Source organism: Herminiimonas sp. Marseille-P9896, assembly GCF_903993245.1.
GTDB lineage: Bacteria > Pseudomonadota > Gammaproteobacteria > Burkholderiales > Burkholderiaceae_D > Oxalicibacterium > Oxalicibacterium contaminans.
Genome location: NZ_CAJEVT010000002.1, coordinates 56,028 through 171,370 on the forward strand (window position 1 = coordinate 56,028; position 115,343 = coordinate 171,370).

Sequence of the window (115,343 nt, forward strand, 5' to 3'; positions counted from 1 at the left end):
AAAACTGAATATGGTCAGGAAGATGCAAAGACCGGCGAGGAGGATGAGTGCGCGCGCCGATATCAGGCGTGCCGCGACCAGGATCACTGCCGTGTAGAAACCGGCGGCGGCAACTGCATAGTCGGTAACCGTGTCCGCCACAAAGATGACGGCCATGGCGACGAGCAGGCCTGCCATGCTCAGGACGCGATGGGAACGTAAAGGTCTGCCGATGTCGTGTTTCATATTGAATAGCTCTAGAGGGTGATCAGCCGCTTATGTCTGCTCCGACAGTAATATAACCGTATCTGATCCTGCATAGGGTGGGGCAGGAGGATGGCTGGTTTTATTCTTCCCTTACTCTTCTGAACTGGCATTCCAGAACGCTTGTTGTACGCCGTGCTCCTGCAGCAGGACGGTCATGACATCGTCCAGCTCCCCTGCCTCGATCGCAGTCGCGTACAGGGTGGCTTCGATTTCCACGTCATTGTTACCAAAGGGATGCTGGTCGACTGAGCGTACCGGATAGTTGGATTCCTCAAGCAGTGCCACCATCTTTTCATGGACTTCTGCCTGGTAGTCACGTTCGCAGATGACGTAGACGGTATAGGTCGCTTCGCTGAATTCTTCCTGCAGCGGACGACGGTTGATGCGGTTGACGACAGGGCGCAGCAAGGTATTGGCTGCCAATACGAACATCGCGGCCAGCACGGCTTCCGGAAACATTTTCGCTCCGGCACAGGAACCGACCGCAGCCGAACCCCATAGCGTGGCGGCCGTATTCAGGCCGAATACATTCGAGCCTTCTTTCATGATCGCGCCTGCACCGAGGAAGCCGATGCCAGACACCACATAGGCGACGACTTGCAGCGGGCCGGGTGAGCCGCCATGTACATCATGAAAGCGTACGGCCAGATCGACGAAGACCGCCGCACCGACTGCCACCAGTGTGTTGGTACGCAGACCTGCGGTACGTTGCCGTATCTGGCGTTCGAGGCCGATGACGCCGCCGAGTATGAAGGCGACGCTGAGGCTGGCGAGGGAAGCCAGCCAGACTGAAAATTGAAAAGTGGGCCAAATCATGATGTTGCTCCGCTTGATATATATGAAAATGAATATTCAGTTTTTATGACGAGTGGGAAGTACGGCTTCCAGTGTTGCATCGCGTATGTTGATGTAGACCGTGTCACCTGTTTGTACCGGAGCAAGCGCAGGTATTTTTACGATGCGCTTACGCTTGCCTTTCAGCACGCGATACGTGACGAGCGCAAAAGTGTTATCGACTGTGGGTGTGACGCGCTCAGGATGATCGTCCTGGATTAGGCAACTCAAGCCATCGCGCTGCGTGCTTAGCTGTTCCACGATTGCAGCACGCCAGCCATCTGAATAATCGTATTTGCCTTCGTACAGTGTCGAGCAGGCGGTTGCTAGCGGCAGCATGATGGCGAGAACTATCATGCCGAGTTTGCTGTGAGTCATCGACGTCATCCAATCAGAGCGATGGTTGCTCACCAATGGCAAGCTGGAGCTGTACGGTAGCGGTCGCCATGTCCGCTTCAGATTGCAGATAGGCGAGGTAGGCTTCATCCGCCGAACGCTGCGCCGCCAGCAATTCCAGCAGCGAGGCTGCGCCATTACGATAGGACAGGCGTATGCCATCCAGCATGCGGTTCGCATTTACTAGTACGTCCTTGCGGTAATGATCCACGTTTTCACGAGCGGCGATGAAGCGCTGATGTGCGGTGCGTACGTCCGATTCCGCCTTGAGTTCAGACTGGTTCAGACCGAGCATGGCTTGTGTGACTGCAGATTCTGCTTGCACGATGTCGCCACGATTGAGGCGCGACAGCGGGATGGGAATGCTGATGGATAAGGCCAGTACATTGGAGCGTGAAGTACCGTCTATCGCGTTGCCACCCTGGTCGAAACCACCCGGATAGCCACGGGTAGAGGTGACGCCCAGTGACACGGTCGGATCGGCCGAGCGGTTTGCGCGTGTCAGCGAGGCGTTGTCGCGTGCATGCTCCAGCGTGGCGCGTGCAATCAATACATCCTGGCGTGATTGCAAGGCTTCCGGGATCAGGGCTTCGATATCGTTACCACGCTCGAATGGCGTAAAGCCGCATTCCAGGGCGGCCATGCCGAATACATCCTCAACTCGTCGTCCCAATGTGAGCGAGAGCGCCAGTCGTGCTGATGCAGCATCTGCGCGCGACTGCGTGACATCGGCCTGGAACTGGTCGCGTTCCACGCGTGATTGCAGCAATTCGATGCCGCCTACATCGCCAGCCTTGCGTCGTACCTCGTTGACCCGCACGATGTCGGACAGGGCTTTGAGTGTATTCTCCTTGCGCGCCAGTACGTCGCGGGTGCGGCATGCCTCGGCGAAGGCGATGGCCGAATCGCTGTATAACTGTTGTTTGAAACCGGCGACTGTGGCTTCAGTCAGCATCACATTGCTGCGTGCTGATTTGATGCGCGCATCGCGTTTGCCGCCAGTCTCTATCGTCATACTGAGCGATGGGCCACGGCTGACGGGACGCGGATGGATCGCACTGACAGTTTCACGCGAGGCGCTATAGGTGAACTCTGGGTCTGGGCGTATGCCAGCTATGCCGACGCCTGCTTCAGCAGCGACGATGGTCTCGCGTTGTGCTGCCAGCTCCAGGCTGTTGGTTTCGACTGCGGTCAGGTAATTTTTAAAATTTAGTTTTGTGGCTGGCGCATTCTGGGCGCGCACGGTATGTACCGTCAGTCCGCCCAGCGCCAGTATCAGCATCTGGCTGATGGCGATTTTCTTGAATGTCATGTTCAGCTCCGATTCAGCTGTTAGGCAGTGAGCCAACTTCGTCGCTGGCACCGTCTGTTGCTTGCGCTTTTTTCGCACGCAGCAAGGCTTTGGTTTCGACGCTGGCTTCTATCAATTGGTAAAGGGCGGGTAGCATCAGCAGCGTCAATGCAGTCGCGCTGATCAGGCCGAACACCACGACGGTCGCGAGCGGGCGCTGTACGTCGCTGCCTAGACCGGTGGCCAGCATCGCCGGGGTCAGGCCGAAGGCGGCGACGGTGGCGGTCATGAGTACCGGACGCATGCGACTGGTCGCGCCTTCGAGCACAGCCTCATGCAGTGATTTGCCTTCATCGCGTCGCAAGCGATTGATTTGGGCGACCATCAATACGCCACCGAGTACCGCGACGCCAAACAGAGCGATGAAGCCGACTGCGCTCGAGACGTTCAATGTCATGCCGCGCAAATGCAGCCCGGCAAAACCTCCGACCATGGCTAGCGGTACGACGCCCAGCACCAGCAAGGGCTGGCGCAGGTTGCCAAATTCACCGAACAGCAGCAGGAGCATGATGCCCAGCGTTAGTGGCAGGATGACGAACAGGCGTGCTTCGGCACGTTGCAGGTTTTCGAACTGTCCACCCCATTCAATGTGCAGGCGCTGTTTGTCGTATTCGACCTCGCGCTCTATGGTTGGCTGCGCTTCGGCCAGGAAGCTGGCCAGATCGCGGCCGCGTACATTCAGCTTGACCAGGATGTGGCGTTCGCCACGTTCACGCACGATGACACTTTGCCCGGTGGTGGTACTGATACGCGCCACATCGGCCAGCGGGATCTTGGCGCCATTGACAGCGGTCAGGCGCAGGTCGGCGATTGCTTGCGGGTTGGCGCGGGTCTCCGGCGAGAAACGCACGGTCATGTCGTAGTTCTTTTCTCCGACATAGAGTTGTCCGATGGAGGCGCCGCCTATGCCGGTGGAGATCAGTTGCGCGACGTCAGAAGCATTGATGCCATAGCGTGCCGCTGCCGCACGATCCAGGTCTATGCGCAAATTCGGCAGTGGTGGTTCAACGTCGACTACCACGTCAGCCGCACCGGGCACCTTGCGCAAGGTGGTAGCGACATGCTCGGCGATACGGCGGTCTTCTTCCAGATCAGGGCCAAAGATCTTCACTGTCAGGTCGCTGTGCGCGCCGGATAGTTTGTCTTGCACGCCATCTATCATCGGTTGCATGAAGCCGATGGCGTAGCCGGGCATTTGCGCATAGCGTTCACCGAGCCGACGTATCAATTCCTGCTTGCTGATACCGGACTTCCAGCTGTCGTAAGGATGCAGCGCAATGCTGGCCTCGATATGCGAAGGCGTCCAGTAGTCGGTACCGTCATCGTTGCGGCCGGTTTGCGTGACGACGCTGGAGACTTCGGGGAATTCCAGCGTAGCTTTGCGCAGCTCGGTCGCCATTTCGCTGGCTTTGTCCAGCGTGATGCCGGACGGCATTTGCACTTGTAACCAGATTGAGCCTTCATCCAGATAGGGCAGGAAGTCGCGCCCTATGGTGCCGGCCAGCAGCAATAGCGTGACCAGCATGGCGGCTATGCTGGCCGCCAGCCAGCGCCACTGACCGATGGTGCGATTGAGGAAGGCGGCGTAAGCTGTGTTGAGTTTTTCCAGTACCGGGTTGTGGAAGATCTTGCGCGGGCGGCGGAATGCCAGCCATGCCAGGCCGGGCGTCAGCATCAGCGCCACTGCGAGTGCACCGACCAGTGCCGCACCGACTGCATACGCCATAGGCGAGAACAGCTTGTACTCGATGCGTTCAAACGCAAACAGCGGCAGGTAGGCAGCGGCGATGACGCTCATGCCAAAGAAGATGGGACGTGCGACTTGCAGCGTGGCGGTGATCGCATCACGCGGCGTCAGTGCTTGTCCTTCCTGCTTTTCACGGCGGCGCAAGATGTTTTCCACTACCACCACCGCACCATCGACCAGGATGCCAAAGTCGATCGCACCCAGCGATAGCAGGTTGGCCGGTACCTTGGCGTGATGCATGAAGCTGAAGGCAAATAGCAGCGCCAGCGGTACCGTGAGTGCGACTATCAGCGCCGCACGCGGGCTACCGAGGAAGAGCAGCAGTACCAGCGTGACGACGATCATCCCTTCCAGCAGCGTCTTGCCTACCGTATGCGTGGTCGCTTCGATCAGGCTACTGCGATCCAGATAAGGCACCAGCTTGACACCGCGCGGCAATAGTTTGTCATTGATCTCGCGTACTGCATCATGGATGCCGTTCAGGGCGATCGATGGATTGCTGTCCTTGAGCAGCAGGATGACGCCGGAAATCGAATCCGCCTTGTCGTCCTTGCCGAGGATGCCGCGTCGTTCCACATTGCCGTAGGTGAGCTTGCCCAGGTCTTTGGTAAGGACTGGCACGCCACCTACGCTTTTGATGACGACGTTGCCCATATCGTCCAGTGAGCGCAGCAAGCCGACGCCGCGCACGACATAGGATAGTTCGCCGCGATCAATGACGCTGCCGCCGCCGCTTTGATTGTTGGCGTCGATCGCATCGATCACTTCACTCAAGGTGAGACCATACTGGGTCAGGCGTGCCGGATCGAGTTCCAGCATGAACTGGGTCGTGAGGCCACCATAGTTGGTCACATCGACCACGCCCTGTATTTTTTTCAGACGCGGGATGACGGTCCAGAACTGTAGTTCGGACAGTTCACGCAAGCTGCGGGTATTGCTTTCCAGCGTGTAGCGATAAATTTCGCCGGTCGGCGAGGTGTACGGATCCAGGCTGGCTTTGGCGTCATACGGCAGATCGACTTCATTCAGCCGTTCCTGCAGGCGCTGGCGTGCCCAGTAACCATCGACCCCATCCTGAAACACCACAGTGATGAGAGACAGGCCAAACAGGCTGCGCGAGCGCAACACATGCATGCCCGGTGTGGCCAGCAGCGCGCGTTCCAGCGGTACGGTGATTTGCTGTTCTATTTCCTCCGCTGCGAGACCGGGTACCTGCGTGACTATCTGCGAGGTGACGTCGGCGATGTCGGGGTAGGCTTCCAGAGGTAGTTGTTTCCAGCTGAAAACGCCATACAGCGCGGCGAAAGCAAACACCAGCCAGACGATGCCGCGCCGGTGAAAGCAAGTGTGGACGATGCGTTCAATCATTGAGCAGCACTCCATCCTTGATGACGATGCGGTCGCCGCGCTTCAGGCCCGAAGTCACTTCCACGCGATCATGCAGTTGCGCGCCGACAGTCACGGTACGCGGTGTGTAGTGGTGCGCTCCCTGCTCGATGAAGACACGCACTTCCAGTCCGTTCTGCTGGATGGCTGACAGCGGTATCGTGAGTGCTTCCTGTTTCTGTCCGTCAAACGCTACATGCGCAAACATGCCAGGACGGAAACGTCCATCTGTGTTGGTCACAGCGACGCGTACTTTGACGCTGCGGGTTTCCGGGTCCAGTATTTCGCCGACGTAGCGCACGATGCCTTCGACTTGCTGATCGGGGTAGGCATTGAGTGTGATGTGCGCTTTTTGTCCGACGAACACTTGCCTGAGATCGCGTTCCGCCACATTGGCGGTGAGCCAGACGGTGGACAGGTCGGCCACCGTCATGATCGGTGCATTGATGTCATTCCAGTAGCCACCTTGTGAACCTGCCATCTCAATCACACGGCCGCTGATAGGCGAGCGCAGTACATATTCGCTGCGGGAGTGGGTTTGCTTCGCGACGCCCAGTTGCGCCAGCCGATCCGCTGCCGCATGGGCATCGCTGTCGGCGCTATCCATGGTCAGCTGTGCTGCTTCGTAATCCTTCTTTGCCGTGATGTCAGCATCAAACAGCAACTTCTGGCGTGCGAAGTCACGCTGTGCCTGTGCTTGTGCGTTACGGGCTTTCGTATATTCGGAACGGGCGCTGGAGATTTCTGCCGAGTCGAGTGTGAAGAGCGGATCGCCAGCCTTGACCGGATCACCCAGCGTACGCTGCAAACGGATGATGCGGCCGGGTACCGGTGGCGCAACCTTGACCAGTTTTTCCGCGACGGCTTCGATGACGCCGGGTGCAGTCAGCGGGCGTTCGATCTCGCTGAGCTCTACCGCTTCGACCACCAGGCGTGCGCGCAGTGGCGACGCTTCCGATACTTCTATCACGCTGCCTTTGCGTATGACTGCTGTGTCCTTGTCTTTATGCGTTTCCGCCTTTGCGGGCTGTTCATTGCAACCTGCAAGGGCGATACACAGCAATACCAGCGTAATGACAGCGATGAATGGGCGCGTATGTTTTTTGACATAGGTATGCGGGCCGTTCCCTTGAGTCGCGTTGTGCGTGACTTGGGATAGTTCGGTGTACACACCGGTGACGAGTAGGGACATCATGCGAATTGCCTCCGGAGTTGGTGCGCCGGAACGCGGCAGGGATTAGTGATGTTTTGCTCCAGCTGAAAACCCATAGGGCGCAGTTTTTCGCGTGCGCTCTGCGGCAGGTGACGCAATATCGAGGTGCGTTCCGACGCGGAGAGCAGGGACAGCGCATCGGCTGCCACACGTGGCGAGCAGTTCAACAGTGCCTCGGTGAATGCGAGTACACCGTGTTCGGTGAAGAGCTGTTGCAGGTTGCCGATGCGACGGCTGGCGACGGCTGCGCGTAGTGCGAGGTAGATGTGGTGTTTCATGAGCAGCTTCCTTAAGTACGGACCCGGCAGGAAGCTGGCTCAGTGATCAGGCGATGAGCGGCCTCCGGCCAGGAGCCAGATGAATGGAAAGTGGTAAAGAAATAGGGAGAGTGTTGTGACTACAACTAGAGTCGGGGTCCATGCTCAGCTCCTGGGCAAATAAAAAATGAGGGCGACTAACGAGCCCGCGGCGATATTGCGATGCCGCATAAATGCTTGCGTTCCGGTATTTATGCAACGGCATGAATTTTGCCATTCGCGTCGGCTTAGAACCAGTGTGCCTTAGACCCTATTTACTGACTATGCGCATACCCCGGATATACCAAGGTATATCTGCAAAATTGCAAGGGATGGTCGTGCGGGCATGAGGATGTTGCAGGTGCACAGGGAATAGTCTTTTTCGGCTCCGGATCCTCGTTTAACGCGCTTGAGCGCTGGATTTGACAACAAATCGTACGCTTGCAGACAAGATTCCGAAATCAGGCGCTCCTATGATCTGAACCAGACCACAACACAGTGGCATATCAGAATAAATAATTAGGAGACGAGCATTATGTCAGACCATATTTGCAGTGCTGGATGCAACCACTTTTCGCATCTGAACGATCCCGATTTGATGGGCGAATTTGCCGAAGCCCGTAAGAACCTGCGCACCGCGATAGGCGGCACGCCAAGTGCAGGTACCCTGGGCCTGGCCGGTGTCACCCAGCGTGCACTGCCATCCAAGAAAGCGGGCGAACAAGTCAGTCACTACTACGTTCCAGCCAACGATAAAACCGTGCACTGGGGCTTCTTCAGCAAAAAGATGGATCCGCTGCTGAAGGTGGAATCCGGTGACTACGTCACGATAGAAACCGTGACCCATCACTCGAATGACGATATTGACCGTATGGTCAAGGGCGACAAGGGCGTCGAAGCCATTTTCCATTGGGATGCCAAGAGCAAGGCCGTCGACCGTCGCGGCATGGGTCCTATGGATCATCCACTCGGCGCAGGCGGTGGTATCGGCGTGCACGTTTGTACCGGCCCTATCTTTATCAATGGTGCGGAACCGGGTGACGTGCTCGAAGTGCGCATCGTCGATACCATGCAACGTCCATCGGGCAACCCTGACTATCGCGGCAAAACTTTCGGTTCCAATGCTGCGAGTAACTGGGGCTTCCACTACAACAATCTGATCACCGAGCCTAAAGGCCGTGAAGTCATCACGATTTATGAAGTCGACGCCAAAGGCGAACAATCGTGGGCCAAGGCTGTATATAACTATCGCTGGACACCGCAAACCGATCCGTTCGGCGTCGTCCATCCGATCATCGACTATCCAGGCGTGCCAGTCGACAAGAACTCGATCAAACCGAACTATGACGTACTCAAGGGCTATGAAATCCCTGTTCGTCCGCACTTCGGCATGATAGGCGTGGCACCAGTTGAAGCAGACATCGTGTCGTCGATTCCACCGGGCTACACCGGCGGTAACTTCGATAACTGGCGTATGGGTAAAGGCGCGACTGCGTTCTTCCCGGTCGCAGTGGCAGGCGGTATGTTCTCGGTCGGTGATCCGCATGCATCGCAAGGTGACGCGGAGCTGTGTGGCACGGCGATCGAATGCTCGTTGACCGGCTTGTTCCAATTCATCCTGCACAAGAAAGCGGATCTGCCAGGTACCAAACTGTATGGCCTCGACTATCCATTGCTGGAAACAGCAAGCGAGCTGGTCTTGCACGGTTTCAGCGTACCTAACTACCTGAAGGAACTCGGCGACAACGCAGAAACCAAGATCCTCGAGAAATCCTCGCTGGATACCGCGATGACTGACGCCTTCAACAAGACCCGTCGCTTCCTGATGGATACCCGCGACCTGACCGAAGACGAAGCAATCTCGCTGATCTCGGTATCGGTCGACTTTGGTATCACGCAGGTGGTGGATGGCAACTGGGGCGTACACGCGATCATCAAGAAAGCCATTTTCCCGAAGTAAAAGAGTTGAGCCGGCACTGACGCAAGTCAGGTGCCAGCCAGATGCAAAAATTTTAAGCGGCAACTATTGCCGACCAACCAGGAGGAGAAGTAAACATGCAAGTAGAACACGTCTATGTAGGCAGAAATGAAATCGTGGCGCTGGTCGTCGGTCTCATCACAGGCACCCTGTACTCATGGCTGAGTTTGCCGATTCCAGCACCACCGGTGCTCGGCGGCATCTTCGCGATCATCTTTACCTACATCGGTTACCTGATCGTGCAGCGCGTACGTAAAGCGGTAGTCTTCGGCGCGCCGAAAAAATAAGGCACTTACGCCATCACTCATTTAAAAAATACAGGAGACTATCATGGTTGAAATTGGCTTCGGTCAAACCGAAATTCTGGCGTCCGTTGTCGGACTTGTTACCGGCCTCATCTACACATCGGTGCGCGCACCTATCCCGGCACCGAACGTGCTCGGCGGTATTTTCGCTATCCTTGGTACCTTCATCGGCTACGTCTTCGTTGCCGCGATGCGAGGGCAACTGGTGTTTGTGTAACTAGCCAGCGGCTGCTAGCCGTTCGCATAAAAGCCCGCATCTCATACCAGGATGCGGGCTTTTCCTTTTTCGCGCTCCATGTTCATGGGGTGTTCCCACGCCAGTCTGCAAAAAGTTCTGCCCTAAAGGGCAATGCCACTAGTCCCTACAGGCAATAGCACTGCCTCTTTCATTTTGCTATTTTGAGTTTCGCTACATGCTGCGGCATCGCGGTGTGTCTCGCTGGTCGTCCGTAAACTGCACTCCTGCTGTTTATTTTCCTGCTTGTTTGTGTCTAACAAAGTGAAAGGAAACATCGCATGAAAACCGGAATTTCATTGTTTGCCATGACGCTGCTGGGGGTGCTTGCAGGTTCACCTGCATATGCAGATGATTACAAATTCAAAGGTGGTTATCCGACGCCAGAAACCGTACGTAAGGCTTACGACAGCCTGGACCTGAATCGCGCTATCCAGACCTATCGCATTTTTTATCCGACGGTATCCGGATATGCAATGCTCAAGGGGAATGAAAAGATCGGTATCTTCCCCAACAAGGTGTCCGGTACCCTCGATACGCAACCTAAACATATAGGTTACACACTCAATTCCGACACGCCTTACGCGCCACTGTTTCTCGATCTGAGCAACGGACCTATGGTGGTGGAACTGCCGGCCGGACCGCTCATCTGCATTGCTATGGACATCAACCAGCGCTGGGTCGCGGATCTGGGAGTGCCTGGTCCGGCAGCGGGCAAGGGTGACAAAGTCGTGTTCCTGCCGCCCGGCTATAAGGGGGAGGAACCTAAAGGTTATCGGATCGCGCGTTCCACGACGTATCAAATGCTGGTAGGTATACGCTCACTACCGGTAGCGGGTGACGTGCCTGGTGCGATTGAGCGTATCAAGACCATCAAGGTACGACCACTCAATCCGGATGCGAACTGGATGGAGTGGAACGCATCAGCATGGAAAGACCTGACGCCCCAGCCACAAGATTCGACGCCGCTGGCCTGGGAAAACAATTTTAAATATTGGGAAGCGCTGAACGAAGTCGTACAAAAAGAAGCGCCATTCGACGGCTATCGCGATGCCTATGGCGAACTCGCGGCCCTGGGTATTGAAAAGGGCAAACCGTTTCAGCCTGATGAACGCAGCAAACGCATTCTGACCGAAGCTGCAAAAATTGCCAATGCCCAGATGCGTGTCGAGTCCTTTGCCGACCGTCGGGCAGATCGCATCGTATGGCCGGATCGTAAATGGGAATGGGCTGCGCTGCGCTTTGAGGATGGTGACTTCAATGCCGCCAACTATGTCGATACCTATGCACGCGACAAATGGTACTTCCAGGCCATAGGTTCGTCACCGGCCATGTTCCGTCGTGATCCGCAAGCAGGATCGCTGTACTGGCTCGCCCAGCGTGATGGCTCCGGAGCTTTTCTTGATGGCAGCAAAAATTACAAGCTAGTTGTCCCGCAGCCTGTGCCGGGTCATTTGTTCTGGTCAGTCACTGTCTACGATGCGGAAACACGTAGCCAGGTAGTCACGGACCAGGGCAAGGCTGCACTGCGTTCCCTCTTTGAGTTGAAGGACGTACCCAAGACTGGTGCGACCGAACTCTATTTCGGTCCCAAGGCACCCAAGGGCAAAGAAAACCACTGGATACAGACCAAACCGGGCAAGGGCTGGTTCGTCTATTTCCGGATTTATGGTCCGGAAGCTGCCGCTTTCAATGGTTCTTGGAAACCGGCTGACTTTGAATTGGTGAAGTAGGGTGCCACGCATGCATGTCGATCTGACTGATGTTTTGTACGCAAAGTAAAGGGAGCATCATCGTGAAAAAACTAGTCGCATTCCTGACCGCGCTATGTGCCATGTGCTCGACTTCGGCGTGGAGCGCAAACTCCCCGTCCGTGGAAAAAAAGGCCGACCTAGTCGAGCGAACGATCTACCGCCGGGCAGTAGAAGCTGTCATGTGGGGCATGCCTGCTGTGAATTACGAGCGCATGCTGCAGGCGGCGTCCGATAACGGTGCCAAGCTGAATCAGGTGGTCTATTGGTCGCGACCGGTGAATTGGAAAAACCAGACGCTGACGCCCAATCCGGACACGATCTACCTTAACCCTTTCTATGACACGAAGAACGGCCCGATAGTGGTGGAAATTCCACCGGCTGATGCCGGCCATGTGATCGTTGGCAGCTTCGATGTGGCGTGGCAGAACGCGCTGGCTGATGTCGGTCCGGCTGGTATGGATAAGGGCAAGGGTGCCAAGTATTTGATCACGCCACCGGGATACAAGGATAAAGCGCCGGATGGTTACATCGTGCTGCCATCCGAAACTTACCGTGGCTTCGTGATCCTGCGCTCCAACTTTAAGAGCCGCAGCGACGTCGACATCAAGTCTGCTGTCGATCACGGCAAGAGGGTGAAGGTTTATCCGCTGGGTGGCAATCCGGATGCGACGGTGTTTGTCGATGCTTATGACCAACCGTTTGACGCCACGATTCCTTACGATGCGAGTTTCTTTGAATTGCTCAACCGCTTCGTGCAGCAAGAGCCGTGGCTTACGCGCGACAAAGTCATGATAGATACATTGAAGACGCTGGGCATAGAAAAGGGCAAGCCCTTCAAGCCGGATGCAAAGACCAAGGCCATCTTGAGCAAGGCTGCGCAAGAGGCGCATGCTGTCATAGACGTGAAATACGAAGGTGGTTTTGTGCCGCCATTCTTTGAGCGGACGCACTGGTCGGTGCCTGTTCCACCAGAAACGCGCGATGGCCTGGGCAACAACTTCGCAGATCCTAATGAATACGGACTCGACGGTCGTGCGGTGATGTACCACATGGCTTACTTCAGCGCGAAAGTGCTAGGCGCAGGCCAGTTCTATCTCATCAATATCGTCGATCGTGCTGGCAAGCCCTTGCAGGGAAAAAATACCTATCGCCTCAGGGTTCCGCCTAACGCGCCTATCGAACAATACTGGTCGGTGACTGCCTATGATCGCGGGACGCACGCACTCATCAAAGGCGTGTCACGTCCTAGTCTTGCTTCGAATGACACGACAGTGCAAAAGAATGCAGACGGTTCGACCGATATTTACTTTGGTCCGACGGCACCTGCAGGCAAGCAATCCAATTGGGTGCCTACCGATGCTAAGCGACAGTTTGAGTTGTTATTCCGACTGTATGGGCCGAAGAAAGAATTTGCCGAGAAAACCTGGGTGTTGCCCGATGTCGAGCAGCTCAGGTAAAGAGCAATGATGCCGCTATCAATCCAGACCCGCACTGCCATGGCGGCAGTGCAAGTTGTTCAAGCGGAGATGGGTGAGTATACGCCGTAGCCGTCTGGCCACGGTGTCAGGACTTCAAATCCGGTTTCCGTCACAGCCACCATATGCTCCCATTGCGCCGACAGCGAGTGATCCTTGGTCACCACGGTCCAGCCATCTGCCAATTCCTTTGAATGGCGTTTGCCTGCATTAATCATTGGTTCTATCGTGAACACCATCCCGGGCTGTAACTTCACCCCCGCACCCGGCTGACCGTAGTGCAGTACCTGCAAGTCCTCGTGATAAATCCGGCCTATGCCATGTCCACAATATTCGCGCACGATGCTGAATCCTTCACGATGCGCGACCGATTGAATTGCATAGCCGATGTCACCTAATGTCCCACCGGGTTTGACTGCAAGTATCCCTGCGCGCATGGCTTCATAAGTCGTTTCGACCAGGCGCTTCGCGATTATGCTGGGTTGGCCTACGTAATACATGCGGCTGGTATCGCCATGCCAGCCATCCTTGGTCAAGGCCACATCGATATTAATGATGTCGCCGTCCTTCAATACTTTATCGGAAGGTATGCCGTGGCAGATCACGTGGTTGACCGACGTGCATATCGTTTTTGGGAAGCCGTGATAACCGATGTTGATAGGCACCGCATGCAGCACATCAACGATGTAATCGTGGCATAGCTTATCCAGCTGATTGGTGGTGACGCCGGGTTTGACGTGTTGGCCTATCATGCGCAGGACGTCTGCCGCCAGGCCACCGGAAATGCGCAGCATCGCAATGTCGGCTGCGCTTTTGATTTCAACTTTAGGCATCAGCTTTTTTCCAGTGAGAGGTTGATGTCACGACTGGATGCTCCCGCTTGCTGCTCGGCCTCTATCAATTTTTGACAGATCTCGTTGTAGCAAAGACCTGGATTCAATTCTGCAATCATGCCTACGCGCAGCCAGTGTTCGGCTTGCGAATTGATGGAGCGACTCATCGCGCCGCTGGTCAGGCGCAAATTGGTATGCATTTCTTCGGTGATTTTGACGATGCCCATGATATTGGTGTTTATATAAAGTATGTATAAAACGTATATGAAACGTATGCTATCATGGGCCGCGATAAAGTGACAGCTGTCACCGCATTAAGTCTTTTGGATATGCGGCAAGCTGAGCTCAAACTTAATCCGCGTCTGCTCCGAAGTCGCCTGCACCGTCCCACCATGCGCTTCGGCTATGGACTTGACGATAGCCAGACCCAGCCCGGCACCCGATGTTTTACGCTTGCGCGAAGGATCGGTGCGGAAGAAGCGATCAAACAGTTTCGGCAAGTCTTCCTTGACGATCTGTTCGCCCGGGTTCTCTACGCTTACTGTGGTCTTTTGTTTGTCTTGCGACAAACGCACGATGACGGTGGAACCGGGGGCAGAATACTGGATGGCGTTGGAGATGAGGTTGCTGAGTGCGCGCAGCATCATTTCGCGGTCGCCCTGTACAGGCATCGCATGTCCTTCCAGTTTGAGCGTGATGCTGGCTTCTTCGGCCAGCGCTTCAAAGTAGTCGAACAAGTCCTGGATCATGGCTGCGATCGAGATTTCCGACAGATGCAGATTGTGCGGATCGTTCTCGGTCTGTGCCAGGAATAGCATGTCGCTGATCATGCGGCTCATGCGTTCGAATTCTTCCAGGTTGGAATACAGGATTTCGCGGTATTCGGTTGATGAGCGGCTTTGACTGAGTGCGACTTCGGTTTGCATGACGAGGTTGGTGACGGGGGTGCGCAGCTCGTGGGCGATGTCGGCGGAGAAGTTGGCCAGTTTCGCAAAACCATCTTCTATGCGTCCCAGCATATCGTTGAACGATGCCGCGAGTTCTTCCAGCTCGATCGGGACTTCAGTCGGATCGAGCCGCACATCCAGGCGTGACGAACGGATGGCGCGGATATCGCGCGACACCTTGCGGATCGGCCTATGGCCCCATTGCACCGCGCACCAGGCGACGATGAGTGCGATGACGGAGACGATTAGCGTGGCCCACCATAAGATGGTCTTGAACATCGTCAGGAATTCCAGATGGAAGTCGATGTCCATCGCGATCGCGACGATGAACGGGGTGCCGCCAGGTGTCGCTTCAGGTCCGACTTCCAGCGCTGCGCCGCGATACGATCTGCCATTGTCTTTCCAGATGACGACGTCCTCGTCGTTGATGGCAGAATCGAATTTGTCGCGCTTGAGCAAGCGGCTCAGGTCTGCACCATGACCGATGTAGACCGGGCTGCCTGACTTGGTGTACACGCTATAGGCCACGCCGTGACGGCCGATGGCGATGGCGGCAAGCTGTTTTGCCATAGCGGAATCCTTGCCTTCCTGATGCGGCACTTCGTTCAGGGTCTTGACCACGGCTCCGGCGACCGCTTGCAGTTCGGTGGTGTCCTGCTCGGCGAAGTGCATTTCCAGTGAACGCACGATCACCCAGTTGAAAGCCATGAACACCAGCGTGGTGGTGATGCCGACCAATATGGTGACCCGCAGCGCGAGTGAAGCGGGGCGGCGTTTCTCGGCGCTGGTACCAGTCATATCAGTTCTCATCCGGAATATCTAAGGTGTAGCCCATGCCGCGCACGGTATGGATGAGCTTGGGCTCATACGGTTCGTCCATCTTGGCACGCAGGCGGCGTATCGCAACGTCGATGACATTGGTGTTGCTATCGAAATTCATATCCCAGATTTGCGACGCGATGAGCGAGCGCGGCAGTACTTCACCACGACGCCGTGCCAGCAGTTCCAACAAGGCAAACTCTTTATTCGTCAACACGATGCGCTGGCCCATGCGCGTGGCCTTGCGGCGTGCGAGGTCGAGCACCAGGTCGGCGATCTGCAACTGGTCTGATTGGGCGGGGACATTCCTGCGGCGTAACAGGGTTCTGACATGTGCCAGCAATTCAGAAAAGGCAAACGGTTTGATCAGGTAGCTGTCCGCCCCCAGCTCCAACCCTTTGACGCGGTCGTCGACGCTGCCACGTGCGGTCAGGAACAGTACCGGCACCTGGTGTCCGGCATCGCGCAGTGATTTGACGATATGCCAACCATCCACATCGGGCAGCATTACATCCAGCAGTACCAGGTCGTAGGACTCGTTCATGGCCATGTGATGACCGTCGAGGCCATTGCGTGCCACATCAACCACGAACCCGGCTTCCCGCAGGCCTTGCCGGATGTAGTCCGCAGTCTTGTTCTCGTCTTCCACGACCAATATTTTCATTGCTTCCTCTGTTGGTAGTCCGGCTAAGCCGACGCACAGGCGTATTTTTACACGTCAAACCGGCTACTTGATGGAATCCGGCATGAAGATGACATCAACATTACAGGAATGTAATGAAGTGGTAATTTCCCTGACAGTCGTTGCCCCCTAGGATAGCTACCATCGCGTTTTTGATCCGCCGTTTGATTTATTGAGGAATTACACATGTCACGTCGATTACCCATCATCCTTCCTTCTGCCGGCTTGAGCCGCAGACGGTTTGTCCAGGGCCTGGCTGCGGGCGGGGTGCTGGCCAGCCTGTCGGTACCGGTCCTGAGTGCCGTCGCACGGGGGGAGCAGGTGAGTCGCGGCGCAGCGCCGGTACTGCGTGGCAATGAATTTGACCTGGTAGTGGAAGAGTTACCAGTCAATTTCACCGGCAAGCCGGGTCTGGCGGCCACCATCAATGGTTCATTACCCGCACCCACACTGCGCTGGCGCGAAGGCGAGACCGTCACCATACGGGTGCACAATAAGCTGAAAGAAAGCACCTCTATACACTGGCACGGCATTATCCTGCCGTATCAAATGGATGGCGTGCCGGGCATCAGCTTTGCCGGTATCCCGGCCGGCACCACTTTCACTTATCGCTTCAAGGTCCAGCAAAGCGGCACTTACTGGTATCACTCGCACTCCGGTATGCAGGAACTGACTGGCATGTATGGCGCCATCATCATCGATCCGGCAGGTCCCGAGACCATACGCGCCGACCGCGATCATGTCGTGCTGCTGTCCGACTGGACCGATGAAGATCCTATGCGTGTCTTCGCCAAACTGAAGTCGCAGGGCGATTACTACAACTACAACCAGCCTACCGTGATCGACTTCTTCCGCGATGCCGCACGTGATGGATTTGGTGCAGCCTTTGACAAACGCAAGATGTGGAACGAGATGCGCATGAGTCCGACTGACCTGGCGGACCTGTCTTCGAAGACTCTCACTTACCTCACCAATGGCATCACACCCGCCGGTAACTGGACCGGCTTGTTCCGTCCGGGCGAACGCGTGCGTCTGCGCATGATCAACGGCACAGGTAATACTTTCTACGACGTGCGCATACCCGGCCTGAAGTTAAAGGTAGTGCATGTCGATGGTCTAGATGTTGAGCCGGTGACGGTAGATGAATTCCGCTTCGGTCCCGGTGAAACCATAGACGTCCTGGTGGAACCCAAGGACGAGGCTTACACCCTGTTTGCGCAATCGATGGACAGAACCGGATTTGCGCGCGGCACGCTGGCAGTACGCGAAGATCTGCAAGCTCCCGTTCCTGCATTGGACAAGGCTGAATGGCTGACCATGCGCGACATGATGGGGGACATGCAGCATGGCTCGGGCGGTCATGGCGGCATGAATCACGGTGGCATGGCAGGTATGGACCATAGCGGCATGGCTGGCATGGGCGGCATGAACATGGATCACAGTGCGATGTCCGGCATGGATGATGGCGGCATGATGAGCATGGATGGCATGAGCATGATGGATGGCGACTCCAAGTCAGCCAAGTCCGGACTGGCAGTGCCGTCCAAGACCGCGCGGCACGCACGCACCGAGTATGGTTCGAGTACTGATATGCGCGTCGATATGGCGCGTACCAATCTGGATGATCCGGGCATAGGCTTGCGTAACAATGGTCGTCGCGTGTTGACACTGGCTGACTTGCGCACGCCATCAGGACCGATAGATAAACGCGAACCCGGGCGCGAAGTTGAGCTGCACCTGACTGGCAATATGGAGCGCTACAGCTGGTCGATAGACGGGCTGGAATTCGGTAGTTCTACACCCATCCATTTTCGTTATGACGAACGTCTGCGCGTCATCCTGCATAACGACACCATGATGACGCATCCCATGCATTTGCACGGTATGTGGAGCGACCTGGAAAGTCCCGACGGTGAATTCCTCGTACGTCGCCACACCTTGCCGGTACAACCGGCACAGCGCATCAGCTTTTTGGTGACGGCCGATGCGCTCGGACGCTGGGCCTGGCATTGCCACCTGATGTTCCACATGGACGCGGGCATGTTCCGCGAGGTCGTGGTGTCTGAGAAATGATGGGGAAGCAAATGATATTGAAAGCAAAAAATCTGCAGGTCGTAGCGCTGGTCTGCGCGTCCTTCGCCAGTGTCGCCGCATATGCGCAGAGCACAGACCCGCACGCAGGACATGGCGCAATGCAAATGGATGCTGCTGATCCACATGCTGGTCACGATATGAAAGCAAAGCCGGCAGCGGCCGATCCGCATGCAGGCCACGACATGTCAGGTGGTGCTGCACCCGAGCCTGCGATGGATCACGGCGCTATGCAAATGCAGGGTGGTTCGGCTCCGGCAGATGCGCGTGATCCGCACGCCTATTCCAATGGCATCAAGCTGGGCGACGGCGATTACATGGTGCCTGGTGTTGATCGTCTGATGCTGGCAGACGAACATACATTTGCATCCCTACGCGGTGAGCAACTGGAGCGCAGATTTAACGACGGTGGCAATGACGCGACCGCATACAGCTTGCAAGGCTGGTACGGCACCACTTACAACCGTTTTGTCATCAAGGCCGAAGGCGATGCGGAAAAACGTCGGATCCAGGAATCACGCACCGAGTTGCTGTGGAGCCGTGCAATTGCATCGTACTGGGATGTGCAGGCGGGTGTGCGTCTGGACTCCAGTCGCGAAGGCCCGGATCGTCAATGGGCTGCGTTTGGTATCCAGGGGCTGGCACCGTACTGGTTTGAAGTGGACGCCACGGCCTATATCGGTAGCGGTGGACGTACCGCACTGCGAGTTGAAGCCAGCTACGAGCTCCTGATCACGCAAAAACTGATACTCGAACCCAAAGTAGAACTGCAAGCATTTGGCAAACGCGATCCGGCACTCAGGTTGGGCAGCGGCCTGGCCGAAGCATCCGCAGGTTTGCGTCTGCGCTATGAATTCACACGTCAGTTTGCACCTTACATCGGCGTTGAACGTGCCGGCAGCTTTGGCGAAACTGCAGACTTCGTACGTGCTGAAGGCGGCAAGCCAGTCAAAACACGCTTTGTTGCCGGTTTGCGTTTCTGGTTTTAAGTCTGGCTTCATTAATTATTAAAAGAAAGGAATACTCATGTCTTTCTCCCGTCTCTCTAGCAAAATTACTTTCGCTGCAGCAGCGATGTTTTTTGCGGCATCGGCCTTTGCGCATCCGGAACTGGTGTCGTCCACTCCGGCTGACAAGTCCGAAGGTGCAGCGCCTGCAACTATCGAATTGAAGTTCAGTGAAACGCTGAACAAGAAGTTCTCCGGTGCCACACTCACCATGACTGAAATGCCGGGCATGGCGGATCACGGTGCGATGAAGATAAGCGCCGGTGTAGCAGGTGGCAGCGATGACAAGACTATGGTGATCACACCAGCTAAGCCTTTGGTCGCTGGTACTTATCGCGTCGACTGGCGCGCAGTCTCTGCCGACACGCATCCGATCAAAGGCAGCATCTCCTTCCAGGTGAAATAAGCCATGGCTGACGACGGACTCAATATCGCATTGCGATTTGGTCTCTACGTCAGCATGGCGGCGCTGTTTGGTATTGCCGTATTCGGACTGTATGCGCTAAGGCTAACAGTCAAGTTCGCTTACTTTGACAGGCAGTACGCCATCTTCACAGCGGCCGCCGCTGTGCTCAGCCTGATGCTGTCGGTCGCGTCCATGCTGGTAATGGCCAAGGCGATGTCGGGTGCCGAGAGTTACGGAGAGTTGTCCATGCATATAGTCGGTATGGTCATCACTGGTACCAATATGGGGTTGGCATGGATGCTGCGCATGGTGGCCTTGCTTGCATGTGTCATCGTGGTGGCGAGGTCCGGGACGCGATTCCGTTATGGTTTGCTGGCAGTATTATCGGCACTCGCGCTGGCGACACTGGCCTGGTCAGGTCATGCTGCAATGAATGAAGGCGTGCAAGGCTGGATCCATCTGGTTTCAGATATCGCGCATTTGTTCGCTGCTGGTGCCTGGGTCGGCGCGCTGTTTTCTTTTGTGATACTGGCGCTGATGAATCCCGGATTACATCCCGATGCGCCCGCAGTGCTGAGCAAGACGGCAAACGGATTTGCCCGTTTCGGCACCGTGATCGTGGTGACCTTGATGAGCACAGGTATCGCCAATTATCTATTGATCATAGGGCCATCGATCAAAGGTTTGATCACCACGCAGTACGGCATGTTGCTGTCTGTGAAGCTGGCACTCTTCATAGGCATGCTGGCACTCGCGACGGCGAATCGCTTCTTCCTCGGGCCACGTGTGGAGCAGGCGATGCAAGCGGGCAATCAGGACGAAGCTGTCAGCTTGTTGCGCAGAAGCCTGCTGACGGAGACCGCGCTGGTGGTGCTGGTGATCGCCTGTGTAGCGTGGCTGGGAGTGTTGTCTCCTACGCAGCTACGTCCTGTTTAACTTGGGGTATTAGTCCAGTCGGATGGAAGGACGTACTTTTTTATTCAGCTGGTCGACCATCCACAGCAGACTCCCGCGCCAGAATCCATGCAAATTGGATTGATGGCTACGGTACAGCATCGCGTGGCTCAATTGCGCAATCTTGCCGCGTATAAAACCGTTCTTGAAAAGACCAAACTGGCCGAGGGAAGCATAGGCGTCGTATTCGCCCAGCGCGACCAATGCGCCGAGATTACGGTAACGGAAGTCGGGGAATTTTTGTTCGTTCAGTATCTTGCTGAAATGGCGGATCAGATAAACGGCCTGCTGGTGCGCCACTTGTGCGGTTGGCGGTAGCGCCCGCGTTGCACCCGGCAGCGTCAGGCTGGCGCAATCACCCACCGCGTAGATGGAATCATCCAGCGTGGTTTGCAAACGATTGTTGACGATCAACTGATTGTTGCGATTGCACTCCAGTCCGTCCAGCTGGCTCATTACTTCAGCCGCCTTGACGCCCGCTGCCCATACCAACATGGCCGCAGGTATGAAGTTGCCGTCAGCCGTGTTCAGGCCGTCGGCGGATGCAGACTGCACACGTGTATTGGTCAGTACCTTGATGCCCAGTGCTTCCAGCTTTTCCCTGACGGCTTGCGAAATCGATTCCGGGAAGGCATCCAGCAAGCGCGGGCCGCTTTGTATCAAAGTGATATGGATTTTTGATCCGAGGCCGACGGCGCCGTAGCTCTCTGCAATTTCAGCCAGTTGAGTCAACTCCGCCGCCAGCTCAACCCCGGTCGCACCACCACCGACGATGGCGATCGATAGCTCCTGATCCAGACCCAGGCACTGGAACATACGCAGGCGCACTTCGCGATTAAAGGCATCGGCCTGTACTCTGGAGTCGATCATGTAGCAATGTTCCTGCACGCCGGGCGTGCCGAAATCATTGGCCTGGCTGCCAACTGCCAGTATCAGTTTGTCATAGGGAAGCGTGCGTTCCGGGATGAGCAAACGTCCGTCCGGCGCGTAGAGCGCAGCGATGGATATCTGTTTGCTGGCGCGATCCAGGCCGTTCAGCTCGCCCGGTTGATAGGCAAAGCCGCAATCCCTGGCTTGAGCAGCGTAGGTGGTTTGTTGTTGTGAGATGTCGCGCGTACCTGCTGCAATCGTATGCAGCATGGGTTTCCAGATGTGTGCTGAATCGCGATCAAGTACGCTGATCAGCGGGGAGTTTGCATGGCCGGATTTAAACTTTCGACCTAATGAACTCGCGATTTCCAGACCGGCGATGCCGCCGCCGACCACTACTATGTTTGCTTGCTTCAAGTTGCTCTCCTGCGCTACACCCGGTCACTGCTACCTTTTTTGCCTATTCCTACAACATGGCGTGCGGGTGGAATTCGCAACAGCGGCTGAAAAATAGTGTGGGTAACAGAAGGAAAGCGGGTGAAATTGAGTAAAATATTTGCATTCAGTGCAAATATTATTGCACTGAGTGCAGAATTGCAAGGAGCCCTGGTGAATACGAATATGCAAATTGATACGTCGGCAACGCTCGGATTACGCGAACAGAAGCGGCGCGACACCTATCTACGCATAGTTGATGCGGGTATGCGCTTGTTTGTCGAGCATGGCTATCACGCGACGACACTGGATGCGATCGCGGTAGCGGCCGGAATTTCACGCCGTACTTTCTTTTCTTATTTCGCGGGCAAGGAAGATCTGCTGGTCGCCTGGCACCGGGGCTGCTGGTCACCGTTGCTGGAAGATATCGCTGTCGCGTCGCGGGATGAGATTCCATTCCAGCTCATACGCAGGGTATTCAACGACCATCTTTCCAGGCATGCGAACGATGAAATCGTCGCGATGGAAGAATTGATGCACATTACCGAGAAGTTACGGATGAGTTTCCATGCATCGTTTATAGAGTGGGAGCGCGCACTGCTTCAGACCCTGATCATGGTGTGGCCAGAACCCGAGCGTCGTAGCGAGTTGCGCATGGTGGCAACGCTATGGGTGGCTACCTTCCGATCCGCGATGGAGGAGTGGCAAGCCAATTCCCGGCATGTGCATCTGGCGCAGCATCTCGAAGAAGCTTGTCAGTTGTGTGAGCAGATACTGGTGAGTATGAAGAAGTCATAGTGCAGCATTTGGTGTGATATCACCGCGAGGCTTAATAAGGAAAGGGCGATCAATGATCGCCCTTTTTTATTTGTGTATGTCGCGACCATTGGCCTCGGCCATGCGTTGCCTTATATGCAATATTTTTTAAGTGCATGATTACAAGCACTAATTTCTGAAATCGGATGGGGCCAACTCGTTCTTATTAATAGTGAACGCTGATTTCTATATACGTTTTTCTTCTAACAAAATGCAAAAAGATTCGTTTTCTTTATAACGTCTAAGTGTAATTATTGCAGCCTGTTAGCCATATTTGTAATAAGAGAGCATATGTCAGCCGTCCTTGCCCTTCCTGTCAGGAAACAAACCGCGTCCAGGGTTTTACCCGGATTCAATTTGTCGCTTGGCTTCACGATCTTTTATCTCAGCCTGATCGTCCTGATACCGCTGTCGGCCGTGTTCCTGAAAACATTCACGATGACGTGGGATGCATTCGTGACTGCGGTGACTTCGGATCGCGTGGTGGCTTCTTATAAGTTGAGTTTTGGCGCATCGCTGATAGGTGCGTTCCTGAATGCCGTATTCGGCGGCATCGTGGCCTGGGTGCTGGTGCGTTACAAATTCCCTGGCAAGAAGATTATTGATGCGATGGTCGATCTGCCATTCGCATTGCCGACTGCGGTTGCCGGTATCGCACTGACCGCTTTGTATTCGCCGAATGGCTGGATCGGTCGCTATCTGGAAGCGATCGGCATCAAGGTTGCGTTCACCCCGCTGGGTGTGATCATCGCGCTGACGTTTATTGGTTTGCCTTTCGTGGTGCGTACCGTGCAGCCTATCTTGGAAGACGCGGAACGTGAGCTGGAAGAAGCTGCAGCCAGCCTGGGTGCGAGCAATTGGCAGACGTTTACCAAAGTGATTTTCCCGACTGTGTTGCCAGCCTTGCTGACCGGTTTTGCGCTGGCGTTTGCACGTGCAACCGGCGAATACGGTTCCGTTATTTTCATCGCCGGCAATATGCCTATGGTGTCGGAAATCACACCGCTGTTTATTGTGACCAAGCTGGAGCAGTACGACTATGCAGGTGCGACCGCGATTGCGGTGGTGATGCTGACAGCTTCGTTCGTGATGTTGTTGGCGATTAATTTATTGCAAGCCTGGACCCGCAAGCGTGGTCAGGCGGAGAAGGTTTGATATGTCCGCTATAGCTCCTCCAGCCAGTGCTGTATTCCCGGCTGCGACCGCACGTGCACCGCGCGTGCCAGCCGCGACGCTGGAACCGGTCTGGGTACGCACCATACTGATTATTGTTGCGCTGGCTTTCCTGACGCTGTTCCTGTTTGTGCCGCTGGCGTCGGTATTTGCCGAAGCATTGAAAAAAGGCTGGGACGCCTATATCGCCGCCATCCTGGATGAAGATGCAGTATCGGCGATCAAGCTGACCTTGCTGACCGCTGCGATTGCGGTGCCGCTGAACCTGGTGTTTGGTGTGGCTGCTTCGTGGTGTATCGCCAAGTTTGATTTCCGTGGCAAGAGCATTTTGCTGACTTTGATCGATTTGCCGTTTTCGGTTTCACCTGTTATCTCCGGCCTGATTTATGTGCTGTTGTTCGGCGCACAGGGTTGGTTCGGTGGCTGGTTGCAGGAACACAATATCAAGATCCTGTTTGCGGTGCCTGGCATCGTACTGGCGACGGTATTCGTGACTTTTCCGTTTGTGGCACGCGAATTGATCCCACTGATGCAGTCGCAGGGCAGCGAAGAGGAAGAAGCGGCGCTGGTATTGGGTGCTTCGGGCTGGAAAACCTTCTGGCATGTGACCCTGCCTAATATTAAATGGGGTCTGTTATATGGCGTGATTTTGTGTAATGCCCGGGCGATGGGTGAGTTTGGTGCGGTTTCGGTGGTGTCCGGTCATATCCGCGGCCAGACGAATACGATTCCTTTGCAGGTCGAGATTCTGTATAACGAATACCAATTTTCGGCGGCATTCGCGGTAGCATCGTTGCTGGCAATGTTGGCACTGGTTACACTGGCGCTCAAATCATTCATCGAATGGCGTTTAAGAGATACACACGAACAGTTTCAGGAGCAGGGATCATGAGCATCGAAGTCAAGAATATTCAAAAGCAATTTGGCAATTTTGTCGCACTTAATAATGTGTCACTGGACTTTCCGGCCGGCGAACTGACCGCGCTGCTGGGACCTTCCGGCTGCGGCAAAACCACCTTGTTGCGCATCATTGCCGGTCTGGAACAACCGGATCACGGCCAGGTGCTGCTGGATGGCGAAGATGCTTCGGCGCGCCACGTGCGTGAACGCCAGGTCGGCTTCGTGTTCCAGCATTACGCATTGTTCAAGCACATGACCGTGTTTGAAAACATCGCTTTCGGTTTGCGTGTACGTCCATCGGCGACCCGTCCGTCGGAATCGCAGATCAAGGAAAAAGTCACCAAATTGCTGGAACTGGTGCAACTGGACTGGCTGGCTGACCGTTATCCGCCGCAATTGTCCGGTGGCCAGCGTCAGCGTATTGCGCTGGCACGTGCACTGGCAGTTGAGCCACGCGTATTGCTGCTGGACGAACCATTCGGTGCGCTGGATGCAAAAGTCCGCAAGGAATTGCGTCGCTGGCTGCGTCGCCTGCATGACGACCTGCATGTCACCAGTATTTTCGTGACCCATGATCAGGAAGAAGCGCTGGAAGTTGCGGATCAGATCGTGTTGATGAACAAGGGCAATGTCGAGCAGATCGGTGCGCCTAAGGATGTGTACAACAACCCGGCTTCGCCTTTCGTCTACGGCTTCCTCGGTAACGTCAACCTGTTTCACGGTCGTGTGCATGAAGGCATTTTGCAATCGTCGGGTATCGCATTCGATGCACCTGAACATGCAGAAACCCAGGATTCCAAAGGCATCGGCTATGTCCGTCCGCATGACCTGGAAGTGGATCGCTACACGACTGGCGCAGAAGGCATCGTGGTGCAATTGCGCCGTGCCCATGCGATCGGCCCGCTGGCCCAGCTGGAACTGGAGCGCGACGACAACGGTGAATTGATAGAAGCGGTGATCTCGAATGAGCGCTTCGGTCATTTGAAATTGAAAGAGGGCGAAACACTGATTGTTCGTCCTAAACGTTTGCAAGTGTTCGTTGACGAATCGGTATAAGCGATAAACGCTGACCGTTAGTCACCGAGCTATTGCGCAAGTATAGATAGAGGTGCCTGGATATGAATTTTCAACAACTACGATCGATCCGCGAAACCGCACGTTGCGGTTACAACCTGACGGAGGTGGCGAATGTGCTGTTCACATCGCAACCTGGCGTCAGCCGCCAGATTCGCGAGTTGGAGGAAGAGCTGGGCGTCGACATCTTTGAACGCAATGGCAAACGCCTGACCGGCCTGACCGATCCCGGCCGCGGCATCCTGCAAATCATCGATCGCCTGTTGTTGGAAGCAGAAAACCTGCAACGTGCGAGCCAGGAATACGCAGGGCAGGAAATCGGCACACTGGCAGTGGCGACTACCCACACGCAGGCACGCTACATGCTGCCGAAGGTGGTGCAGGTATTCCGTAAAGAATTCCCGAAAGTACGGATCGCCCTGCAACAAAGCACGCCTGAACATATTGCCGAATGGGTATTGTCCGGCAAGGCAGACATCGGTATTGCAACCGAGGGTTTGAGCCAGTTTGAAGATTTGGTGTCTTTCCCGTGCTACCGCTGGCATCACTCGGTGGTGGTGCCGGATGGTCATCCATTGCTGGACAAGAAACTGATCACGCTGGCTGATCTGGCGCAGTATTCATTGATTACCTATGACCTTGGTTTTACCGGTCGTGGTCATATCGATGACGCGTTCAAGCAGGCGGATATCACCACCGATATCGTGCTGACCGCAATGGACTCGGACGTTATTCAGCAATACGTGCTGCTGAACCTGGGTGTTGGTATCGTCGCTTCGATGGCACTGCAACAGAATGGCAGCAACGGTCTGAAGGTGATCGATGCGTCGCATCTGTTTGCGCAGAACGTGACACGTCTGGCGGTGCGTCGTGGTGCTTATCTGCGCCAGTACACGTATGACTTCATCCAGCAATTTGCGCCGGAGCTGACACGTGCGGATATCGATGAGGCGATGAAGATACATTCCTGATCGTGTTAAGCCAGGCCAAATAAAAAGGAGCGCATTGCGCTCCTTTTTTATTTCAGGTGCTATCTATTGATCACGGCACCAGGTTTTGTTTCGCTGCCTGCTTGGCTTTGATTTCGCTGACTGTCTTGTCGATCACGGTGATGCGATACGCAGTCGCTGGATGGATCGCGGTGTAGCTATTGGTGACGCTGGCTGGGTACTGTGTTGCCAGGCGTTGCCAGAAGCTGCTGACGCCATCGATGCTGTAGCCGCCACGTACCAGCATGTAGAGCGCGAGGCGATCCGCTGCTGCATCGGTTTCTTGCGGTACCGCCTTGATGCCGCCGCTGCCACCGAGTGGACCTGCATCCGGTGTGATGCGGATCATGTTGTCGATGACGCCGCCTACAGTCGCGCTCATTCTTTGCTGTGCCGGATGACCAAGTGCGTTGTGTGCCAGTTCTTTCGCCAGTACATACGCAACTTCATTGTCATTGCGTGCGAAGTTCAACATACCGCGCGTGACCAGTACACGTCGACCATCGGCGTAGGCACTGACGTTGTCGGTATTGCCCAGTTCGATGCCGAAGCCGCAGGCGCGGGTCAGCGGTACGGTGACGGCGACGTTGCTGCCGTTACGGATCAGGCCGAGTTTGACGTTGGAAACCGAGTTGACCAATGGGCCGAGCACCGCAGCGGCCTGGCGCTCTGCATTCGGTCCTTGTGGCATAGGTTTGTCTTGCACTGTCGCCAGGATGTCGCCACGTTTGACACCGGCACGAGCTGCGCCGCTGTTGTTCAGGACGCCGGTGACTTGCAGGCGTTCATCGAAGCCCAGCGATTGCGCTGCTTCTACATAATCTTCCGAGAACGAATATTTGGTCTTGGCGCTGAAGCCGATCAGGTTGCGCGCATTGCCCTTGCACAATGGCGCATTGTTGACCAGCAGCGGTGCTGCCAGGCGGTACAAGCGATCCTGTTGTGCGGTGACGCTGCGCAAGGCTTGTTTTTGCGCTGATTCGGTAACCGGCGCTGGAGCGACGGTGCCGGGGCGGGCGCTGGGAGTATCGAGCGAGACAGTGCTGCAACCGGCCAGCAATAAAGCGATAGGGAATAAGGCGGTGGTGGCTTTCGTTTTACGTAGTACGGGTTGCAGCAGGGCATGCATAAAAATTCTCCTAGATTCAGTGTTTCCCGGTGCTGCCGAAGCCGCCAATACCGCGTTCGCTTGTATCAAATTCTTCAACTACATTGAAGCCGACTTGCAGGACCGGAACGATGACCAATTGCGCCAGGCGTTCCATAGGGTTGAGTGTGAATTCTGTCTGACCGCGATTCCATGTCGACACCATCAATTGGCCCTGGTAATCGGAGTCGATCAGGCCCACCAAGTTCCCAAGGACGATGCCATGTTTATGGCCCATGCCACTGCGTGGCAGGATCATCGCGGCGTAACCCGGATCAGCCAGGTGGATCGCGAGGCCGGTTGGTACCAGATGGGTTTCGCCCGGTTTGATGACGATAGGTGCATCGAGGCAAGCACGTAAATCCAGGCCGGCACTGCCAGGAGTGGCGTAGGCAGGCAGTTGTTCTTTCATGCGCGGATCAAGGATTTTTACTTCGATAGTCTTCATGGGCTAAAGGAGGGTTGGATAGTGATTCGGATTAGGGCAGGCGCTGTGCAATTTCATGCACCAGCTGACGCGCCAGTTTTTGCTTGTCGGCCAACGGCAAGGCGGTATGGCCTTTATTGTCGAACAGTACCAGTTCATTCTGGTCCTGGCCGAAAGTCTGGTGGCCGATGTTGCCTACCAGCAGCGGGATATTCTTTTTCTTGCGTTTGGCTTCGCCGTACTCAAGCAGGTTTTCCGACTCAGCGGCAAAACCGACGCAGTACGGTGCCTTGGGCAGTGCCGCGACGGCAGCGAGGATGTCGGTGTTTTGTTCAAACGCGAGTGACGGTGCATCACCGGCCGCATTTTTTTTCAGTTTCTGTGCGCTGACATTTGCCACGCGCCAGTCGGCAACTGCAGCGACGGCGATGAAGACATGTTGCGTGCTGATGCGCGACATGACGACATCATGCATTTGCTGCGCGGTCTGTACGTTGATGCGGTGCACGCCGTACGGTGTGGCCAGTGCAGTCGGGCCGGACACCAGTGTGACGTCGGCGCCGGCTTCGCGTGCAGCGCGTGCAATCGCATAGCCCATCTTGCCGGACGAGAGATTGGTGATGCCGCGTACCGGGTCTATCGGTTCAAAGGTCGGGCCAGCTGTGATCAGTATGCTTTTGCCTACCAGCAGATTGGGCTGGAAGGTGGCGATGATTTCTTCGAGTAATTGCTCCGGTTCCAGCATGCGTCCCATGCCGGTTTCGCCGCAAGCCTGTTCGCCGGCGTCGGGGCCGAGTACCGCGATGCGGTCCGCTTTCAGTTGCGCGACATTGCGGCGGGTTGCCGGGTTTTGCCACATCTCGACATTCATTGCCGGTGCCACCAGCAGCGGCAGGGTGTCAGGACGGGCGACGCATAACGTGGAGAGCAGGTCATCGCAGGCGCCATGCGCGAGCTTGAAGATGAAGTCAGCGGAGCAGGGCGCGATTACGATAGCGTCGGCATCGCGCGTCAGGTCGATGTGCGGCATGTTGTTGGAAACGCGCGCATCCCATTGGTCGGTGACGACCGGATGACCGGACAGTGCCTGCATCGTGACTGGCGTGATGAAGTGGGTGGCGGCATCAGTCATGACGACTTGTACTTGCGCGCCAGCTTTGCCAAGCGCACGTGTCAGTTCCGCTGCTTTATAGCAGGCGACGCCACCAGTTAATCCCAGTACGATTTTTTTACCGGCAAGATCCATGAAGGACTCCTGAAAGATGTGCGGGCTAGTGTATCAGCTTACGGTTGTGAATCTGTAGATACGCTGGAGATACTGGCTACTTTCCGACACGCCTTAATTCATCGTAGATAAACAATATTGCGCCTATGCAAATCGCGCTGTCGGCGATGTTGAAAGCAGGCCAGTGCCAGCCACCGACATGGACGTCGAGGAAGTCGATGACGTGGCCGTACAGCACGCGGTCTATGACATTGCCTACCGCGCCGCCAAGTATGAGCGCCAGCGCCCAGCAAAACAGGCGTTGACCAGCGTGTTTTTTCAGCAGGTAGATGATGAAGATGGCTGCGCCTATCCCCATGATGGTAAAGAAGTAGCGCTGCCAGCCGGTCTCCGACGCGAGGAAGCTGAACGCTGCGCCCTTGTTATAGACCAGTACCAGGTTGAAGAATGAAGTCACCGCGTGCGATTCGCCGTAGACGAAGAGGCGGGGGATCGTGATTTTGGTGGTTTGATCGAGCAGGATCAGGATGGCGGCGATGCCTAGCCATGGAACCATGCTGCTGGAGGATGAAAAATATCGTTTGTTAGAAGCCATCGCTATCTTTGCCCGTAAATGTCATGGAAATCACTCCGGCCGGAGCCGGAGCGAAGTGTGGCGCAATGATGCCGTGTTACGCAAGTCTTATGCAAAACGACGTGCTTCGCCTTTGCCGAACAAATTGGCGACGCAGCGGCCGCACAGACCTTCGTGTTCTGCATGGCTGCCGACGTCGGCGCGATAGTGCCAGCAACGTTCGCACTTCTGCGCTGCCGATGGTGTGACTGCTACGCTTTCTTCCTCTGCCGTGGCGACCTTGCTGACGCTGGCTTGCGAAGTGATGAGCACGAATTTCAGATCATCCTCAAGGCTGGCCAGTGCATCGAACTTGTCGCCGCTGGCTTGCAATGCCACTTCTGCCTGCAGCGAAGAACCGATGCTGCCTGCCACGCGTACTTCTTCCAGTTGCTTGGTGACGTTGTTGCGCACTTCGCGCAGCAACGCATACTTGCTCAGCAAGGCTGCGCCGTCTGCCACTTCCGGCAATTGATAGAAGGTGTGCGTGAAGATGGTGCCGTCGGTATTCATCTCCGGGCTGGCAAATACTGCCCATGCTTCTTCTGCAGTGAAGGACAACATCGGTGCCATCAGGCGCAACAGGGAGTGCGTCAGGTGCCAGATCGCGCTTTGTGCGGAACGACGTGCATGTGAAGTCACGCCGCTGGTGTAGAGACGATCTTTCAGGATGTCGAGGTAGAAGCCGCCCAGGTCTTCCGAGCAGTACATCTGCAATTTCGATACGACCGGGTGGAATTCATAGACCTGGTAATGCGCCTGGATTTCCGCTTGCAGCGCGTTCATCTGCGCTATCGCATAGCGATCGATTTCCAGCATGTCGGCGACCGGTACCAGATCTTTCGCTGCATCGAAGTCCGAAGTATTCGACAACAGGAAGCGCACCGTGTTGCGGATACGGCGATAGCTTTCGGTCACGCGCTTGAGGATTTCATCCGAGATCGACAGTTCACCGGAGTAATCGGTAGATGCGATCCACAGGCGCAGGATGTCGGCACCCAGCGTGTCCGAGATCTTTTGCGGTGCCAGCGTATTGCCGAGCGACTTCGACATTTTCTTGCCTTCGCCATCGACGGTGAAGCCGTGTGTCAGCAATGCCTTGTAGGGTGCGCGACCATTCATCATCGACGAGGTCAGCAGCGACGAATGGAACCAGCCGCGATGCTGATCCGAACCTTCGAGGTAGAGATCAGCCGGGAATGCGAGCTCTTCCTTGTGCGAACCGCGCAATACAGTCTGATGGGTGCAGCCCGAATCGAACCAGACGTCCAGTGTGTCTTTATTCTTCAGGTACATATCTGCATCGGCACCGAGCAATTCTTTCGTGTCCAGTGTCAGCCATGCTTCTATACCGTCTTTTTCCACGCGTTGTGCGATCTGTTCCAGCAACTCGGGTGTGCGTGGATGCAGGTCGCCGGTTTCCTTGTGCACAAAGAACGCCATCGGTACGCCCCACTGGCGTTGGCGTGACAGTGTCCAGTCCGGACGATTCGCGATCATGCCGTGCAGGCGGGCTTTGCCCCAGCTCGGGAAGAATTCGGTTTCTTCGATGGCTTGCAATGCGGTTTCACGCAGGGTTGCGCCTTGGTTCTTCGGCATCACATCCATCCCGGCAAACCACTGCGACGTAGCGCGGTAGATGATAGGTGTCTTATGACGCCAGCAATGCATATAGCTGTGGTCAAACATTACCAGCTTGAACAGCGAGCCGACTTCATCCAGCTTGGCGCAGATCGGTTTCGATGCTTCCCAAATGGTCAGGCCGCCGAACAAAGGCAACCACGATGCGTATTTGCCGTCGCCCATGACCGGCGCGATGATTTCATCATCGCGCATGCCGTGCGATTTGCAGGAAATAAAATCTTCGATACCGTAGGCTGGTGCCGAGTGCACGATGCCGGTACCGCTGTCAGCAGTGACATAGGTGCCGGTGTAGATCGGCGACAAACGGTTGTAGCCCGGATCGACATCTGCAAACGGATGCTTGAACTTGATCATGGCCAGCGCTTCACCGACGCAGGTTGCGATGACAGTACCGCTCAGGCCATAGCGTTGCAGCGTGGCTTCGACCAGGTCAGCGGCGAGGATCACGAGGATGGTTTCGCCATTGCGTTCGGTTTGTACCAGCGCGTAGGTGAATTCAGGATGGACGTTGAGCGCCTGGTTGGCCGGGATGGTCCACGGGGTGGTGGTCCAGATGATGGCGTAACCTTTGTCGGTCGGCAGCTTGGTCAGCCCGAATGCTTTCGCTACCTTTTCCGGTTCAGCAAACGGGAAGCCGACGTCGATCGCCGGATCGCGCTTGTCCTGGTATTCAACTTCCGCTTCAGCCAGTGCTGAGCCGCAATCGAAACACCAATTGACTGGTTTCAGTCCGCGATAGACATAACCTTTTTCCATCAGATTGCCGAGTGCGCGCAACTCATCGGCTTCGTTGCCGAAGTCCATGGTTTTGTATGGCTTGTCCCATTGACCCAGTACGCCGAGACGGATGAAGTCTTTCTTTTGGCGTTCGACTTGTTCATTCGCGTAAGTGCGCGCCTTGGACAAGACTTCTGCGGTTGGCAAGTTTTTGCCGAATTGCTTTTCGATCTGGATTTCGATCGGCATGCCGTGGCAATCCCAGCCTGGTACATACGGTGCGTCAAAGCCAGCGAACTGGCGCGTCTTGACGATCATGTCTTTCAGGATCTTGTTGACGGCGTGTCCGAGGTGGATGTCGCCATTCGCATACGGTGGGCCGTCATGCAGGATGAATTTCGGGCGGCCTTTGGAAGCCTTGCGGATTTTTTCGTAAACCTTTTGTTCTTGCCATTGCTTGACCCACTGCGGTTCGCGTTTGGCGAGGTCACCGCGCATAGGGAATGGTGTGTCGGTCATATTGACCGGGTATTTACTTTGCGGCTTTGCTGCTGGCTTGCCAGGTTTGTTTTGATTGTCGGACATAATATTTTTTCGAGGATGATCGGTGTAACAACGGTCGTGATACTTCAGCGGGCCATCGTCAAATTCGGTCGGTCGCGGAAGTGGCCGCGTCGGTCAGTTGCTTGAAATAGGCACGTGCTTCCACGGCGTCGCGGTTGATCGCGGCGGTCAGCGTAGGCAGGTCTATGTATTTCTCTTCGTCGCGCAGCTTCTTGAGGAATTCCACGCGGATCAGGCGGCCATAGCATTGTTGCGAGTAATCGAACAAATGCGTCTCCAGCAGCACGCGGCCGCTATCGTCTACCGTCGGGCGTACGCCTATGCTGGCCACGCCGGGCAAAGGATGGTCATCGAGGCCATGCACTTGCACTATATATATACCGGACACGGCCGGGTGTTTGTGCGCGACGCGTACATTCAGTGTCGGGAAACCTATGGTGCGACCCAGCTTCTTGCCATGGATGACATGGCCGGACATCGCATACGGATGGCCGAGCAATTCTTCGGCACGGGCAAAGTCGCCTTGCAGCAAAGCCTCACGCACCGCCGATGAAGAGATACGGGTGCCGGCGCTGCTGGTCACGGTAGGCTGCGATTCGACGTGGAAGCCGTATTGCTTGCCCGCCTCGATCAGCGTCGCGACATTGCCTGCGCGTTTGGCGCCGTAGCAAAAGTCATCGCCGACGATCAGCCATTTGACGTGCAAGCCCTGCACCAGGATTTTTTCGACGAACTCTTGCGGCGACAACGAAGCGAAGTGCGCATTGAAATGTTCGACGATGACGCGGTCGACCCCGGCTTTTGCCAACGACTGTAATTTGTCGCGCAGGGAGGCGATGCGGGTAGGGGCCTTGGATGGATCACCGGCACGCGCGGCAAAGAATTCACGCGGATGTGGCTCGAAAGTCATCACGGCTGATTCCAGCCCCATTTTCGACGCGACTTCGCGCAGGCGTCCCAGCAGGGCCTGATGCCCGCGATGCACGCCGTCGAAATTGCCGATCGCCAGCGCGCAGGGCGCACGGGATGCAGCATTGGGAAGTCCGCGAAATACCTTCATGTAATGAGTGAGTGAAACTGTCGCAAAACCTTGAATTATAAATGCTTTCGTCAGGTTTCCCTGCGACTAAGATGGCAGAAGGGGACAAACCGGCCTGTGATTAGCTGATTTTCCGCATAAGGGGCTGGCGGAAATGCCTGTTACATCTCGCCCCAGACCGCATTCAGGGCGGCCAGCGCCGACAATCCGGCGGTTTCGGTGCGCAGTACACGCGGCCCCATCGCCAGCATTAATACGCCCTGCGCCAGCGCCAGGTCTTCTTCCTTCTCGGTAAAGCCACCTTCCGGGCCTATCATGATCGCCACCGATTGCGGCGGGTGATGGCGCGCCCAGTCAGACAGCGACTGCTCGGCACGCGGACTGAGCAGGATGCGCTTATGTAAATCCTGCTGCTGTATCCACTGATTGAAATCGACCGGCTCTGCCAGTGCCGCCAGGCGATTACGCCCGCTTTGTTCGGAGGCGGCGACGATGACACCTTGCCAATGCTGCATCTTTTTGGCGGCGCGTTCGGCCGACAGCCGCACCACGCAACGTTGTGCGGCCAGCGGCTGGATCGCATGGACGCCGAGTTCGACCGCTTTTTCGATGATCCAGTCCATTTTGGATGCTTCCGGCAGTGCCTGTGCCACGGTCACTGCGTAGGGCAGCTCGACTTCACGTGGCTCAAACAGTTTGATTTCAGCTGTCACCCGCTTCTTTTCTATGGTGGTGATGGTCGCGGTGTATTCGCCGCCTTCGCCATTAAACAGGGTGATATGGTCGCCGCTACTGAGGCGCACCACCTGGATATGGTGGGCGACATGCTCGGGCAGGGTGATTACCGCGCCGATGGCGAGCGGCTGCGGGCAATAAAAACGAGGCATCTGTGATCCGTTGCTTGTCTTTTCGACATGGTTTTGCGACACAATTGGGCATCGCAATGTTTAATTTAGGTGAAACTTCGGCCAAAGGCCGGAATTCGATTTTAGTCTGAGCGCGCCACTCTGGTAAAATATGCGGCTTCGCAGCAATAGGTTTTTTATTTGCTGGTGCACCAGTATTTTGTTCTGGGTTTGATTCTATTCCATTCGACTCGCCATCTACACAAATCACATGACTTCCACGCTCCCGACTACCAAAATGGCCAACGCAATCCGTGCGCTGGCAATGGATGCAGTACAAAAGGCCAATTCCGGTCATCCCGGTATGCCTATGGGGATGGCAGATATTGCCGTCGCTTTGTGGGCGAATCATTATTCGCACAATCCGGCCAACCCTAAATGGGTCAACCGCGATCGCTTTGTGTTGTCGAACGGTCATGGCTCGATGTTGCACTACGCTTTGTTGCACCTGACCGGTTACGACCTGTCTATGGATGAAATCCGCAACTTCCGTCAATTGCACTCGAAAACCCCGGGCCACCCTGAAGTTGACATCACCCCAGGTATCGAAACCACCACCGGTCCATTGGGCCAGGGCATCACTAACGCCGTTGGTATGGCATTGGCAGAAAAACTGCTTGCGGCTGAATTCAATCGCCCGGGTTTTGATGTTGTTAACCACCACACCTATGTTTTCCTCGGCGACGGTTGCCTGATGGAAGGCATTTCGCACGAAGCATGCTCGCTGGCTGGCACCTTGCGCTTGTCCAAGCTGATCGCTTTGTATGACGACAACGGCATCTCGATCGACGGCCACGTAGAAGGCTGGTTCACCGACGATACCCCTAAACGCTTTGAATCCTACGGCTGGAACGTGATCCGTGCAGTGGACGGTCATGACGTTAATGCAGTCGATGCAGCGATCAAGCAAGCCAAAGCATCTGACAAACCAACCCTGATCTGCTGCCGTACCGTGATCGGTAAAGGTTCGCCGAACATGGAAGGCACGCACAATGTGCACGGCGCGGCGCTGGGCGACAAGGAAATCGCAGCAACCCGCGAAGCAATGGGCTGGACCTATGCACCATTCGACGTGCCTGCTGATGTCTACGCAGCATGGGACGCGAAAGAAAAAGGCCAGGCACTGGAGTCCAACTGGGATACCTTGCTGAAATCGTATAGCGAAAAATTCCCGCAAGAAGCCGCCGAACTGGCACGCCGGATGGCTGGCGAATTGCCGGGCGACCTGAACAAGGCGGTTGATGCATACATCGCTGCATGCGTAGAGAAAAAAGAAACCATCGCGACTCGTAAAGCGAGTCAAAACGCGATCCAGGCACTGGCACCGGTATTACCGGAATTCCTCGGCGGTTCGGCTGACCTGACCGGTTCCAACCTGACCAACTGGAAAGAATGCGTGGCAGTCCGCGCTGACCAGGCTGGTAACCACATCAACTACGGTGTGCGTGAATTCGGCATGAGCGCAATCATGAACGGTATTGCCTTGCACGGCGGCTATATCCCGTTCGGCGCAACCTTCCTGACTTTTTCTGATTACAGCCGTAACGCATTGCGCATGGCGGCATTGATGAAGCTGCGTTCTATTTTCGTATTCACACACGATTCGATCGGCCTGGGCGAAGACGGTCCTACCCATCAATCGATAGAACACGTTTCCAGCCTGCGCCTGATTCCTAACCTGGACAACTGGCGTCCATGCGACACCGTTGAATCCGCGGTGGCATGGGAACAAGCTGTTAAACGCAAAGATGGTCCAAGCACACTGATCTTCTCGCGTCAAAACCTGCCGTTCCAGGAACGCACAGCAGAACAAATCGCCGACATCAAACGCGGTGGTTACGTCTTGCGTGATGCACCGAACGCAAAAGCCATCCTGATCGCAACCGGTTCCGAAATCGAACTGGCGACCAAGTCGGCAGACGAGTTGGCCAAGCACGGCGTGGCAGTACGTATCGTCTCGATGCCATCGACCGACGTCTTTGATCGCCAGGATGCAGCATACAAGGCCAGCGTCCTGACCAAAGGCGTGCCACGCGTCGCGATCGAAGCTGGCGTCACCAGCTTCTGGTACAAATATGTAGGCCTCGAAGGTGGCGTCATCGGTATCGATACCTTTGGCGAATCGGCTCCGGCTGGCGTGCTGTTCAAGCACTTCGGCTTCACCGTCGAGAACGTCATCGCTGCAGTCAAAAAGACACTGGCGTGACCGAGATCACTTTCCGCCGCGCGACGGCTAACGATGCCGAGGCCATAGCGGCCTTGCGTGTAGAAAGCTGGCGCACGACTTATCGTGGCGTGATGCCGGATGCCTATCTGGATAGCATGCGCGCGGAAGAAAGTACGGCCATGTGGTCGCAGGTATTGCAGGCCGACTTGCCGACGATTTCGATCTTCGTGGCGGAAGCCGAAACCGAGCTGGTGGGTTTTGCTGCCGGTATGTTCCTGATGCCGGAGAAGTTTGATATGAATGCCGAACTGACGGCCATTTATCTCAAACCTATCGCGCAGCGTGGTGGCGTCGGCCGTCGTTTGCTGTCTTTGATTGCTGAAGCCTTGCAAAAGCAGGGCGCGCACAGCCTGCTGGTATGGGTAATCGCCGGTAATCAGGGCGCGCGTCAGTTCTACCAGCAACTGGGCGCTGAACTATTGGTCGAACAACCGTTCACATGGGACGGGCTGGATTTGATGGAAGCCGGTTACGGCTGGCGTGACTTGCCTGCATTGCAGCAGGCGTGCGCTATATAAGTACTGAATATTTTTGTTTGCTGTTGAATTTTTCTGGAGAAAAAGATGACCATCCGCGTTGCAATTAATGGCTACGGCCGTATCGGCCGCAACATCCTTCGCGCACACTACGAAGGCGGCAAAAAGAATGACATTCAAATCGTTGCGATCAATGATCTCGGCGATGCAAAATCGAATGCACATCTGACCCGTTACGACACCGCGCATGGCAAATTCCCAGGCACCGTTGAAGTAGACGGCGATTACATGGTCGTCAATGGCGACAAAATCCGCGTCTTCGCACAACGCAATCCTGCTGAAATCGGCTGGGGTGAACTGAATGTCGACGTCGTGCTGGAATGCACCGGCTTCTTCACCACCAAGGAAAAAGCATCGGCCCACCTGAAAGGCGGCGCCAAGAAAGTCATCATCTCTGCTCCAGGCGGCAAGGACGTGGACGCAACCGTGGTCTTCGGCGTCAACAACAATGTGTTGAAAGCGACGGACACTGTAATCTCGAACGCATCGTGCACCACCAACTGCCTGGCACCGCTGGTCAAGCCCTTGAACGACAAAATCGGCCTGGTTAATGGCTTGATGACTACCGTACACGCTTACACCAACGATCAGGTCCTGACCGACGTGATGCACGAAGACCTGCGTCGCGCACGTTCGGCTACCCAGTCGATGATCCCGACCAAAACCGGTGCAGCTGCAGCGGTAGGCCTGGTCTTGCCTGAGCTGAACGGCAAGCTGGACGGTTACGCGATCCGCGTTCCGACCATCAACGTTTCCATCGTGGACTTGTCCTTCATCGCGGCACGCGACACGACCGTTGAAGAAATCAACGCGATCATGAAGGAAGCGTCGGAAGGTGCTTTGAAAGGCATCCTGACTTACCAAACCGAGCCGCTGGTTTCAGTCGACTTCAACCACAACCCTGCGTCGAGCAACTTTGATTCGACTTTGACTAAAGTGTCGGGTCGTTTGGTGAAGGTGTCGTCGTGGTATGACAATGAGTGGGGTTTCTCTAACCGTATGTTAGATACTACGGTTGCTTTGATGACTGCTAAGTAATTCAGTTTCACTTAACAAAAAACGCCCCGGATTTCGGGGCGTTTTTTATTGGTGCAGTGTTCTCTTCGTGGAGAAGTACGTTGTCGGGCGTGTTCGCGTAAATCATAGAGGCTGTGGTTGTGAGTCCACTGTGACGATGCCGTTTGTGCGGGACAGAAAATGGAAAAAGAAGTGGGTGTGTCTGAGCGTAGCGAGTTTCGCCCACTTCCCATTTTTTGTCCCGCACAAACGGGAACCCCGAAGGGGCAGCGGCGCCGTGGTCGCCTTTCTTTGCTTACTTTCTTTGGCGAAGCAAAGAAAGTGAGTGGCCGCCGGGCCACCCCCGGCAACGCACTTCTCTACGAAGAGAAAACCGAATCAGCAACACCAACCCGCAAATTAACCTATGTGCATAACTAATAAAGTTATCCCCGTTTTTTGTGCACAGCCTTGTGGATAAGCTCAGGGCAAGTCACTTATGTCATTGATAGATAAGCGATTTCATTTCATGCTCAAATGTGGGCATGCGCTGACATGAATGAGTTTATTAACTAAATACTGCGCTCCACAAAGCCTCAACATCAGCAATCTCAGCAGCAACCCGCTCAGTCTCTACCCGAGCCCGTTCCGCTCCCTGCAACCGTATCTGATGCTGCATTTTGCGGAAGGTACGATAGGCATCGGCCACTTTGCCTGACAGCGTCTGATCTATCAGTCCCAGTTCACCGCAGAGCTTGAGCAGGGCGATGTTTCCGATGTCACCGGTCAGTCGTGCATGCTGCGCCGAGTCGCGCAGGACCAGGAATTGCACGATGAATTCGATGTCTATCATGCCGCCGTTATCGTGTTTGAGATCAAACAGGTCGCTGCGGTTCGGATGGGCGTCGTGCAGTTTCTTGCGCATGTCCAGCACGTCAGTTTTCAGTTTCACCGGATCACGTTGCTGGCGCAGGACTTCGACGCGTATCGCTTCAAAGCGTGCGCCTATGTCGGCATCACCGGCGCAGTAGCGGGCGCGGGTGAGGGCCTGGTGTTCCCAGGGCCAGGCGGAGGTGGTCTGGTATTTCTCGAACGACGACACCGTGGAGACCAGCAAGCCGCTGGCACCGTCAGGACGTAGCGCGATGTCGACGTCGAACAGGATGCCGGCTGGTGTATGCGCCGTCATCCAGGTGATGAAGCGTTGCGCCAGTTTGGCGTACAGGCCCGGCGCTTCCTGGTCATCGTCATCGTAGAGGAAGATGACGTCGAGGTCAGACGCGTAGCCTAGTTCCTTGCCGCCCAGCTTGCCGTAGGCGATGACGGAGAATTTGGGTTCTTCGCGATGGCGTGTCGGCAGGGTTTTCCAGATCGCGTGTATGGTTTCCGCGACCAGTTTGTCGGCCAGTTCGGACAGGTGGTCAGCCAGGCGCTCGACGCTGAGGTCGCCAACCAGATCCTGTGCCAGCAGGCGGATCAGTTGCGCATGATGCATTTCGCGCAGCGCGTCCATTTGCCGTTCGGTATCGCCCGGCGTTTCGTCCAGGCGGCGACGGCAGTCACGGGCGAAGGCGTTCCAGTCTGGAGCGGCCTTCAACGTGCGGTCGTCCAGCAATTCGTCCAGCAGGATAGGGTGGCGCGTCAGGTACTGTGCCGCCCATTCGCTGGCGGCAATCATGCGGATTACGCGTTCCAGTGCATGTGGGTATTCGGTCAGCAGCGCCAGGTAGGCCGCGCGGCGTGCAATTGCTTCAAAGAAATTCAACAGGCGATTGAGTGCCAGCGAGCGTGTTTCCGTGACTTTGGCGACGATGGGCAATGATGCATTGACCAGTGCGACCAGCTTGTTGCGACTGGCTTCCGGCAGCGATTGCAGGCGTGGTGAGTGCCAGGTTGCGAGCAGGCGCTGCGCGGCATCGGCGGCATGGTCGAAGGAGAGGGTGTTGAGATAGGCTTCGATCGCACCTGCATTGTCGGTGTCGCTCAGGACGGCACTCAGTTCTGCATCAACATTTTCTTCGTTGTTGTCATTGGCTTTGTCGCTGAAGATTTCATCGAATTGGGTGGCGACCAGTTTGCGCTGTTCTTCCAGTGCAGCCAGCAGGGACGGCACATCCTGGTAACCCATCATGTGCGCGACGATCAGGCGATCGGCTTCATTTGCAGGCAGGGTGTGGGTTTGCGCGTCATCCAGGTATTGCAGCCGATGTTCCAGATTACGCAGGAAGGTGTAGGCATGCAGCAATTGGTCGACTACTTCGGGCTTGAATAATTGTTTTTCGGCCAGGATGCGCAACGTGCGGCGGGTTGAGCGGTCGCGCAGTGCGGCGTCGCGGCCGCCGCGTATGAGCTGGAATACTTGCGCCAGGAATTCGATTTCGCGGATGCCGCCACGGCCCAGTTTGACGTTGTTGCTGCGATCCGGGTGGCGTGCTTCCTGCCGTGTAACCTCGGCGCGGATTTGCGCATGCATGTTGCGGATGGCATCGATGGAGCCGTAGTCCAGGTAGCGGCGATAGACGAAGGGGCGGATGATTTGTTCCAGCGCTTCGATATCGGCCGGTTTACCGGTCAGCGCACGTGCCTTGACCCAGGCATAACGCTCCCATTCGCGGCCTTGCACGATCAGGTATTCCTCCACCATGCCGAAGCTGGCGGCCAGCGGGCCGGATACGCCGTTTGGGCGCAATGCCATGTCGACGCGGAAGGTGAAGCCGTCTTCGGTGATCTCGGACAGTGCGGCGATGAGCTTCTTGCCCAGCCGGGTAAAGAATTCATGGTTGGACAGCTGACGCTGTTCCGGTGTGGTGGTGACGGTCTCGCCATCCTCAGGATAGACGAAGATCAGGTCGATATCTGAAGAAACGTTCAATTCTCCGCCGCCCAGCTTGCCCATGCCGAGCACGATCATTTCCTGGGTTTCGCCCGATTCCGCGCCTACCGGCGTGCCGTGGATGGCGACCATGTCCGCCATGACGGCGGCCAGGTGGCGCTGTACCGCGAAGTCGCCAAAAGCGGTCATGGTATCGACCACTTCCGCCAGGTCGGCCTGGCCGCTGAGGTCGCGCCGGATCAGCGTGGCGATCACCAGATTGCGCAAGCGGCGCATGGCGGCCGGGAGCGAAGCACCCGCATCTGTTTCGTTTTGTAAAATCCGAGCGAAAACCTCGGCGTTCAGGGATAATTTGCCGACTTCGGCTACCTTTTGTGCGCGGGTTTCATCCGCGTTAATCCATCGGGTATAAAACCGGGATGCAGCAACTTGGGTCAAAGGTATGTTCGTCACGGGCTGGGAGAGAGTATCCTAGGGGTTCTTGATGATTGCGGTGTAAGTCCGCGCTGTTGTCGGCTAATGTCAGTTTTTTGCATGCCGACTGTTTTATTCTACGCGAAGTCGACTCACCGACCTTTTTGATTGATGCCTACAGACCCACGTCCACCAGAACAGTCCCCAACAGGCAATCAGCTACAGGCAGGCTGGCGCTCGCTGCAGGCTACACTGCGCTATGCCAATCAGGCCAGCTTCAATGCCTTATGCTGGCTGGGCAAGCTGTTGCTGGTGGCTTACTTCGTTTTTTGCGCGCTGTTCCTCAGCTTGCGCTATGTGGTCCTGCCACAGATTTCCAATTACCGGGTTGATGTAGAAAATGTCGCAACCAAGGCCATAGGCCGTCCGGTCACCATAGGCGCGATCGATGCGTCCTGGCATGGCTTGCGTCCTTACCTGTCGCTCGACAATGTCGCGATTTACGATCAGGGCGGGGATGTTGCCCTGCGCTTGCCTAAAGTGTCAGCCACCGTTTCGTGGTGGTCAGTCATGGTGGCAGAGCTGCGCCTGCACAGCCTGGAGATAGACCAGCCGAATATGGACATAGAGCGCGATGCCGATGGCAAGTTCTACGTCGCCGGGATGCTGGTTGATTTGCAAAAGGATGGCGACGGCAAGGCCGCTAACTGGATCCTGTCGCAACGCGAAATCCGGATCAAGGATGGCCAGTTGCGCTGGCAGGACAAGGCGCGACAAGCGCCAGATCTATTACTGAGCAAGGTCGATGTGGTCTTGCATAATGAAGGTCGCAGTCATCAGTTCGCATTCAAGGCGACGCCGCCAGCCGAGATCGCCGCACCGCTGGATGTACGCGCGACTTTTGACCATCCCTATTTCTCCAAGAAAATTTCCGACGCCTCGCGCTGGACCGGCACTATTTATTCGGCGCTGCGTGATACCGAGCTGGCGAGCTGGAAGCCTTATATAGACTTCCCGTTCGATTTGCAGCATGCCAAGGGTTCGCTGCGCGCCTGGTTGGCGTTTGACCATGCACGTATCGCCGACCTGACTGCCGACCTGGCCTTGTCCGATGTATCGGCGCAATTGCGCAAGGACCTGGTGCCGCTGGAGTTGACGTCTGCAAATGGCAGGGTCGCGATCAGCGAGCCGCTGGATGGAAGTCCGCGTGACGGCACACTGACCTTTGGCGCGCAGGGTTACACGATTTCGCTGATGGATTTTTCCTTGCAGACACGTGATGGCCTGACTTTGCCCAGCACGACATTCAGCAAGCGCTATGTGGCAGCGAAGAAAGATGCGCCCGAGCATGCCGAAATTTTGGTGAAACAACTGGATTTGCAGGCCTGGGCCAATTTTGCCGGACGCCTGCCTTTGCCGGAAGAACAGTTACAGATGATCAGCGATTTTGCGCCGCGTGGTGTGTTGAAGGATTTTTCGGCGCAGTGGCAGGGTGCGTATCCAGAGATTGCTTCTTACAAGCTGAAAGGTGATTTTTCGCATCTGTCCATGAATGCACAGCCTGCACGTTCGGCTCGTGCAGCGACCAAGACTGCGCCAGCGCAAGCGGCAGTACCGGCGATTCCGGGTTTTGAGAACCTGTCCGGACGCATAGATGCCAACAGCCAGGGCGGCAATATCGTGCTGGCTTCGGATCAGCTCAAGCTGGCTTTGCCGACTTATTTCTCCGAACCGGAAGTGGCATTTGATACCTTCAATATGGATGCGCAGTGGGCGTTCCAGAAGAACGATCAATTCCTGCTGACCGTGAAGGGTTTGAACTTCGTGCAGCAGGGTTTGACGGTAGGTTTGTCCGGCAGTCATCTGATGCCTTTGCATAAGCGGGCCGGACATGACCTCGGCACGATCGATGTGACAGGCACTATCTCCGGACTGGAATTGAACAAGATAGGAAATTATCTGCCGACCGCGATGAACCAGGACTTCCGTACCTGGCTATCGCATGCGCTGATTGCTGGTACCTTGCGCGATGCGCGTATCAAGCTGAAAGGCGATCTGGCGCATTTTCCATTTCATACCAGCAAGCCGAACGAAAAACCAAAAGGCGAGTTCACTTTTGGCGGCAGGATAGAAGACGGTGGCCTGAACTATGCACCGGATTTATTCGCGAAAGATGGCAAGGCACCGATGTGGCCGCTGCTGGAAAAAGTGCAGGGCACCATCCTGTTCGACCGTACCCGCATGGAAATCAAGGGTGAGACCGGCAAGACCAACGGTGTCGATGTATCGAACGTGAAAGCCGTGATTCCTGATCTGTTGGCCGATGCGCCGGTACTGGACATCGATGGCAGTGCGGCCGGTACCCTGCAAAACCTGGTGCAGTACACGCTGGACAGCCCGGTTGCTACCTGGATCGATCACTTTACAGATGAAACCAAAGCGAGCGGCAACGCAACGCTGGGGCTGAAACTGCATCTGCCGCTGCACAAGATGATAGATGCCAAGGTCAAGGGCATACTGAAATTCAATAACAATAATGTGACCTTGCAGAACGTGATCCCCATGATGTCAGGTACTACGGGGCAACTGGAGTTTGATGAAAAAGGGTTGACGCTGAATGGCGTCAAGTCGACTTTCCTTGGCGGCCCGCTGACAGTTAGTGGTGGCACGCAAAAGGACGGCAACATCCTGATCAAGGCGGATGGCACGCTCACTGCATTGGGTTTGCGTAAAAACTATCCGTCGCCTGCGATGCAAAAACTGACCGACAAGATCAACGGCAGTACGCGCTTTGGCGTCAGCATCGGTGTGCGCAGCAAGCGTGTAGACATCGTGGTCGATTCCAATCTGCGCGGCCTGGGGCTGGACTTCCCGGTACCGCTGAACAAGGCGGCCAAAGATGCGTTGCCACTGAAGTTTGAACAGTTAGGCTTGCAGTCCGATAGCGCGACCATGATGCGCGACACCATCAAGGTGGCACTGGGGTCTTCGATTACAGCGAATTACGCACGCGAGAAAAATACCTCGGCCGCCAATCCCGAATGGCGTGTCGCCTATGGCGGTATCGGTGTGAACACACCTGCACCGGTACCCAACAGCGGCCTCGCGCTTAATCTCAGCATGCGTAGCCTGAATGTCGATGACTGGCTCAAAGTGATGTCCAAGGATGTGCCTGATCCGAAGAAGAAAGTGGCAGCAGATCCGTTGAGCGTCGTTAATCTGTCGCAGTATGTTGATCCGACCAGCATTGCAGTGCGTGCGACGGAATTGAATTTGCTCGACAAGAAATTCGATAACGTCGTGCTGGGGGCAACGCATGATAAAGGCGCGTGGCAAGCCAACGTCGATGCGGCGCAAATGTCCGGCTATATCACCTGGATAGAATCGTCATCCGGACGTGGACTGGGTAAAGTGACGGCCAGATTGTCGTCGCTGACGGTGCCGAAAACAGCGAATACCGAAGTCAAGAACCTGCTCGATGGTGTGGATACTGCAACTGAGATGCCTGCGCTGGACATCATCGCGGATAATTTTGAATTGATGGGTAAGAAGCTGGGCCATCTCGAATTGCTCGCACACTATGTGCGTGCCACCGAAGGTCGCGAATGGCGTATCCGCAATCTGTCGCTGAGCAATCCGGATGCGAGCCTGAAGGCGAGCGGTAGCTGGCTAGCAAAGAAGAGCGGAAATAGCTCCAGCCTAGACTACAGCATGAACATCAATAATGCCGGTAACCTGCTGGGTCGTTTCGACTTTGCAGATGTGGTGCGTAACGGTAAAGGAAAAATGGAAGGCACTATCAGCTGGAAGGGTTTGCCATTCTCCATCGATTATCCGAGCTTGTCCGGCAACATCAACATGGACATAGCGTCTGGCCAGTTCCTGAAGGTAGAACCGGGTGCTGCCAAGCTACTCGGCGTGCTGAGCCTGCAATCGATCCCACGTCGTCTGACGCTGGATTTCCGCGATATCTTCTCTGACGGCTTTGCTTTCGACGGCATCACCGGCAGTGCGAACATCAATAACGGGGTAGCATCTACTACCAACCTGAAAATGCGCGGCGTCAGCGCGACCGTATTGATAGAAGGCTCGGCCGATATTGACAAGGAATCGCAAAACCTGCGCGCTGTGGTGATCCCGGAAATCAATGCCGGTGCGGCCTCGGTTGCTTATGCGCTGGCAGTGAATCCGGTCATCGGTGCAGGGACCTTCCTGGCACAATTGTTCCTGCGTGAACCATTGGCGCGCGCGTTCACATTTGAATACAAGATTACCGGGCCATGGAAAGATCCTACGGTGACCAAGGTGGACCGCAAGAATGAACAATCTTCAACGCCTGCACCAGCGGCGACGCCGGGCTAGGATGTTGAAACCAGGCGAACAGAAAGCAGAATCATGACGAACTCCCTCTCGCGTGTAGCCGCGATCCAGATGATTTCCTCTCCTTCGATAGAGGAAAATATTGCGACGGCCAGACGCCTGATAGCCGATGCCGCACAGCAGGGTGCGCAACTGGTGTTATTGCCTGAATACTGGGCAGCGATGGGTATGCACGAAACCGACAAGCTGGGCTATGCCGAGCAAGTGGATGTCGGCCCTATCCAGGAATTCATGGCAGCGACCGCGCGTGTACATCAGATCTGGCTGATAGGCGGCACCCTGCCGCTGGCGGCGCAGGTCACCGATAAAGTGTTGAACACCATGATGGTGTACAACCCGGCTGGTGAGCGTGTACAGCGCTACGACAAAATCCATTTGTTCAGCTTCACCAAGGGCGAAGAATCCTACGACGAAGCCCGTACCATCGTCGATGGTCATGATGTGACCACCTTTGAGGCTCCGTTTGGCAAGGTCGGTTTGTCGGTTTGCTATGACTTGCGTTTCCCCGAACTCTATCGCGCGATGGGTGATTGCACACTGATCGTGGTACCGGCCGCCTTTACTTATACAACCGGCAAGGCACACTGGGAAATCCTGCTGCGCGCCCGCGCCATAGAAAACCAATGCTATGTGCTGGCAGCAGCGCAGGGCGGACGCCATAAAAACGGCCGTACTACCTGGGGTCACAGCATGTTGATCGACCCGTGGGGCGAGGTGAAAACCGTGCTGGCAGAGGGGGAGGGGCTTGTAATCGGCGACATTGAACCCCATTATTTATCAGGTGTTCGGGAAAATCTTCCTGCATTGAAACATCGCAAGCTGTAGTAGTTGGGGGCGAAGGAGCCATTTGCTCTACAATTCGCCTATCCGAATCAATTTTTGCGCTTGACGCGTGAATAGCAAAGACACAATGACTCCATTCGAACCAAATCTCAAAACGCTAGCCGTCGCCCGCGATGTATTGTTGACGCCTTTTGGCCTGGATGAATCTGTCCTGATCAAAACGCTGGGGTCGATGTTTACGCATCGCGTCGACTATGCAGATTTGTATTTCCAGTTCACCAAAAGTGAAGGCTGGAGTCTGGAAGAAGGCATCGTCAAGACTGGTAGCTTCTCCATCGACCAAGGCGTCGGTGTGCGTGCCGTGTCCGGTGACAAAACCGCATTCTCGTATTCGGATGAAATCTCCGAACGCGCCTTGCTCGAAGCCGCGCAGGCGACCCGTACCATCGCACGCCAGGGCGCAGGCAAGATCAAGGTGGCGTCGGCAATCCAGCCAGCTGGCGGTCGTTCGCTGTACCTGCCGCATGACCCGCTGACTTCGCTGGATGCAACGGAAAAAGTAAAGCTGCTGGAAAAAATAGAGCGTATCGCACGCGCCAAAGATCCGCGTGTAGTGCAAGTCATGGCTGGCCTCGCCGGTGAATATGATGTGGTGTTGGTAGTGCGCAGCGATGGCGTGCTGGCTGCCGATATCCGTCCTTTGGTACGTGTTTCGATTACTGTCATTGCTGAACAAAACGGTCGTCGCGAAATGGGTTCCAGTGGTGGTGGTGGTCGCTATAGCTATGCTTACTTCGACGATGAATTGCTGGAAAAATATGCGAGCGAAGCAGTTGCTTCCGCGCTCGTGAACCTGGACTCGCGTCCGGCGCCAGCAGGTCCGATGACCGTGGTGCTGGGTCCTGGCTGGCCTGGCGTCTTGCTGCATGAAGCCATCGGTCACGGTCTGGAAGGTGACTTCAACCGTAAAGGTTCGAGTGCATTCTCCGGTCGTATCGGTGAACGCGTCGCGGCTAAAGGTGTCACCGTGGTGGATGACGGCACGATCGCTGATCGTCGCGGTTCGCTGAATATCGACGACGAAGGCAATCCGACGCAATGCACGACGCTGATCGAAGACGGCATCCTGAAAGGCTATATCCAGGACACCATGAATGCGCGCCTGATGAAAATGCCGGTGACGGGTAATGCACGTCGCGAATCGTTTGCTCACCTGCCTATGCCACGCATGACCAACACTTATATGTTAGGCGGCGATAAAGACCCGGCTGAAATCCTGGCGTCGGTGAAGAACGGTTTGTATGCGGTGAACTTCGGCGGTGGTCAGGTCGACATCACCAACGGCAAATTCGTATTCTCGGCCAGCGAAGCGTACATGATAGAAAACGGCAAGGTGACTTACCCAGTCAAAGGTGCAACCCTGATCGGTAATGGCCCTGACGTACTGAATCGCGTTTCGATGATAGGCAATGACATGCGCCTCGACAGCGGTGTCGGCGTCTGTGGCAAAGAAGGCCAGAGCGTGCCGGTAGGCGTTGGTCAGCCTACCTTGCGTATCGATGGGGTGACAGTGGGCGGTACGGCCTGATAGTGTTGGTATTCAGGCCATAATTGCCATATCTGTCACGCCTTTTAACCGTTTTACTTGCGAAACCCGCGGATTTATTGCACTATTGCTGACAGATAACCGCATTACACGTGAAAACATGACTTCCTCGCGCTTCCAATTTTACTTTTACTTTAGCTATTCCAGCCCAACGGCGGTGGAGAAGCGGTAAGCGCGCAGGTAAAAAAAGCTTAGACCGAAATTCTTTAAAAAACCGCCCGCGATGGCGGTTTTTTATTTTTACAGAACAGATTTTGACTGGAGAAAAACATGCCACGCACAGATGATTTACGGATTCGAGAAATGAAAGAACTGACGCCACCATCTCATTTGATACGTGAGCTGGGTATTACCGAAAAAGCAGAAACCACCGCAGCCAATGCGCGCGTTGCCCTGCATCGTATTTTGCATGGCCAGGATGACCGCCTGATGGTGGTGATCGGACCTTGCTCCATCCACGATCCCAAGGCCGCGATGGAATACGCGAACCGCCTGATCAAGGAGCGTGAGCGCTACGCTGGTGAGCTCGAAATCGTGATGCGCGTGTACTTCGAAAAACCACGTACCACGGTCGGCTGGAAAGGCCTGATCAACGATCCGTACATGGACAACAGCTTCCGCATCAATGACGGTTTGCGCATTGCACGCGAATTGCTGTTGAACATCAACGAACTGGGCCTGCCTGCAGGTACCGAATTCCTCGACGTAATCAGCCCGCAGTACATCGCCGACCTGATCAGCTGGGGCGCGATTGGTGCGCGTACCACCGAGTCGCAAGTACACCGTGAACTGGCATCCGGCCTGTCGTGCCCGGTCGGTTTCAAGAACGGTACCGATGGCAATGTGAAAATCGCGGTTGATGCGATCAAGGCTGCTTCGCAGCCGCATCACTTCCTGTCGGTGACCAAGGGTGGTCACTCCGCGATTGTCTCGACGCTCGGCAATGAAGATTGCCACGTCATCCTGCGCGGCGGTAAAACGCCTAACTACGATGCCGCCAGCGTTGAGCAGGCATGCAAGGACATCGCTGCCAATGGCCTGGCTTCACGCCTGATGATCGACACTTCGCACGCGAACAGCTCGAAGAAACCGGAAAACCAAATCCCGGTCTGCGCCGATATCGCCAAGCAAGTTGCCGGTGGTGATACCCGCATCGTTGGTGTGATGGTGGAGTCGCACCTGGTGGCAGGTCGTCAGGATCTGATTCCGGGCAAGGAACTGGTCTATGGTCAGTCCGTCACCGACGGTTGCATCAACTGGGAAGACAGCCTGGGCGTGCTGGAAGGCCTGGCGGAAGCGGTCAAGCAACGCCGTCACGTCAAGGATCCGGACGCTTAAGAGAGCGTAGCCGAAATCAAAACGGGCACTGCATGCAGTGCCCGTTTTTTATTGTCTGTTCATCTGATTGCTAAAACCGCTTGGTCAGCATCATTTGCTCGCCTTCACGTCGCATCTCGGTACGTTTCAGGAACGACATGCCGAGCAGGGCGAAGCCGAGATTGTTTTCCTGCACCAGTGCATCGACCTGATTGAGGACGATATCGCCGACTTTTACCGAATTCAGCACAACGTGGTAGGCGGGGATGGTGCCGTTGGCGGTGTTGACGTAGGCCACGCGGCCTTTTTTGTAGTCTATGCCCAGTCTTTTAGCGTCGGTGGCGGATAGCGCTATCATCGATGCGCCGGTATCCACCAGCATGCGCATGCTGCCGCCATTGATTTGTCCCTGTACCAGGAAGTGACCTTGCGCATCGGCTTGCAGCGTGACGCTGCTGGAGCCGGAAGGTGCGATACGATTGACGTGGCCGCCTATTTCTATGCGCTGCTTTTTGCCATTGCTGGCGACGGTCGCCGTAGTCTGGTCGACGTCGACCAATGTGATGCCTGCTGTGATGGTATTGCCGACCGAGTAGGTCTTGGGCGCACCACCGTTTATGACCAATACTGCTTTGCCGGGAAACAGGCCTACCACGCTGATGTTGGTGGCCGAGTCCGTTGCATGTGCCTGCCAGCTGAGCAGGCACAGGAGAGTTGCAAGCAGTGTAGTTTTCATGGCGCTGGCCTGAGTTCGCTCGGACTGCTTGCGAGCGGGATGTTTAGTCGCGGAAGTTGTTGAATTCCAGTGGCAGGTCAGCGACTTCCTTGCGCAGCATGGCCATCGCCGCTTGCAAGTCATCGCGCTTGGCACCGGTCACGCGTACGGCGTCGCCCTGGATGCTGGCTTGCACTTTCATTTTGCTGTCTTTGATGATGCGTACGATTTTCTTCGCGGCTTCGGTTTCGATGCCGTTTTTGATCTTGATGACTTGTTTGACCTTGTCGCCGCCGATTTTTTCGATTTTTCCGCGGTCGAGGAAGCGTACGTCTACATTGCGTTTGACCAGTTTGCCGGTCAGTACATCCAGCACTTGATTCAACTGGAATTCGGAATCGGCGTAAGCGGTCAGGTCACGGTCTTTTTGTTCGACGCGGGCGTCGCTGCCCTTGAAGTCGAAACGGGTGGTGATTTCCTTGCCAGCCTGGTCGACGGCATTTTTTACTTCGACCATATTGGCTTCGGATACGGTATCAAACGATGGCATGATGATTTCCTTCTTGCGGGGCTCGCGGCAGGGTGCCAGCGGGAGCCTGTGGTTTATTCGGTTTGGCTGCCATTCTAACGGACAAAAAACCGGGCAGCTAGTGCTGCGATTATAATCGCCCACTATGACTCAATCTTTGCCCGTACAGCACAATTATTCCTTGCGCCACCTGAATACCTTTGGGGTGGCGGCGAGTGCGCAAGCCTATCTTCCTGTCAGCGACGCAACGCAGCTGGAACAGGTGCTGCAGGATGCCACGCTGGCCGCTTTACCGCGCCTGGTGCTGGGTGGCGGCAGTAATATCCTTTTGACACGGGATTTCCCCGGCCTGGTGCTGCATATGGGCATCAAGGGGATAGAAATTGTCGGCGAAGATGAGAGCGCCACCTATGTCCGTGCCGCTGCCGGGGAAAACTGGCATCAGTTCGTTCTATGGACGCTGGAACACGGTCTGGGCGGGCTGGAAAACCTGTCTCTGATACCGGGCAGCGTGGGGGCCGCACCTATCCAGAACATCGGTGCCTATGGCATAGAGATCAAGGATAGGTTTCACGCGTTGACACTGTTTGATTTCGCTACGGGTGAGCAGCGCGTATTGGACAAGGCAGCCTGCCGTTTTGCTTACCGCGACAGCGTCTTCAAGCACGAGCTACGCGACCGGGCAGTGGTGCTGGACGTGACCTTCGCCTTGCCCAAGCAATGGCAGCCTAATGTGCGCTATGCCGATGTGGCGCAGGAACTGGCTGCACGTTCGATTACTCAACCGACACCCCAGGACATTAGTGCAGCCGTGATCGCCATACGCACGCGTAAATTGCCTGATCCTGCGGTTATCGGTAACGCGGGTAGTTTCTTCAAGAATCCGGTGGTGACACCGGCACAACGCGATAGCTTGCTGCAGCGCTATCCGCAGATGGTGAACTATGCGCAGCCGGATGGCAGCGTCAAACTGGCCGCAGGCTGGCTGATAGACCAGTGCGGCTGGAAGGGCAGGACTGCAGGTGCGGCCGGGGTCTATGAAAACCAGGCGCTGGTGCTGGTGAACCGTGGCGGTGCCAGCGGTACCGACATCGCGCAACTGGCTGCAGCAATACAGGCCGACGTCGCGCAGCGCTTCGATGTGCAGCTGGAACCTGAACCGATTTTTCTTTGAGTTCTAAATGGATAGCAAGATTTTATTGCAGGTGCTGGGTAGTTATTTCGCACTTAGTTTGCTGAGCTTTGCCGCGTACGCGATCGATAAATCGGCCGCACCCAAAGGCACTTGGCGTATCAGTGAAAACAATTTGCACGTGCTGGATTTCCTCGGCGGCTGGCCGGGCGGGTTTATCGCACAAAGATTGTTGCGGCATAAAACCAGCAAAGCTAGCTTCCAGCGTATTTACTGGGTGACGGTAGTGCTGCATTGCGCGTTGGTGGGATGGCTGCTGTCGCCGTATGGCAGTGATGTCTTGCGGACGTTGGGGTAATTCATACAGGCAGTGTCGGTTCCAGAAAACTGACACTGCCTTTGCTCAGTTCAGAGCGCCTTACTTGGACAAGTAAATATCCTTGTCCTTGTCTTGCAGGAAGACTTGCGTATAGCGTTCGATGGTCGCATTCGCATATTGCTCTTCACCATAGCTACGGCATGGCGCACATGCGTAACGCGGGATTTGCACTGCCAGGATGTGGTTGCGCGTATCGTTGCAGCGTGAATCAATAACTACCGTACCGCCGCAATCCGGGCAGGAACGCACGGTTTCGTTGATGTTTTCACGTATGCCGTCGGTGTCGTAATACACATCCATGCTGCGCTTGTGGAACTCCTGTTCCGGATACACCTGTTCACGCAATTCATGTCGGTTGTTCCAGTGATGGAAGGTCGCGTCTTTCAGTTTTTCCAGATAGGCGGTGATGTTGGCCGGTTGCTTCTGGCTTTCCGCATCGTAGTCTGGTTCCTTGATGTGGCTGAAGTCCATGCCTGCCATCGCCAGGATGATGCCGGTGTTGATGTAAGGCAGCGCCGTTTCGATCGAGTAGCCACCTTCCAGCACGGCCAGGTCCGGTGCCAGCCGCTGATTCAGCACTGCATATCCACGCGCGGTGAATTTCATATTGGTGATCGGATCGGAGTAGTGGTTATCCTGTCCGGCCGAGTTGATGATGAGGTCGGGTTTGAATTCGTCGAGGATAGGCATGACGATTTCATCCAGCACATACAGAAAGCCTTCTTCGCAGGTATCCGGTGGCATAGGCAGGTTGATGGTGGTGCCGAAGGCATTCGGGCCACCGAGCTCATCCGCAAAACCGGAGCCAGGGTAGAGCGTACGACCATCCTGGTGCATGGAGATGAAGAGGGTATTCGGATCGTGCCAGAAGATGTCCTGTGAACCATCACCATGGTGGCAATCGGTATCGACGATGGCGATTTTCTTCACGCCGTATTTGTGGCGTATGTACTCGACCATGATGGCTTCCATGTTCAGCGTGCAAAAGCCACGGCTGCCATGTACCACGCGGTAGGAGTGGTGGCCGCAAGGGCGCACCAATGCAAAGGCATTGTCCACTTCTTTGGTCATTACCTTGTCTGCTGCCGTGATGCAGCCACCGACCGCGATCAGGTGCGAGGCATGCACGATTTCATCGATGCCAGGCACGCAGAAATGCACGCGCTGGATATCTTCGACGGTAGCAACGCCGGGTTTGAATTCCTTGATGTTGTCGAAATCCAGCAAGCCTTCTTCAAAGACCTGATCCTGCGTGTACAGCAGGCGCTCTTCACGCTCCGGATGTGTGGGTGAGATCGCATAATCAAATGCGGGGAAAAATACCAAACCTGTTTTTTTAGTCACGATGTGTTCCTCACGCTTTGCTTATTGCTGTTGCTTGATAAGTCCGGGTTTGATCTGCAAGCGGACACGTATGTTTTTGCCGGTAGTGGCGTAGCCATGAATGACGTTGAAGGATTGCAGGTCAGCGACTTCGACTTCGAGGTCTTCATCGCGTGCACCGGCAGCCCGGGCGATTTCCAGCAATCGTTCCTTGCCGATCTCGACGATCTCATCGACGCTGGTGCGCGACGAAATCTTTTGTTTACGGCCATCTTCGGCGAAGCTCAGTTGCTGCGATTCGGTATCGGCCAGCAGATTCAATTCGACCGTGGTGCGTGCCATCGCTGCACCGCAGGCATTAATCACTTCTGAATCCTGCGGCACGATGGCGGGCAGCGCCAGCAATGCGCCTACCTGTTCTGCGATATAAGGAGCAGGACCACCGACTGCGATCAATTGTTGCGGTTGCAGGACCTTGCCTTCCAGCAGTTCATGGATGGTGTAGACCGGCTTGCTGTTGACCTCTGCAATCATTTCATTGACCTTGGCTGCAATGCGACCACACATGATGTCGACAATCGCTTGCGCCACCTGTTGTGGTGTTTGCTGCAGGCTGGTCGCCAGGCCTTCCATCGCGCGCAACGCTTTGGCCTGGTCGCCGATGTTGGCGCGGCCAAGTACGATCAATGCATCGGTAGGCGTCGGGAATGGGCCATCGAAAGCCATCGCCGAACCTTTGCGTTCCGGACCGATCTGCAATGCGCCATTGACTACCTGTACCTGGCTGTCGCCACCGAGTGCCATCGAATGCGTGAGCAAGCCGCGTATCAGAGTTTTGTGTCCTTCGATCTCTACGCCTTGTGGTTCCAGCAGTGGAGCGCCATCGGCGAACAAGGCGATGTCGGTGGTGGTGCCGCCGACGTCTATCGATACCGAGTCGGCTGTCGAGCTGACGAAAGGTAGCACGCCCATGATGGTGGCAGCCGGGCCGGACAAGATGGTTTGCACCGGATACTTGCGCGATGGTTCGACACCTATGGTGCCGCCGTCCGCCTTCAGGATGAAGAGCGGGACATCAACGCCCAGGCCTTGCAGGTAGCTGGCCAGTTGATCAACCATGCGGCTGTGCAGACGCCAGATCGCCGCGTTGAGATAAGTGGTGGCGATGCGACGCGGGAAGTTCAGCACGCCGGATTGATGGTGACCCAGCGACACATGGCTGGACTGGCTATCAAAGTAGGCACCGACTTCCTGTTCATGCACCGGATTGCGGGTAGAGAATTTGCCGATCACGGCCAGGTTCTCGATCTTGTCCTTGCTGAATTGCTGTTTTAACGCAGCCAGCTCATCGTCGTCCAGCGCTTCGGCTTCTATGCCGCGGTGATTCATATAACCGGCGATCAGCGTGGTCTGCTCAGCCAGCGGCAAGTCCTTGGGCGACACGCCAGGGCCGTTCATGACGATCAGGCCGACCGGATCGAGCTGGTTCTGTGCCACGGCATTGGTCGAGATGGTGGTGCTGAGGACGATGCGATGCAGTTGCTTGATATCTTCAGGTGTAGCGACAGCCTGGGTGGCGCGCATGACGCAACCGAGGATATCGTTCTTGTCGGTCAGTACTTTGGATTTGCGGATAATTTTGCGGTTTTGCATCAATACCGAATCGGTATGGGTGCCGCCGACATCAATTCCAAGAATCATGCTTTTCTTTCTTAGTTAAAACACAGCGGCTAAGTCGCGCGATGTAAGTTAATTCAAACTGGCAGAGAGCTATCCTTAATGCGCCATTATGGTGGAAGGCATGCAAGGCCGTCCAGACCGAACCTTTTATGAAAAAGCCCGGCTTCATGACAAAGTCGGGCTTTTTTGTTGGCTAGGCAATCAAACGGAATGCCTTAGTCAAAGTAGTTCAGCCCCATCGAAGCATTGACTTCAGACAGTGTTTTGGCTGCGACTGCACGTGCACGCTCGGTACCGCGTTTGAGCATGGCGAGTACTTCGCCTTTGTCTTGTGCATATGCTTCACGACGCGTGCGTATCGGCTCTATCATCGCTTGCAGCTGCGCTTCCAGGCGACGCTTGACCACGCTGTCACCCAGACCGCCACGGCGATAATGTGCTTTCAATTCTTCCACTGCCGCCTTGTCATCATCAAAGGCATCGAGGAAGGAAAACACCACATTGCCATCGACCTGGCCCGGATCTTCCACTTTCAGGTGATTCGGGTCGGTGTACATCGCATTCACTGCTTTTTTGATCTCTGCGGCGGTTGCGCCCAGCGCAATGGAGTTGCCGAGTGATTTGCTCATCTTGGCCTTGCCATCGATGCCAGGCAGGCGGCTGGTGGCCGACAGCAGTTCTTTACACTCAACCAGGATGTCTTTACCAACCACGCTGTTGAATTTGCGCGCCAGTTCATTGGTTTGTTCGATCATAGGCAACTGGTCGTTACCGACCGGTACCAGGGTCGCTTTGAACGCTGTGATATCAGCAGCCTGGCTGACCGGGTAGGTCAGGAAGCCGGCAGGGATATCGCGTTCGAAATTGCGCAGGCGAATCTCTTCCTTGATGGTCGGATTGCGCTCCAGGCGCGATACCGTCACCAGATTCAACAGCACCATCGACAGTTCATACAGTTCAGGGATCTGCGACTGGATGAAGATGGTGGATTTCTCAGGATCGATGCCGACCGCCAGATAGTCGAGCGCAACTTCGAGTACGTTTTCGGTCACGCGCTGATGACGGCCGACGTTATCGGTCATCGCTTGCGTATCAGCCAGCAGGATGAATTGCTTGTGGGTGTCCTGCAGTTCCAGGCGCGACTTGAGTGAGCCGATGTAGTGGCCGAGGTGCAGGGGACCAGTTGGGCGGTCGCCGGTCAGGACGATCGCAGGGGCGTTCGAAGACATGTTTACTCCGTGATATGCAGCTATGCGTCCTGCAAGAAAAGCACAAAGACCGGTAGCTTTGTCCGGTCTTTGTCAGTTGTTTGCGTCAGACGGAATTTTTTAGACGAAGTGGCAAACGTAGTCCAGGGTATCGATGGTTTCGATATCGAAGCTGGAGTTGGCCGGTACATTGAATTGCTGACCACCTTCGTAGGTTTCCCAGTCAGTTGCACCAGCCAGGCGGATGCGGCATTTGCCTGCATTCAATTCCATGATTTCTGCTGCGCCGGTGTTGAACTTCAGCGTCGACGGGAAAATCACGCCTATGGTTTTCTTGGTGCCATCAGCAAACAGGACGCTGTGCGATACGCATTTGCCGTCGAAGTAGATGTTGGCTTTCTTGATGACGCTGACTTGATCGAATTGTGTGCTCATGAGTTGTGCTCTGATAGGGAGATAAATTAAAAATTATTTGTCGCTGTCTTTGGCGATGCGCGGCAGGGATACCGAGGTGTTACCGGTCAGCAGGCCGACATCGTTGTAGATGCCGAGTTTTTGACGGGTGTCAGTGATGTCCAGATTGCGCATGGTCAGCTGGCCGATACGGTCAGCCGGCGAGAACGGTGCATCTTCGACTTTTTCCATGGACAGGCGTTCCGGCGCATAGGTCAGGTTGGCCGATACGGTGTTGAGGATGGAGTAGTCATTGCCACGACGCAGTTCGATGGTGACTTCACCGGTCACTGCACGTGCCACCCAGCGCTGTGCTGCTTCACGCAACATGATGGCTTGCGGATCGAACCAGCGGCCTTGATACAACAGGCGACCGAGACGACGGCCGCTTTCGCGGTATTGCTCGATGGTGTCTTCGTTGTGGATGCCGGTAACCAGGCGTTCGTAAGCGATGAACAGCAAAGCCAGGCCCGGAGCTTCGTAGATGCCGCGGCTCTTCGCTTCGATGATGCGGTTTTCAATCTGGTCGCTCATGCCGAGGCCGTGACGACCGCCAATGCGATTGGCTTCCAGCATCAATTCCACCATATTGGTGTAAGTCACGCCGTTCAAAGCAACCGGACGACCTTCTTCGAAGCGCACGGTGACTTCTTCACGTTTGACTTCGACGTCGTCACGCCAGAACGCGACACCCATGATAGGTTCGACGATCTTCATGCCGCTGCTCAGTTCTTCTAGGTCTTTCGCTTCGTGCGTAGCGCCGAGGATGTTGGAGTCAGTCGAGTAGGCTTTTTCTACCGACATTTTGTAGTCGAAGCCGGATTTGATCAGGAATTCCGACATTTCCTTGCGGCCGCCCAGTTCCTGGATGAAGGTGTCATCCAGCCATGGTTTGTAAATGCGCAGCGCCGGATTCATCAACAGGCCGTAGCGGTAGAAACGTTCGATGTCATTACCCTTGAAGGTGCTGCCATCGCCCCAGATATCGACGTTGTCTTCTTTCATCGCAGCGACCAGCATGGTGCCGGTGACAGCGCGACCCAAAGGAGTAGTGTTGAAGTAAGTCACACCTGCGGTCGAGATATGGAAAGCGCCGCTTTGCAGGGCTGCAATACCTTCAGCCACCAGTTGTTCACGGCAGTCGATCAGGCGCGCCAGTTCAGCACCGTAAGCTTTTGCTTTTTGCGGAATCGCGTTGTAGTCGGTTTCGTCAGGCTGACCCAAGTTAGCCGTGTACGCATATGGAATCGCGCCTTTTTGACGCATCCAGTGCAAGGCTGCGCTGGTATCCAGGCCGCCGGAAAAGGCGATGCCTACTTTTTGATTGACGGGAACGGATTGGAGGATATTCGACATGGTGTGTGCTTCGCGTACTTGGTGTAGTTAGGTCAGTGGTGACTGAGCGGGGAAATGGTTAGGTGGTATCTGATTAATCTAGCCGACCGAGGACGAGGTATTCGAGCAAGGCCTTTTGTACATGCAGGCGATTCTCTGCTTCGTCCCAGACCACGGATTGCGGTCCGTCTATGACTTCGGCAGCAACTTCTTCACCGCGATGTGCTGGCAGGCAGTGCATGAACAATGCATCCGGCTGCGCGCGTTTCATCTTGGCGGCATCGACGATCCAGCCATCGAAGGCTTTCAGGCGTGCTGCGTTTTCTTCTTCAAAACCCATGCTGGTCCAGACGTCGGTCGTGACCAGGTGCGCCCCGGCACAGGCGTCCGATGGTGAAGCATGCAGCGTGTAATGCGTGTTGTCCATCGCGACTAGCGACTGGTCGATTTCGTAGCCTTTAGGCGTCGAGACATTGACGTGGAAGTCGAATACCTGCGCTGCCTGCAGCCAGGAGTAGAGCATGTTGTTGGCATCGCCGACCCAGGCCACGGTCTTGCCCTTGATCGAGCCGCGTTGTTCTATATAGGTAAAGACATCGGCCAGTACCTGGCAGGGATGATGTTCATTGGTCAGGCCGTTGATCACCGGTACGCGCGAATTCGCAGCGAAACGCTCGATGATTTCCTGGCCGAAAGTACGGATCATGATGATGTCGCACATGCGGGACATCACTTGTGCTGCATCTTCTACCGGTTCACCGCGACCAAGCTGGCTGTCGCGGGTGTTGAGGTAGATCGCTGCGCCGCCGAGCTGGTGCATGCCGGCTTCAAAGGACAGGCGGGTACGGGTGGAATTCTTTTCGAACACCATCACCAGCGTACGGTCGCTGAGCGGATGGTAGGGCTCGTAGTTCTTGAATTTGCGCTTGATAACACGGGTACGTTCTATGACGTGCTCGAATTCATCCAGCGTTAAATCGGAAAACTGCAGAAAGTGTTTGATTGCCATAATTGAAAACGGCGGCTAGGTTGGCGCCTGCCGCCGATTGTTGTAACTGCTTCAATTATAAGGGATTTCGATCTAAAAGCCAGCTTTAAGGCCGGGCACTACCCTTCCTCTAGTACAGCTTTTGTGATGATTCATGCAATAACTGCAGGTAGAGCGCATGGCGCATAGGGGCTATTGCACCGTCCGCAACCGCAGTACGGATCGCACATTCAGGCTCATTTGTATGATGGCAGTTATAAAACTTGCAGTGTCCCAGGTAGGAAGCGAATTCAGGGAAAGCGCGTTCCAGCATGCCTTCGGTCAAATGATAAAGACCGAATTCCTGGAAACCCGGTGAATCGATGATCGCTGTTTCGTCATCAATTGTGTACAAACGGGTAAAGGTCGTCGTGTGCTTGCCGGTATCGAGCGCGGCCGAAATCTCACGCACGGCAATGTCAGCATCCGGCACGATCAGGTTGATGATCGATGATTTGCCCATGCCGGACTGACCGATCAGGATGGTTGAGTTGCCTGTCAATAATGGCAAGAGTGCGGCGCAGGTCGCTTCCGGCTGCGTGGTAGCCGACACTTCATGTACCGGATAGCCGAGGCTGGCATAGAAGGCGACGCGTTGCCGGGTTTTTTCCAGCGAGGCGACCACGTCTATCTTATTCAGGATGATGTGTACCTTGACGCCCGCAGCTTCGGCTGCCACCAGTGAACGCGATACCAGGTCATCAGAAAAGCCCGGCTCGGTCGCTACCACGATGAAGAGTTGCGATACATTCGCGGCCAGCAGCTTGGATTTGTACTGGTCGGAGCGATACAGCAGGGTGTCGCGCTCCGTGATTTCTTCGATTACGCCCTGGTTGGCTGAGGTCAGTTTCAGTTTGACGACGTCGCCGACGGCGACGTCACTCTTTTTGCCACGCGTCACACATTGCAGTTTCGCGCTATCGGTTTGCACCAGATAGTGGCGGCCATGTGCGGCTATGACGATACCGGTAATGAGTGTGGTCATCAGGATGCAGTCCGTGCTACTGACTGCGCGTAAATCGCATCGAGTTTGGCCGCGCAGATGAAATCGTTGAGCGACAGGCCTCCTAGGCCGTTATTCACGGAGTGGGTGTCGTATTTCACTACGCATTGCTTATAGGTGATCACCAGTTCCGGATGATGGTCTTCGGTGTGGATGGTGTAGGCGATGGCATTCACAAAGGCTAGCGTCCGGTAGTAATTCTGGAAGGTATAGACCCGTACGATTTTGCCGTCTTGCAGCTGCCAGTCAGGCAGCGCCTGCAAATAAGTCGCGACTTCCGCTGCCGACAATGCCGACGTTTGTGGTCGGCATGTTTGCAGGCGTAAGTCGGCGGCGCTGCTCATGGTGTCCAGGCTCAACCTGCCGCCAGCAGTTTGTTGATACGTACCGTAGCAGGCGGGTGCGAATCGTAGAACGCCGAATGCAGCGGATCAGGCGTCAGGGTCGACGCATTGTCTTCATACAGTTTGACCAGTGCCGATACCAGGTCTTGCGAATTGGTATGTTGCGCAGCGAATGCATCGGCTTCGAATTCATGTTTGCGCGAGCTGAGCGAAGTCAGTGGCGAGAACAGGAAGGAGAAGACCGGCAACACAAGTGCAAACAGGATCAGTGCCATGGCGTCATTGCTGGCACCCATCATCGGTTCTACGCCGAGGCCGGTGTAGAACCAGGTCTGGTTTTTCAGGTAACCGAGCACGGCGAGGAAGGCGAGCGAAGCGGCAAACATGACGACGATGCGCTTGACGATGTGCTTGAGTTTGAAGTGGCCGAGTTCATGGGCCAGTACCGCTTCAATTTCATGCGGTGCCAGGCGTTCCAGCAGGGTGTCGAAGAAAACGATGCGTTTCGCCGCACCGAAGCCGGAGAAGTAGGCGTTGCCGTGTGCGCTGCGACGCGAGCCATCCATAACGAACAGGCCGCTGGCCTTGAAGCCGACACGCTGCATCAGGTTTTCGATACGGGTGCGCAGGTTTTCATCTTCCAGTGGCTGGAATTTATTGAACAGCGGTGCGATGAAGAGCGGTACCAGGACCAGCATCAGCATCTGGAACGAGCACCACAGTATCCATGCATACAGCCACCACAGGTCGCCGGATTTTTCCATCAGGATGATGGTGACCCAGACCAGGCCGAGGCCGAGCGAGAGGGAGATGACAGTGCTTTTCGCCAGATCGGTGAAGAACAGGCGCGGCGACATGCGGTTGAAACCGAAGCGCGCTTCCAGCACGAATTGACGGAAGTAATCAAACGGCAGCTCAATCAGGCCGGAGATCAGGGCGAAGGCCAGTACCAGCGCCAATTGATAGCGATAGCCGGGGCCGAAGACAAACAGCGCGCTTTCCGACAGCCATTGCAAACCGCCCATCAGCGTAAAGCCGATCAGGGTGGCGGCGTTCAGGATCACGATGAACAGGGCGAATTTGGTTTTCGCAACCGAGTAATCAGCCGCTTTCTGGTGTGCTTCCAGCGGTATTTTCCCTACGAATTGTGGCGGCACGGCAGCACGATGCGCCTGGATGTGGCGGATGTGGCGCGAAGCCAGCCAAAAACGTACCAGCAGGCTGATAAGCAGAAAAGTGACAAACAAAACGGTAAACGCGAGCGATGACATTCTTTTCCTGTGAGAAAATGGCGGATTGAGCAGGCTAAAGGAAAACAATTATGTCACAAGCTACTGAATTAGAGTCGTCATCTGCCACCCCATTGCGCCCGAATGAGTTCAACCTGATCTGGGTCGATATGGAAATGACCGGACTCGATCCAGACAATGACCGCATTATCGAAGTTGCCGTGGTGGTAACTGATTCCAACCTGAATATCCTGGGCGAAGGCCCGGTATTTGCCATCCATCAATCGGATGAAGTGCTGGACGGCATGGATGCCTGGAATAAGGGTACGCACGGCCGTTCCGGCCTGATAGACCGCATCAAGGCATCCACCGTGACCGAAGCCGATGCCGAAACCGCCCTGATCGAATTCCTCAAGAAATACGTCCCTAGCGGCAAATCGCCTATGTGCGGCAACACTATTTGCCAGGACCGCCGCTTCATGGCGCGTGGCATGCCTAAGCTGGAAGCCTTCTTCCACTATCGCAACCTCGACGTCTCGACCCTGAAAGAACTGTGCCGTCGCTGGAAACCTGAACTGGTCAACGGCTTCAAGAAACACCAAAAGCACACCGCGCTGGCCGACATCCTCGAATCGATCGAAGAGCTGCGCTACTACCGCGAGCATTTCATCAAGGAATAATGCAGGCCATGCCTGACGTAAAAAAGCCGGCGAGTGCCGGCTTTTTTGTTGGTCGCTTACTTATTTAATTACTCTGTGCTAGCCGCGCCGCAGCATTTTTTATACTTCTTGCCGCTGCCGCACGAGCAATCGTCGTTGCGGCCAATTTTTGGTTCTTCACGCTGTACGGTTTTGACCGCGGATTTGCGATGCGGCAGCCAGAACTTGTGGATTTCCGGAATCGCGGATTCGATTTCTATGGTCAGCTTGTGGCATTTGACCGGATTATCGACCAGCACCATTTCTTCTTCTTCGATTTCCTCTGCGCCGAGCAAATAGATAGGGCGCATCAGCGGGGCGATATTCGAGCTATTGATAGGCTCCCATGCTTCGGCACGCAAACTCATGCCGAGATTAAAGCCCCAAGCCCAGGCTTCACCGTCCAGTACAGGCTTGCCTTCCCATTCGTGTTCGCAGAACAGCGGTTCGTATTCTTTCGGTGCGACTTCCAGCGTGATCGCGATTTCATTCATGAAACGTGCGATCAGGCCGACGATGCGGTCGTATTCCTTGTCGTTCTTGAATTTAGGTACCGCTTCTGCGTTTTCGCCCCAGACATGCGGCAACCATTCGATCAGTGGCACTTCTTCCGGGCCGACCACCAGTGCGGTCAGGTAGCCGTGCAGCGAATCCATCGCCATGCAGTCATCTGCAGTGCGGTCGGAAAGCAGGAATTTGTCGAGTTCGTCGAATTCCTTGTCGGAGAGGGGCTGGTCGAGATGCATGGTGGGATTTTCTTCAATGATGATCAGGGCGACAGTGTACCAGCACCCCTGAGCCTAAGCGATGGCTGGGCGGCAATGAAATCTATTGATATAGAGTAAGGGGCTAGGAGGCGCGGCACCGTACAATAGGCAAATGAATGATTCCACCCCTTTGTCCTTTTCCACGTTGACACCTGATTGCGTGCTCGATGCGCTGGAAAGCGTCGGCCTGTATAGCGATGGCCGCTTGCTGGCTTTGAACAGCTATGAAAACCGCGTCTACCAGGTCGGCATGGAAGATGGTCCGCCGCTGGTAGCCAAGTTTTATCGCCCGGCACGCTGGACCGACGCTGCCATTCTGGAAGAGCATGCTTTTGTCCACGAGCTGGTGGAAAGCGAAATCCCGGTAGTACCTGCTACCGCGCTGGCAGACGGCAAGACCCTGCATGCGTTTGCCGGTTATCGCTTTGCCGTCTTCGCCCGTCACGGCGGCCGCGCACCCGAGCTGGATGATCCGGCCACGCTGGAATGGCTGGGGCGCTTCATAGGCCGTATCCATGCGGTGGGTGCATTAAAGAATTTCGAGCATCGTCCGGCGCTGAATATCCAGACCTTTGGCACTGAACCACGTGATTACCTGCTGGCCAATAATTTCATCCCGCCTGATTTGCTCGACGCCTACCGCAGCGTCGTGACGCAGGCGCTGGATGGCGTGCAGCGTTGTTATGATCGTGCCGGGGATGTTTCCACTTTGCGCCTGCATGGCGACTGCCATTGCGGCAATGTGCTGTGGACTGATGCGGGGCCGCACTTTGTCGACTTCGACGATAGTCGCAGCGGACCGGCGATCCAGGATTTGTGGATGCTGCTGTCCGGCGAGCGGCGCGATATGGTGCGGCAGTTTTCAGACTTGCTGGCAGGTTATGAAGACTTTGCCGAGTTCGATACACGCGAACTGCATTTGATCGAAGCCTTGCGCACCTTGCGCCTGATTCATTACGCCGCATGGCTGGCGCGGCGCTGGGATGATCCGGCGTTCCCGGTTGCTTTCCCCTGGTTTAATACGCAGCGTTACTGGCAAGACCGGATCCTGGAATTGCGTGAGCAGGTCGCGCTGATGGATGAAGCGCCGTTGTGGACCAACTAAACGGCTGATGGACTCGATCTATATTTTTATCATTGTGGGCGGTATCGCCGCCGGTTTCGTGCAAGGACTGTCGGGCTTTGCGTTTGGCATGACGGCGATGTCGTTCTGGGCTTGGGGCATGGATCCGGTGATTGCTGCATCACTGGCCGTATTCGGTGCACTGACCGGACAAATCATTGCGGCCTTCACAGTGAAGCGCGGATTTGATTGGCAGTTGCTGCTGCCTTTCTTTGTCGGTGGTGCCATCGGCATCCCGATAGGCGTGTTGTTGCTGCCGCTGTTGAATATGGATATGTTCAAGGCTTTGCTGGGCGGGATACTGATCGTCTGGTGCCCATCCATGCTGTTTGTGTCCCGCTTCCCCAAGCTCAAACCGCAAGGGCCGGTCGCGGATGGCACTATCGGTTTGATCGGTGGTGTGATGAGTGGCTTTGGCGGTTTTGCCGGAATCGTGCCGACCTTGTGGTGCACGCTGCAGGGCATGGCCAAGGATAAGCAACGCGTGATTATTCAAAACTTCAATCTGGGCGCTTTGATATTCACGATGCTGGCGTATCTGTATAAGGGCATTATCACGGCCACCATGCTGCCTTACTTCGCGGTGCTGGTGCCGGCGATGCTGATACCGTCGTTGCTCGGAGCCAGGCTGTATCATCGGATATCTGATGTCGCATTCCGCCGCCTGGTCCTGAGCCTGCTCACCTTGTCCGGTATCGCATTACTGAGTTCGTCCTTGCCCAAGCTGTTAGCCTAGAAGCCGGCCTTAATAAAAACCACCATAAAGAAGATGGTCTGATCTATGCGCAGCTTTCGTTGGTTATCCAGTTTTGCCCCTCAGCCGTCTGCAATAGGTACCGAACTGGGCCAGGCCAGGTTTCGCGTCCTGAATGTCACGCCCTTTTGTTTGTATCTCATCCTGGCCGCCCATTTTGAATGGCAGGCTGTACCGGCCAGCGTCGTCATCGGTGCCGCCGGGTACATCGCTTATGCCCTGATCTGGATAGCCGTCGTACGTTTCTCGCTCTTCAATGCCAATGTACGTCGCACACTGGCCACCGTACTCGACCAGGCTTTACCGGCGCTGGGCATGTATCTGGCTGGTTTCCTGGCGGGGCTGGTGGCATGGGTACCTGCGCTGGGTTCCATAGGCAACGGTTTACGCTTTGGCACACGCTACACCTGGTTGTCGTCGGTGGTCGGCGGCTCGTTGTTGAGTATTGCGTTTTATTTTTCAACAGACTGGCGTTCCATTCCGGGCGTTGCGACGGGTATCGTGTTGATCAATGTATTGGTGCCCTTGTATGTGGTGGTACTGGTCAAGCGGCTGGAGCAGGACAAGCAGGAGTTTGAACAACGCGCCGCGCATTTCGAAGAAGCGACCAAGCATGATCACCTGACCGGCTTGTTGAACCGTGCCGGGTTTGCTGATGTATTCGATGATTTATTCAGGTCGCTCAAGTCGCGTATCGACGGCAAGGAAGTCAGCGCAGTCTTGCTGCTGGACCTCGACGGCTTCAAGGCGATCAATGACGGTTGCGGCCATGCAGCCGGCGATGAAACCTTGCAAAAGGTGGCGGTTGCGCTGACTGGCTGTGTACGTGCCTCGGACCGCGTGGCGCGCCTGGGCGGGGATGAGTTTGGTGTCCTGCTACGACATGTCAGCCAGCCGCAGGACGTTGATCTGGTGGCAGAGAAGATATTGGCGGCGATCGCCGAGGTGAGTGCGCCGCGCAGTGATTTGCGGCTGGGCGCCAGCATAGGGATATGCGTGTTGCCACATCCCGATTTGCAGACCTATGACGAGATACTGAAGGCAGCAGATCGCCTCATGTATGAAGCGAAAGCAAGCGGGAAAAAGCAATTCCGCAAAATGACGGCCTGATATCAATTGATATCGCCGTCCTTACTTTAGATTTTTTGCGCGTTCTTCGTCAATGCATCCAGCTTGGCAATAACCTGATCCACATCGCTATCGCTGTTGGCGATCAGCACTGCATGCTCTATCGCATCATCCCGTTTGGTGCTGGCGAAATAGCCGAGCAGGTAATCGCCATTTTCTGTCTTGGATACATTGCGGCTGTCGTCCTTGGCGAGGCGGCGCGCATACCAGACGGCATAACCATTCGACTCTTCGCAGCAATAGACCTCGGCTGAATGATGCGGACCGAGTGGATACTTTTCCGGATCGGTGTACCAGATGGTCTTGCGCCAGAGGTGATTCTTTTTTGATTCAGGGATAGGACTCATATGCGTACTTGCTCCGGCTTGTTTCATCGTAAGGTCAGTGTAGTGCGGCTATTGTAGTGATATGTAGCCGCGGACAGGAATAGAAATACACACCTGTCAGCAAAAATTCAGATTTCGGGCGGATAGTGTGTCGCTGTCAGAGCTTGTTGTGCGCTCCCGGTGGCAGCTCTACATGCGGTGCAGTACGAGCCAGCATCTCGCGCAATTTCTTGTCTATGCGCGCATATTCCAGCTCGATCTCAGTCAGGCGCAAGCTGGCATCGCCAAGGATATTGTTCTTTGCCCGGATTTCCAGTTCACGACACAGGGCCGCCAGGGTGGTCGCCCCTATCGACGATGTGCTGCCGCACAGGACATGCGCGAACTTGGCCACAGTCGGCGCATCGTTGGCGAGTATCGCTTCATGCAGGAAGACAAAACGCTTGGGGCTATCGGTCAGGAACAGATCCACCAGTTCGGCAAAGTCAGCGCCAAACATTTCCTGCGTGGCTTCCAGTTCATCATCATTACGTACCATGGAACGCTCCGTGGAGGCTGGCTTCAGCCAGCGGCTCAGCATGTCGCTCAGTGGGCGCATGCGTATCGGTTTAAAAATAAAGTCATCCATGCCTATTGCCAGGCAGGTATCGCGCTCGCTGCGGTTGACGCCTGATGACCAGCCTATGATGGGTACATGCTCGTCGCCGGTTTCCGCTGCGCGCAACAGGGCAGTGGTCTGGTAACCATCCATATTCGGCATCTGGCAATCCATCAGGATCAGGTCGTAGTTGCGGATGTGCACCATGCGCAGCGCCTGTTGCCCGTCACCTGCGGTATCGACCTGGCAACCGAAACGCGCCAGCATGCGCTCGGCAATTTGCAGGTTGACCGGATTGTCGTCGACTGCCAGTACCCGGGTATGGGTATACGCATGGGCGTTATCGGAGACTATGTATTCGGTATTCAGATGCACGCCTGCGCAGACGAAGCGCGGTGCATCTTTCTTGGCGATGCAGCTGCAGAGCAGGCTCAGGGTATCGAGCAACATGGTTTGCTGCAGCGGCTTGGGCAGCCAGGCGGAGAAGCCGGCTTGCGCCAGGCGGTCGGCGTCATGTCTTGTATGTTCATCACTGACGAGTACGACCAGTGTGTCGCGGTACAAGGGAGAGCTGCCGATCGCGGTGCCCAGTGTTTCGCCATCAATGCCGGGGAGATTTTGATCGAATAGCGCGATGCGATACGGATCGCCTGCCAGCGCTGCGCTTTCCAGGGCTGCCAGTGCCACTTTGGGTACTTCAAAACCTTCGACGCGTGCACCGTGCTGCTGTAACTCGCGTACTACGTGGGTGCGTGTTTCGGCATGGGCGTCTATAAACAGCATGCGTATGTCGCCGAGCGAGCCCAGTGTCTGGGACGCTGACTGGTCTATGCCGAGATCGGTATTTGATTCGAGGAGCTGCCCTACATTCAGCAGCAGGCGGTCGGCGCTGCTTTGCGCCAGACGGATCATGTCGCGCTGATCCGGCGCGAGGTCGTTTTGCCGGATCATTTCGAGCGCACCGATGATACCGTTCATCTGGCTGTTGACCGTGCGTTGCAAGTCGTCGAGCAAACGCTCGTCCAACTGCGTATTAGTCAGTGTGCTGTTCTGGTGTTCCCGGCGGCGCGCGATACGCTGGCGTTGCGCCGGACTGATTTTTGTTGTTGTGAACGGCAGATATGAAGACATGGTTTCCCGACGGGTAGTCCTGCATCGTTAGCTGGGCCGGCCAAAGCTGGCTCCAGGCAAGAATATATCAAAGCGCGATCTCAAGCATAAACCTAAGTAAAAAGCCGCGCATCCCCTGTGTTGCTCCGTACTTTGAATTGCAAAAAACGCATTTTCTCATGTAGTCTTGCGAAAGTTATTTTCCGTGCGGAAATGCTATCGAAGGAAAAGATGCAATTGTCTGTGCCGGATCGGGGCCGGGACGCCACTGGCGTGCCGAGCATAGGGACTAAGTAGCCCACAACCGGCGGATGCACAGACATGTTTGGTAAAGCGAGCGCATTTGGTATGCGGTGGCATACCTGTGCGCTTTTTATTTAGCTGCTGCAAATAGGGGAAATGCATGTCCAACATTGCTGGAAAGGCATATGCCATGAACGTGATCACGCCGATCCGTTGGTATATGACTTGGATTAATAAGGTGATTTTCTGGGTGGCACTGAGAAAGCCAGCCACCCTCAAGGGTTTGATCACGCTGTCACTGATACATTACGCACGCTGGGTCATTATCGGCAAGAATCAGTTTCCGCATCTGGACGAGCGGCAGCCGAAAGAGAAGCTGAACTATGCGTATATGCTGTTCTTCAGTAATTTCAACGGTAGCTGGGCGCAATACGTCGACTCCTTCACGTTTGCCATTCCGAGCGGACTGGATCTGTTCTGGAAATGGAATATCCGCTATCCGAAGTCTGTCCCGCTGACGCCGTTCCACTCCTACATTCAATTCAACCAGGTCCAGACCGACCACTACTACAACGCCTATCCGATGGCGGCTGCGAATGACGTCAAGGCCGCGAAAACACTGAAGGCCGAACTGATCGCTTTCGACGCCAGCTACGGCAAGGCAGAACCAGAACAATTCCTGAAGCAATACAAGGCCTTGTTGCGCAGCCTGCAGCACGACCTCGGCGATATGCAACCGACGCCGATTGTCAGCCTGGCAGATCAGGCGAAGGGGGAATAAGCATGGGTAATGTCAGCAATAACGCGTATGCGATCACCTGCCTGTGCCCGATCCAGAAAGGCCATATCGGTGGCACCGCGTACAGCGATGAAGTGCGCCGTCGCCTGCAGGACTGGGGCCTGAATGAAATGAGCCCGATGGCCAAGGTGCCGCAAACTTATTTGTGCCGCTACTTTGTGCTCGACGATGTGTACTACGAATCTTTGCCCGGCACTGACTTCGGCGGCACCTGGTACGACTTCCTGTCCATCTTCTCTGATCGCTTCCGCCGCGCTGCACTGCCGGAAGAAGATCATCTGCAATCCAAGTACCTGGTCTGGTGCTGCAATATCCACGGCGACCCGGATACCTACCTGCGCGGCATGTGGAATGCCATCAGTGATGACATCCGTCACCTGTGGGGTTTCTGCTATGGCTTCGAGCATGTATCGGATGCCGATAGCTTTATTGCCTATATCAAGAAGTGCCAACTGACGGCCTCCCTGTTCTTTGTCGGCTCCAACGACGAGCCGCTGCCGGAGCAATTGAAGGGACTCTATCTGAAGCAGGAGTTCTCGCGCTTCGTGACTGAGCACCAGGGCTTGCCAGCGGCAGAATTACAGCAGGTATACCACGCATTTATCCAGCGGGTTAATCCGACGAATTTGCAGGAGCCAACCTGGCTGCCCGGACAATCTACTTTACAAACACAATCGTAGAAGGATCTTCTTGTGAGCAAAGTTTTGGACTTGATGGATATCCAGGGCAACGTGATACGTGCCTATGGACGTTATAACTTTCCCTATGCACGTTATGTCTTCCTGAATATCCGCGACGGTGCACGCGGACGTGAATTCGTGCGCCTGGTGACCGAACAGGTCACGACAGCCGTGAATTGGGGGCAGGGACCGAACCCTATCGAAAAACCGATGTCGACTGTGAATGTCGCCTTCACTTATCCCGGGCTGAAGACGCTGGAATTACCACGTGCTTCGTTGATCGGCTTCCCTATGGAATTCGTGATGGGCATGAAGAAGCGCGTCGACATATTGGGCGATGACAAACGCAGCGCGCCCGAACATTGGGACCCGATCTGGAAAGAGAGTCGTGAGCGTGATCGTCATAAAGACGTGCATGTCTGGATCTCGATTAACGGCCAGTCTCGTGCCGCCATGCAGGAAAAATATGAATGGCTGCAAAAGATAGTGCATGACAGCGCCGGTGGCGTGGCCATCCTGTCCGGTCATCGTGGTGATGATGGTGCCGAGCATTTGCCGTTCCAGGATGTGCATGCCGTATTTGAAGATGGCAAACCGACCAGCAAGGAACACTTCGGGTATACCGACGGCATCGGCGATCCGGTCTTTGAAGGTTTGCCGGGCAAGCCGGAGCGTGTGGTCGGGCGCGGCAAACAACTCAAGGGTGGCAAGTGGGCGCCACTGGCAACTGGTGAGTTCATCCTCGGTCATCGCGATGAAGCGGAAGAGTATCCGATCGCACCGGCACCGCAACTGTTATCGCGCAACGGTACTTTCATGGTGTATCGCAAGCTGCATGAAAACGTCGGTACCTTTAATTCTTATCTGGAGCAGGAAGGCGCGAAGTACCCGGGCGGCAAGGAGTTGTTGGCAGCGAAATTCGTCGGACGCTGGCGCGATAACGGTGCGCCTATCGTATCGGCTCCGGACGCAGCCAGCAAGGCGCAATGGGATACCAAGTTTGCAGCGGCGACCCCGGCCGAGCGTGATCGTATGCTGAGCGGCTTTACTTTCGATGACGATATGGATGGGGCTAAATGCCCGTTCAGTTCGCATTTGCGACGCATCAATCCACGTGCATCACTGGAGCTGACGCCGAATGCATTTGATACACCGAGTGCGCTGGCGAATCGCCGTCGCGTGATACGACGTGGCTTGCCGTATGGTGAGGTGAAGGATCCGGCACGTGATGATGGCAACCACGGCATCGTCATCATGATGATTAATGCCAGCATCAACCGCCAGTTTGAATTCGTGCAGCAGCAGTGGATTAACTATGGCAATGATTTCCGCGCAGCCAATGACAAGGAAATCATCCTCGGCAACCATGATGATGAGCAGCCGAGCAAGGCGGTATTGCAGGTTCCGGCAGATAGTGACGAAGCACCGTACTTCCTGTCCAAGATTCCACGCCTGGTGGAAACGCGTGGCGGCGATTACTTCTTCATCCCGAGCATGACGGCATTGCGCATGATCGCGAAAGGTATCGTCGATCCGACCTGATACAGACACATGCAAGCAAAAGGGAAGCCTGCCGGCTTCCCTTTTTTATTTCGGCGATGACGTGCTGGCTCAAATGTCCCAGCTGGCCGGTTCTTTGCGCGCTACTTTGTTGTATTCGTGGCGGAAGGTGGAAATCGCGTCATAGACAATTTTGCGTGCACGGTTGATGCCGCCTAGCGGACGGTGCGCGGGCAGGCTATGCCACGGTGTGTAGGACAGGTTCTCGCCAAAGACGCGCTGTGCTTCGCTGTCGAATTCCTGTTGCAGTATGCGTATCGTCGCGACCTTGCGGAATGGCGACTCGCTTTCCTTCCATTCCTTGCCCGGATCCTCGATCGGCATATTGTCGGCATTGGTTTGCAGCTGTACGGTGAAGTCAAACAGTGCTTCACCTTGTGCCAGCTGGCGCACCATGGCCTGGCGCAGATAGTCCGGTCCCGGATCAGACGGCAGCGGATCAGGATTGCGCACGTGCGGAATGGCTGAATACTTGACGGCGGTATTGCCGAATAAATAAGGCGTGGTGCTCCAGTAGCGCATTTGCAGTGGATTGGCGAACTTCTTCAGTGAAGTCACCAGATTCCAGATCACGCGCCAATGCGTGGCGAAGAAAAAAATCTTGGACAGGATGCTGCCGGTCATCGCTTTGATCAGCGCGTCGAATTCCTCGACATTCTTGGTCACAAAGACATTGGTGCTGATGACGATGAAATCCTGGGTTTGTTCGTGACGTTCGCTCTCCAGCAATTTGTCGCCGGGGACGCCCATCAGTTTGATCGCCATGCCGCGGATATCACGTGCCTTGTCGGCCTGTATCGTGCCGTCCTGATTGGAGTAACGGATCCATGCCTGATAGGTGCGCGCTTCGGCAAATACGCCGACACGCAATTCGGCGGGCAGGTCGGCTTCGACAGTGAATTCAGCTTTGACCACGCCGTGCATTTTGGGGTGCGCATCGCGGCGCATGATGCCGGTGGGATTGTCGCGAATGATTTTGGCTTTGAGGCGGGCGGAGAGGTCGGCGATGTATTGGGCTTCCCCGGCCGGTATGGTTTCTTGCGCGAGCGTGTTGTCTGACATAAATTAATTGTAGATTTGATACCACATCATGGCCGCGCACTATAGGTTTCAGCTATATTACGCGGGGCGGTTGAGCAAAGTACAGTTGCCTATCATTAACTGTAATTAATATTTTTGCAAGACGAAGTGGCACCCTTTGTCGCCAAATTGCGATGAAACCGGAGCATCAAATTAAATTCCCACAGCAATCTGCCTGGTCACCTTTACCGAAGCGCGCAAGCCAGACGCAAGTCGGTTTGCACCGCACGATGTTTTTCCGTGCGTCGCCGATTGCGGGTGAGCCCGGCGCCGAACATGGCGAGCTTCCGGCCTATGACCTGAATGCTGCCTTGCACTTATTCGTCGCCCTGATCAAGGGTTTGAGCGAGGTGCATAAACGCGTCGATTTGCATCAGGCAGTGTGTCTGGCCAATCTGCGCTTGCTGCAGGATGGTTCGGTGGAGTTCCGCAACGACGCCACAGTACCGCTGGCGTATAGCTCGCCGGAACAAACCGGGCGCATGAATCGCCAGGTTGATTACCGCAGCGATTACTACTCACTTGGCATCGTGCTGTACGAACTCTTGAGTGGGCATTTGCCGTTCGAGTCGGATAGTGTGATGGAGCTGGTGTATAGCCATATCGCGAAGAAGCCGCTACCACCGAGTCGCTTCAATCCGGCGATTCCGGATGCGGTCGGCAATATCGTGCTCAAGCTGCTGGCCAAGAATGCCGAAGACCGCTATCAAAGCCTGGAAGGCTTGCTCAGCGATATAGAGCGATGCCGTACTGCCTTGCAGGAAAGCGAGACTATTCAGTCTTTCCCATTGGCGCAGCAAGATGTTTGCGACCGTCTGCAGATTTCACAAAAGCTATATGGCCGTGAGTACGAATATGCGCGCCTGCTGAGCGCGTTCAAGAACGTCACGGCCGGCACTGCCGAGCTGGTGCTGGTCACCGGTTACTCCGGCGTCGGCAAGTCTTCGCTGGTGAATGAAATCCACAAACCAGTGGTGGCACAAGGCGGCTACTTCATCTCGGGTAAATTCGACCAGTTCAAACGCACCATTCCGTACTCGGCTTTCAACCAGGCTTTCCGTGAATTGATGCGGCAAATCCTGACCGAAAGCGAAACCCGGATTGCCGAGTGGCGCGCCAAGCTACTGAAGGCGCTGGGGCCGAACGGACAACTGATTATTGATGCGATTCCGGAGCTGGAATTCATCATCGGCAAGCAACCGCAAGTGCCTTTGCCAAGTGCTACGCGGAATAGCTTTAACTATGTGATGCAGAACTTCGTCAGCGTGTTTACGCGCGTCGAGCATCCTATCGTCTTATTCCTCGATGACTTGCAATGGGCCGATGCCGCATCGCTCAAACTCATCAGTTTGCTGATGCGCAACCTGAACGATCCCTGCCTACTGTTGATAGGTGCATACCGCAGTAACGAAGTCGATATCGCGCATCCGCTGAATCTGACGCTGGACCTGATCCGCAAGGAAGCGAACGTCACCACTATAGAGCTGAATGCCCTGACTGATCTCAGCATCCTTGAGATGGTGGCAGACACCTTGCAGTGCGAAGAGGCCGAAGCAGTTTCGCTAGCGAGCCTGATTTATCGCAAGACGCTGGGCAATCCCTTCTTCATAGGCCAATTCATCAAGAGCCTCAACAGTGATGGCTTCCTGTTCTTTGAGCATGGTCACTGGCGCTGGAATATCGCGCAGATCGAAGAACTTAACATTACTGATAACGTTGTCGACCTGCTGACGAAAGAATTGCGACGCCTGCCGGAACCCACGCAACGCCTGTTGACGATCGCGGCCTGCATAGGCAGTCGCTTTGATTTGCAGACACTGGAAACCGTCAGCCAGCGTTCCAAGCAGGAGATAGGTGAACTGCTGCACGATGCGATCCAGACTGGCCTGGTTTTACCCGCAGAACATACGGTGGCGGCGACAGCGCTGGTTTCATATGTCTATCAATTCCGCCACGATAAAGTGCAGCAGGCCGCATATGAAGGCATAGCCAAATACGAAGCCGATGCCATCCATCTGGAAATCGGGCGTTTGCTGCTGAATAGCCTGAGCGAAGAAGAAAAGGAAGAATCCATCTTTGAACTGGTCGATCATCTGAACCAGGGACGCTCTTTGCTGACGCTGCAAAGCGAGAAAGAGAAGCTGGCAGAACTGAACCTGCAGGCAGCAAAGAAGGCACGCAAATCGGCGGCATTCGATGTACATCGTGATTGCATTGATATTGCCGGTGAGTTCGGCAGTGTACATATCTGGCGTGAGAAGCAAGTCTTCATGCATGAGCTGTACATGGAGAAGATCAATGCAGCGTTTGCGCGTGCTGACTACAAGGAAATGGAAAAGCTGTGCCAGATCGTATGCCAGCACAGTGAAACTCCGGGCGAAATCATCGCCGCCAAGAATTACCTGATCCGTTGTTACGGTGCGATCTACAAGCCGCAAGAGCTGATGAAGACCGGCATAGAGATGCTGGAAATCGCCGGCATCAAAATCCCGCCCAACCTGAGCGAGCGGGACATCCTGCTGGCGCGCATGAAGTTGAAAGTGGCGCTGCGTGGCCGTGATCCGCTGGAGCTGGAACACCTGCCGCGTGCGACTGATCCGGTCTATCTGCTGCAGCTGCACGCGACCATGGCCTTTCTCGGTTATGGCTTCACGTATCTGGCTGGTTCCAATACCGTGCTGTGGGTGGCATTGGAAATGGTCAGGCGCTCCATACATTATGGTTCTTCACCGAACTGTGCGTATGCTTATGCAGTGTGGGGCCGTACGCTGGTCGGCAAGCTGGGCAAGATTGCAGAAGGCTACAAATTCGGCAAGGTTGCTGCCCAATTGGGTGGAGAAAATATATCGCTGGGCGCGGCCGGGATTTTCCACGGCATCATTCGCCATCACCGCGAACATCTGCGGCTGTCGCTGGAACCCTTGATGGATATCTACGTCAAGGCGATGGAAACCGGCGACCGTCCGGGGGCGATGGTGGCTTTGTCATTCTCCGATGCGATACGTTTCCAGTCGGGCGGCAATGTGCAGGAAGCCTTGCAGACCATACGCAAGGATCTCGATATCTATCGCAAGATGGATTACGCCGCTTTGCTCGGCGTCATGATTCCGTGGGCCTTGCTGTTTTCGCGCCTGGTGGGTGAGTCGATTACCGATATCACGCAAGGGCGGGACCAGGAAGACTATGTACAGTCGCGCAAGAATGCTGCTGATCCGTGGGGCATTTTCTATGTGCGTACGATACAGGCTATAGGCGAATATTATTTCGGTGAATTCGTCAAAGCGCGCATACATGCAGCGGAAGCGATGGAATTGCCCGGCTTCCATTTCGGCACGCCGTCATCTGCCTTCCTGATGTGGGTGTATTCATTATCGGAGCTGGCCTTGTGCCGCCCTTATGACGCGCACTCATCGGCGACGCTGGCGCGGGTCAAGGTGTGGCAACGCCGTTTCAAGGACTGGGCCGAGCATGCGCCGATGAACTATCGCCATAAATGGCAGCTGGTCGAAGCGGAGCGTTATCGCGTCAGTGACAAGAATAGGCTGGCTGAACAAGCATATGAACTGGCGATTACCGGTGCGCGCAAATATGGCTTCATCAACGATGAAGCACTGGCACACGAATTGACTGGCAAGTTTTATCTCAGCCAGGGCAAGGACATCAACGCCCGCATGCACCTGGAACAGGCGCATGCACGCTATGAAGAGTGGGGTGCTTTGGCCAAAGCGATGCAGATGGAAGAGGCGTATCCGATCCTGCTGGCGCGTGTGATTTCACGACGTCGGGAAAATAGCCGCGACATGGAAGTGGCACGTGAACGGCAGGTCGATATCCAAACCGTCATCAAGGCTTCGCAAACCTTGTCCGGTGAAATCCAGCTCGACAAATTGCTCTCCAAGCTCATGCGTCTGCTGATCGAAAATGCGGGTGCGCAAAAAGGTGCGCTGCTATTGATGGAGCAAGGGCGTTTGTTTATCCAGGCTGAAGTCAGTGCTGACGGTACCATCGTCGTACAACAGGGCCTGCCTTTGGAAAAAAGTACAACGCTGGGCCTGGCTGTCATCAACTATGTGAAGCGCACGCACGGCAACATCGTGCTGGGCGATGCGGCGAGCGATAGTCAATTCAATGGCGATCCTTATATAGAACGCGAACGGCCGAAATCCATACTGTGCTTGCCGCTGCAAAAGCAGGGCCAGCTGGTCGGTGTTATGTATATGGAAAATAATCTGGCGGTCGACGCCTTTACGCCGGAACACACTGAGCTATTACAAATCTTGTCGACGCAGATTGCGATTTCACTTGAAAACGCCGGTTTGTATAACGACCTCGAACAAAAAATCGAAGCACGTACGCAAGCACTCAGCCTGAAGAACACCGAGCTGCACGACACGCTGAACTCCCTGCGTCGTACGCAGAAGCAATTGGTGGAATCAGCCAAGCTGGCTTCGCTGGGGCAACTGGTGGCTGGGGTCGCGCATGAAATCAACACACCGCTAGGCGTCGGCGTGACTGGCGCATCTACCCTGGCAGAAGAAACCAGCCGCTTGCAATCGCTATTCCAGAGCGGCGCGATGAAGCGCTCTGACCTCGATGCTTACGTCGGCACGGCAGGCACCATCAGCAAATTGCTGTTGTCGAATATGGAGCGTGCGGCGACGCTGATCCAAAGCTTCAAGGATGTGGCGGTGGATCAAACCAGTGAAGAGCGACGTACCTTCTTCCTCAAGGCTTACATCGATGAAATCCTGTCCAACCTGAGTCCTATGCTGCGGCGCTCCGAGCATAGGATGACCGTAAGTTGCGATGAGACGATAGAAGTGGATACCTATCCGGGTGCGCTGTCGCAAGTCATTACCAATCTGGTGATGAATACCTTGCTGCATGCATTTGCCGAACAGGCCCAGGGCGAAATCCAGATTATCGTGCGCAGCGTGTATGAAGACGGACGGGAAACCGATATGCTCGAACTCAGCCTGTCCGATAACGGCAAAGGCATCCCGCCGGAAAATCTGGTCAAGATCTTTGATCCCTTCTTTACGACCATGCGCGGACGTGGTGGTAGCGGCCTCGGTTTGAATATCGTGCATAACCTGGTGACCGGTACCTTGCAAGGGCAGATCAGTGTCGAGAGCCAACTGGATCTGGGCACGACGTTCATTGTGCGTTTTCCGCGCAATCCGGTTGAAGTCGCTGACGAAGCGGTAAAAGGCGACGCCGCAAATGACAGGGCAGGGACGCGCGATGTTTGACGACTTTTCATTTGCCCCGGAAAAAGAAGGAGGTAGCACTGATGGCGGCCTGCCGTGGAAGGTCCTGATCGCGGACGACGAAGAAGAAGTGCATCAGGTCACGGCGGTAGCCATGATAGACGTGCGCTTCAAGGGGCGTCCGCTGGAATTCCTGCATGCCTACTCGGCAGCCGAAGCACGCCAGGTATTGATGCAGCATCCCGACACGGCCATCATTCTGCTGGATGTCGTGATGGAAGAAGAGGACGCCGGGCTGCAGCTGGTGCGTCAGATCCGTGAAGAAATGCGCAACCGCAGCTTGCGTATAGTCTTGCGCACCGGCCAGCCGGGGCAGGCACCGGAACGGGATGTGGTAATTGATTACGACATCAATGACTACAAGGCCAAGACTGAGCTGACACGACAAAAACTATTGACCTGCATTATCTCGGCGCTGCGTTCCTACGAAGATATCCTGCTGCTGGAAAAAGGCCGTAACGGCCTCGAACATGTCGTGAATGCGGCTTCGGCTTTCTTGCAGACGCCGTCCGAACAGGCATTTGCGATGCAAATCCTGAAACAGCTGAATCTGCTGATTCAGCATCCGCTGGATGGCATTGTGATGCGACGTCCGTTGGGCAGTGACGGCATGGTGGTCGTGACCTCGGTCGGCAAGATCATACGCACCGAGCCAGCCGTGCTGGAAACCGTGCAGACGGTGCTCGCTGCACAAAAAAATATATATAGTGACCAGCATATCGCCCTGTATATCCAGACCCTTAATGATGCCAATGAATATGTCATCTGGTGTCCGTTGCAGCGTGCCCTGTCCGAGATCGAGCATAAACTGATAGACGTGCTGTGCACGAATATTGCCGCTGGCCTGGCTAACGTACAGCTTTACGAATCGCTGCTCAATCTGAGTCGCAACCTCGAACAACAAGTGGTGGAACGTACACGCGACTTATCGATCGCCAAGGATGAGGCGGAGTCGGCCAACCGCGCGAAATCTGAATTCCTGGCAGTCATGAGCCACGAAATCCGCACGCCTATGAATGGCATGCTGGGCATGATGCAACTGGCGCTGGCTGAGACCTCGGACCGCACGCAGCGCGAACATCTGGAGACCGCGCAGTATTCTGCGGAAGCCTTGCTCAGCATACTGAATGACATCCTGGATTTTTCCAAGCTGGAGTCAGGCAATTTGCAATTTGAAGCGGCGCAGTTCGATTTGCACAAAACCATGGATAGCGTGATCAACCTGATGGCGTCGCGTACCTGCGATGCTTCGCTGTCGCTGGTGGTCGAATGCCCGGCCGAGATTCCGCGCCTGCTGGTCGGTGATGCAAATCGCTTGCGCCAGGTTTTGCTCAACCTGATTAACAATGCACTTAAATTTACTGAGCAGGGTGGGGTAACGCTGAAGGTAGAGTTGCTGAACCAGAGCGTGAGTCAGGCGCGCGTGCGCTTTACCGTGATCGATAGCGGCATAGGCATAGCGCCGGATGCGCAGGCGCGCTTATTCCAGGCCTTCTCGCAAGCCGACAATTCCATTTCACGGCGCTTTGGTGGTACCGGCCTCGGTTTGTCCATCTGCAAAAAAATCGTCGACATGCAAGGTGGCAGCATAGGTGTGCACAGTACCGAAGGCCAGGGCAGTCAGTTCTGGTTCGAGCTGCAATTCGGCATAGGCGACGAAACCGAAGTGGTGGCAGAAGTATTGGTGGCCCCGGCCAAAAACACGCGTCAACTGCACATTCTGTTGGCTGAAGATAATGAGATCAACCAGAAAGTCGCGGCGACCTTGCTGAAGAAGGCTGGTCATACCGTGGAAATCGCACAAAACGGGCTGGAAGCAGTGCAGGCGGTGCAAAACGGTGTATTCGATGTCGTACTGATGGATATGCACATGCCGGAAATGGATGGGCTGGCGGCTACCCGCGCCATCCGCAATATGCCGGGACCGGCGGCGACTTTGCCTATCGTCGCGTTGACAGCAGCTGGCGCATTGTCAGATATACAAATATGTATGGATGCCGGGATGAATTACTTCCTGGTGAAACCTTTCCGCATGGAGCGCCTCAGTAGCATCCTGCATGAGCTGTCGATGGCACAGCGCTAGGTAGTTTTGTTTGAGTTAGCAGCCGTTTCTGATCGATTATGCGGCTGTTAACGCATGATTTCCCCCTCGTTTGCCATTGCATATCGCCGAAATGGCTCGGCTTTCCCCCTCTTTTTCCGGCCTGATTTGCCAGCCACCCCTTGATAATGCTTATTAAGAAATTCCGGCGTAAACATACGAAAACAGCCGGAAACCTTATACAAACGGGGATCCACGATGGAAATGAACCAGGCACTGCGTAAAAATCTTTCACTGCAAGCGACGGCTGCAGAGAACGACGACGTCATAGACAGCACTATAGATGTGCCGAAAAGTGGCGCACGTGTCGGCGGCATGGATCTCAAGGCGATACGTGAAGCGATTGCACGGGTGGAAGCGGAAGCCAAGGCGACCGTAACAGCTGAAAACCGCGCCTATGCTGAAGCGCATGCCCGTTCGCTGGCCGAAGACCGCGTACAGACCGATGCGGCAGCCATCGCCGAAGCCAATAAACATGCACGTGCAGCCGAGGAAGCCATCGCTGCCAGCCGCGCCCGCCTGGAAGCGGAGCGCCAGGCACGTGCTGCGAGTGAAGCGCGCACCATCGCCGTCAACAAGGAAATCGCCGAACTGCGCGCCCGCACTGAAGCCGATACCCAATTGGGCATCATCGCCATAGGCCGCGCCAAGGCAGAACAACTGGCGCGCAAGCGTACCGTCGAACAAATCGCCGAAGAAAGTGAACTGAGCGCACGCGCAGCCGCTGCGGCTGAAAAACTCGCGCAAGAAACTGAAGACATGCGTCGCCAGGTAGCGGAACGTATTTCCGCCACTGAAATAGCAACCCGTGCCGCACAGGAAGATGCGGAAGAGCGCGCCCGCCTGGAGTCGCGTGTAGCGGAGCTGGCACGTGAACATGCACGCCGCGAAAAGCTGGCGCTGGAAACCAATAAATCGCTGCTCAGCACACGTCGTGATGCGGTCATTCTGAGCCAGCAACGCGAAGAAGCCGACAGCAAAGCGCTGGCCACCATGCTCAGCCGCGTACCGGCAGAAGTCCGCGCCCGTGAAGAAGCACTCTCACGTGCGGCAACCGAGCAGGAACAACACAACATCGCGCAAGCCCGTCTCGAATCCGAGCAGCGTGCACTGGAAGCGATCCAGATGCGTATGCAAGCCGAAACCGAAATGCAAGCGGCAGCGGCACGTCGTGAACACGTCGAAAAAATGGCGGCAGTGGCAGCCCAGTCGCGCCGTGAAGCGGAAGAACGCATCCGTGTTGCGACTGAAGCGCGTATCCAGGTTGAGAAAGAATTGCAGAATTCTGCCGTCGCTCGCGTAGAAGCTGAGCATCAGGCAGATGAACAGGTGCGTGCGCGCATCGCGGTAGAAGCGCGCGGTGAAGAAGAAGCACGCCAACGCGAAATTGCAGAGCAACAGGCGGTAGCCGCTGCTCGCGTACGTACCGAAGAAGAACTGCGTGCGCGTGAACTGGCCGAGCAGCGCGTCGCGATGGAACGTGCAGCAGCGTCGATGGCAGCAGCGCGTGCAGCGTCTGAAAAGGTCGCACTTGATCGCGCCGCAGAACGCCTGAACCTGCAACAACAATTGGCAGAAACCGCGTCGCAGAAAGCGGAAGAAGCGCTGGCTTTGGCGAATGCTGAACGTGAGCGTGCTGAAGCTGAGCAAGTTGCGCTGGCAGCCGTGCAAGCGAAGAAACAGGCGGCAGCGGCCGTTGCCGCCAGCATCGCGGCGAATGCAGAAGCGGATCAGGAACAAGCCACCTTGCTGCGTCTGAAAGAAGAAGCGGAGCAGCAAAACCTGTCCGCCAAGGAAGCCGAAAGCGCAGCCATCAAGCTGACGCTGGAACAAACCGTAGCCGAAGCCAACCACAAACGTGCAGCGGCAGACGCTGCGCTGGCAAAAGCACATGAAGCAGTGAAACTGAGCAAGTTGCAGGAACAACGTCTGCAGGACGAACAAAAAGCGCTGCAAGTCATGCAGGAAAAGCTGGCAGCTGAACGTGCGCACGCGGATGCAGTACAGCAGGAATTGCTCAGCCATCGCCAAAGAATTGCAAAAGAACGGGTCGCAAAAGCAGCATCTGAAGCACGTGACCGCGCAAATCAGGAAAGCGCAGCCCTGCTGGAAGCGCAGGCGCAAGCTGACCAGGAATTGCGCGCCGCCCATGAAGCGGAACAAATGGCGCAACAGCATGCATTGGCACAAACCAGGGCGCAAATAGAGATGCAGCGCAAGGCAGCTCGTGCCGAGCTGGAAAAAACCCGTCAGATGGTAGAGCTGACACGCGCTGAACGCGAACGTGCCGAAGCTGAAGAACTGGCCGTGCAGGCGCTGGAAGAAAAGCGCCAGATCGAAGCCGCTGCGCAAGCGGAAGCAGAAGCACGTACAGCAGCAGAACTGCAGAACATGGAAATGCTGCGTGCACGTGAACTGGAAGAGCGAAAAATTCGTGAGGCCAGCGAAGTGGAATGCGCTGCTACCCGCACCGCGCTGGAACAAACCAAGGCACGTGCCGAATTCCAGCAAGCCGCCGCACTGGCATCCGAGCAGCGCGCAGCGCAGGCGCTGGAACTGGCACAGCAAGAGCAGGCACGCAGCGCCGCCGAGCAGCAAGCGTTGGCAGCGATGCAGCAAAAGCTGGCGCTGGAACAAAAAGCACGGGTAGAAGCGGAAGCACGCATCCTGCTCGAACACGAGCAAGCGCATACCTTGCAAGCACGTAGCGCAGCGGAAGAGGCATTGCGTGCATCCAGCGCTGTGCGCCTGGCCGCAGAAAAACAAACACTGGAAGCTGCCGAGCAACAGGCTGAGCTGCAGCGCAAGGCAGCGGCCGCTGCTGAAGTAAAAGCGCAGCAGGCACAGGAACTGGCGAAGACAGAACGCGAGCGCGCCAATCTCGAGCAGCAGGCGATGAACGCGATCGAGAAGAAATTGCAAGCCGAGCAGCAACGGGCACAAGCAGCTGCGTCCTTGCTGCAAGCAACACAGGAAAAAATGCAGGCCGAGCAGGCTGCGCTGGCAGCAGCCGAAGCACGCGCGCGTGCTGAACAGGAGCAAACCGGCATCCTGCGTAGCCGTGAACAGGTACAAGCGGCATTGCGTGCTGCGACCGAAGCCGCGATTGCGGCCGAGCAGGAAGCACTGGAAAAGGAGACGCAACAAGCTGAAGCACAACGCCTCCTGAGCGAGCTGGCAGAACGCAAGGCGCAAGAAGCCCGTGAGCTGGCAGAAATCGAAGCACAACGCGTCAGCGCCGAACAACTGGCGCTGGAGCTGCTGCAGGAACAACAGCAACTGGAATTGCAAAAAGCAGAAGCCAGCGAAATCGCGCTGACCGCGATGCAAGAAAAGCTGCAAGCTGAACAACGTGCCTGCACCGAAGCCGAACAAGCAGCGATTACAGAACTGGAAGTAGCCGAACTGGCGCAGCAGCGTCTGGCAGCAGAAACCGAAGCGCGCCTGGCACAGGAAGCACAACTGGAAGCTGAACGCATGGCGCTCAGCTATGCACAGGAACAGGCAAAGTCGGCTGCTGCTGCGCTGGAACTGTCGAAAATCAATCAGGCCCGCCTGGAACGCGAACAAACTGAAGCACAAGCAGTGGCGCATGAACTGCTGCAACGTATCAGCACCCAGGGCGAGCAAAACGAAGAATGGCGCATGCGTGCCGAGGCAGTACTGGCAGAATCCATGGTTGCCTTGCCGGTCAAATCACGCGCTGGTGCGTGGATGGCGGTAGCGGCAGGCTTTGCCCTCTGTGCCGGCCTCGCAGTGTGGGCGGTGCAGGGAAATGGCTTGCAAATGCTGGGCGCCAAACCTGTGGCGGCACATACTGTAGCTGCGCCACTGGCCAGCAACGCGGTGGCAGAAGTGGCGGCACCGGTCGCCAACCTGCAAATGTCGTATGCATTGACCACGCTGCCTGCGGCACCGACCAAGTAATTTCTTGAAAACAGGCGCAGGAATATAAAGCGGCACAGTTCGTATAGGGAGAGTCAGGGGAGGAGAGGAGATACAGCCGTATGCTGTATCTCCTTTTTTATTGGCGAGCGCCATACCTGGCGGCATTCTCTACCGTGCTTGCAGTTGTAAATTAGTAGCGCTAAATCGCCACACAGCCCGAAATTGAGCATCATCCCGTCCAAACGCCCGTTAACGTAGTCAGGCAGCCACATTTCCTTATAGCAATCGATAGTGGAAGCTGAGCGGTTTGTCGTACTATATCGGCTGTGCGCATTTACCCCACAACCATAATAAGGAAAACCATGTTCTTTGCGTCGCGTCGCATCCCTCATTCAGGCCTACGCCACGCGTTGAGCCGTGCCCTCGTCTCTATCGGTTTTGTTGCAGGTTTTTATGCTTCTTCGGCGATTGCTGATGAGTTGTCGGATGTGTCCCAGTTATTGCGTGCCGGCCAGCATGCACAGGCGTTAACGAAGGCCGATGCCTTCCTTAGCAAGAATCCGCGTGATGCGCAGATGCGCTTCCTGAAAGGCGTGATCCTGACCGAGCAAAACAAGTCGGCAGAAGCGATCACGATTTTCACCAAGTTGACAGAAGATTACCCTACGCTGCCAGAGCCATATAACAACCTGGCGGTGCTGTACGCGTCCAGCGGCCAATACGACAAGGCACGTACCGCGCTGGATATGGCGATACGTACCAACCCGACTTACGCCACTGCGTATGAAAACCTGGGTGACGTACATGCTAAATTGGCAAGCCAGGCCTATGACAAGGCTTTACAACTCGATAACAACAATACCGCAGCTAAATCCAAGCTGACGATGGTGCGTACCCTGGTCGGTAATACCACAGGCGGCACCAATCCTAAAGTAGCGGTAGTGGCGGCAGCGCCGACTCCGGCACCAGCGCCAATGCGTGCGGAACCGGTGAAACCGGAGCCTGCTCCTAAGCCGGTAGTCAAGGAAACACCTAAGGTAGAAGCCAAGCCGGAAGTGAAGCCTGATCACAAGGCTGAGCAATTAGCAGAACAAAAAGCAGCTCAACTGGCCGCGCAAAAAGCCGCCCAGAAAGCAGAAGCAGACGCCAAGCGTGAAGCCAAGGCCAAAGCGAATGCGGCTGCCGAAGCTGAGCGCGAACAAGTCATGAGCGCGGTGAACGCATGGGCCAAGGCCTGGAGCGCACGTGATGTGAAGGCTTATCTGAATGCCTACGCCAGCGACTTTGTTTTGCCACCAGGCCAGTCGCGCAAGGACTGGGCAGATGAGCGTCGTGCCCGGATTGAAGACAAGGGGCGCATCAGCGTGAAGATAGAAACACCGCAAGTCACCGTCAGCGGCAACACAGCTACTGTAAAATTCCGTCAGATTTACGATTCTGATCGTACCAAAGCCAATAGCCGCAAAACCCTGGTCATGACCAGGCAAGGCAATAAATGGCATATCAAGCAGGAGCGTTCGGGTAGCTGATGGTTTGTTTGTGCACACAATTGCGATTTATCGCACGTCGTATCGGATATAAGGCAAGTAGTTCTGCTTTAGGCTTGGTAGTCGCCGCCAGTGTTATGGCGACACCGGCCTGGGCCAATGGCAGCAAGCCAGGCGTACCGGCGCGCCTTGATCCGGAAATCATGCTGATCGATGTTTACAAGGCATTGGCGGCAAATCGTTTGCGTGATGCACAAGCCAAAGCGGATGCACTGGTAGCGGCTTATCCTACCTTCCGTCTCGGCCATCTGGTGCGCGGCGATCTGTTGTTGTTGCACACACGTCCTATCAAAACCTTTGGCGCCGCACCGAATGCACCAGCCGACAAGCTGGATAATTTGCGTGATGAAGCGATCGTCCGCCTGAAGTCGCTGCGCGAACGTCCGGACCCGGACATGATTCCGCGCGCCATCCTGCAAATGCGTGAAGACCAGAAGAATATTCTGCTGGTTGATGCCAAGCGCTCGCGCCTGTATGTCTATCAACGTGCCAACGGTCAATTCAAACTGACCAGCGACTACTACATTAGCCAGGGCCGGCTGGGAGTTAACAAATTCAAGGAAGGCGACCAAAAGACGCCGCTGGGTGTGTACTACATCACAGCACGTTTGCCGGGCGCACGTCTGCCGGAGTTCTACGGTCCGGGTGCATTGCCTATTAATTATCCGAACGAATGGGATAAGGCGAATGGCCGTAGCGGTTCCGGGATCTGGTTGCACGGGACACCGTCCGATAGTTACAGCCGTCCACCGCTGTCATCCGATGGTTGCGTGGTGTTGACGAATCCTGATCTGAAGGAGTTGTCTGCTTCGGTCGAGATCGGCAATACACCGGTCATCATTAGTGAAGACCTGAAGTTCGTCAGCAAGGCGAAATGGGAAGCGGATAAACAGGCTGCCAACAAGATGCTGGAAAGCTGGCGCGCTGATCTGGAAACCACCAATCCTGAATTGTTGCGCCGTCATTATTCGCGCAACTTCAAAGCAATGCGTGGACAGAACCTGAATAACTGGCTGGATAAAGTGCAGCAATCCAATCTGGGTGCGCGCAAAATCAGCGTGAACTTGCGTGATGTGACACTGTTCCGTTATCCGGATCAGAAAGACCAGAAAGAATTAATCGTTGCTGCTTTCACGCAGGAAGCGACGATAGGCAAGGGCAAGCACGTTACGCGCAAACGCCAGTACTGGGCGAAAGAAGGCGCGCAATGGAAGATTGTTTCCGAAGTTAATCTCTGATCTTCATTTTGTTGTCCTGCTGAATTAAATACAGATGCAATACTTGCATCTGTCATCACACTTCCCCCCGTATCACTCTGCAAACGCCAGGCCTTAGCGTCTGGCGGCAGAGCTCTGTCTTCATACATCTTTACAATTGTAAAAGACTATTTCCCTCGTGGATTTTACGCAGGCGATCTATATAGTGATTCCATGGCGAAGCGATTATTGAAACCAAATCTGGTTTCCGCGACGGATAAAAGGAAACGCTATGTTGCACAAGAAACTGATCGGTATTGCCCTGATAGCGACTGCTGCAGTGTCGACCACTGCCTTTGCAGACAATCGTGGCGTCAACACGGCACTCGGTGCTGTGGTCGGTGCCGTCATCGGTAACAGCATAGGTGGACAGGATGCAGCGATCGTCGGCGGTGTACTCGGTGCGGTAGTCGGCGCGAGTGCTTCTTCCGGCCATCGTGATGATCGTTACTACGGTCGTCAGCCACAAGCGTATTACCAGCCGCAGCAACAACATTACTATCGCCCGGCACCGGTGTATCAACGCCCTTACTATCGCGACGGCTACGCCCAGCGTGATGCGTATCGCGGCCAGTATTACCGTGGCAATGAGCGACGTGTGGACTACGAACCGTATGGACGTGATTACTATCGTCGCTAAGTCGTAGGAATAAATGCAGGCAGCGGCGTACCCGATAGCGCCGCTGTAAGCTAAAGCAAGGATGGCTTTTCAGTAGCACTTCCATGCGAGCGAGATAAATATCGGACTGAGGGCAAAGGCGACACATACGCTGCAATGCTCTCTACACAAGAGGTTCGAAGAAAGGTGGTTACGATGAAATCAATTACACCAGGCATGGCGAAACGCCTCACAATTTCGCTGGTAGCGCTAGCCGCACTGGGTGGTTGTGCGGTAGTGCCTTATAACGATGGTTACTACGCGCAACCAGGTTACGTTGCCGCCCCGGTTTATGCTGCACCGGCACCTGTGTATGTGACGCCGTCGATTAACCTCGGTTTCCAGTACCGGTCGCGCGGCTATTACGGCCACGGCCCACGCTACTACGGTCACGGTTATCGTGGCTGGAGGTAAGCTGCAGACCAACTATGCCCAAGCAAAGTGCTGACGCAATAAAAAATGGCTAGCCTGAAAAGCTAGCCATTTTTTTATTTGTGCACGTTATCGTCAAATAATCGCGGTACCAACTAACGATGATTAACGATGACCGTGGTTGCCGTGCGGGCCGTGACCACGTGGACCCGGGTTACGGTAATGCGGACCATAGTATGGGTAGTAACGCGGTGCACTGCGATAAACGATCACAGGAGGCGGTGCGTAGTAGACAGGTGGTGGCGGTTGATAAACCGGTACCGCGCTGCCATACACTACTGGTGGTGCATAGTAGTTGGAGTAGTTATTCATCGGCGGTGCATAGTACATCGGTGGTGGCGCATAGTAGCCGTAGCCACCATAACCGCCGCCGCCCAGGCCGACGCCGACATTCACCGACCAATGGCCGCCGCCCGCCATTGCCGGTGCCGCAGCCAGCAAGGCTGCGCCTGTTATCAGGCCGGCAAGGGAAAGCTTCACTATATTTTTCATGACTATCTCACTGATGATGATGGTATTTAACGCCTAATCGGGGCGTCCTGCCACAGCGATTTGGTAAAGACTGTAACAAGATGTGTCACCGTCCGCTTTAAGCTTTTACCGGTTCATTCGGATCGCTGGCAACCAGCAGGCTGCAGCGGATTTTTTCTACCAGCAAGGCGTCGGTAGAGCCGCGCCACCAGCGCATGGCCAGTGATTGCTGACGGGAATGACCGACGATCACCAATTCTATGCCCAGCTTATCTACCAGGTCTGAAATCATCGGTACCGGTTCACCTACTTCCAGGTGAGTCTGCACGGTCAAACCGGCATCGCGCAGATAATTCAGGCCGATGTTCAGCTCATCTTCCATTTTTTGTCGCTCCGCCGCGATTTCCTCTTCGACGCCGAGCATGGAAACCATCGCATATTCACCGATGACGACGGATTGAGGCGGACTGACGACGACCAGCAAATGCACTTCAGTAGCAGGAGTCGGCGCCAGCCTTACACATTCTTGCAAGGCGGAACGGCTTTCGGGTGTGCCATTGTAAGCGACCAGAATTTTGCGATACATATAGCCTCCTGATTAGCGATAGTGTGCACTATCAGTATATCGCTAACGACAGTTGCCGCAAGAAAATCGCTGGCGCGGCGCATGGCCGCAGCCTCAGTTCTTGGCGGCCTTGAGGCGACTGAAATTGAGTCCGGTCAGCAATACGCCGATGGCGCCTATGCAAATAACGGTGGTGGTGCCCATCAAACCAACCATCAAGCCGGCAATACCGACACCGACTGATTGCCCCATATAGAAGCAGGATGCAAAGGTGGATACGGCCGCACCGCGTCGTTCGGGCGCCATTTGGGTGGCATTGATCTGCAAGGTATTGTGCAGCATGTAGAAACCCAGGCCGGCAGCGAAGCAGCCCGGTATCGCCCACCACCAGACCGGTGCCAGTCCGATGGTCAGGAAGGATGCGGCAATCACGATGCAGCCCCAGCGCGCCAGACCTTTTTCACCAAGGTTACGCACCAGCTTGCGTGAGGTGCTGGCATACAGCAGGCCACCGAGGCCAAACAGCATCACCAGCGACGCGGCATTGGTCAGTGACAGATGGTGCACGTGGTGCAGATGGGTGGCGATAAACGCAAACGCACCGTACAGGAAGCCGCCTTCGAGGAATACCGTAAACAGAACCACGCGCGCCCATGGCGTCGACAAGACCTGCTTGAATTCATTGATCATGCGGCGTATCACAGCGCCTTCTGCCTTGTGTGTGGTCAGCGCATAGGCGGGCAGGCGGCGATTGTAGGAAAACAATGTAATGCTGATCAGCACGAAACATGACGAAATGCTGAAAAACGGCACGCGCCAGCTCAGATAGTCGGCTGCCAGGCCGCCGAACAAGACCCCGGCGGAAATCCCGACAATCTGGCCGATCAGGAATTGCGCCAGTACCGGCTGCCTCTCGTCATAGGGTACGACGTCGCCTATCCAGGCCATGGACAGCGGAATGATGGCTGCCGCCGTCGCACCAGCCAGGAAGCGTGCGACCAGCAGCAGTGGATAGTTGGGCGCCAGCGCACACAACAATGAAGTCAGCGCGCAGGCGACGCAGGCACAGGCGACCACGAAATACTTGCCGAAGCGGTCGCCGACCGGGCCAAAGAATAGTTGTGAAATACCGTAGGCGATGGAAAACGCGGTAATGACGTAGGAAACATTCCCGAGTGAAATGCCAAATTCCTGCGACAGCCGCGGCAGCAGCGGATCGGTGACACGCAATGAAATCGCGCTGCCGAAGGCGGCCAGTGAAAGGGCGGGAATAGCGAGTTTGGGGATGGGCGCAGTGGTCTTAACAGCTGTTTCGTCGTTAGGCATGGTGCGATGTTGAGTTAGTCCTGACTCACAAGCCTACAGGAAATTGCGCGCGTATTTGTTTGATGAGTGTGAAATTACCAAAAGACAACAGCAGGGTTGACAGCTGTCTTTAGATGGCATCTGACATATCGCATTTATGGCAGGAAGTTTGCATTTCTTCATCTTTTCCTACACGAACTTGCGCTTCTGTCCTATATGAGCTGACCTTGCCCACAGCTACGATACTCATACCCTGCTGCAGATTCTGTAAACGTCAGTCAACGGCGGGGCAGGGACGGTGCAGCATGCGGGTGTTCTGAATATGACATAAGGATTTAGATATTAAATAAATCAGATCAGAGGCGATCATGTCCATTCTTCCAAGCACAGCAGACGACACATCGACAATGTTCAAGCAAATTATCGCCGAACGTCTGGGCGATATCGAATGGCCAGGCTACGTGAATATGCGCCATGAAATCGTTGAACATCAAGCTGAACGCACTGAAAAAATCCTGAAACGAAAACGAATGGAAGCACTGCGTTACCTGGGAAATAAAATCCAGAACGAAGGCTATGCATACAACAAAACAGAACCCAGCATCTTTACGCCTGAGTTCGTGCACGCATTGGGTGAGGAAAATTCCCTGCAGAGGAATAAACGTAATCCATGGTTGGGAAAGAAGCAAAAGATGAGCCGAGACAGTAGTGAAAAGACATGGCATGCACATGCCAATATTTTGGCTTTCGGGCCGCAGATTACCGTAGGTAGCGATCAGATTATCAGCACCTTGCCGTGATTCTGTGACACCCATTTTTTGAATCGAGAACCCACTATGAGAAAACTTCACTACACGCTGTTGGTATGCGCAATCACCGTTATCGGTGGCTTATTTATGATCACGCATGCACGACAGGCCGCAGCTGAGAGCAATCCTGGGCATTTTGCAGAGCAGACACAAATCAATGAATTGGTCAGTATCGCGATCCCGCCGTACAAGTGGTAAGTATCACAGCAGGGTAGGCAGAAATTAAAAAACGGATGTGCAGTGATGCACATCCGTTTTTGTATGGTGGCTGCTTACTAACTCTTATTGCAGGCGTATCTCGCCATCAAAGCTGACGTTGAGCTTGATCCCTGCAACGTCCAGCGTCACCTTGGCAGGAAAGGATTCCGTGCCTTTAATGCTGCCATCAGCGATCGCGGCAGCGACTGCCTTCTCGATTTCATGCTGTGAGCTGACGCCCACCATTTTCAAAAACTTGCGCATGCTGAGGTTGAAATTTTCTTCGTCCATGGCGATCTCCTGTCAGGTGATGGGAAACTAAGTACCAGCTAAGTATCAGACTACACTAATTCAGACCGGCCATTGCTCCAGACGGTAAGCCGAATCCCAGAACATCCATTCCAGCTTGGCGGCATGCGTATAGGCAATATGCATCTCCTCACGTGTTTCTTCGCTGGCGACAGCAGCAACGCGATCCACGGTGGCGATTACTTCACGTACCAGCGTATGGAATTCATCGCCAGCGTAGGTGGCAATCCAGGAGTCGTAGGGATTGTTCTTGGCGGCACGACCGATGATGTCGCGACCGACTTCGGCGTAAATCCAGAAGCATGGCAATAAACCAGCCAGCGCTACCGGATAGGATTTGCTCCATGCATTGGCCAGCAGGAAGCTGCTGTAGTGGTGCGTGGCTGGCGACAATGGTGTGGCAGCGAAGGTCTCCGCACTGACGCCGAATTGCTCCATGAAATCCTCATGCAGGCTGCGCTCCACCACGACCGCACCGTGGGCGGCGCTGGCGAATTGCACCACTTCGTCGGCATTGTCAGCCTTGGCGGCGGCGACCGCCAGTGCGCGACCAAAAGCGACCAGGTAGTGCGCATCCTGGATCATGTAATGACGGAAACGTTCTTGGCTCAGGGTGCCGTCAGCGAGTTCCTGATTGAATGGCATGGTGCGGATTGTTTCAAACAAGGCCGCATTCTTTTTCCAGATTTCAGCAGTAAAAGACATGGTCTTCCTTATAACGGGGTTGCCCGCAACGCATCAGCGGGCGGTGGTTCAAGAATATTGGAGTGGGCTGTAGACGTGATCGAAGAAGTCACGTTCCAGTTTGACGGCGCGACCAAACATGTCGGCGCTGCGTGCCTGTCCGTCGGCATCCAGCGCTGCGCCGGTACGATCCAGTTCGGAGCGCAACCAGCCTATGAAGTCAGCGAAAGCCGGATTGTTGTGCAGCGTAATCCACTCGGCGTGAATGAAGCGCGGTGGCAATGGGGCATCCGGACGATCAGCCCAGCTCAGGTACAGCCACTCGGCAACCACCAGCACCGACAAGCACAGTGGATAGATTTGACTCTGCGCTGCTTCCGTCATCAAATCCTGGAAAGCCTTGGTTTGCGGCGTCAGTTGAGGTGCATTGCGATGTTTAGCCGGGAGGCCGAGTTCATCGAATGCGCGCAGGAAGTAAGTGTTTTCGTCGCTGGTAATCATGGCGGTAAAGCGTGCCAGTCGTACGCGTGATTCAAAGCGATCAGCGCTGGCAATCGCTGCACCCAGCAAGGCGACAAAGCGATCAATGAATTGATAGTCCTGTACCAGATAGTGTTGCAGTACATCGGTAGCGACGCTGCCTGCAAACAGTTCATCGATGAAACGGTGATTGATGGCGGCATCCCAGTTGTCCTGGTTTTGTTCACGCAACCATTCGGTAAAAGTCGTAGCGGGATTTTTTCTGGAGTTGAAAGGTGTATCTGTCATGGGAAATATCAGGATGATTCAAAACGTAGGTGACGGCTGTTACAGCGGCGGATATTTTTGTGCGTTCATTACCAGCTTGTCCTGGATCGCAGCGTTCAGGTCTACCTTCAATACCGAAGCCAGGCGTATCAGGTACAAGGCGACGTCGGCCAGCTCCTGTCGCACGTGCTCGGCGGTTTCCGGCGCTTGCGCGACGTGCCAGGAGTCTTCTTCACTGCGCCACTGGAAAATTTCAACCAGCTCGCCGACTTCACCTGTCAGCGCCATCGCCAGGTTCTTCGGTGAATGATGTTGGCGCCAGTTACGCGCTTCGGCAAATTCTTCCAGCACCTGTTCCAGTGCCTTGGTGTCGATCAGGGTTTGCGTCATGATAATGCAGCTCGGTGAAGATCCTCAGTGTGGACCAATACGCAATGATAGCCTAATGGCCGGGCTAGTCCTCAATCAGTGCTTATCCGGCAGACTTAAACCTTCGTCTATGCGCCCCATCATGTAGGGAAAGAAGGGATTCGACATCAGGCGCGTCAGCGCATCCTGACTGACGATAAGGGCGCCGCGCTCGCCACGTATCGCCATTGCACCCAGATTCACGCCGAAGTCATCGCTATTATCCGGTTGCGTGCCATACAAGGGATCGCTGAGCGGAAACGGCAGGGCCAGGTGCGACAGTGAAAACACATCGGCCGGGAATGCCAGATCCAATGCGCGCCGTTGTTCATTGCTGCTCTTTGCTGCTGTGCTCAGTTCCTTCACATCACGCGTATCGCTGCCTGCATTCGTAATCACGGTAGATGTGAAATTGCGCGGTGCCGGTGGCAACAAGCGATCTGCCTGCAAATGATTACCGGAACGCAGCAAGGGGCCAAACTTGATATAGCGATTCAAATCGAATAGCACCAACTCGCTGCCATTGTCGGGCAAGCGTGCATACAAACTATTGACGACTGAACGTGTACTGACGGTGTAGTCGACGATGGACTGGAAGGTGAGTATCGGTGGCAGTTGTTGCAGGCGTCCTTCTTCACGCACGATATGTGCTTGCAGATTGCGCGTCAGTAAAGACGATTGACTCGCCGCATTTACAGGGAATGAATTGTATTTGAATGGATTGAACTCGGGCACGATATCCAGCCACGCAGCTTTGGCAAAGGCCGGGAAAATCTTCGGCCAGCCGAATACACCTGCAAAGCGCGCCAGCTCCGTCACACCTATCATGGGCGCAATCAAAATTACCCTATCGGGTCGCGGCAACTTCGCATCGTCCAGTGTTTCCAGCGTGTACTTGAGCGCCAGTGCGCCACCATTGGAGTAACCGACTATCTGCAAGGGCAGGGGGGGCAGGTACGCGGCGTCGCGCTTCCTGCACTGCCAGATGCGTCGCCGCCAGCCAGTCTTGCCATTCAACATCTGTCAATCCTGCCGGTACGGTACCGTGACCCGGCATGCGTATGGCAACCACGACGTAGCCGCGTTGCTGATACAGGTTGGCGATATGACGCAGGCTGTATGGCGCATCGGTCAGTCCATGTAAGAGCACGACTGCACCACGTGGGCTACCTTGTGGCTCCAGCAGGAAGGAGCGATTCCAGTCTTGCTTGAAATGTCCCGGGTAGATCGGACTATCGGTGTAGTAGCGATTGCCGGGTACACGTACATCTGCTTCCAGCTTGTCGGTGACTTCTCTTTTGACTTCATCGAATACTGCATTTTCAGCAGCGATATACGCAACCCAATCTGCTTGTGCGATTTCCTTGCGCGACATCTCATGCGGCACATGTGTATGCCAGAGTTGCAGTGATGGTCCACCATGTACGTCATAAGCACGTACTGCGAGTACGGTGATGAGTACCACGCTGATGATGAGTACAGACAGTTTTAATAACTTGCGCAAGCAAGGTTTCATCTTTGTTTCTTTCTTATGGTTCGCGCACCTGATTGCACATGATTTTTGTTGCAGCACACACATCATATGACTACACAATATACGTAGAAACCGCAGCCGTATTGGGATAGCGCGGAGGTGAGGCTAAGTGGATTCCACAATTTACCATTTTCTTAACATCTCATATATTCGCATCAGAGGCTTCAGTGGCGTATGCAATGTTCGTCGTGTAAGTACGCGTGGCAGACGCGGGTGTTAGCGTGCGTTTGCAAATACATAGAATCATTTATCCAGAAGGAAGAGCAATGACTAAAGCATTATTCGCAGCATTCGCATTGGCTATGATGTTGGCTGGTTGTGGCGCAGAAAGCCACACACCTGCAGCGCCTGCAGCACCAGCAGCAGAAACAACAAGCGCAGATCCAGCAGCTCCACTGAGCGCTGAAGAAGCTGAAAAAGAAAAAATCCGCAAACAAAATGCTGCTGCTGAAGCTGCATTGTCCGGTCACTGATCTGTATCAGATCGTGTAAAGAAAAAGCCGTCGCTTGCGACGGTTTTTTTATGCGCGCTGCCGATTAACACCTGAATTCACGCCGGGCGTGCATAGCCTGACAGCTTAGGTACAATATGTCCTCAAGGCGAAAGAAAAAGTCCTCCGCGACTGCTGCTTTGAAAAGTGAATTTAACCGACCTTTTTGGAAGTGAAAATGAATTTAGCAGAGATAGTCAGCCAGTTCGAATCAGGCGAAGCAGGTACCGATGCGTATGTTGAGTTGCGCGCGCAATGCCTGCCATTGATAGAAAAAGATTCCGCTAACGCCGCCGCTTATTTCCTGATCGCGAACTTCGCCCGTTCCTACGTCATGCTGTACGAAGAAGAAGCCGTGACGGTAGAAGTCGCCCGTAAAGCCAAGACCGCGATGCTGGATTACCTGCACCGCATCGTCGCGGCACAGGGTGGTAACGCAGAAGTGCGCCTCGCGGCCATCAATGCAATTGCAGTCGATTACCTGCATAGCGACAAAATTTTTTAATTATATTTTTCTCGAGCTGGAAAATCGTAGCTTACAACTACACATGATTTCTTTGCGCCTGTAAGTATCCAACAGTGCTTTGCGCGAGCATGCTTCATTGATCAATGAAGCATGCTCGCGTCTTTCTTATGTCCGCGCTCAATTTTTCATGTATGCGTATCTCCCTGAAGATTATCGGGATGATGGTTCAAAAATAATACAACTTCCGATATTTCCAGCATTTCTTTCCCTATGCTTTCTCCGAGAGCATAGCGCGTCTACCGAAGTCGGCAGTAGTTCGCTTGGTCTGATTGCACCTGTGTACCAATGCCGTCATAAGGGCAGTGTGGCCGCGCCGGACAAGCGTCGGTACCGGTACAAATCACGGCCAGTAATGGTGACCGCGAGACGTTTCAATTGATGGCGACTTCACCGCCCGGTAATTTCACACTCACGTCCTTGCCGGTGCAAGAGGGTGTAACGGTTAACGTTGGCAGCGGTCGCCTCGAACTATCCGGTGCGACGAGTTACACCATTGCATATCGCGGTGCTAGCGGGGCAGAGGTCTTCAAGCCATTTACAGTAGTGCCTTGAAAACGGCTGCTTGATCCATGCAATATGATTTTTTCGCGAGTGTCCGGGAAGTTGAATCTTGATTGTGGCGGGGTAGGCTTGGGATGGTGTGATCTTGCTTTATTTGTTTGTTGAAGCAAGGGCAGATTCTGCACCATTGAGACTCGACTTCCTGGCATCAGACTTATATCAAAACAAGATTTGTCTTACCTTGGTCTAATAAGCACATGCAGGGCTATAAAAAGCTGTTTTTTACACTATGTAGCGCGCAATCAAACTTCCTGCCGGCTGTTAGCATTTGTTTGCTTTTTGTTGGGACGATTATCCAAAATTAGGAGATTCGTACAATATTTTTGTTTGTTCATTTTCTATGCTCGCGCCAACGTTGAATCGTTGCACATGAAATCAGGGTGATTTCACATTCGAGCATAGGAGAGAGTGATATGAGTTTTAGTGGCGGTGCGCAGAGCGGGCTTAAAGTTATGCCTTTCGCGACAGTTATATGCCTGTTTTTAGTGGCTCTGGCCACATCTCAGCAGGCAGCGGCAACGGATTTGATTGATCTGGCGGACCAGGGCATAGGTGCTGGTTCGTCGGTTGTCAGCGGTGTCAATACCGACGGTAATGTCGTAGTGGGTTTTGTCCGCAGGGGCGCTTATTATCGCGCCTTCCGCTGGAATGCGTCGAGCGGCAAGATTGATGATATCGGGACTTTGGGCGGGGTGTTTTCCTTGGCTAACGGTGTCAATGCCGCGGGTGATGTGGTGGTAGGAGAATCGGATACCAGTGCTGGTGTGACGCGTGCCTTCCGCTGGACAGCAGCCGATCAAAAGATGACTGATCTCGGTACTTTGGGTGGCAGCTTATCTGCTGCCTATGCAGTCAATGCGGCCGGCGATGTGGTGGTCGGTGGTGCCAACACAAGTAGCGAAGAGCGTCACGTTTTCCGGTGGACGGCAGCCGATCAAAAAATGACTGATCTGGGTACATTGGGTGGGACAGAAGCCAATGCCTTTGCCGTCAACAAAGTCGGCGATGTGGTGGTCGGTACTTCGAATCTCAGGGGTGATGCCGCTTATCGTGCTTTTCGCTGGACGTTCGCCAGCGGAACAATGGATGACCTCGGCACTTTGGGTGGTAGCAATTCGGAAGGGATAGCTGTCAATGCTGCCGGCGATGTCGTTGTTGGTTATGCCGATTATGTGGAGAGCATCAACGGTGTTCCGGGCGTCAACAATGGATTTCGCCATGCTTTTCTATGGACAGAAGGCAGCGGCAAGATGCAGGATCTCGGTACGCTGGGTGGCAATAACTCCACGGCCAGAGGCATTAATGACATCGGCGACGTGGTGGTCGGTGAATCCGAGATCAGCAGCGGCGCTGTCCGCGCTTTTCGCTGGACCGAGGCCGGTGGTATGCAGACCATTGAGGATTGGCTGATAGCCAATGGCGTCAAGGTCGTGCACTTCAATACCCGTGTCGCGACCGATGTCAACGCGGCAGGTGATGTAGTGGTCGGACAGCTTGATAACGGCCATGCTTTTATCGCCCGTGCCACCTCCGGCCTGATCGATGTGCCAGAGTTCAACGCAGGCTTGCAGAGTGTTGCCAACTCAGCCTTGCTCGGGGCAAAGGATGCCGATGTCTTGCATGGTGCCCATGGCAGTCCCATGCGCTCCTTGTTGCCGGTAGGGCGAGCCAATATATGGACCGCCGGCGATGTCGGACGGCAGGAGCACGATGCTTACAGCAGCAAACAAGGTCTGGCTGAAGTCGGTTATGGCTATCGTCCGACACAAGCGATGCAGTTCAATATTGCATTGGGTCGTACCTACAGCAGCGCAAATACCGGCTTGGGTGGTGATACCAAGGCACGCAGTACTTATCTATTACCCGAATTGATCCTGTGGCTGCCGAATAGTGCCATGCTGGCTACCGTCAGCGCTTACTACGGGCAGGGTGATTTGCGGATAGATCGTGCTTATCGGAATGCCGGTGTATTGACACATGCTTACGGTAATCCGGATACGGAAACAGCAGGCATACGGCTGCGGCTGGACTGGATGGATGCGATCAGCGCAGGCAAGACGCGCCTGACGCCCTACACCAGCCTGACGTATATGAAAACGCGGATGGATGGCTATACGGAGCAGGGAGATGGCTTTCCCGTGTTGTGGAACAAGCGCACGGAAAATGCGACCACCGCGCATATAGGCGTGGATGCAGTACATTCAATCAGCCCGACGGTCACCGTGCTCGGTCGCCTGGAAGCTGCGCATCGCTTTGAAAGCCAGGCCGCGACAGTCAGTGGTGTACTGCTCGGAGCGGGCGGAGGCGCTTTTGCTTTTCGCGGACATGATTTGAAACGGAACTGGCTGCGCGCCGGGCTCGGATTGGAAGCCAAAGTCGGTGGCGGTATCGCGAATGTGATGTTAAATGCGAGTACAGAAGGTGAAATGTCGACTTACTGGCTGGCGGCCAGTTATCGCTGGGTCTTTTAATAGTGTATGGATGGCATCTTGCGCAAATGATCGGATGTAGATTTTTGCGCAAGAAATATCCAACAAAGACCATTGTCCTTGTGCATTACTTTACGAATTTGGGGGGAAGCGTGTTTTCAGCGAGGGACTACATGCTGATGTATGGGGTTCAGTGGGGTGGCTGATGGGGCTCGAACCCACGACAACAGGAATCACAATCCTGGACTCTACCAACTGAGCTACAGCCACCACTGATTTACAACGATCTGCCTTGCAATGTTCTGCAGGACAGCTGCGCATTATACAAAATTCATACGCAGCTGGCAAATCAATTCAAGAAATCAGCTGAATTTTTCTTAAGCCGCTGTTTTGGCGGGCATTTCCGTCACGGTCGGGTGCTGGTTCAGCAGATTTGCGAAGGCATTTACCAAAGCTTCGAGGCTGCCGGTGGTAAAGGCTTGCAGTGAGCCAGGCGCGGTTTCAAAGCGTTGCAGGCCACGTTGTTGCAGCAGACGCTCAAGCTGACGTGACACAGCTTCACCGGTATCGATGATGGTGACCGGTACAGCGCTCTCGCGCTGCGCAATGGCTTCTATAGTCGGCTGGACGAAAGGGTAGTGTGTGCAGCCCAGCGCCAGTGTATCGGCACCACCGCGTAGCAGCGGCGTGACATAGCGCTCCAGCATGGCGACGGTTTCTGGCGTATCCAGCTCGCCTTTTTCGATTTGTTCGACCAGGCCGACGCAGGCTTGCGTCAGGAAACTGATACCGGTAGTGGTGCTGATCTGGTCACGCAGCGCGATGAAGCGGCTGCTGGCGAGGGTGCTGGCGGTTGCCAGTACGCCAGCTTTGCCGCTTTTGCTGAACACGGCGGCCGGCTTCAGGCCGGGTTCGACACCGACGATGATCAGTTTTGGATAATGCTGGCGCAGTGCTTCGATCGCCGCTGCCGTCGCGGTGTTGCAGGCGACGACAATCGCCTTGATGTTTCTGGTCGAGAGGAAGGCAGCGATATCCAGCGTGCGCTCTATGATCGCGGCATCTGATTTGCCGCCGTACGGCGCATGGCCGGAATCAGCAAAACACAGCAAATGCTCGGATGGCAAACGCGCCTGGATGTGGCGCAATACTGATAAGGCACCGACGCCCGAATCGAAGATTCCTATCGGCGCGTCGGCTGCAACTGGGTCAGGATAAGCGGAAAAGCTCACAGTATCGTTCTGCTCTCTATGTGAATGTGCCGGATCAGACTGCAGAAACAGGAATCTCGTTCAATCGGATCTTCTCGATTTTTTCTTTCCATTCCTTAGGCCCGGTGTTGTGCACCGAAGTACCGGTGGAATCGACTGCGACCGTGACAGGCATGTCCTGCACATCGAACTCGTAAATCGCTTCCATGCCCAGGTCCTCGAAGCCGAGTACCTTGGCGTTTTTAATTGCCTTCGATACCAGGTAAGCGGCACCGCCGACCGCCATCAGGTAAGCCGATTTGTGCTTCTTGATTGCTTCAATCGCGGTCGGGCCACGTTCGGCCTTGCCGACCATCGAGATCAGGCCGGTTTGCGCCAGCATCATTTCAGTGAATTTATCCATGCGGGTCGCAGTGGTCGGACCGGCCGGACCAACGACTTCGTCACGCACCGGATCAACCGGGCCGACGTAATAAATAATGCGGTTGGTGAAATCGACCGGCAGTTTTTCGCCTTTGGCCAGCATGTCCTGTATGCGTTTGTGTGCGGCATCGCGACCGGTCAGCATCTTGCCGTTCAGCAGCAGGGTTTGGCCTGGTTTCCACGACGCGACTTCTTCCTTGGTCAGGGTGTTCAGATCTACGCGTTTCGATTGCTCGGTATCTGGCATCCAGTTGACTTTAGGCCAGTCGGACAGCGCAGGCGGGTCCAGATAAACCGGGCCGGAGCCGTCGAGTACGAAATGCGCATGGCGTGTCGCCGCGCAGTTCGGGATCATGGCGACCGGTTTCGATGCTGCATGCGTAGGGTGCATCATGATCTTCACGTCGAGCACAGTGGTCAGGCCGCCCAGACCTTGTGCGCCTATGCCCAGCGAGTTGATCTTGTCGCACAGCTCGATACGCAATTCTTCTGTCTTGTTTTGCGGGCCGCGTTTTTTCAGCTCGTACATGTCGATGTCTTCCATCAACACTTGTTTCGCCATCAGCATCGCGCGTTCAGCGGTACCGCCGATACCTATACCCAGCATGCCTGGCGGGCACCAGCCTGCGCCCATCAGTGGCACGGTTTGCATGACCCAGTCGACCAGCGAGTCGGATGGATTCAGCATGACGAACTTGGTTTTATTCTCCGAGCCGCCGCCTTTGGCTGCGACTTGTACATCGACCGTATTGCCCGGTACCAACTCCACGTGCACCACGGCAGGGGTGTTGTCCTTGGTGTTTTTACGTTCGAAATGCGGATCTGCGACGATGGATGCACGCAGCGTGTTATCCGGGTGGTTATAGGCCTGGCGCACGCCTTCGTTGACTGCGTCGGTCACCGAGCCGGAGAAGCCTTCAAAGCGCACGCCCATGCCCACTTTCAGGAACACATTGACGATGCCGGTATCCTGGCACAGCGGGCGTTTGCCTTCGGCACACATGCGCGAGTTGGTCAGGATCTGTGCAATCGCATCCTTCGCTGCCGGGCTTTGCTCCGATTCATATGCGCGTGCCAAATGCTGGATGTAATCCTGCGGATGGTAGTAGCTGATGTACTGCAAGGCTGCTGCAACGGATTCGATTAAATCGTCTTGTTTAATGATGGTCATGGCAGTGTCGGCTAGAGAAAGAGGATTAATGGGAGTCGCTGATGGCGGCAGTCTGGGCCATGATGCGATCGCTGTAGGCAATCGCCATGGCGGACAACAGGAACACTATATGTATGCCGGTTTGCGCCAGCAAGGTCTTGGTATCGTAAGCGGCAGCGTTGATAAAGGTTTTCAGCAGGTGGATCGATGAAATACCGATGATCGCAGTTGCCAGTTTTACTTTCAGTACGGATGCATTTACATGTGACAACCATTCCGGCTGATCCGGATGGCTTTCCAGGTTCATGCGTGAAACAAAGGTTTCGTAACCACCGATGATCACCATAATCAGCAGGTTGGAAATCATCACCACGTCGATCAGGCCCAATACCACCAGCATGATAGTCGTTTCATTCAGCTTGCTTGGTTTGGCTGCGCCCGGGATCGCCACCGCGTCCAGGATGTGCTGCAAAGAATCAGGATTGCCGAGTACGGCGCCGATCAAATCAGATAATTCGACCCAGAAATGAAAAACATAGACGCATTGCGCCAAAATCAGACCCAGATACAATGGCAACTGTAGCCAGCGCGTCATGAAAATAAGTCTCGCCAGCGGCGGTATAGGCTGTTTTGTTGGCAATTCGTCAGTAGATACAGATGGTTTCATGAGATGCGTTGGAGTAACTAGGGATAAAACGGAAGTCTGCATTTTACACGTGCAGGCCGTTTTCCTGTGCGGTACGGGTCGCCGATTTCAGCTTGTCGGAGCCTGACCACGAGGTCACAATCGTGTAAGGCTTCAGTAAGCGTAAAAGCATATTGTGAGTAACAAATAAAATCCATATTGGAGGGGACAATGTCCAGCATCGAGAGCTTCAAACAAGAGGAGCGGGTATTCAATCCGCCTGCAGATTTCGTAAACAATGCCGCCATCAGCGGCATGGATGCGTATAACGCTCTATGTGCTGAAGCCGCGGAAGACTACGAAGGATTCTGGGCGCGCCTGGCGCAACAGAACGTCATCTGGAGCAAACCTTTCACCAAACGACTCGACGAGTCGAATGCGCCTTTCTATAAATGGTTCGAGGACGGCGAACTCAACGTCTCCTACAACTGCCTGGATCGTCACCTGACCAACGGTAACGCCGACAAAGTCGCGCTGATCTTTGAATCGGACGACGGCAAGGTGACACGTGTCACTTATAAAGAACTGTACGAACGCGTCTGCAAATTTGCCAACGGCCTGAAAGAACTGGGCATACAAAAAGGCGATCGCGTCATCATCTACATGCCGATGTCGGTCGAAGGTGTCGCCGCGATGCAGGCCTGCGCCCGCATAGGCGCAACGCACTCGGTCGTATTCGGTGGCTTCTCGGCCAAATCGCTGCAGGAACGCATCATCGATGCGGGTGCAGTCGCCGTGCTGACATCTGATTACCAGGTACGTGGCGGTAAAAACCTGCCACTCAAAGCCATCGTCGACGAAGCGCTTGCGCTCGGCGGCTGTGACACCATCCGTAAAGTGGTCGTCTACAAACGCACCGGCGGTGACATCAACTTCGTCGCAGGCCGCGACATCTGGTTGCACGAGCTGGTAGAGAAGCAAGCAGCAGAATGCGCACCGGTAGCAGTCGGCGCCGAGCATCCCTTATTCATCCTCTACACATCCGGCTCCACCGGCAAACCAAAAGGCGTGCAGCACTCGTCTGGTGGTTATTTGCTGTGGGCGATGCTCACCATGAAGTGGAGCTTCGACATCAAGCCGGACGATGTCTACTGGTGTACCGCCGACATCGGCTGGATCACCGGCCACACCTACGTCACCTACGGTCCGCTGGCATGCGGCGCGACGCAAATCGTATTCGAAGGCGTGCCTATGTTCCCGAACGCAGGTCGTTTCTGGGACATGGTGCAAAAGCACAAAGTCACCATCTTCTACACCGCGCCTACCGCCATCCGCTCGCTGATCAAAGCGGCTGATGCAGATGCGGCCGTGCATCCAAGCAAATACGATCTATCCAGCCTGCGTTTGCTGGGTTCGGTCGGTGAGCCTATCAATCCGGAAGCATGGATGTGGTACTACAAAAACATCGGCGGCGAACGCTGCCCGATCGCCGACACTTTCTGGCAAACAGAAACCGGCGGCCACGTCATCTCGCCTATGCCGGGCGCGACACCTATGGTGCCGGGTTCCTGCACCTTGCCGTTGCCAGGTATCGCAGCGGCAGTAGTGGATGAAGCAGGGCATGACCTGGCGAATGGCAAAGGCGGCCTGCTGGTCATCAAACGCCCATGGCCATCGATGATCCGTAACATCTGGAACGATCCTGAACGCTTCCAGAAAAGCTACTTCCCGCATGAGCTGGGTGGCGGTACCTATCTGGCAGGTGACGGTGCGATCCGTAATGAAGAAACCGGTTACTTCACCATCACTGGTCGTATTGACGACGTGCTCAACATCTCCGGTCACCGCATGGGTACGATGGAAATCGAATCAGCGCTGGTTGCTAATCCTATCGTGGCCGAAGCTGCAGTCGTCGGTAAGCCGGATGAAACCACAGGTGAATCCATCTGCGCTTTCGTGGTTCTCAAGCGCTCACGTCCTAGCGGCGACGAAGCCAAGCAAATCGCCAAGGAATTGCGTGACTGGGTAGCCAAAGAAATCGGCCCTATCGCCAAGCCTAAGGAAATTCGCTTCGGTGACAACCTGCCGAAAACCCGCTCGGGCAAAATCATGCGTCGCCTCTTGCGCGTATTGGCCAAGGACGAAGTCATCACGCAGGATATTTCCACTCTGGAAAACCCGGCGATCCTTGAGCAACTCAAGCAGGCACAGTAAAAACAGCAGTAAAAAAGACTACCGGTAGTCGCCAAAAAAGCCGTCGCAGCTAGCCGCTGCGGCGGTTTTTTTATGGGGGAAGGGGCGGGAAAGCAGGAAAACGGGCATTTTTCAGGAAAATTTTGCTATAATCAGCGGCTTCGCTAAAAAGCAGTCCGCGAAGACCAGATTCAGGAGAGATGGATGAGTGGTTTAAGTCGCACGCCTGGAAAGCGTGTGTAGGTTCATAGCCTACCGGGGGTTCGAATCCCCCTCTCTCCGCCAGAACCATGTTTTAAGAAGTGCAAAGAAGTTTAAAAAACCCGCGTGTAGCCAAGAGCTGACGCGGGTTTTTTGTTTTGTGGCGTTCGAGGAAGTTCATTTACTTCCGACAAAATAGGGGGTATTTTTCGGGGTACTTTTTTATAAGCCGATTATAGATACCCCTATGCCGTTGACTGACACTGTTTGCCGTAATGCGAAGCCCAAAGATAAACAATACAAACTGACCGACAGCGCAGGTATGTACCTTTTGGTGAAACCGAACGGTGGTCGGTATTGGCGAATGAAATACTATTTCGGCGGTAAAGAGAAGTCGCTTGCCTTGGGTACTTATCCTGACATTTCGCTAGCCGCTGCAAGAGAAAAAAGAGAAGCAGCACGAAAGCAAGTCATCGGGGGAGTTGATCCTTCGCATGTTGATTTGCTCGCAGAATTGACCCTCTCCAATTGATCCACCTTCCATTGTCTAGCGAAGGCTGCAACCCGATCATACGAACCTTCAAATCCCAAAGCACATAGGTCGATGTGCATCTGTTTCAAAGTCCGTCGTTGCTTCCGAGACTTCGCTGCCTCGGTCTTTAACCAGGCTGAAAGCTTGAACGCATATTTGTCGAGAGATGTTGGGGAACGTCGATCAGCATAGGCCGGCTCGACAATTTCCGAGCGTAGATAACGTCTGACGGTATTTCGGGAGATACCCAGTCGTTTGGATATTTCCCTCAATGAGACCTGGTCACGAAGGTGCCAGCGTCGAATAATTCCAAGTAAAGCCACGTCGATCACTCCATATCTCCTACTCACTTTGGTAAGTAGGATTGTGTTCTAAACGTGGGTCAGTTTTGGATGCAAATTATGCGGCTAAGTGGGTCAGTTTTCGACGCAAATCAACACCCACCACGTATAAACCAGTCAGGAGCCACTCCAGTCATGCAAATCGAAGAACGCATCCAAATCCCCGTCCCGCCTTCGATAATCGACGAGATATGGAGCGAAGTCGATCGCTGGCATCTGTGGGATCCAGACACCAAACAAGCCCACCTAGATGGCCCATTCGCAGTCGGCACCAAAGGCCGTATCGTTCCCAGCAAAGGCATGGGCGTTGCGATGGTCGTTACTGAGCGTACGCCGGGGCGATCGTTCACGGTAGAGGGTTACATTCCGCTGTTCCGCATGCACTTCGAACATACGGTCACTCCGATCGAAGGCGGCTCGGAAGTCCTGCACCGCGTCTGGTTCACAGGCGCGCTGGCTTTTCTGTTTGGCCCTGGCGTTATTAAACAGTTGAAAACAGGATTGCCCCGAACCCTGTTATCGCTGAAGGCTTATGCCGAGAAGCGCCACCAACTCACCCAACAGTAATACTGCCGTATCCGGCACTTAAACATCACTACACAAAGTTACCCGTTTAACCCAAGCCCGGTAAAACTCTAGTTTGGCGTATATTGAATTTCAAATGGCGCGATCGGATGGTTGGCCTTGCCGCATGTGGGATCAGAATGTCTGCAGAAATTGCTTGATCGAGCAATCCCGTGTTTAAGGCTAACCGTGAGCCGACAAATTTTGAGGGCAGAGCCATGTTGAATATAGATAAGAGCAAACCAGTACTGGTGACAGGTGCAAGCGGCTATGTCGCTGGCTGGATAGTGAAGCGTTTGCTGGAAGAGGGTGTGACTGTCCATGCTGCTGTGCGTGATCCGCAAGACCTTAAGAAGCTGGCCCATCTGAACGAGCTTGCTGCTGTATTGCCTGGCACTATCCAATACTTCAAAGCTGATCTGCTGGAAGAGGGTTCTTATGCGCAGGCCATGCAAGGCTGCGCCATCGTGTTTCATACGGCATCGCCTTTCAAGCTGGATGTCAGCGATCCGCAGAAAGAGCTCATAGAGCCCGCGAAGCTGGGGACACGCAATATCCTTGAAACGGCAAATAAAACTGAATCAGTACAGCGCGTAGTCCTGACTAGCAGTTGCGCAGCGATTTATGGTGATTGTGTCGATATCGAAAATACACCGGGCCATATCTTCACTGAAGATGTGTGGAACACCAGTTCGTCATTGCAGCATGTTCCGTATGCCTATTCCAAGACCATCGCCGAACATGAAGCCTGGGCCATCGCCGGGAGGCAGTCGCGCTGGGATCTGGTTGTGATCAACCCCAGTCTGGTCTTGGGGCCGGGATTGAATGCGCAAAGTACTTCCGAGAGTTTTAATCTGGTGCGTCAATTGGGTAACGGCAAGATGAAGGCGGGTGCGCCGGATGTAGGCTTTGGTGCGGTGGATGTGCGGGACGTGGCTGCCGCGCATGTGCATGCGGCTTACCTGCCGCAGGCCAAAGGGCGTCACATCGTCTCCGGACACAATACTTCATTGCCGGGAATCGCTGCCACCTTGTTGCCCAAGTATGCTGCCTATCCGATACCGCGCCGCACCTTGCCGAAGTGGCTGGTCTGGCTGGCTGCGCCCTTGGCGGATAAAAGCACTACCCGTAAATTTGTTTCACGAAACGTAGGCTATGCGTGGCGTGCGGATAACAGCAAGAGCATTCGCGAGCTGAAGATTTTGTATCGTCCCTTGCAAGTGACGATGCAGGATATGTTTCAGCAGATGATAGATAGTGGTCAGATACCCAAACGATAGGGCGTTTGCAGCCGGGGAGTTGAGAGTAGATGAAACAAGCAACACACTTTTCTGTCCAGCCGGGCTGGCGAATACTGTTGACCGATATGGGATTCAATCCCGATCACTTGCTGCGCCTGGCGGGCCTACCTGCGGATTTGTTTGCGCGCAAGGAGGCTACTGTCAGTGCAGATCAGTACTTCAGCTTATGGCAAGCGATAGAAGAGACAGCGGGAGCGGCATCGCTGCCGCTGCTGGTCGGGCAGGCCATTTCGGTCGAAGCATTTGACCCGCCCATCTTCGCGAGCCTGTGCAGCCCCAATCTCAATATTGCTATGCAACGCTTGTCGGCTTTCAAGAAGCTCATAGGGCCGATGAGTTTGACGGTGGATGTGGGTGCGACCCGGACTTCGATTACTGTCGAGTGTTACGGCAATGAAGGCGGGATTCCCAAGAGCCTGGCCATGACAGAGCTGGTGTTCCTGACGCAGCTCGTTCGGGTCGGCACGCGTCATCGCGTGATTCCTGCGGAAGTGGTGGTGCGAGAGGCACCGTCCAATCTTGCCCCCTATACCGATTACTTTGGCATCTCACCCAAAACCGGAACCTCAGTCAGGGTATCGTTTGCGCATCAGGACGGCATCAGGCCATTTCTGACAGCAAACGAAGCTATGTGGGAGTACTTCGAGCCTGGCCTGCGTAAGCGCCTCTCTTCCCTCGATGCGGCAGCAAGTATGAGTGACAGGGTCAGGGCAGTGCTGCTGGAAGGCTTGCCCGCCAGTGAGTATTCAATAGATCTGGTGGCCAGGAATCTCGCTGTCAGCAAGCGCACCTTGCAAAGACAGTTAAGCGTAGAGTCGACCAGCTTCATGGATATTCTGAATACGACACGACTGCAACTGGCGCAACACTACCTGCGCAGCCCGTCAGTGTCGCAGGGCGAGATTGCTTATCTGCTTGGTTTTCAGGAGGTCAATTCCTTTATCCGGGCGTTTAAGGATTGGACTGGACATACTCCGGGCGCTTACCGTGATGAGATCCAGAATCCGCGGTATTAAAACCGATATTCCGCTATTCCTGTTCATTCAATAAATCCATCGCCCGAGTACATCTGTTTTAAGATCGCTCCCATTCCATCAACGCACATTAATGTGGCATACCACCTAATGTGCCATCGCTTCTTTCACCAACATTGTGAAAGATCCTCGTTTTAACCATGAATACCAGTTGGCACGGTAACTGCTATGTCAGTTCTGTAGGCGAATAATCGCCTATTCTTTTTCTTATAAAGGTGGTGTACCACATTATATGCAATGTGAACTCCGGATGCCTTACCAATAAAGGGTGCAAATGACTATAAGAGCCAACCAGAGCGTGGAGATTGAAACCATGCCCGCTATCTGCAGCAATACGAATGAAGTAACAAGAGCGTAGCAATCAGTTTGTCTATCTAAAAAGGAACTAACAATGAAACAAGTAAAACATGCTGCCATCGGCAGCGTGCTGGGCCTGCTCGCGTGTGCGTTTTCTGCACAGGCACTTGCGCAGACCAGCGTACAGGTCAGCGGCATGCTCGATGTGTATGCCGGTTCCATCAAACGCAGCGGTGATGCGGCCGCCACATCAGTGGTGAATAGCGGTGGCCTGCAAACTTCGTGGTGGGGCTTCAAGGGGACGGAAGAGCTGGGTAATGGCCTGAAGGCGCACTTTGCGCTGACCGGCTTTATGCGTCCTGACGTCGGTGCGATGGGGCGCTTCGGTACGGATACCATGTTCTCGCGCGATGCCAACGTAGGACTGTCGGGTTCCTTCGGTACCGTGTCGCTGGGCCGTGACCTGGCACCTAACTTCGTGCCGTCGCTGACCTTCAATCCGTTTGGTTCTTCGTTTCAGTTTTCGCCTTTAGGTTTGCATACGCAAACATCGTCCAGCCGTTATGCCGGGCGGGCATGGTCTGCCACCGTTGCAGGTGACACGGCGTGGAGCAATGAGATCATGTACGTCACGCCTAAACTGGGTGGCTTTACGACCAGTCTGTTCTTGCAGCTCGGTGAGCAAGCCGGTGATTCGAGCAAGAATAACTATGGTGCCAATACCATGTATGCAAATGGCCCGCTTTCGTTCGGTGCTTACTTCCAGTCCGTGAAGTTGGGTAATCCGGTCGATACGACGGTGGGACCTTCGCAAGTGTTTTCGTTCACGCCGTACAACCGGGTAACCGGCGCGACTTACACGCTGGGCGCGTCGAAGAACGATACCTGGTTTGTCGGTGGTGCTTATGACATGCAGTTCATCAAGCTGTACGGTACTTTGAATTACTCAACTACCAACTTGTTGAATGCGGCAGACGCTGCGCGTTACGACCTGAAGTCAAACACAGTGCAACTCGGTGCCAGCATGCCGGTGGGACAGGGTTCGGTACTGCTGTCGTGGGCCAGGACCAATGTCAAAGCAACGGGTGATTTCAGTGGAGTACTGGGCGGCACGGACGTGACGTCGTCGATAGTGCGTAATACTGTTTCGCTCGGTTATGACTACTTCTTCTCCAAGCGCACCGATGTGTATAGCATCGTCAGCTATGACAAGCTGAGCGAGCAATCGAGCGGTGTCAGTGCCGGTGTGGGTATCCGCCAGCGTTTTTGATGCTGCATGTGCGGGGATCCCGCACATGACGAGTTAAATAAAAAGAGGACTATTTACGTAGTCCTCTTTTTTTGTTTGCAGCTGTCGCGCATTAAAGTTTGCCGCGTATTTCCCATCTGCAATTTGTCATAAAAAATAAAAAACACATTGAATGTCACTAGAATTCATGTAATATATCAGCTCAGTGCGACACGATACGTGCTTAGACACTACGCATAATAAATAGAACAGAACAATCGAATCGCCACGGCGGTTCAACAGGAGACAAAGATGGATGTACATACCGGGGTAACCCTCCGCGCCAACGTGGCTGCGCGTCTTGAGCGTTTGCCCATGACCCGTTACCAGCGTTCCCTATTTGGCATTATCGCCACCGCCTGGTTCTTTGATTCGATGGACCTGGGCATTATGACTTTTGTGCTCGGGTCTATCAAAGCTGAATTTGCGCTGACCACTACCCAGGCCGGTTTGCTGGCCAGCTCCAGTTTCCTCGGCATGTTCCTCGGTGCCGCTATTGCCGGGATGCTGGCAGATAAATTCGGACGCAAGCCTGTTTTCCAGTGGAGCATGATTTTCTGGGGCGTCGGTAGCCTGGCTTGCGGTTTCGCTACAGACGTAACCTGGCTGATGATATTCCGCGTGGTGCTGGGCTTTGGTATGGGCATGGAATTTCCTATCGGCTTATCGATGGTGTCGGAAATCGTGCCTGCGAAGAGTCGCGGCAAGTACGTCGCCATCCTGGAAGGCTTCTGGCCGCTTGGCTTTATCGCTGCCGGTATCCTTGCTTACCTGACACTGCCTTTGATCGGCTGGCGCGGTATCTTCATCGCCTTATCTATCCCTGCAGTCTTCGTCTTCATCGTGCGTCGTTACGTGCCTGAATCACCACGCTGGCTGGAAGAGGTCGGTCGCGATGCAGAAGCCGATGCAGTGACGACCAAGATCGAAAAGAATGTGATCAAGGCTAATGGCGGCAAGCCTTTGCCGACTCCGGCACCGGCTATTAATGAATTGCCACGCAAGCAGGACAAGCGCGCCTTGTTTGCCGAACTGTGGCATGGCGTGTATGCGAAGCGTACGGTGATGTTGTGGGCTTTGTGGTTCTTTGCCTTGCTCGGCTACTACGGCCTGACGACCTGGCTGGGTGCCTTGCTGCAGCAAGCCGGTTATGAAGTCACCAAGTCTGTGATGTACACGGTTTATATCTCGCTGGCAGGTATCCCTGGTTTTATCTTCTCCGCCTGGTTGCTGGAAAAGTGGGGACGCAAGCCGACTTGCGTGTTGATGTTGGTGGGTAGTGCATGTGCTGCTTATGTGTATGGTCAGGTAGCGACTGCACAAGCACCGGTCGCACAACTGATAGGTGCCGGTCTGTGCATGCAGTTCTTCCTGTTTGGTATGTGGTCGGTGCTGTATGCCTATACGCCGGAACTGTATCCGACCCGTTCACGTGCTACCGGTTCTGGCTTTGCCTCCTCGGTCGGACGCCTGGGTTCCTTGCTGGGCCCGTTCGCAGTGGGTGTAATCCTGCCTATGACCGGACATACAGGTGTGTTTACCCTGGGTGCGATTTCCTTCGGTATTGCCGCACTGGTGGTGATTGTGATGGGAACGGAAACCAAGGGTCGTTCGCTGGAGGAAGTGTCAGGTTGATGTTGTGATCGGATGGAACCGTGTGGATCGGTTCCATCTGCTTGTTGTGTGCTCTTCGTGTGCAGTACCTTTGATGGTGTTCAGTGTGAACTGAACACCATTTTTTTATTTGGTCGGTGGATTAAACCAGGGCACCATTTTTAGTATTGCTTTTCTCTTTTAATACTGCTTTTCATATCGCCATAGCTTTCCTGCACTTTGCCAGCGTGCTTTTCCAGCTTGCCTTTTTCTTCCAGGGTTTTATTGCCGATGATCTTGCCTGTCATTTCCTTGATAGCACCTTCGGCTTGTTTCAGATTGCCTTTAACTTGATCTTTGTTCATAGCAGTAACTCCTTGAGGTGAAGCGGGACGAGGGGATGCAGCTTGCCTGGCCCCTGGAATTGTCTAGCCGCCGTGGAAGCCTTTTAGTATGTCTTGCTTGGGCTTGTTCGGATCTATGGTTGAGTCGTTGGTGCGCTCCGGGTTATCCAGCTTGTCGCTTTCCTCCGCATTCTTGCGCAGCCGCATCTGTGCATCAGGTGGCGGAGTGGGTGTGGCATTGTTGAGATCGGATTGCTTCTCTTGCTCGAGCATGTCTGTATTGGACATTCCATCCTCCTGTAGGAAACGGAGGTTTTATCTTAGGTAAGCATGGCTCGCGGGTTAATCAGACATACACTTAAACTCGTGTGAGAATTGCGGAATTGCGTGCGCGGAATATTTTTTCGTGTGCAACAATGCAGAATTGAAATCCGAAAATGTTCTGCTCAATTTTTTCTGGTGGATCTTATGCACAGGCGTGAATACTGGACTTACTGGAGTGATGGCGGCGTGAGCGCTGCCGAGTATGGCTTGTGGGCAGGGGATGCGGCGCCGGCTTTGGGTACGCATTTTCATGATGAAGGGCAATTGACGCTGGTGCTGTCTGGTAGCCGGAAGTTTGAATTGCATGGAGAAGTCATGCATGTGAAAGCGGGGCAGTGTCTATACGTACCGGCGGGTGTGCCGCATCGCAGCTTGCCCCATGTCGCTGCAGGTACGCAGTGCCTGAATATTTATTACACGCCGGAATATGCACAGCAATTGCCAGCATTGATGCAGATAGCGTCGGTGCTGGCGACGCAACAATGTGCGACACAAGTCGCACGTTCTGTTGCCTGCGCGGAAGAACTCCGCCACAGCATATTGTCTATCGCCGACATTGCCGCTTCCAGCGGTTTGAGTCGTGAAGCTTACAGCCGAAAATTCGTACGCGACGTCGGCATGTCGCCACATGCTTATCGCATCGTTGCGCGCCTGAATGCAGCGCGCGGGCGGTTGCGTGATGGTGCTGCCGTGGCGGAGACTGCGGCTGATTGCGGATTTGCAGACCAGAGTCATTTCGGCCGTCATTTCTTCCGTGCATTTGGCGTCACGCCTGCTGCTTACCGCAATCGCATGCGCTAGTCACAAACGTTCTAGATCATCCATCCTACTATCGTTAGCCTGTCCTGATACAGGAAAGGTTGGCCATGGATGCGATGATTATTTTTCTTCTGTTTATCTCCGGTATTGCGGGCGGCATTATCAATGCATTGGCTGGTGGTGCCACACTGATTACTTTCCCGGTGATGCTGGCCGCCGGTCTCACACCTGTGATTGCGAATGCGTCGAATGCGGTGGCGGTTGCGCCAGGACATTTGATCGCGGCGTTTGCTGATCGCGAGAAGTTGCCGACGCCAGATAAGTATTTGCTCATCTCCTTATTGTTATGTGTGATGGGTGGCGTGCTCGGGGCATTACTTTTACTGATGCTTCCTGATCGCTGGTTCGTATTGCCGGTACCGGCGCTGATTGCATTTGCGACGGTATTGTTTGCGTTTGCACCTGCTATCAGTGTCTGGGCTGAGAGACGACGTGCTGGTACTAAAGCTGGCAAGCGGCGCTGGCTTGCTGCATTGAGTGCGGCTTCCATCTATGGTGGTTTCTTCGGTGCAGGCCTGGGCGTGATACTGACAGCTGTGCTTTCTTTGCAAGAGCCTGATGATATACGCAGGGTCAAGGTCTTGAAGAATCTGCTGGCTACCGCGGTGAGCCTGGCGGCCATCACTATCTTCATCGTGCAGGATGCAGTGCAGTGGCCGGAGACTTTGGTCATGCTGACTGGGGCTTTGCTGGGAGGATATGTCGGTGGTTTGCTGGTGCGTGTTTTGCCTGCTTACATCGTGCGCTGGTTTGTGATTGCGGCCGGGATAGTGATGAGCCTGGTGTACGCACAACGTTACTGGTATTGATGGAATGGACAATCTGGCAAGGGGTCGCGGTTTGACCCGTGCTGGCAGATGGCCTAAACTTACGGCTATGTCCTTTCACCACACTTCCGTGAGCAACGTTGCAACTGAACAGTCTTTGATGACCGTTCTGTTTTCGCACGCGCTCAGGTTCTTGGGCGCAGAGCACGTCCTCCAGCCGGCAGCAGATTCCTAAGCCCGGCGATATTTCCTCTTTCTCATTTGCGCATCATCTATCGCCGGGCTTAAGCCAGGCGCGATAGCGGCCGTCCCGTATCCGGGCGTGGGCCGCGCTTTGGG

Annotated in this window: 100 protein-coding genes, 2 tRNA genes and 1 pseudogene (1 of these 103 only partly in view); 52 read left to right on the top strand and 51 right to left on the bottom strand. The window is 55.0% G+C overall.

Annotation, left to right across the window (positions count from 1 at the left end):
* The 7 genes from H7U06_RS05885 to H7U06_RS05915 all read right to left on the bottom strand — a co-directional run.
* Positions 1-225 carry the 5' end (the start) of a sensor histidine kinase gene (locus H7U06_RS05885; protein ID WP_175625266.1) on the bottom strand. It extends 846 nt beyond the left edge of the window, so the window shows 225 of its 1,071 coding nt (coding positions 1-225); the start codon lies at positions 223-225; its stop codon lies beyond the left edge, outside the window.
* A gap of 111 nt (positions 226-336) precedes the next feature.
* Positions 337-1,062 (bottom strand): MgtC/SapB family protein, encoded by a 726-nt coding sequence (locus H7U06_RS05890; RefSeq protein ID WP_175625267.1) that lies wholly within the window; start codon positions 1,060-1,062, stop codon positions 337-339.
* A 36-nt stretch (positions 1,063-1,098) separates the two neighbouring features.
* Positions 1,099-1,458 carry a hypothetical protein gene (locus tag H7U06_RS05895; protein WP_175625268.1) on the bottom strand — a complete coding sequence of 120 codons (360 nt, stop codon included), beginning with the start codon at positions 1,456-1,458 and terminating at the stop codon, positions 1,099-1,101.
* Positions 1,459-1,471: 13 nt separating this feature from the next.
* Complete coding sequence (locus tag H7U06_RS05900; protein WP_175625269.1) at positions 1,472-2,788, bottom strand: TolC family protein; 1,317 nt, start codon at positions 2,786-2,788, stop codon at positions 1,472-1,474.
* A 13-nt stretch (positions 2,789-2,801) separates the two neighbouring features.
* A complete protein-coding gene (locus tag H7U06_RS05905) occupies positions 2,802-5,942 on the bottom strand; it encodes an efflux RND transporter permease subunit (RefSeq protein ID WP_175625270.1) in 3,141 nt (1,046 codons plus the stop codon).
* Complete coding sequence (locus H7U06_RS05910) at positions 5,935-7,155, bottom strand: efflux RND transporter periplasmic adaptor subunit (protein WP_254873144.1); 1,221 nt, start codon at positions 7,153-7,155, stop codon at positions 5,935-5,937. Before H7U06_RS05910 ends, H7U06_RS05905 begins: the two co-directional genes overlap by 8 nt.
* On the bottom strand, positions 7,152-7,451 hold the full coding sequence (locus H7U06_RS05915; protein ID WP_175625271.1) for a hypothetical protein: 300 nt from the start codon (positions 7,449-7,451) through the stop codon (positions 7,152-7,154). Before H7U06_RS05915 ends, H7U06_RS05910 begins: the two co-directional genes overlap by 4 nt.
* A gap of 553 nt (positions 7,452-8,004) precedes the next feature.
* On the opposite strand from H7U06_RS05915, the gene H7U06_RS05920 reads away from it, so the two are divergent.
* From H7U06_RS05920 to H7U06_RS05940, 5 genes are all read left to right on the top strand, one after another.
* A complete protein-coding gene (locus tag H7U06_RS05920) occupies positions 8,005-9,429 on the top strand; it encodes an acetamidase/formamidase family protein (RefSeq protein ID WP_175625272.1) in 1,425 nt (474 codons plus the stop codon).
* Between the two features lie 95 nt (positions 9,430-9,524).
* Positions 9,525-9,734, top strand: coding sequence for a XapX domain-containing protein (locus tag H7U06_RS05925; protein ID WP_175625273.1), 210 nt, complete (start codon positions 9,525-9,527; stop codon positions 9,732-9,734).
* Positions 9,735-9,777: 43 nt separating this feature from the next.
* Positions 9,778-9,969 (top strand): DUF1427 family protein, encoded by a 192-nt coding sequence (locus tag H7U06_RS05930; RefSeq protein ID WP_175625274.1) that lies wholly within the window; start codon positions 9,778-9,780, stop codon positions 9,967-9,969.
* Positions 9,970-10,268: 299 nt separating this feature from the next.
* The gene (locus H7U06_RS05935; RefSeq protein WP_175625275.1) at positions 10,269-11,720 is read left to right on the top strand and encodes a DUF1254 domain-containing protein; all 1,452 of its coding nucleotides are present in this window, start codon (positions 10,269-10,271) and stop codon (positions 11,718-11,720) included.
* A gap of 62 nt (positions 11,721-11,782) precedes the next feature.
* Positions 11,783-13,198 (top strand): DUF1254 domain-containing protein, encoded by a 1,416-nt coding sequence (locus H7U06_RS05940; protein ID WP_217703442.1) that lies wholly within the window; start codon positions 11,783-11,785, stop codon positions 13,196-13,198.
* A 59-nt stretch (positions 13,199-13,257) separates the two neighbouring features.
* Here the strand turns inward: H7U06_RS05940 and map are convergent, their stop codons facing one another.
* From map to H7U06_RS05960, 4 genes are all read right to left on the bottom strand, one after another.
* On the bottom strand, positions 13,258-14,049 hold the full coding sequence (gene map, locus H7U06_RS05945; RefSeq protein WP_217703443.1) for a type I methionyl aminopeptidase: 792 nt from the start codon (positions 14,047-14,049) through the stop codon (positions 13,258-13,260).
* Entirely contained in the window at positions 14,049-14,276 is a 228-nt protein-coding gene (locus H7U06_RS05950; RefSeq protein WP_175625277.1) for a ParD-like family protein, read from the bottom strand. The genes map and H7U06_RS05950 overlap by 1 nt, the downstream gene beginning before the upstream one ends.
* Before the next feature lie 87 nt (positions 14,277-14,363).
* On the bottom strand, positions 14,364-15,794 hold the full coding sequence (locus tag H7U06_RS05955; protein WP_254873145.1) for a Cu(+)/Ag(+) sensor histidine kinase: 1,431 nt from the start codon (positions 15,792-15,794) through the stop codon (positions 14,364-14,366).
* A gap of 1 nt (position 15,795) precedes the next feature.
* Positions 15,796-16,479: a heavy metal response regulator transcription factor gene (locus H7U06_RS05960; RefSeq protein WP_175625279.1), complete on the bottom strand. Its 684-nt coding sequence runs from the start codon at positions 16,477-16,479 to the stop codon at positions 15,796-15,798.
* A gap of 204 nt (positions 16,480-16,683) precedes the next feature.
* On the opposite strand from H7U06_RS05960, the gene H7U06_RS05965 reads away from it, so the two are divergent.
* The 4 genes from H7U06_RS05965 to copD are packed head-to-tail and all read left to right on the top strand — an operon-like array spanning position 16,684 to position 20,937.
* Entirely contained in the window at positions 16,684-18,570 is a 1,887-nt protein-coding gene (locus H7U06_RS05965) for a copper resistance system multicopper oxidase (protein WP_175625280.1), read from the top strand.
* A 14-nt stretch (positions 18,571-18,584) separates the two neighbouring features.
* Positions 18,585-19,577, top strand: a complete 993-nt coding sequence (locus H7U06_RS05970; protein WP_370458617.1) for a copper resistance protein B — start codon at positions 18,585-18,587, stop codon at positions 19,575-19,577.
* A gap of 37 nt (positions 19,578-19,614) precedes the next feature.
* Positions 19,615-20,001, top strand: coding sequence for a copper homeostasis periplasmic binding protein CopC (gene copC / locus H7U06_RS05975; protein WP_175625281.1), 387 nt, complete (start codon positions 19,615-19,617; stop codon positions 19,999-20,001).
* A 3-nt stretch (positions 20,002-20,004) separates the two neighbouring features.
* A complete protein-coding gene (copD, locus tag H7U06_RS05980; protein WP_175625282.1) occupies positions 20,005-20,937 on the top strand; it encodes a copper homeostasis membrane protein CopD in 933 nt (310 codons plus the stop codon).
* A gap of 9 nt (positions 20,938-20,946) precedes the next feature.
* Here copD and H7U06_RS05985 read toward each other — a convergent pair whose 3' ends face one another.
* Entirely contained in the window at positions 20,947-22,242 is a 1,296-nt protein-coding gene (locus H7U06_RS05985) for an NAD(P)/FAD-dependent oxidoreductase (RefSeq protein ID WP_175625283.1), read from the bottom strand.
* A 192-nt stretch (positions 22,243-22,434) separates the two neighbouring features.
* On the opposite strand from H7U06_RS05985, the gene H7U06_RS05990 reads away from it, so the two are divergent.
* The 5 genes from H7U06_RS05990 (at position 22,435) to H7U06_RS06010 (ending at position 27,194) form a co-directional block, all read left to right on the top strand.
* Positions 22,435-23,058 (top strand): TetR/AcrR family transcriptional regulator, encoded by a 624-nt coding sequence (locus tag H7U06_RS05990; protein WP_217703444.1) that lies wholly within the window; start codon positions 22,435-22,437, stop codon positions 23,056-23,058.
* Positions 23,059-23,367: 309 nt separating this feature from the next.
* Entirely contained in the window at positions 23,368-24,231 is an 864-nt protein-coding gene (gene cysT / locus H7U06_RS05995) for a sulfate ABC transporter permease subunit CysT (protein WP_175625284.1), read from the top strand.
* Position 24,232: 1 nt separating this feature from the next.
* Complete coding sequence (gene cysW / locus H7U06_RS06000) at positions 24,233-25,141, top strand: sulfate ABC transporter permease subunit CysW (protein WP_175625285.1); 909 nt, start codon at positions 24,233-24,235, stop codon at positions 25,139-25,141.
* Positions 25,138-26,205: a sulfate/molybdate ABC transporter ATP-binding protein gene (locus H7U06_RS06005; RefSeq protein ID WP_175625286.1), complete on the top strand. Its 1,068-nt coding sequence runs from the start codon at positions 25,138-25,140 to the stop codon at positions 26,203-26,205. The genes cysW and H7U06_RS06005 overlap by 4 nt, the downstream gene beginning before the upstream one ends.
* 62 nt (positions 26,206-26,267) lie before the next feature.
* A complete protein-coding gene (locus H7U06_RS06010) occupies positions 26,268-27,194 on the top strand; it encodes a CysB family HTH-type transcriptional regulator (RefSeq protein ID WP_175625287.1) in 927 nt (308 codons plus the stop codon).
* Positions 27,195-27,264: 70 nt separating this feature from the next.
* Here H7U06_RS06010 and H7U06_RS06015 read toward each other — a convergent pair whose 3' ends face one another.
* From H7U06_RS06015 to H7U06_RS06045, 7 genes are all read right to left on the bottom strand, one after another.
* On the bottom strand, positions 27,265-28,341 hold the full coding sequence (locus tag H7U06_RS06015) for a M48 family metallopeptidase (protein WP_175625288.1): 1,077 nt from the start codon (positions 28,339-28,341) through the stop codon (positions 27,265-27,267).
* A gap of 16 nt (positions 28,342-28,357) precedes the next feature.
* Entirely contained in the window at positions 28,358-28,807 is a 450-nt protein-coding gene (dut, locus tag H7U06_RS06020) for a dUTP diphosphatase (RefSeq protein ID WP_175625289.1), read from the bottom strand.
* Between the two features lie 31 nt (positions 28,808-28,838).
* Positions 28,839-30,032, bottom strand: coding sequence for a bifunctional phosphopantothenoylcysteine decarboxylase/phosphopantothenate--cysteine ligase CoaBC (gene coaBC, locus H7U06_RS06025; protein WP_175625290.1), 1,194 nt, complete (start codon positions 30,030-30,032; stop codon positions 28,839-28,841).
* 76 nt (positions 30,033-30,108) lie between these two features.
* A complete protein-coding gene (gene lspA / locus H7U06_RS06030; protein ID WP_175625291.1) occupies positions 30,109-30,606 on the bottom strand; it encodes a signal peptidase II in 498 nt (165 codons plus the stop codon).
* An 87-nt stretch (positions 30,607-30,693) separates the two neighbouring features.
* Positions 30,694-33,570 (bottom strand): isoleucine--tRNA ligase, encoded by a 2,877-nt coding sequence (ileS, locus tag H7U06_RS06035; RefSeq protein ID WP_175625292.1) that lies wholly within the window; start codon positions 33,568-33,570, stop codon positions 30,694-30,696.
* A gap of 58 nt (positions 33,571-33,628) precedes the next feature.
* Positions 33,629-34,609, bottom strand: a complete 981-nt coding sequence (locus H7U06_RS06040) for a bifunctional riboflavin kinase/FAD synthetase (protein WP_175625293.1) — start codon at positions 34,607-34,609, stop codon at positions 33,629-33,631.
* Positions 34,610-34,749: 140 nt separating this feature from the next.
* Positions 34,750-35,475: a 16S rRNA (uracil(1498)-N(3))-methyltransferase gene (locus tag H7U06_RS06045; protein ID WP_175625294.1), complete on the bottom strand. Its 726-nt coding sequence runs from the start codon at positions 35,473-35,475 to the stop codon at positions 34,750-34,752.
* Between the two features lie 229 nt (positions 35,476-35,704).
* Between H7U06_RS06045 and tkt the strand changes: the two genes are divergently transcribed.
* The 4 genes from tkt (at position 35,705) to H7U06_RS06065 (ending at position 39,693) form a co-directional block, all read left to right on the top strand.
* The gene (gene tkt, locus H7U06_RS06050; RefSeq protein ID WP_175625295.1) at positions 35,705-37,699 is read left to right on the top strand and encodes a transketolase; all 1,995 of its coding nucleotides are present in this window, start codon (positions 35,705-35,707) and stop codon (positions 37,697-37,699) included.
* Positions 37,696-38,238, top strand: coding sequence for a GNAT family N-acetyltransferase (locus tag H7U06_RS06055; RefSeq protein ID WP_175625296.1), 543 nt, complete (start codon positions 37,696-37,698; stop codon positions 38,236-38,238). The genes tkt and H7U06_RS06055 overlap by 4 nt, the downstream gene beginning before the upstream one ends.
* Positions 38,239-38,283: 45 nt before the next feature.
* On the top strand, positions 38,284-39,294 hold the full coding sequence (gene gap, locus H7U06_RS06060) for a type I glyceraldehyde-3-phosphate dehydrogenase (protein WP_175625297.1): 1,011 nt from the start codon (positions 38,284-38,286) through the stop codon (positions 39,292-39,294).
* A gap of 159 nt (positions 39,295-39,453) precedes the next feature.
* Positions 39,454-39,693, top strand: coding sequence for a hypothetical protein (locus tag H7U06_RS06065; RefSeq protein WP_175625298.1), 240 nt, complete (start codon positions 39,454-39,456; stop codon positions 39,691-39,693).
* Positions 39,694-39,820: 127 nt separating this feature from the next.
* Here H7U06_RS06065 and glnE read toward each other — a convergent pair whose 3' ends face one another.
* Positions 39,821-42,523, bottom strand: a complete 2,703-nt coding sequence (gene glnE / locus H7U06_RS06070) for a bifunctional [glutamate--ammonia ligase]-adenylyl-L-tyrosine phosphorylase/[glutamate--ammonia-ligase] adenylyltransferase (RefSeq protein ID WP_254873147.1) — start codon at positions 42,521-42,523, stop codon at positions 39,821-39,823.
* 147 nt (positions 42,524-42,670) lie between these two features.
* Between glnE and H7U06_RS06075 the strand changes: the two genes are divergently transcribed.
* The 4 genes from H7U06_RS06075 (at position 42,671) to aroG (ending at position 50,606) form a co-directional block, all read left to right on the top strand.
* Positions 42,671-46,861 (top strand): YhdP family protein, encoded by a 4,191-nt coding sequence (locus H7U06_RS06075; RefSeq protein WP_175625300.1) that lies wholly within the window; start codon positions 42,671-42,673, stop codon positions 46,859-46,861.
* Positions 46,862-46,894: 33 nt separating this feature from the next.
* Complete coding sequence (locus H7U06_RS06080; RefSeq protein ID WP_175625301.1) at positions 46,895-47,704, top strand: carbon-nitrogen hydrolase family protein; 810 nt, start codon at positions 46,895-46,897, stop codon at positions 47,702-47,704.
* Between the two features lie 85 nt (positions 47,705-47,789).
* On the top strand, positions 47,790-49,250 hold the full coding sequence (tldD, locus tag H7U06_RS06085; RefSeq protein ID WP_175625302.1) for a metalloprotease TldD: 1,461 nt from the start codon (positions 47,790-47,792) through the stop codon (positions 49,248-49,250).
* Positions 49,251-49,538: 288 nt separating this feature from the next.
* Positions 49,539-50,606, top strand: a complete 1,068-nt coding sequence (gene aroG / locus H7U06_RS06090; protein ID WP_175625303.1) for a 3-deoxy-7-phosphoheptulonate synthase AroG — start codon at positions 49,539-49,541, stop codon at positions 50,604-50,606.
* Between the two features lie 70 nt (positions 50,607-50,676).
* Here aroG and H7U06_RS06095 read toward each other — a convergent pair whose 3' ends face one another.
* Together H7U06_RS06095 and H7U06_RS06100 are read right to left on the bottom strand one after the other, a co-directional pair.
* On the bottom strand, positions 50,677-51,321 hold the full coding sequence (locus tag H7U06_RS06095; RefSeq protein ID WP_175625304.1) for a TIGR02281 family clan AA aspartic protease: 645 nt from the start codon (positions 51,319-51,321) through the stop codon (positions 50,677-50,679).
* Between the two features lie 43 nt (positions 51,322-51,364).
* Complete coding sequence (locus H7U06_RS06100; protein WP_175625305.1) at positions 51,365-51,850, bottom strand: YajQ family cyclic di-GMP-binding protein; 486 nt, start codon at positions 51,848-51,850, stop codon at positions 51,365-51,367.
* 124 nt (positions 51,851-51,974) lie between these two features.
* Between H7U06_RS06100 and murB the strand changes: the two genes are divergently transcribed.
* A complete protein-coding gene (murB, locus tag H7U06_RS06105) occupies positions 51,975-53,003 on the top strand; it encodes a UDP-N-acetylmuramate dehydrogenase (protein WP_175625306.1) in 1,029 nt (342 codons plus the stop codon).
* 7 nt (positions 53,004-53,010) lie between these two features.
* Entirely contained in the window at positions 53,011-53,319 is a 309-nt protein-coding gene (locus tag H7U06_RS06110) for a DUF1294 domain-containing protein (protein WP_175625307.1), read from the top strand.
* Between the two features lie 60 nt (positions 53,320-53,379).
* Here H7U06_RS06110 and H7U06_RS06115 read toward each other — a convergent pair whose 3' ends face one another.
* From H7U06_RS06115 to H7U06_RS06155, 9 genes are all read right to left on the bottom strand, one after another.
* Positions 53,380-54,684 (bottom strand): histone deacetylase, encoded by a 1,305-nt coding sequence (locus tag H7U06_RS06115; protein ID WP_175625308.1) that lies wholly within the window; start codon positions 54,682-54,684, stop codon positions 53,380-53,382.
* Positions 54,685-54,705: 21 nt separating this feature from the next.
* Complete coding sequence (locus H7U06_RS06120) at positions 54,706-56,364, bottom strand: hydantoinase/oxoprolinase family protein (RefSeq protein ID WP_175625309.1); 1,659 nt, start codon at positions 56,362-56,364, stop codon at positions 54,706-54,708.
* Positions 56,365-56,558: 194 nt separating this feature from the next.
* The gene (trpS, locus tag H7U06_RS06125; RefSeq protein WP_175625310.1) at positions 56,559-57,572 is read right to left on the bottom strand and encodes a tryptophan--tRNA ligase; all 1,014 of its coding nucleotides are present in this window, start codon (positions 57,570-57,572) and stop codon (positions 56,559-56,561) included.
* A gap of 99 nt (positions 57,573-57,671) precedes the next feature.
* Positions 57,672-57,986, bottom strand: a complete 315-nt coding sequence (locus H7U06_RS06130; RefSeq protein ID WP_012078710.1) for a pyrimidine/purine nucleoside phosphorylase — start codon at positions 57,984-57,986, stop codon at positions 57,672-57,674.
* A 33-nt stretch (positions 57,987-58,019) separates the two neighbouring features.
* The gene (argG, locus tag H7U06_RS06135) at positions 58,020-59,360 is read right to left on the bottom strand and encodes an argininosuccinate synthase (protein WP_175625311.1); all 1,341 of its coding nucleotides are present in this window, start codon (positions 59,358-59,360) and stop codon (positions 58,020-58,022) included.
* 73 nt (positions 59,361-59,433) lie between these two features.
* Positions 59,434-60,348 (bottom strand): ornithine carbamoyltransferase, encoded by a 915-nt coding sequence (gene argF / locus H7U06_RS06140; protein WP_175625312.1) that lies wholly within the window; start codon positions 60,346-60,348, stop codon positions 59,434-59,436.
* A 109-nt stretch (positions 60,349-60,457) separates the two neighbouring features.
* A complete protein-coding gene (gene rsgA / locus H7U06_RS06145; RefSeq protein WP_124573482.1) occupies positions 60,458-61,351 on the bottom strand; it encodes a ribosome small subunit-dependent GTPase A in 894 nt (297 codons plus the stop codon).
* A complete protein-coding gene (locus tag H7U06_RS06150) occupies positions 61,351-61,713 on the bottom strand; it encodes a 4a-hydroxytetrahydrobiopterin dehydratase (protein WP_175625313.1) in 363 nt (120 codons plus the stop codon). The genes rsgA and H7U06_RS06150 overlap by 1 nt, the downstream gene beginning before the upstream one ends.
* A gap of 11 nt (positions 61,714-61,724) precedes the next feature.
* Positions 61,725-62,984, bottom strand: a complete 1,260-nt coding sequence (locus H7U06_RS06155; protein ID WP_175625314.1) for a M48 family metallopeptidase — start codon at positions 62,982-62,984, stop codon at positions 61,725-61,727.
* A 50-nt stretch (positions 62,985-63,034) separates the two neighbouring features.
* Here H7U06_RS06155 and orn point away from each other — a divergent pair, with 50 nt between their 5' ends.
* Entirely contained in the window at positions 63,035-63,622 is a 588-nt protein-coding gene (gene orn / locus H7U06_RS06160) for an oligoribonuclease (protein WP_175625315.1), read from the top strand.
* 68 nt (positions 63,623-63,690) lie between these two features.
* On the opposite strand, the gene H7U06_RS06165 is transcribed toward orn, so the two are convergent.
* A complete protein-coding gene (locus H7U06_RS06165; RefSeq protein ID WP_175625316.1) occupies positions 63,691-64,386 on the bottom strand; it encodes a UPF0149 family protein in 696 nt (231 codons plus the stop codon).
* A gap of 133 nt (positions 64,387-64,519) precedes the next feature.
* On the opposite strand from H7U06_RS06165, the gene H7U06_RS06170 reads away from it, so the two are divergent.
* From H7U06_RS06170 to H7U06_RS06180, 3 genes are read left to right on the top strand one after another with little or no spacing between them, the layout of a single operon-like run.
* Positions 64,520-65,512 carry a serine/threonine protein kinase gene (locus tag H7U06_RS06170; protein WP_175625317.1) on the top strand — a complete coding sequence of 331 codons (993 nt, stop codon included), beginning with the start codon at positions 64,520-64,522 and terminating at the stop codon, positions 65,510-65,512.
* A gap of 7 nt (positions 65,513-65,519) precedes the next feature.
* Complete coding sequence (locus H7U06_RS06175) at positions 65,520-66,266, top strand: sulfite exporter TauE/SafE family protein (protein WP_175625318.1); 747 nt, start codon at positions 65,520-65,522, stop codon at positions 66,264-66,266.
* Between the two features lie 45 nt (positions 66,267-66,311).
* Positions 66,312-67,394 (top strand): diguanylate cyclase, encoded by a 1,083-nt coding sequence (locus H7U06_RS06180; protein WP_175625319.1) that lies wholly within the window; start codon positions 66,312-66,314, stop codon positions 67,392-67,394.
* Positions 67,395-67,420: 26 nt separating this feature from the next.
* Here H7U06_RS06180 and H7U06_RS06185 read toward each other — a convergent pair whose 3' ends face one another.
* Both H7U06_RS06185 and H7U06_RS06190 read right to left on the bottom strand, forming a co-directional pair.
* On the bottom strand, positions 67,421-67,786 hold the full coding sequence (locus H7U06_RS06185) for a hypothetical protein (protein WP_254873149.1): 366 nt from the start codon (positions 67,784-67,786) through the stop codon (positions 67,421-67,423).
* 109 nt (positions 67,787-67,895) lie between these two features.
* On the bottom strand, positions 67,896-69,467 hold the full coding sequence (locus tag H7U06_RS06190; RefSeq protein WP_254873150.1) for a response regulator: 1,572 nt from the start codon (positions 69,465-69,467) through the stop codon (positions 67,896-67,898).
* Positions 69,468-69,879: 412 nt separating this feature from the next.
* On the opposite strand from H7U06_RS06190, the gene H7U06_RS06195 reads away from it, so the two are divergent.
* From H7U06_RS06195 to H7U06_RS06205, 3 genes are read left to right on the top strand one after another with little or no spacing between them, the layout of a single operon-like run.
* On the top strand, positions 69,880-70,470 hold the full coding sequence (locus H7U06_RS06195) for a hypothetical protein (protein ID WP_254873151.1): 591 nt from the start codon (positions 69,880-69,882) through the stop codon (positions 70,468-70,470).
* A 2-nt stretch (positions 70,471-70,472) separates the two neighbouring features.
* Entirely contained in the window at positions 70,473-71,168 is a 696-nt protein-coding gene (locus H7U06_RS06200; protein WP_175625321.1) for a hypothetical protein, read from the top strand.
* 12 nt (positions 71,169-71,180) lie between these two features.
* On the top strand, positions 71,181-72,710 hold the full coding sequence (locus H7U06_RS06205) for a peroxidase (RefSeq protein ID WP_175625322.1): 1,530 nt from the start codon (positions 71,181-71,183) through the stop codon (positions 72,708-72,710).
* Between the two features lie 69 nt (positions 72,711-72,779).
* Here the strand turns inward: H7U06_RS06205 and H7U06_RS06210 are convergent, their stop codons facing one another.
* Positions 72,780-73,790 carry a catalase family protein gene (locus H7U06_RS06210; RefSeq protein ID WP_175625323.1) on the bottom strand — a complete coding sequence of 337 codons (1,011 nt, stop codon included), beginning with the start codon at positions 73,788-73,790 and terminating at the stop codon, positions 72,780-72,782.
* A 152-nt stretch (positions 73,791-73,942) separates the two neighbouring features.
* On the opposite strand from H7U06_RS06210, the gene H7U06_RS06215 reads away from it, so the two are divergent.
* The 7 genes from H7U06_RS06215 to H7U06_RS06245 all read left to right on the top strand — a co-directional run bounded on the left by H7U06_RS06215 (position 73,943) and on the right by H7U06_RS06245 (position 88,942).
* Positions 73,943-79,060 (top strand): AAA family ATPase, encoded by a 5,118-nt coding sequence (locus H7U06_RS06215; RefSeq protein WP_254873152.1) that lies wholly within the window; start codon positions 73,943-73,945, stop codon positions 79,058-79,060.
* A complete protein-coding gene (locus H7U06_RS06220) occupies positions 79,053-81,161 on the top strand; it encodes a response regulator (RefSeq protein WP_175625324.1) in 2,109 nt (702 codons plus the stop codon). Before H7U06_RS06215 ends, H7U06_RS06220 begins: the two co-directional genes overlap by 8 nt.
* A gap of 216 nt (positions 81,162-81,377) precedes the next feature.
* Positions 81,378-85,106 (top strand): hypothetical protein, encoded by a 3,729-nt coding sequence (locus tag H7U06_RS06225; protein WP_175625325.1) that lies wholly within the window; start codon positions 81,378-81,380, stop codon positions 85,104-85,106.
* Positions 85,107-85,429: 323 nt separating this feature from the next.
* Positions 85,430-86,596 (top strand): tetratricopeptide repeat protein, encoded by a 1,167-nt coding sequence (locus H7U06_RS06230; RefSeq protein ID WP_175625326.1) that lies wholly within the window; start codon positions 85,430-85,432, stop codon positions 86,594-86,596.
* 95 nt (positions 86,597-86,691) lie between these two features.
* Positions 86,692-87,852 (top strand): murein L,D-transpeptidase family protein, encoded by a 1,161-nt coding sequence (locus H7U06_RS06235; protein ID WP_230089648.1) that lies wholly within the window; start codon positions 86,692-86,694, stop codon positions 87,850-87,852.
* A gap of 250 nt (positions 87,853-88,102) precedes the next feature.
* Positions 88,103-88,510: a glycine zipper 2TM domain-containing protein gene (locus H7U06_RS06240; RefSeq protein WP_175625327.1), complete on the top strand. Its 408-nt coding sequence runs from the start codon at positions 88,103-88,105 to the stop codon at positions 88,508-88,510.
* A gap of 174 nt (positions 88,511-88,684) precedes the next feature.
* Positions 88,685-88,942 carry a hypothetical protein gene (locus tag H7U06_RS06245; RefSeq protein ID WP_230089649.1) on the top strand — a complete coding sequence of 86 codons (258 nt, stop codon included), beginning with the start codon at positions 88,685-88,687 and terminating at the stop codon, positions 88,940-88,942.
* 123 nt (positions 88,943-89,065) lie between these two features.
* Here H7U06_RS06245 and H7U06_RS06250 read toward each other — a convergent pair whose 3' ends face one another.
* The 3 genes from H7U06_RS06250 to H7U06_RS06260 form a co-directional block, all read right to left on the bottom strand.
* Positions 89,066-89,452, bottom strand: coding sequence for a hypothetical protein (locus tag H7U06_RS06250; RefSeq protein ID WP_175625328.1), 387 nt, complete (start codon positions 89,450-89,452; stop codon positions 89,066-89,068).
* 97 nt (positions 89,453-89,549) lie between these two features.
* A complete protein-coding gene (locus H7U06_RS06255; RefSeq protein ID WP_175625329.1) occupies positions 89,550-90,017 on the bottom strand; it encodes a universal stress protein in 468 nt (155 codons plus the stop codon).
* A gap of 93 nt (positions 90,018-90,110) precedes the next feature.
* A complete protein-coding gene (locus H7U06_RS06260; RefSeq protein ID WP_175625330.1) occupies positions 90,111-91,322 on the bottom strand; it encodes an MFS transporter in 1,212 nt (403 codons plus the stop codon).
* Positions 91,323-91,669: 347 nt separating this feature from the next.
* Between H7U06_RS06260 and H7U06_RS06265 the strand changes: the two genes are divergently transcribed.
* The gene (locus tag H7U06_RS06265) at positions 91,670-92,101 is read left to right on the top strand and encodes a hypothetical protein (RefSeq protein WP_175625331.1); all 432 of its coding nucleotides are present in this window, start codon (positions 91,670-91,672) and stop codon (positions 92,099-92,101) included.
* A 291-nt stretch (positions 92,102-92,392) separates the two neighbouring features.
* Here the strand turns inward: H7U06_RS06265 and H7U06_RS06270 are convergent, their stop codons facing one another.
* The 6 genes from H7U06_RS06270 to H7U06_RS16300 all read right to left on the bottom strand — a co-directional run bounded on the left by H7U06_RS06270 (position 92,393) and on the right by H7U06_RS16300 (position 95,972).
* The gene (locus H7U06_RS06270; RefSeq protein ID WP_175625332.1) at positions 92,393-92,599 is read right to left on the bottom strand and encodes a DUF6494 family protein; all 207 of its coding nucleotides are present in this window, start codon (positions 92,597-92,599) and stop codon (positions 92,393-92,395) included.
* Between the two features lie 60 nt (positions 92,600-92,659).
* Positions 92,660-93,322 carry a thiaminase II gene (gene tenA, locus H7U06_RS06275; protein WP_175625333.1) on the bottom strand — a complete coding sequence of 221 codons (663 nt, stop codon included), beginning with the start codon at positions 93,320-93,322 and terminating at the stop codon, positions 92,660-92,662.
* A gap of 48 nt (positions 93,323-93,370) precedes the next feature.
* Complete coding sequence (locus H7U06_RS06280) at positions 93,371-94,069, bottom strand: TenA family protein (protein ID WP_175625334.1); 699 nt, start codon at positions 94,067-94,069, stop codon at positions 93,371-93,373.
* A gap of 39 nt (positions 94,070-94,108) precedes the next feature.
* Positions 94,109-94,438, bottom strand: a complete 330-nt coding sequence (locus tag H7U06_RS06285) for a nucleotide pyrophosphohydrolase (protein ID WP_175625335.1) — start codon at positions 94,436-94,438, stop codon at positions 94,109-94,111.
* A 75-nt stretch (positions 94,439-94,513) separates the two neighbouring features.
* Positions 94,514-95,395 (bottom strand): hypothetical protein, encoded by an 882-nt coding sequence (locus H7U06_RS16295; protein WP_254873154.1) that lies wholly within the window; start codon positions 95,393-95,395, stop codon positions 94,514-94,516.
* On the bottom strand, positions 95,304-95,972 hold the full coding sequence (locus H7U06_RS16300) for a carboxylesterase (RefSeq protein WP_254873155.1): 669 nt from the start codon (positions 95,970-95,972) through the stop codon (positions 95,304-95,306). The genes H7U06_RS16295 and H7U06_RS16300 overlap by 92 nt, the downstream gene beginning before the upstream one ends.
* 284 nt (positions 95,973-96,256) lie before the next feature.
* On the opposite strand from H7U06_RS16300, the gene H7U06_RS06295 reads away from it, so the two are divergent.
* The 3 genes from H7U06_RS06295 (at position 96,257) to H7U06_RS06305 (ending at position 100,039) form a co-directional block, all read left to right on the top strand.
* Positions 96,257-96,463, top strand: coding sequence for a hypothetical protein (locus tag H7U06_RS06295; RefSeq protein WP_175625336.1), 207 nt, complete (start codon positions 96,257-96,259; stop codon positions 96,461-96,463).
* A 196-nt stretch (positions 96,464-96,659) separates the two neighbouring features.
* Complete coding sequence (locus H7U06_RS06300; RefSeq protein ID WP_175625337.1) at positions 96,660-96,986, top strand: hypothetical protein; 327 nt, start codon at positions 96,660-96,662, stop codon at positions 96,984-96,986.
* Positions 96,987-98,092: 1,106 nt separating this feature from the next.
* The gene (locus H7U06_RS06305) at positions 98,093-100,039 is read left to right on the top strand and encodes an autotransporter domain-containing protein (RefSeq protein ID WP_254873156.1); all 1,947 of its coding nucleotides are present in this window, start codon (positions 98,093-98,095) and stop codon (positions 100,037-100,039) included.
* Positions 100,040-100,191: 152 nt separating this feature from the next.
* On the opposite strand, the gene H7U06_RS06310 is transcribed toward H7U06_RS06305, so the two are convergent.
* The 4 genes from H7U06_RS06310 to H7U06_RS06325 form a co-directional block, all read right to left on the bottom strand.
* Positions 100,192-100,267, bottom strand: a tRNA-His gene (locus H7U06_RS06310).
* Between the two features lie 107 nt (positions 100,268-100,374).
* Positions 100,375-101,229, bottom strand: coding sequence for a glutamate racemase (murI, locus tag H7U06_RS06315; protein ID WP_175625339.1), 855 nt, complete (start codon positions 101,227-101,229; stop codon positions 100,375-100,377).
* Between the two features lie 34 nt (positions 101,230-101,263).
* Complete coding sequence (locus tag H7U06_RS06320; RefSeq protein ID WP_175625340.1) at positions 101,264-102,802, bottom strand: fumarate hydratase; 1,539 nt, start codon at positions 102,800-102,802, stop codon at positions 101,264-101,266.
* 25 nt (positions 102,803-102,827) lie between these two features.
* A complete protein-coding gene (locus H7U06_RS06325; protein WP_175625341.1) occupies positions 102,828-103,448 on the bottom strand; it encodes a YqhA family protein in 621 nt (206 codons plus the stop codon).
* A gap of 189 nt (positions 103,449-103,637) precedes the next feature.
* On the opposite strand from H7U06_RS06325, the gene acs reads away from it, so the two are divergent.
* The 3 genes from acs to H7U06_RS06340 all read left to right on the top strand — a co-directional run bounded on the left by acs (position 103,638) and on the right by H7U06_RS06340 (position 106,332).
* On the top strand, positions 103,638-105,620 hold the full coding sequence (gene acs, locus H7U06_RS06330; RefSeq protein WP_175625342.1) for an acetate--CoA ligase: 1,983 nt from the start codon (positions 103,638-103,640) through the stop codon (positions 105,618-105,620).
* Positions 105,621-105,793: 173 nt separating this feature from the next.
* A tRNA-Ser gene (locus H7U06_RS06335) sits at positions 105,794-105,884 on the top strand.
* Positions 105,885-106,047: 163 nt separating this feature from the next.
* On the top strand, positions 106,048-106,332 hold the full coding sequence (locus tag H7U06_RS06340) for an Arm DNA-binding domain-containing protein (protein WP_175625343.1): 285 nt from the start codon (positions 106,048-106,050) through the stop codon (positions 106,330-106,332).
* Here H7U06_RS06340 and H7U06_RS06345 read toward each other — a convergent pair.
* Positions 106,296-106,664: pseudogene (locus H7U06_RS06345) on the bottom strand (helix-turn-helix domain-containing protein); the annotation flags it as partial. The gene H7U06_RS06340 and the pseudogene H7U06_RS06345 overlap by 37 nt on opposite strands.
* A gap of 144 nt (positions 106,665-106,808) precedes the next feature.
* Here H7U06_RS06345 and H7U06_RS06350 point away from each other — a divergent pair.
* The 5 genes from H7U06_RS06350 to H7U06_RS06370 all read left to right on the top strand — a co-directional run bounded on the left by H7U06_RS06350 (position 106,809) and on the right by H7U06_RS06370 (position 112,792).
* Positions 106,809-107,240: an SRPBCC family protein gene (locus tag H7U06_RS06350; RefSeq protein WP_175625344.1), complete on the top strand. Its 432-nt coding sequence runs from the start codon at positions 106,809-106,811 to the stop codon at positions 107,238-107,240.
* A 215-nt stretch (positions 107,241-107,455) separates the two neighbouring features.
* Positions 107,456-108,517 carry an NAD-dependent epimerase/dehydratase family protein gene (locus H7U06_RS06355; RefSeq protein WP_175625345.1) on the top strand — a complete coding sequence of 354 codons (1,062 nt, stop codon included), beginning with the start codon at positions 107,456-107,458 and terminating at the stop codon, positions 108,515-108,517.
* A 29-nt stretch (positions 108,518-108,546) separates the two neighbouring features.
* Positions 108,547-109,554 (top strand): AraC family transcriptional regulator, encoded by a 1,008-nt coding sequence (locus H7U06_RS06360; protein WP_175625346.1) that lies wholly within the window; start codon positions 108,547-108,549, stop codon positions 109,552-109,554.
* A 409-nt stretch (positions 109,555-109,963) separates the two neighbouring features.
* Positions 109,964-111,139, top strand: a complete 1,176-nt coding sequence (locus tag H7U06_RS06365; RefSeq protein WP_175625347.1) for a porin — start codon at positions 109,964-109,966, stop codon at positions 111,137-111,139.
* Positions 111,140-111,409: 270 nt separating this feature from the next.
* Complete coding sequence (locus H7U06_RS06370) at positions 111,410-112,792, top strand: MFS transporter (protein ID WP_175625348.1); 1,383 nt, start codon at positions 111,410-111,412, stop codon at positions 112,790-112,792.
* Between the two features lie 140 nt (positions 112,793-112,932).
* On the opposite strand, the gene H7U06_RS06375 is transcribed toward H7U06_RS06370, so the two are convergent.
* Entirely contained in the window at positions 112,933-113,115 is a 183-nt protein-coding gene (locus tag H7U06_RS06375; RefSeq protein WP_175625349.1) for a CsbD family protein, read from the bottom strand.
* 63 nt (positions 113,116-113,178) lie between these two features.
* Positions 113,179-113,382, bottom strand: a complete 204-nt coding sequence (locus tag H7U06_RS06380) for a hypothetical protein (RefSeq protein WP_175625350.1) — start codon at positions 113,380-113,382, stop codon at positions 113,179-113,181.
* Positions 113,383-113,562: 180 nt separating this feature from the next.
* Between H7U06_RS06380 and H7U06_RS06385 the strand changes: the two genes are divergently transcribed.
* Positions 113,563-114,219 carry an AraC family transcriptional regulator gene (locus H7U06_RS06385; protein ID WP_175625351.1) on the top strand — a complete coding sequence of 219 codons (657 nt, stop codon included), beginning with the start codon at positions 113,563-113,565 and terminating at the stop codon, positions 114,217-114,219.
* 74 nt (positions 114,220-114,293) lie between these two features.
* Positions 114,294-115,046, top strand: a complete 753-nt coding sequence (locus H7U06_RS06390; RefSeq protein WP_254873157.1) for a sulfite exporter TauE/SafE family protein — start codon at positions 114,294-114,296, stop codon at positions 115,044-115,046.
* Positions 115,047-115,343 lie beyond the last annotated feature (297 nt).

What these genes read in the sequence shown, in the direction of transcription:
- H7U06_RS05890 (WP_175625267.1), bottom strand. Translation starts at nt 1,062, where the DNA reads ATGATTTGGCCCACTTTTCAATTTTCAGTCTGGCTGGCTTCCCTCGCC.
- H7U06_RS05895 (WP_175625268.1), bottom strand. Translation starts at nt 1,458, where the DNA reads ATGACTCACAGCAAACTCGGCATGATAGTTCTCGCCATCATGCTGCCG.
- H7U06_RS05900 (WP_175625269.1), bottom strand. Translation starts at nt 2,788, where the DNA reads ATGACATTCAAGAAAATCGCCATCAGCCAGATGCTGATACTGGCGCTG.
- H7U06_RS05905 (WP_175625270.1), bottom strand. Translation starts at nt 5,942, where the DNA reads ATGATTGAACGCATCGTCCACACTTGCTTTCACCGGCGCGGCATCGTC.
- H7U06_RS05910 (WP_254873144.1), bottom strand. Translation starts at nt 7,155, where the DNA reads ATGATGTCCCTACTCGTCACCGGTGTGTACACCGAACTATCCCAAGTC.
- H7U06_RS05915 (WP_175625271.1), bottom strand. Translation starts at nt 7,451, where the DNA reads ATGAAACACCACATCTACCTCGCACTACGCGCAGCCGTCGCCAGCCGT.
- H7U06_RS05920 (WP_175625272.1), top strand. Translation starts at nt 8,005, where the DNA reads ATGTCAGACCATATTTGCAGTGCTGGATGCAACCACTTTTCGCATCTG.
- H7U06_RS05925 (WP_175625273.1), top strand. Translation starts at nt 9,525, where the DNA reads ATGCAAGTAGAACACGTCTATGTAGGCAGAAATGAAATCGTGGCGCTG.
- H7U06_RS05930 (WP_175625274.1), top strand. Translation starts at nt 9,778, where the DNA reads ATGGTTGAAATTGGCTTCGGTCAAACCGAAATTCTGGCGTCCGTTGTC.
- H7U06_RS05935 (WP_175625275.1), top strand. Translation starts at nt 10,269, where the DNA reads ATGAAAACCGGAATTTCATTGTTTGCCATGACGCTGCTGGGGGTGCTT.
- map (WP_217703443.1), bottom strand. Translation starts at nt 14,049, where the DNA reads ATGCCTAAAGTTGAAATCAAAAGCGCAGCCGACATTGCGATGCTGCGC.
- H7U06_RS05950 (WP_175625277.1), bottom strand. Translation starts at nt 14,276, where the DNA reads ATGGGCATCGTCAAAATCACCGAAGAAATGCATACCAATTTGCGCCTG.
- H7U06_RS05955 (WP_254873145.1), bottom strand. Translation starts at nt 15,794, where the DNA reads ATGACTGGTACCAGCGCCGAGAAACGCCGCCCCGCTTCACTCGCGCTG.
- H7U06_RS05960 (WP_175625279.1), bottom strand. Translation starts at nt 16,479, where the DNA reads ATGAAAATATTGGTCGTGGAAGACGAGAACAAGACTGCGGACTACATC.
- H7U06_RS05965 (WP_175625280.1), top strand. Translation starts at nt 16,684, where the DNA reads ATGTCACGTCGATTACCCATCATCCTTCCTTCTGCCGGCTTGAGCCGC.
- copC (WP_175625281.1), top strand. Translation starts at nt 19,615, where the DNA reads ATGTCTTTCTCCCGTCTCTCTAGCAAAATTACTTTCGCTGCAGCAGCG.
- copD (WP_175625282.1), top strand. Translation starts at nt 20,005, where the DNA reads ATGGCTGACGACGGACTCAATATCGCATTGCGATTTGGTCTCTACGTC.
- cysT (WP_175625284.1), top strand. Translation starts at nt 23,368, where the DNA reads ATGTCAGCCGTCCTTGCCCTTCCTGTCAGGAAACAAACCGCGTCCAGG.
- cysW (WP_175625285.1), top strand. Translation starts at nt 24,233, where the DNA reads ATGTCCGCTATAGCTCCTCCAGCCAGTGCTGTATTCCCGGCTGCGACC.
- H7U06_RS06005 (WP_175625286.1), top strand. Translation starts at nt 25,138, where the DNA reads ATGAGCATCGAAGTCAAGAATATTCAAAAGCAATTTGGCAATTTTGTC.
- H7U06_RS06010 (WP_175625287.1), top strand. Translation starts at nt 26,268, where the DNA reads ATGAATTTTCAACAACTACGATCGATCCGCGAAACCGCACGTTGCGGT.
- H7U06_RS06015 (WP_175625288.1), bottom strand. Translation starts at nt 28,341, where the DNA reads ATGCATGCCCTGCTGCAACCCGTACTACGTAAAACGAAAGCCACCACC.
- dut (WP_175625289.1), bottom strand. Translation starts at nt 28,807, where the DNA reads ATGAAGACTATCGAAGTAAAAATCCTTGATCCGCGCATGAAAGAACAA.
- coaBC (WP_175625290.1), bottom strand. Translation starts at nt 30,032, where the DNA reads ATGGATCTTGCCGGTAAAAAAATCGTACTGGGATTAACTGGTGGCGTC.
- lspA (WP_175625291.1), bottom strand. Translation starts at nt 30,606, where the DNA reads ATGGCTTCTAACAAACGATATTTTTCATCCTCCAGCAGCATGGTTCCA.
- ileS (WP_175625292.1), bottom strand. Translation starts at nt 33,570, where the DNA reads ATGTCCGACAATCAAAACAAACCTGGCAAGCCAGCAGCAAAGCCGCAA.
- H7U06_RS06040 (WP_175625293.1), bottom strand. Translation starts at nt 34,609, where the DNA reads ATGAAGGTATTTCGCGGACTTCCCAATGCTGCATCCCGTGCGCCCTGC.
- H7U06_RS06045 (WP_175625294.1), bottom strand. Translation starts at nt 35,475, where the DNA reads ATGCCTCGTTTTTATTGCCCGCAGCCGCTCGCCATCGGCGCGGTAATC.
- tkt (WP_175625295.1), top strand. Translation starts at nt 35,705, where the DNA reads ATGACTTCCACGCTCCCGACTACCAAAATGGCCAACGCAATCCGTGCG.
- gap (WP_175625297.1), top strand. Translation starts at nt 38,284, where the DNA reads ATGACCATCCGCGTTGCAATTAATGGCTACGGCCGTATCGGCCGCAAC.
- H7U06_RS06065 (WP_175625298.1), top strand. Translation starts at nt 39,454, where the DNA reads ATGGAAAAAGAAGTGGGTGTGTCTGAGCGTAGCGAGTTTCGCCCACTT.
- H7U06_RS06075 (WP_175625300.1), top strand. Translation starts at nt 42,671, where the DNA reads ATGCCTACAGACCCACGTCCACCAGAACAGTCCCCAACAGGCAATCAG.
- H7U06_RS06080 (WP_175625301.1), top strand. Translation starts at nt 46,895, where the DNA reads ATGACGAACTCCCTCTCGCGTGTAGCCGCGATCCAGATGATTTCCTCT.
- tldD (WP_175625302.1), top strand. Translation starts at nt 47,790, where the DNA reads ATGACTCCATTCGAACCAAATCTCAAAACGCTAGCCGTCGCCCGCGAT.
- aroG (WP_175625303.1), top strand. Translation starts at nt 49,539, where the DNA reads ATGCCACGCACAGATGATTTACGGATTCGAGAAATGAAAGAACTGACG.
- H7U06_RS06095 (WP_175625304.1), bottom strand. Translation starts at nt 51,321, where the DNA reads ATGAAAACTACACTGCTTGCAACTCTCCTGTGCCTGCTCAGCTGGCAG.
- H7U06_RS06100 (WP_175625305.1), bottom strand. Translation starts at nt 51,850, where the DNA reads ATGCCATCGTTTGATACCGTATCCGAAGCCAATATGGTCGAAGTAAAA.
- murB (WP_175625306.1), top strand. Translation starts at nt 51,975, where the DNA reads ATGACTCAATCTTTGCCCGTACAGCACAATTATTCCTTGCGCCACCTG.
- H7U06_RS06110 (WP_175625307.1), top strand. Translation starts at nt 53,011, where the DNA reads ATGGATAGCAAGATTTTATTGCAGGTGCTGGGTAGTTATTTCGCACTT.
- H7U06_RS06120 (WP_175625309.1), bottom strand. Translation starts at nt 56,364, where the DNA reads ATGATTCTTGGAATTGATGTCGGCGGCACCCATACCGATTCGGTATTG.
- trpS (WP_175625310.1), bottom strand. Translation starts at nt 57,572, where the DNA reads ATGTCTTCGAACGCCCCTGCGATCGTCCTGACCGGCGACCGCCCAACT.
- H7U06_RS06130 (WP_012078710.1), bottom strand. Translation starts at nt 57,986, where the DNA reads ATGAGCACACAATTCGATCAAGTCAGCGTCATCAAGAAAGCCAACATC.
- argG (WP_175625311.1), bottom strand. Translation starts at nt 59,360, where the DNA reads ATGTCGAATATCCTCCAATCCGTTCCCGTCAATCAAAAAGTAGGCATC.
- argF (WP_175625312.1), bottom strand. Translation starts at nt 60,348, where the DNA reads ATGGCAATCAAACACTTTCTGCAGTTTTCCGATTTAACGCTGGATGAA.
- rsgA (WP_124573482.1), bottom strand. Translation starts at nt 61,351, where the DNA reads ATGACCACACTCATTACCGGTATCGTCATAGCCGCACATGGCCGCCAC.
- H7U06_RS06150 (WP_175625313.1), bottom strand. Translation starts at nt 61,713, where the DNA reads ATGAGCAGCGCCGCCGACTTACGCCTGCAAACATGCCGACCACAAACG.
- H7U06_RS06155 (WP_175625314.1), bottom strand. Translation starts at nt 62,984, where the DNA reads ATGTCATCGCTCGCGTTTACCGTTTTGTTTGTCACTTTTCTGCTTATC.
- orn (WP_175625315.1), top strand. Translation starts at nt 63,035, where the DNA reads ATGTCACAAGCTACTGAATTAGAGTCGTCATCTGCCACCCCATTGCGC.
- H7U06_RS06165 (WP_175625316.1), bottom strand. Translation starts at nt 64,386, where the DNA reads ATGCATCTCGACCAGCCCCTCTCCGACAAGGAATTCGACGAACTCGAC.
- H7U06_RS06170 (WP_175625317.1), top strand. Translation starts at nt 64,520, where the DNA reads ATGAATGATTCCACCCCTTTGTCCTTTTCCACGTTGACACCTGATTGC.
- H7U06_RS06175 (WP_175625318.1), top strand. Translation starts at nt 65,520, where the DNA reads ATGGACTCGATCTATATTTTTATCATTGTGGGCGGTATCGCCGCCGGT.
- H7U06_RS06180 (WP_175625319.1), top strand. Translation starts at nt 66,312, where the DNA reads ATGCGCAGCTTTCGTTGGTTATCCAGTTTTGCCCCTCAGCCGTCTGCA.
- H7U06_RS06185 (WP_254873149.1), bottom strand. Translation starts at nt 67,786, where the DNA reads ATGAAACAAGCCGGAGCAAGTACGCATATGAGTCCTATCCCTGAATCA.
- H7U06_RS06190 (WP_254873150.1), bottom strand. Translation starts at nt 69,467, where the DNA reads ATGTCTTCATATCTGCCGTTCACAACAACAAAAATCAGTCCGGCGCAA.
- H7U06_RS06195 (WP_254873151.1), top strand. Translation starts at nt 69,880, where the DNA reads ATGAACGTGATCACGCCGATCCGTTGGTATATGACTTGGATTAATAAG.
- H7U06_RS06200 (WP_175625321.1), top strand. Translation starts at nt 70,473, where the DNA reads ATGGGTAATGTCAGCAATAACGCGTATGCGATCACCTGCCTGTGCCCG.
- H7U06_RS06210 (WP_175625323.1), bottom strand. Translation starts at nt 73,790, where the DNA reads ATGTCAGACAACACGCTCGCGCAAGAAACCATACCGGCCGGGGAAGCC.
- H7U06_RS06215 (WP_254873152.1), top strand. Translation starts at nt 73,943, where the DNA reads ATGAAACCGGAGCATCAAATTAAATTCCCACAGCAATCTGCCTGGTCA.
- H7U06_RS06220 (WP_175625324.1), top strand. Translation starts at nt 79,053, where the DNA reads ATGTTTGACGACTTTTCATTTGCCCCGGAAAAAGAAGGAGGTAGCACT.
- H7U06_RS06225 (WP_175625325.1), top strand. Translation starts at nt 81,378, where the DNA reads ATGGAAATGAACCAGGCACTGCGTAAAAATCTTTCACTGCAAGCGACG.
- H7U06_RS06230 (WP_175625326.1), top strand. Translation starts at nt 85,430, where the DNA reads ATGTTCTTTGCGTCGCGTCGCATCCCTCATTCAGGCCTACGCCACGCG.
- H7U06_RS06235 (WP_230089648.1), top strand. Translation starts at nt 86,692, where the DNA reads ATGGCGACACCGGCCTGGGCCAATGGCAGCAAGCCAGGCGTACCGGCG.
- H7U06_RS06240 (WP_175625327.1), top strand. Translation starts at nt 88,103, where the DNA reads ATGTTGCACAAGAAACTGATCGGTATTGCCCTGATAGCGACTGCTGCA.
- H7U06_RS06245 (WP_230089649.1), top strand. Translation starts at nt 88,685, where the DNA reads ATGAAATCAATTACACCAGGCATGGCGAAACGCCTCACAATTTCGCTG.
- H7U06_RS06250 (WP_175625328.1), bottom strand. Translation starts at nt 89,452, where the DNA reads ATGAAAAATATAGTGAAGCTTTCCCTTGCCGGCCTGATAACAGGCGCA.
- H7U06_RS06255 (WP_175625329.1), bottom strand. Translation starts at nt 90,017, where the DNA reads ATGTATCGCAAAATTCTGGTCGCTTACAATGGCACACCCGAAAGCCGT.
- H7U06_RS06260 (WP_175625330.1), bottom strand. Translation starts at nt 91,322, where the DNA reads ATGCCTAACGACGAAACAGCTGTTAAGACCACTGCGCCCATCCCCAAA.
- H7U06_RS06265 (WP_175625331.1), top strand. Translation starts at nt 91,670, where the DNA reads ATGTCCATTCTTCCAAGCACAGCAGACGACACATCGACAATGTTCAAG.
- H7U06_RS06270 (WP_175625332.1), bottom strand. Translation starts at nt 92,599, where the DNA reads ATGGACGAAGAAAATTTCAACCTCAGCATGCGCAAGTTTTTGAAAATG.
- tenA (WP_175625333.1), bottom strand. Translation starts at nt 93,322, where the DNA reads ATGTCTTTTACTGCTGAAATCTGGAAAAAGAATGCGGCCTTGTTTGAA.
- H7U06_RS06280 (WP_175625334.1), bottom strand. Translation starts at nt 94,069, where the DNA reads ATGACAGATACACCTTTCAACTCCAGAAAAAATCCCGCTACGACTTTT.
- H7U06_RS06285 (WP_175625335.1), bottom strand. Translation starts at nt 94,438, where the DNA reads ATGACGCAAACCCTGATCGACACCAAGGCACTGGAACAGGTGCTGGAA.
- H7U06_RS16300 (WP_254873155.1), bottom strand. Translation starts at nt 95,972, where the DNA reads ATGAAACCTTGCTTGCGCAAGTTATTAAAACTGTCTGTACTCATCATC.
- H7U06_RS06295 (WP_175625336.1), top strand. Translation starts at nt 96,257, where the DNA reads ATGACTAAAGCATTATTCGCAGCATTCGCATTGGCTATGATGTTGGCT.
- H7U06_RS06300 (WP_175625337.1), top strand. Translation starts at nt 96,660, where the DNA reads ATGAATTTAGCAGAGATAGTCAGCCAGTTCGAATCAGGCGAAGCAGGT.
- H7U06_RS06320 (WP_175625340.1), bottom strand. Translation starts at nt 102,802, where the DNA reads ATGACCATCATTAAACAAGACGATTTAATCGAATCCGTTGCAGCAGCC.
- H7U06_RS06325 (WP_175625341.1), bottom strand. Translation starts at nt 103,448, where the DNA reads ATGAAACCATCTGTATCTACTGACGAATTGCCAACAAAACAGCCTATA.
- acs (WP_175625342.1), top strand. Translation starts at nt 103,638, where the DNA reads ATGTCCAGCATCGAGAGCTTCAAACAAGAGGAGCGGGTATTCAATCCG.
- H7U06_RS06340 (WP_175625343.1), top strand. Translation starts at nt 106,048, where the DNA reads ATGCCGTTGACTGACACTGTTTGCCGTAATGCGAAGCCCAAAGATAAA.
- H7U06_RS06350 (WP_175625344.1), top strand. Translation starts at nt 106,809, where the DNA reads ATGCAAATCGAAGAACGCATCCAAATCCCCGTCCCGCCTTCGATAATC.
- H7U06_RS06355 (WP_175625345.1), top strand. Translation starts at nt 107,456, where the DNA reads ATGTTGAATATAGATAAGAGCAAACCAGTACTGGTGACAGGTGCAAGC.
- H7U06_RS06360 (WP_175625346.1), top strand. Translation starts at nt 108,547, where the DNA reads ATGAAACAAGCAACACACTTTTCTGTCCAGCCGGGCTGGCGAATACTG.
- H7U06_RS06365 (WP_175625347.1), top strand. Translation starts at nt 109,964, where the DNA reads ATGAAACAAGTAAAACATGCTGCCATCGGCAGCGTGCTGGGCCTGCTC.
- H7U06_RS06370 (WP_175625348.1), top strand. Translation starts at nt 111,410, where the DNA reads ATGGATGTACATACCGGGGTAACCCTCCGCGCCAACGTGGCTGCGCGT.
- H7U06_RS06375 (WP_175625349.1), bottom strand. Translation starts at nt 113,115, where the DNA reads ATGAACAAAGATCAAGTTAAAGGCAATCTGAAACAAGCCGAAGGTGCT.
- H7U06_RS06380 (WP_175625350.1), bottom strand. Translation starts at nt 113,382, where the DNA reads ATGTCCAATACAGACATGCTCGAGCAAGAGAAGCAATCCGATCTCAAC.
- H7U06_RS06385 (WP_175625351.1), top strand. Translation starts at nt 113,563, where the DNA reads ATGCACAGGCGTGAATACTGGACTTACTGGAGTGATGGCGGCGTGAGC.
- H7U06_RS06390 (WP_254873157.1), top strand. Translation starts at nt 114,294, where the DNA reads ATGATTATTTTTCTTCTGTTTATCTCCGGTATTGCGGGCGGCATTATC.